99 protein-coding genes, 1 tRNA gene, 1 pseudogene and 1 riboswitch (2 of these 102 only partly in view) are annotated in these 113,950 nt (G+C 71.5%); of the genes and pseudogenes, 60 read left to right on the top strand and 41 right to left on the bottom strand.

From position 1 onward, the window contains the following. The 9 genes from IH48_RS34465 to IH48_RS0118710 all read left to right on the top strand — a co-directional run. Nucleotides 1-286 carry the end of a DUF2637 domain-containing protein gene (locus IH48_RS34465; protein ID WP_420705505.1) on the top strand. 416 nt of this gene lie to the left of the window's left edge, so the window shows 286 of its 702 coding nt (coding positions 417-702); the start codon falls outside the window, past its left edge; its stop codon occupies nucleotides 284-286. A gap of 19 nt (nucleotides 287-305) precedes the next feature. Beyond that, nucleotides 306-494: a mobile element transfer protein gene (locus tag IH48_RS0118745; RefSeq protein WP_030905440.1), complete on the top strand. Its 189-nt coding sequence runs from the start codon at nucleotides 306-308 to the stop codon at nucleotides 492-494. An 18-nt stretch (nucleotides 495-512) separates the two neighbouring features. Continuing rightward, nucleotides 513-860 carry a hypothetical protein gene (locus tag IH48_RS0118740; RefSeq protein WP_030905438.1) on the top strand — a complete coding sequence of 116 codons (348 nt, stop codon included), beginning with the start codon at nucleotides 513-515 and terminating at the stop codon, nucleotides 858-860. A gap of 91 nt (nucleotides 861-951) precedes the next feature. Next, nucleotides 952-1,146: a hypothetical protein gene (locus IH48_RS0118735; protein ID WP_420705504.1), complete on the top strand. Its 195-nt coding sequence runs from the start codon at nucleotides 952-954 to the stop codon at nucleotides 1,144-1,146. A 5-nt stretch (nucleotides 1,147-1,151) separates the two neighbouring features. Next, nucleotides 1,152-1,322 carry a hypothetical protein gene (locus tag IH48_RS36620; RefSeq protein ID WP_199809969.1) on the top strand — a complete coding sequence of 57 codons (171 nt, stop codon included), beginning with the start codon at nucleotides 1,152-1,154 and terminating at the stop codon, nucleotides 1,320-1,322. A gap of 65 nt (nucleotides 1,323-1,387) precedes the next feature. Next, complete coding sequence (locus tag IH48_RS0118725) at nucleotides 1,388-2,029, top strand: DNA methylase (protein ID WP_234434320.1); 642 nt, start codon at nucleotides 1,388-1,390, stop codon at nucleotides 2,027-2,029. Then, complete coding sequence (repSA, locus tag IH48_RS0118720; RefSeq protein ID WP_030905432.1) at nucleotides 2,026-3,429, top strand: replication initiator protein RepSA; 1,404 nt, start codon at nucleotides 2,026-2,028, stop codon at nucleotides 3,427-3,429. The genes IH48_RS0118725 and repSA overlap by 4 nt, the downstream gene beginning before the upstream one ends. Further along, complete coding sequence (locus IH48_RS0118715) at nucleotides 3,426-3,614, top strand: helix-turn-helix domain-containing protein (protein WP_030905430.1); 189 nt, start codon at nucleotides 3,426-3,428, stop codon at nucleotides 3,612-3,614. The genes repSA and IH48_RS0118715 overlap by 4 nt, the downstream gene beginning before the upstream one ends. Continuing rightward, nucleotides 3,614-4,771, top strand: coding sequence for a tyrosine-type recombinase/integrase (locus tag IH48_RS0118710; RefSeq protein WP_030905428.1), 1,158 nt, complete (start codon nucleotides 3,614-3,616; stop codon nucleotides 4,769-4,771). Before IH48_RS0118715 ends, IH48_RS0118710 begins: the two co-directional genes overlap by 1 nt. A gap of 68 nt (nucleotides 4,772-4,839) precedes the next feature. Here IH48_RS0118710 and IH48_RS0118705 read toward each other — a convergent pair. From IH48_RS0118705 to dnaA, 9 genes are all read right to left on the bottom strand, one after another. After that, nucleotides 4,840-4,916, bottom strand: a tRNA-Ile gene (locus tag IH48_RS0118705). Between the two features lie 69 nt (nucleotides 4,917-4,985). Then, the gene (locus IH48_RS0118700; protein ID WP_030905425.1) at nucleotides 4,986-5,570 is read right to left on the bottom strand and encodes a DUF3566 domain-containing protein; all 585 of its coding nucleotides are present in this window, start codon (nucleotides 5,568-5,570) and stop codon (nucleotides 4,986-4,988) included. A 90-nt stretch (nucleotides 5,571-5,660) separates the two neighbouring features. Next, nucleotides 5,661-8,303 carry a DNA gyrase subunit A gene (gyrA, locus tag IH48_RS0118695; protein WP_030905422.1) on the bottom strand — a complete coding sequence of 881 codons (2,643 nt, stop codon included), beginning with the start codon at nucleotides 8,301-8,303 and terminating at the stop codon, nucleotides 5,661-5,663. A gap of 100 nt (nucleotides 8,304-8,403) precedes the next feature. Further along, a complete protein-coding gene (gene gyrB, locus IH48_RS0118690) occupies nucleotides 8,404-10,506 on the bottom strand; it encodes a DNA topoisomerase (ATP-hydrolyzing) subunit B (RefSeq protein WP_078849846.1) in 2,103 nt (700 codons plus the stop codon). A gap of 711 nt (nucleotides 10,507-11,217) precedes the next feature. Next, nucleotides 11,218-11,775: a DUF721 domain-containing protein gene (locus tag IH48_RS0118685; RefSeq protein WP_030905416.1), complete on the bottom strand. Its 558-nt coding sequence runs from the start codon at nucleotides 11,773-11,775 to the stop codon at nucleotides 11,218-11,220. Then, nucleotides 11,772-12,947: a DNA replication/repair protein RecF gene (recF, locus tag IH48_RS0118680; RefSeq protein ID WP_030905412.1), complete on the bottom strand. Its 1,176-nt coding sequence runs from the start codon at nucleotides 12,945-12,947 to the stop codon at nucleotides 11,772-11,774. The genes IH48_RS0118685 and recF overlap by 4 nt, the downstream gene beginning before the upstream one ends. A gap of 61 nt (nucleotides 12,948-13,008) precedes the next feature. Continuing rightward, the gene (gene gnd / locus IH48_RS0118675) at nucleotides 13,009-13,932 is read right to left on the bottom strand and encodes a phosphogluconate dehydrogenase (NAD(+)-dependent, decarboxylating) (RefSeq protein ID WP_051840101.1); all 924 of its coding nucleotides are present in this window, start codon (nucleotides 13,930-13,932) and stop codon (nucleotides 13,009-13,011) included. Nucleotides 13,933-14,008: 76 nt separating this feature from the next. Next, nucleotides 14,009-15,139, bottom strand: coding sequence for a DNA polymerase III subunit beta (dnaN, locus tag IH48_RS0118670; RefSeq protein WP_030905407.1), 1,131 nt, complete (start codon nucleotides 15,137-15,139; stop codon nucleotides 14,009-14,011). Nucleotides 15,140-16,006: 867 nt separating this feature from the next. Beyond that, on the bottom strand, nucleotides 16,007-17,977 hold the full coding sequence (gene dnaA, locus IH48_RS0118665; protein WP_078849845.1) for a chromosomal replication initiator protein DnaA: 1,971 nt from the start codon (nucleotides 17,975-17,977) through the stop codon (nucleotides 16,007-16,009). 364 nt (nucleotides 17,978-18,341) lie between these two features. On the opposite strand from dnaA, the gene rpmH reads away from it, so the two are divergent. The 9 genes from rpmH (at nucleotide 18,342) to IH48_RS0118635 (ending at nucleotide 25,256) form a co-directional block, all read left to right on the top strand. Next, nucleotides 18,342-18,479, top strand: a complete 138-nt coding sequence (rpmH, locus tag IH48_RS35115; protein WP_003949374.1) for a 50S ribosomal protein L34 — start codon at nucleotides 18,342-18,344, stop codon at nucleotides 18,477-18,479. An 18-nt stretch (nucleotides 18,480-18,497) separates the two neighbouring features. Beyond that, the gene (rnpA, locus tag IH48_RS35110) at nucleotides 18,498-18,869 is read left to right on the top strand and encodes a ribonuclease P protein component (RefSeq protein ID WP_078849844.1); all 372 of its coding nucleotides are present in this window, start codon (nucleotides 18,498-18,500) and stop codon (nucleotides 18,867-18,869) included. Further along, nucleotides 18,866-19,225 (top strand): membrane protein insertion efficiency factor YidD, encoded by a 360-nt coding sequence (gene yidD, locus IH48_RS35105; protein WP_078849843.1) that lies wholly within the window; start codon nucleotides 18,866-18,868, stop codon nucleotides 19,223-19,225. Before rnpA ends, yidD begins: the two co-directional genes overlap by 4 nt. Then, nucleotides 19,226-20,614: a membrane protein insertase YidC gene (yidC, locus tag IH48_RS0118660; RefSeq protein ID WP_030905403.1), complete on the top strand. Its 1,389-nt coding sequence runs from the start codon at nucleotides 19,226-19,228 to the stop codon at nucleotides 20,612-20,614. A 15-nt stretch (nucleotides 20,615-20,629) separates the two neighbouring features. Beyond that, nucleotides 20,630-21,151, top strand: coding sequence for a protein jag (locus tag IH48_RS0118655; RefSeq protein ID WP_030905401.1), 522 nt, complete (start codon nucleotides 20,630-20,632; stop codon nucleotides 21,149-21,151). 147 nt (nucleotides 21,152-21,298) lie between these two features. Then, entirely contained in the window at nucleotides 21,299-22,015 is a 717-nt protein-coding gene (rsmG, locus tag IH48_RS0118650; protein WP_030905399.1) for a 16S rRNA (guanine(527)-N(7))-methyltransferase RsmG, read from the top strand. A gap of 288 nt (nucleotides 22,016-22,303) precedes the next feature. After that, complete coding sequence (locus IH48_RS0118645) at nucleotides 22,304-23,380, top strand: AAA family ATPase (protein WP_078849842.1); 1,077 nt, start codon at nucleotides 22,304-22,306, stop codon at nucleotides 23,378-23,380. Continuing rightward, on the top strand, nucleotides 23,377-24,486 hold the full coding sequence (locus IH48_RS0118640) for a ParB/RepB/Spo0J family partition protein (RefSeq protein WP_030905394.1): 1,110 nt from the start codon (nucleotides 23,377-23,379) through the stop codon (nucleotides 24,484-24,486). Before IH48_RS0118645 ends, IH48_RS0118640 begins: the two co-directional genes overlap by 4 nt. Before the next feature lie 152 nt (nucleotides 24,487-24,638). Further along, nucleotides 24,639-25,256 carry a GNAT family N-acetyltransferase gene (locus IH48_RS0118635; RefSeq protein WP_030905393.1) on the top strand — a complete coding sequence of 206 codons (618 nt, stop codon included), beginning with the start codon at nucleotides 24,639-24,641 and terminating at the stop codon, nucleotides 25,254-25,256. Nucleotides 25,257-25,312: 56 nt separating this feature from the next. Here the strand turns inward: IH48_RS0118635 and trxA are convergent, their stop codons facing one another. The 7 genes from trxA to IH48_RS0118600 all read right to left on the bottom strand — a co-directional run bounded on the left by trxA (nucleotide 25,313) and on the right by IH48_RS0118600 (nucleotide 35,135). Then, complete coding sequence (gene trxA, locus IH48_RS0118630) at nucleotides 25,313-25,642, bottom strand: thioredoxin (RefSeq protein ID WP_030905391.1); 330 nt, start codon at nucleotides 25,640-25,642, stop codon at nucleotides 25,313-25,315. 59 nt (nucleotides 25,643-25,701) lie between these two features. Further along, complete coding sequence (trxB, locus tag IH48_RS0118625; protein WP_030905389.1) at nucleotides 25,702-26,676, bottom strand: thioredoxin-disulfide reductase; 975 nt, start codon at nucleotides 26,674-26,676, stop codon at nucleotides 25,702-25,704. Between the two features lie 120 nt (nucleotides 26,677-26,796). Next, on the bottom strand, nucleotides 26,797-27,771 hold the full coding sequence (locus tag IH48_RS0118620; protein WP_030905387.1) for an anti-sigma factor family protein: 975 nt from the start codon (nucleotides 27,769-27,771) through the stop codon (nucleotides 26,797-26,799). Next, a complete protein-coding gene (gene sigM / locus IH48_RS0118615; protein ID WP_030905386.1) occupies nucleotides 27,768-28,472 on the bottom strand; it encodes an RNA polymerase sigma factor SigM in 705 nt (234 codons plus the stop codon). The genes IH48_RS0118620 and sigM overlap by 4 nt, the downstream gene beginning before the upstream one ends. Nucleotides 28,473-28,496: 24 nt before the next feature. Beyond that, nucleotides 28,497-30,218, bottom strand: a complete 1,722-nt coding sequence (locus tag IH48_RS0118610) for a protein kinase family protein (protein ID WP_030905384.1) — start codon at nucleotides 30,216-30,218, stop codon at nucleotides 28,497-28,499. Between the two features lie 119 nt (nucleotides 30,219-30,337). Next, nucleotides 30,338-32,731: a murein biosynthesis integral membrane protein MurJ gene (murJ, locus tag IH48_RS0118605; protein WP_030905382.1), complete on the bottom strand. Its 2,394-nt coding sequence runs from the start codon at nucleotides 32,729-32,731 to the stop codon at nucleotides 30,338-30,340. A 46-nt stretch (nucleotides 32,732-32,777) separates the two neighbouring features. Beyond that, nucleotides 32,778-35,135 carry a DUF6049 family protein gene (locus IH48_RS0118600; RefSeq protein WP_030905380.1) on the bottom strand — a complete coding sequence of 786 codons (2,358 nt, stop codon included), beginning with the start codon at nucleotides 35,133-35,135 and terminating at the stop codon, nucleotides 32,778-32,780. A 197-nt stretch (nucleotides 35,136-35,332) separates the two neighbouring features. Here IH48_RS0118600 and IH48_RS0118595 point away from each other — a divergent pair, with 197 nt between their 5' ends. Further along, on the top strand, nucleotides 35,333-36,802 hold the full coding sequence (locus IH48_RS0118595) for a CCA tRNA nucleotidyltransferase (protein WP_030905378.1): 1,470 nt from the start codon (nucleotides 35,333-35,335) through the stop codon (nucleotides 36,800-36,802). Nucleotides 36,803-36,928: 126 nt separating this feature from the next. On the opposite strand, the gene IH48_RS0118590 is transcribed toward IH48_RS0118595, so the two are convergent. Further along, a complete protein-coding gene (locus IH48_RS0118590) occupies nucleotides 36,929-38,011 on the bottom strand; it encodes an inositol-3-phosphate synthase (RefSeq protein ID WP_030905376.1) in 1,083 nt (360 codons plus the stop codon). A gap of 59 nt (nucleotides 38,012-38,070) precedes the next feature. Then, complete coding sequence (locus IH48_RS0118585; RefSeq protein ID WP_030905374.1) at nucleotides 38,071-38,772, bottom strand: PadR family transcriptional regulator; 702 nt, start codon at nucleotides 38,770-38,772, stop codon at nucleotides 38,071-38,073. Nucleotides 38,773-39,164: 392 nt separating this feature from the next. Between IH48_RS0118585 and IH48_RS0118580 the strand changes: the two genes are divergently transcribed. Together IH48_RS0118580 and IH48_RS0118575 are read left to right on the top strand one after the other, a co-directional pair. Further along, nucleotides 39,165-41,846 carry a transglycosylase domain-containing protein gene (locus tag IH48_RS0118580; RefSeq protein ID WP_030905371.1) on the top strand — a complete coding sequence of 894 codons (2,682 nt, stop codon included), beginning with the start codon at nucleotides 39,165-39,167 and terminating at the stop codon, nucleotides 41,844-41,846. Nucleotides 41,847-41,889: 43 nt separating this feature from the next. Continuing rightward, nucleotides 41,890-43,482 (top strand): glycosyltransferase 87 family protein, encoded by a 1,593-nt coding sequence (locus IH48_RS0118575; RefSeq protein WP_078849841.1) that lies wholly within the window; start codon nucleotides 41,890-41,892, stop codon nucleotides 43,480-43,482. Nucleotides 43,483-43,743: 261 nt separating this feature from the next. Here IH48_RS0118575 and IH48_RS0118570 read toward each other — a convergent pair whose 3' ends face one another. The 3 genes from IH48_RS0118570 to IH48_RS0118560 form a co-directional block, all read right to left on the bottom strand. Next, entirely contained in the window at nucleotides 43,744-44,775 is a 1,032-nt protein-coding gene (locus IH48_RS0118570) for an alanine racemase (protein ID WP_030905365.1), read from the bottom strand. Between the two features lie 77 nt (nucleotides 44,776-44,852). After that, nucleotides 44,853-45,989: a lipid II:glycine glycyltransferase FemX gene (locus IH48_RS0118565; RefSeq protein WP_030905362.1), complete on the bottom strand. Its 1,137-nt coding sequence runs from the start codon at nucleotides 45,987-45,989 to the stop codon at nucleotides 44,853-44,855. A gap of 138 nt (nucleotides 45,990-46,127) precedes the next feature. Then, nucleotides 46,128-46,436 carry a hypothetical protein gene (locus IH48_RS0118560; protein WP_030905359.1) on the bottom strand — a complete coding sequence of 103 codons (309 nt, stop codon included), beginning with the start codon at nucleotides 46,434-46,436 and terminating at the stop codon, nucleotides 46,128-46,130. 260 nt (nucleotides 46,437-46,696) lie between these two features. On the opposite strand from IH48_RS0118560, the gene rpsF reads away from it, so the two are divergent. The 4 genes from rpsF to rplI all read left to right on the top strand — a co-directional run bounded on the left by rpsF (nucleotide 46,697) and on the right by rplI (nucleotide 48,432). Then, nucleotides 46,697-46,987 (top strand): 30S ribosomal protein S6, encoded by a 291-nt coding sequence (rpsF, locus tag IH48_RS0118555; RefSeq protein ID WP_030905355.1) that lies wholly within the window; start codon nucleotides 46,697-46,699, stop codon nucleotides 46,985-46,987. A 77-nt stretch (nucleotides 46,988-47,064) separates the two neighbouring features. Beyond that, a complete protein-coding gene (locus IH48_RS0118550) occupies nucleotides 47,065-47,655 on the top strand; it encodes a single-stranded DNA-binding protein (protein WP_030905352.1) in 591 nt (196 codons plus the stop codon). A 76-nt stretch (nucleotides 47,656-47,731) separates the two neighbouring features. Next, nucleotides 47,732-47,968 carry a 30S ribosomal protein S18 gene (gene rpsR / locus IH48_RS0118545; protein ID WP_003967857.1) on the top strand — a complete coding sequence of 79 codons (237 nt, stop codon included), beginning with the start codon at nucleotides 47,732-47,734 and terminating at the stop codon, nucleotides 47,966-47,968. Nucleotides 47,969-47,985: 17 nt separating this feature from the next. Beyond that, nucleotides 47,986-48,432: a 50S ribosomal protein L9 gene (gene rplI, locus IH48_RS0118540; RefSeq protein WP_030905350.1), complete on the top strand. Its 447-nt coding sequence runs from the start codon at nucleotides 47,986-47,988 to the stop codon at nucleotides 48,430-48,432. A gap of 116 nt (nucleotides 48,433-48,548) precedes the next feature. On the opposite strand, the gene IH48_RS0118535 is transcribed toward rplI, so the two are convergent. Next, nucleotides 48,549-49,898, bottom strand: a complete 1,350-nt coding sequence (locus tag IH48_RS0118535; RefSeq protein ID WP_030905347.1) for an MATE family efflux transporter — start codon at nucleotides 49,896-49,898, stop codon at nucleotides 48,549-48,551. Between the two features lie 441 nt (nucleotides 49,899-50,339). On the opposite strand from IH48_RS0118535, the gene dnaB reads away from it, so the two are divergent. Together dnaB and IH48_RS0118525 are read left to right on the top strand one after the other, a co-directional pair. After that, on the top strand, nucleotides 50,340-51,797 hold the full coding sequence (gene dnaB, locus IH48_RS0118530) for a replicative DNA helicase (RefSeq protein ID WP_051840098.1): 1,458 nt from the start codon (nucleotides 50,340-50,342) through the stop codon (nucleotides 51,795-51,797). Nucleotides 51,798-51,830: 33 nt separating this feature from the next. After that, nucleotides 51,831-53,249 (top strand): serine hydrolase domain-containing protein, encoded by a 1,419-nt coding sequence (locus IH48_RS0118525; RefSeq protein WP_030905341.1) that lies wholly within the window; start codon nucleotides 51,831-51,833, stop codon nucleotides 53,247-53,249. A 48-nt stretch (nucleotides 53,250-53,297) separates the two neighbouring features. Here IH48_RS0118525 and IH48_RS0118520 read toward each other — a convergent pair whose 3' ends face one another. Beyond that, entirely contained in the window at nucleotides 53,298-53,765 is a 468-nt protein-coding gene (locus tag IH48_RS0118520; RefSeq protein ID WP_030905338.1) for a GNAT family N-acetyltransferase, read from the bottom strand. A gap of 45 nt (nucleotides 53,766-53,810) precedes the next feature. Then, complete coding sequence (locus IH48_RS0118515; protein WP_030905335.1) at nucleotides 53,811-54,701, bottom strand: GNAT family N-acetyltransferase; 891 nt, start codon at nucleotides 54,699-54,701, stop codon at nucleotides 53,811-53,813. Between the two features lie 130 nt (nucleotides 54,702-54,831). Here IH48_RS0118515 and IH48_RS0118510 point away from each other — a divergent pair, with 130 nt between their 5' ends. After that, nucleotides 54,832-55,467, top strand: a complete 636-nt coding sequence (locus IH48_RS0118510) for an HAD family hydrolase (protein ID WP_030905332.1) — start codon at nucleotides 54,832-54,834, stop codon at nucleotides 55,465-55,467. 31 nt (nucleotides 55,468-55,498) lie between these two features. Here IH48_RS0118510 and IH48_RS0118505 read toward each other — a convergent pair whose 3' ends face one another. Together IH48_RS0118505 and IH48_RS0118500 are read right to left on the bottom strand one after the other, a co-directional pair. Continuing rightward, complete coding sequence (locus tag IH48_RS0118505; RefSeq protein WP_030905329.1) at nucleotides 55,499-55,984, bottom strand: NUDIX domain-containing protein; 486 nt, start codon at nucleotides 55,982-55,984, stop codon at nucleotides 55,499-55,501. A 214-nt stretch (nucleotides 55,985-56,198) separates the two neighbouring features. After that, nucleotides 56,199-57,368 (bottom strand): cystathionine gamma-lyase, encoded by a 1,170-nt coding sequence (locus IH48_RS0118500; RefSeq protein ID WP_030905326.1) that lies wholly within the window; start codon nucleotides 57,366-57,368, stop codon nucleotides 56,199-56,201. A 61-nt stretch (nucleotides 57,369-57,429) separates the two neighbouring features. Here IH48_RS0118500 and IH48_RS0118495 point away from each other — a divergent pair, with 61 nt between their 5' ends. The 5 genes from IH48_RS0118495 to thiC all read left to right on the top strand — a co-directional run bounded on the left by IH48_RS0118495 (nucleotide 57,430) and on the right by thiC (nucleotide 61,689). After that, nucleotides 57,430-57,747 (top strand): cupin domain-containing protein, encoded by a 318-nt coding sequence (locus IH48_RS0118495; protein WP_030905323.1) that lies wholly within the window; start codon nucleotides 57,430-57,432, stop codon nucleotides 57,745-57,747. A 216-nt stretch (nucleotides 57,748-57,963) separates the two neighbouring features. Then, nucleotides 57,964-58,182: a DUF5326 family protein gene (locus IH48_RS0118490; protein WP_030905320.1), complete on the top strand. Its 219-nt coding sequence runs from the start codon at nucleotides 57,964-57,966 to the stop codon at nucleotides 58,180-58,182. A gap of 236 nt (nucleotides 58,183-58,418) precedes the next feature. Further along, nucleotides 58,419-59,171 carry a helix-turn-helix domain-containing protein gene (locus IH48_RS0118485; RefSeq protein ID WP_051840207.1) on the top strand — a complete coding sequence of 251 codons (753 nt, stop codon included), beginning with the start codon at nucleotides 58,419-58,421 and terminating at the stop codon, nucleotides 59,169-59,171. A 98-nt stretch (nucleotides 59,172-59,269) separates the two neighbouring features. Then, nucleotides 59,270-59,704 (top strand): SsgA family sporulation/cell division regulator, encoded by a 435-nt coding sequence (locus IH48_RS0118480; protein ID WP_030905314.1) that lies wholly within the window; start codon nucleotides 59,270-59,272, stop codon nucleotides 59,702-59,704. A 75-nt stretch (nucleotides 59,705-59,779) separates the two neighbouring features. Continuing rightward, nucleotides 59,780-59,929, top strand: a riboswitch (TPP riboswitch). Then, nucleotides 59,923-61,689 (top strand): phosphomethylpyrimidine synthase ThiC, encoded by a 1,767-nt coding sequence (gene thiC, locus IH48_RS0118475; protein ID WP_030905311.1) that lies wholly within the window; start codon nucleotides 59,923-59,925, stop codon nucleotides 61,687-61,689. (Overlaps the previous riboswitch by 7 nt.) Before the next feature lie 34 nt (nucleotides 61,690-61,723). Here thiC and IH48_RS0118470 read toward each other — a convergent pair whose 3' ends face one another. The 3 genes from IH48_RS0118470 to IH48_RS0118460 all read right to left on the bottom strand — a co-directional run bounded on the left by IH48_RS0118470 (nucleotide 61,724) and on the right by IH48_RS0118460 (nucleotide 65,257). Next, the gene (locus IH48_RS0118470; RefSeq protein ID WP_030905308.1) at nucleotides 61,724-62,629 is read right to left on the bottom strand and encodes a DUF6247 family protein; all 906 of its coding nucleotides are present in this window, start codon (nucleotides 62,627-62,629) and stop codon (nucleotides 61,724-61,726) included. Between the two features lie 162 nt (nucleotides 62,630-62,791). After that, complete coding sequence (locus tag IH48_RS0118465; protein WP_030905304.1) at nucleotides 62,792-63,889, bottom strand: metallophosphoesterase; 1,098 nt, start codon at nucleotides 63,887-63,889, stop codon at nucleotides 62,792-62,794. A 246-nt stretch (nucleotides 63,890-64,135) separates the two neighbouring features. Next, the gene (locus IH48_RS0118460; RefSeq protein ID WP_037842505.1) at nucleotides 64,136-65,257 is read right to left on the bottom strand and encodes a LacI family DNA-binding transcriptional regulator; all 1,122 of its coding nucleotides are present in this window, start codon (nucleotides 65,255-65,257) and stop codon (nucleotides 64,136-64,138) included. Nucleotides 65,258-65,684: 427 nt separating this feature from the next. Here IH48_RS0118460 and hisC point away from each other — a divergent pair, with 427 nt between their 5' ends. The 5 genes from hisC to IH48_RS0118435 all read left to right on the top strand — a co-directional run bounded on the left by hisC (nucleotide 65,685) and on the right by IH48_RS0118435 (nucleotide 74,921). Then, the gene (gene hisC, locus IH48_RS0118455; RefSeq protein ID WP_030905297.1) at nucleotides 65,685-66,764 is read left to right on the top strand and encodes a histidinol-phosphate transaminase; all 1,080 of its coding nucleotides are present in this window, start codon (nucleotides 65,685-65,687) and stop codon (nucleotides 66,762-66,764) included. A gap of 401 nt (nucleotides 66,765-67,165) precedes the next feature. Continuing rightward, entirely contained in the window at nucleotides 67,166-68,680 is a 1,515-nt protein-coding gene (locus tag IH48_RS0118450; RefSeq protein WP_030905295.1) for a cytochrome ubiquinol oxidase subunit I, read from the top strand. Between the two features lie 14 nt (nucleotides 68,681-68,694). Next, nucleotides 68,695-69,720, top strand: a complete 1,026-nt coding sequence (cydB, locus tag IH48_RS0118445; protein WP_051840095.1) for a cytochrome d ubiquinol oxidase subunit II — start codon at nucleotides 68,695-68,697, stop codon at nucleotides 69,718-69,720. Between the two features lie 19 nt (nucleotides 69,721-69,739). Then, complete coding sequence (gene cydD, locus IH48_RS0118440) at nucleotides 69,740-73,300, top strand: thiol reductant ABC exporter subunit CydD (protein ID WP_030905291.1); 3,561 nt, start codon at nucleotides 69,740-69,742, stop codon at nucleotides 73,298-73,300. Nucleotides 73,301-73,382: 82 nt separating this feature from the next. After that, on the top strand, nucleotides 73,383-74,921 hold the full coding sequence (locus IH48_RS0118435) for a GAF domain-containing protein (RefSeq protein WP_030905290.1): 1,539 nt from the start codon (nucleotides 73,383-73,385) through the stop codon (nucleotides 74,919-74,921). A gap of 3 nt (nucleotides 74,922-74,924) precedes the next feature. Here IH48_RS0118435 and IH48_RS0118430 read toward each other — a convergent pair whose 3' ends face one another. After that, nucleotides 74,925-75,800 carry a Cof-type HAD-IIB family hydrolase gene (locus IH48_RS0118430; protein WP_030905288.1) on the bottom strand — a complete coding sequence of 292 codons (876 nt, stop codon included), beginning with the start codon at nucleotides 75,798-75,800 and terminating at the stop codon, nucleotides 74,925-74,927. 206 nt (nucleotides 75,801-76,006) lie between these two features. On the opposite strand from IH48_RS0118430, the gene IH48_RS0118425 reads away from it, so the two are divergent. Both IH48_RS0118425 and IH48_RS0118420 read left to right on the top strand, forming a co-directional pair. Beyond that, nucleotides 76,007-76,867 carry a phosphotransferase gene (locus IH48_RS0118425; RefSeq protein WP_030905286.1) on the top strand — a complete coding sequence of 287 codons (861 nt, stop codon included), beginning with the start codon at nucleotides 76,007-76,009 and terminating at the stop codon, nucleotides 76,865-76,867. A 30-nt stretch (nucleotides 76,868-76,897) separates the two neighbouring features. Continuing rightward, nucleotides 76,898-77,800 carry an LLM class flavin-dependent oxidoreductase gene (locus IH48_RS0118420; protein ID WP_030905284.1) on the top strand — a complete coding sequence of 301 codons (903 nt, stop codon included), beginning with the start codon at nucleotides 76,898-76,900 and terminating at the stop codon, nucleotides 77,798-77,800. On the opposite strand, the gene IH48_RS0118415 is transcribed toward IH48_RS0118420, so the two are convergent. Next, nucleotides 77,785-78,771 (bottom strand): helix-turn-helix transcriptional regulator, encoded by a 987-nt coding sequence (locus IH48_RS0118415; protein ID WP_030905280.1) that lies wholly within the window; start codon nucleotides 78,769-78,771, stop codon nucleotides 77,785-77,787. The two genes, IH48_RS0118420 and IH48_RS0118415, sit on opposite strands and share 16 nt — an antisense overlap. Nucleotides 78,772-78,834: 63 nt before the next feature. Between IH48_RS0118415 and IH48_RS0118410 the strand changes: the two genes are divergently transcribed. The 3 genes from IH48_RS0118410 to IH48_RS0118400 all read left to right on the top strand — a co-directional run bounded on the left by IH48_RS0118410 (nucleotide 78,835) and on the right by IH48_RS0118400 (nucleotide 80,566). After that, a complete protein-coding gene (locus tag IH48_RS0118410; protein WP_030905277.1) occupies nucleotides 78,835-79,221 on the top strand; it encodes a VOC family protein in 387 nt (128 codons plus the stop codon). A gap of 2 nt (nucleotides 79,222-79,223) precedes the next feature. Beyond that, on the top strand, nucleotides 79,224-79,568 hold the full coding sequence (locus IH48_RS0118405; protein ID WP_030905274.1) for a putative quinol monooxygenase: 345 nt from the start codon (nucleotides 79,224-79,226) through the stop codon (nucleotides 79,566-79,568). A 209-nt stretch (nucleotides 79,569-79,777) separates the two neighbouring features. Continuing rightward, complete coding sequence (locus IH48_RS0118400; RefSeq protein WP_030905271.1) at nucleotides 79,778-80,566, top strand: VOC family protein; 789 nt, start codon at nucleotides 79,778-79,780, stop codon at nucleotides 80,564-80,566. 158 nt (nucleotides 80,567-80,724) lie between these two features. Here the strand turns inward: IH48_RS0118400 and IH48_RS0118395 are convergent. Further along, nucleotides 80,725-81,669 (bottom strand): annotated as a pseudogene (locus IH48_RS0118395) (alpha/beta fold hydrolase); the annotation flags it as partial. A gap of 619 nt (nucleotides 81,670-82,288) precedes the next feature. On the opposite strand from IH48_RS0118395, the gene IH48_RS0118390 reads away from it, so the two are divergent. The 4 genes from IH48_RS0118390 to IH48_RS0118375 are packed head-to-tail and all read left to right on the top strand — an operon-like array spanning nucleotide 82,289 to nucleotide 85,855. Next, nucleotides 82,289-83,248, top strand: coding sequence for an ABC transporter ATP-binding protein (locus IH48_RS0118390; protein ID WP_078849837.1), 960 nt, complete (start codon nucleotides 82,289-82,291; stop codon nucleotides 83,246-83,248). Then, nucleotides 83,245-84,189, top strand: coding sequence for an ABC transporter permease (locus tag IH48_RS0118385; protein WP_234434310.1), 945 nt, complete (start codon nucleotides 83,245-83,247; stop codon nucleotides 84,187-84,189). Before IH48_RS0118390 ends, IH48_RS0118385 begins: the two co-directional genes overlap by 4 nt. Then, complete coding sequence (locus IH48_RS0118380; protein ID WP_030905260.1) at nucleotides 84,186-85,097, top strand: ABC transporter ATP-binding protein; 912 nt, start codon at nucleotides 84,186-84,188, stop codon at nucleotides 85,095-85,097. Before IH48_RS0118385 ends, IH48_RS0118380 begins: the two co-directional genes overlap by 4 nt. 38 nt (nucleotides 85,098-85,135) lie before the next feature. Further along, nucleotides 85,136-85,855 carry an ABC transporter permease gene (locus IH48_RS0118375; RefSeq protein ID WP_030905257.1) on the top strand — a complete coding sequence of 240 codons (720 nt, stop codon included), beginning with the start codon at nucleotides 85,136-85,138 and terminating at the stop codon, nucleotides 85,853-85,855. Between the two features lie 96 nt (nucleotides 85,856-85,951). Here IH48_RS0118375 and IH48_RS0118370 read toward each other — a convergent pair whose 3' ends face one another. Then, nucleotides 85,952-87,370, bottom strand: coding sequence for an MFS transporter (locus tag IH48_RS0118370; RefSeq protein WP_078849836.1), 1,419 nt, complete (start codon nucleotides 87,368-87,370; stop codon nucleotides 85,952-85,954). A 216-nt stretch (nucleotides 87,371-87,586) separates the two neighbouring features. Here IH48_RS0118370 and IH48_RS0118365 point away from each other — a divergent pair, with 216 nt between their 5' ends. Then, the gene (locus IH48_RS0118365; RefSeq protein WP_037842594.1) at nucleotides 87,587-90,244 is read left to right on the top strand and encodes an alpha-L-rhamnosidase; all 2,658 of its coding nucleotides are present in this window, start codon (nucleotides 87,587-87,589) and stop codon (nucleotides 90,242-90,244) included. 30 nt (nucleotides 90,245-90,274) lie between these two features. Here IH48_RS0118365 and IH48_RS0118360 read toward each other — a convergent pair whose 3' ends face one another. Both IH48_RS0118360 and IH48_RS0118355 read right to left on the bottom strand, forming a co-directional pair. Beyond that, nucleotides 90,275-91,321 carry a 2-oxoacid:ferredoxin oxidoreductase subunit beta gene (locus IH48_RS0118360; protein ID WP_030905249.1) on the bottom strand — a complete coding sequence of 349 codons (1,047 nt, stop codon included), beginning with the start codon at nucleotides 91,319-91,321 and terminating at the stop codon, nucleotides 90,275-90,277. Next, nucleotides 91,311-93,179: a 2-oxoacid:acceptor oxidoreductase subunit alpha gene (locus IH48_RS0118355; protein ID WP_051840204.1), complete on the bottom strand. Its 1,869-nt coding sequence runs from the start codon at nucleotides 93,177-93,179 to the stop codon at nucleotides 91,311-91,313. The genes IH48_RS0118360 and IH48_RS0118355 overlap by 11 nt, the downstream gene beginning before the upstream one ends. A 392-nt stretch (nucleotides 93,180-93,571) precedes the next feature. Here IH48_RS0118355 and IH48_RS36300 point away from each other — a divergent pair, with 392 nt between their 5' ends. From IH48_RS36300 to IH48_RS0118330, 5 genes are all read left to right on the top strand, one after another. Beyond that, nucleotides 93,572-93,898 carry a DUF6059 family protein gene (locus IH48_RS36300; protein WP_030905242.1) on the top strand — a complete coding sequence of 109 codons (327 nt, stop codon included), beginning with the start codon at nucleotides 93,572-93,574 and terminating at the stop codon, nucleotides 93,896-93,898. Between the two features lie 140 nt (nucleotides 93,899-94,038). After that, a complete protein-coding gene (locus tag IH48_RS0118345; protein ID WP_030905239.1) occupies nucleotides 94,039-95,868 on the top strand; it encodes an AMP-binding protein in 1,830 nt (609 codons plus the stop codon). 4 nt (nucleotides 95,869-95,872) lie between these two features. Further along, nucleotides 95,873-97,657, top strand: coding sequence for an acyl-CoA dehydrogenase (locus tag IH48_RS0118340; RefSeq protein WP_037842499.1), 1,785 nt, complete (start codon nucleotides 95,873-95,875; stop codon nucleotides 97,655-97,657). After that, the gene (locus tag IH48_RS0118335; RefSeq protein ID WP_078849878.1) at nucleotides 97,654-98,568 is read left to right on the top strand and encodes a 4'-phosphopantetheinyl transferase family protein; all 915 of its coding nucleotides are present in this window, start codon (nucleotides 97,654-97,656) and stop codon (nucleotides 98,566-98,568) included. Before IH48_RS0118340 ends, IH48_RS0118335 begins: the two co-directional genes overlap by 4 nt. Before the next feature lie 77 nt (nucleotides 98,569-98,645). Then, nucleotides 98,646-99,251: a response regulator transcription factor gene (locus tag IH48_RS0118330; protein WP_030905230.1), complete on the top strand. Its 606-nt coding sequence runs from the start codon at nucleotides 98,646-98,648 to the stop codon at nucleotides 99,249-99,251. Nucleotides 99,252-99,479: 228 nt separating this feature from the next. On the opposite strand, the gene IH48_RS35100 is transcribed toward IH48_RS0118330, so the two are convergent. The 4 genes from IH48_RS35100 to IH48_RS0118305 form a co-directional block, all read right to left on the bottom strand. Further along, nucleotides 99,480-101,963 carry a sensor histidine kinase gene (locus IH48_RS35100; RefSeq protein WP_078849835.1) on the bottom strand — a complete coding sequence of 828 codons (2,484 nt, stop codon included), beginning with the start codon at nucleotides 101,961-101,963 and terminating at the stop codon, nucleotides 99,480-99,482. 158 nt (nucleotides 101,964-102,121) lie between these two features. Next, nucleotides 102,122-102,781: a hypothetical protein gene (locus tag IH48_RS0118315; protein WP_030905227.1), complete on the bottom strand. Its 660-nt coding sequence runs from the start codon at nucleotides 102,779-102,781 to the stop codon at nucleotides 102,122-102,124. Between the two features lie 67 nt (nucleotides 102,782-102,848). Beyond that, on the bottom strand, nucleotides 102,849-105,152 hold the full coding sequence (locus IH48_RS0118310) for a TOMM precursor leader peptide-binding protein (RefSeq protein WP_030905225.1): 2,304 nt from the start codon (nucleotides 105,150-105,152) through the stop codon (nucleotides 102,849-102,851). Then, nucleotides 105,149-105,334 (bottom strand): hypothetical protein, encoded by a 186-nt coding sequence (locus IH48_RS0118305; RefSeq protein WP_030905223.1) that lies wholly within the window; start codon nucleotides 105,332-105,334, stop codon nucleotides 105,149-105,151. Before IH48_RS0118305 ends, IH48_RS0118310 begins: the two co-directional genes overlap by 4 nt. A 365-nt stretch (nucleotides 105,335-105,699) precedes the next feature. Between IH48_RS0118305 and IH48_RS0118300 the strand changes: the two genes are divergently transcribed. Further along, nucleotides 105,700-106,518 carry an AfsR/SARP family transcriptional regulator gene (locus IH48_RS0118300; RefSeq protein ID WP_030905220.1) on the top strand — a complete coding sequence of 273 codons (819 nt, stop codon included), beginning with the start codon at nucleotides 105,700-105,702 and terminating at the stop codon, nucleotides 106,516-106,518. Between the two features lie 74 nt (nucleotides 106,519-106,592). Here the strand turns inward: IH48_RS0118300 and IH48_RS0118295 are convergent, their stop codons facing one another. Beyond that, entirely contained in the window at nucleotides 106,593-107,300 is a 708-nt protein-coding gene (locus IH48_RS0118295; RefSeq protein WP_051840087.1) for an alpha/beta hydrolase, read from the bottom strand. A gap of 99 nt (nucleotides 107,301-107,399) precedes the next feature. Next, entirely contained in the window at nucleotides 107,400-107,906 is a 507-nt protein-coding gene (locus tag IH48_RS0118290) for a flavin reductase family protein (RefSeq protein WP_037842496.1), read from the bottom strand. Between the two features lie 218 nt (nucleotides 107,907-108,124). Here IH48_RS0118290 and IH48_RS0118285 point away from each other — a divergent pair, with 218 nt between their 5' ends. The 6 genes from IH48_RS0118285 to IH48_RS0118260 all read left to right on the top strand — a co-directional run. After that, complete coding sequence (locus tag IH48_RS0118285) at nucleotides 108,125-109,378, top strand: nucleotide disphospho-sugar-binding domain-containing protein (RefSeq protein ID WP_030905212.1); 1,254 nt, start codon at nucleotides 108,125-108,127, stop codon at nucleotides 109,376-109,378. Next, entirely contained in the window at nucleotides 109,375-110,547 is a 1,173-nt protein-coding gene (locus tag IH48_RS0118280) for an acyl-CoA dehydrogenase family protein (RefSeq protein WP_051840082.1), read from the top strand. The genes IH48_RS0118285 and IH48_RS0118280 overlap by 4 nt, the downstream gene beginning before the upstream one ends. A gap of 13 nt (nucleotides 110,548-110,560) precedes the next feature. After that, nucleotides 110,561-111,334, top strand: a complete 774-nt coding sequence (locus tag IH48_RS0118275) for a cyclase family protein (RefSeq protein ID WP_030905206.1) — start codon at nucleotides 110,561-110,563, stop codon at nucleotides 111,332-111,334. Continuing rightward, nucleotides 111,331-112,083: a thioesterase II family protein gene (locus IH48_RS0118270; RefSeq protein WP_051840079.1), complete on the top strand. Its 753-nt coding sequence runs from the start codon at nucleotides 111,331-111,333 to the stop codon at nucleotides 112,081-112,083. Before IH48_RS0118275 ends, IH48_RS0118270 begins: the two co-directional genes overlap by 4 nt. Nucleotides 112,084-112,210: 127 nt before the next feature. After that, nucleotides 112,211-113,479, top strand: coding sequence for a beta-ketoacyl-[acyl-carrier-protein] synthase family protein (locus IH48_RS0118265; RefSeq protein ID WP_030905199.1), 1,269 nt, complete (start codon nucleotides 112,211-112,213; stop codon nucleotides 113,477-113,479). Next, on the top strand, nucleotides 113,476-113,950 hold the start of the coding sequence (locus IH48_RS0118260) for a ketosynthase chain-length factor (RefSeq protein WP_051840077.1). The gene runs 788 nt beyond the window's last position; the window shows 475 of its 1,263 coding nt (coding positions 1-475); it begins with the start codon at nucleotides 113,476-113,478; the stop codon falls past the right edge of the window. Before IH48_RS0118265 ends, IH48_RS0118260 begins: the two co-directional genes overlap by 4 nt.

Genomic DNA, 113,950 nt, shown 5'->3' with positions numbered 1-113,950 from the left:
CCCGCACCCCGCGCCGGACGTCCCGGCTCCGGCAAAGGTCACCCTCGACCGCACTCCGGAGCCTGCTCCGGCCCCGGATGCGACCTCGGCGCCCGCCGCCGAGCTGCCCGCGGCCAAGCCCGCGCCTGCTGCCGTTTCGGTTCCGCCGGCGCTGCTCGATCACGCCCGGAAGCTCGCAGACACCCACCACGCCACCACCGGCCGGCCGATCGACGCGGACACCCTCCGCGCACGCCTCGGCGTCCCGGCGGCCCTGGCCTCCTCCATCACCGCCCAACTCACCTGACACAGAAGGGAAGTTCGTCATGCCGCGTCCGCGCCGCTTCTACGACGTGATCCGCATCGGCCCCGTACAGGTCGCCTCCTACTACGACGGCCACGGCCACACCAAGCACACCGCCACCTGTACCGCCCCCGGCTGCTCCTTCTCCACCGACAAGCACGACCGCCCCGGCGCCGAACTCGCCGCCAAAACCCACCGCTGCCAGCCCTGACCAGGAAGGACACCCACCATGTTCACCCCCAAGTACCCCAGCCCCGACACCGCCCCCAACCCCAGCACCGTGCCGACCGTCACGCCCGTCGTCCCGATCGCCTCGGACGGCCACGCCCCGGCCTGCACCTGCGGCCACACCCACACCCCGGCCGCGCCCGCCCCGGCTCCGGTCTCGACGCGGCCGACCGTGCAGCTCACGCCCGGCGCCCTGATCACCCTCGCCGTGGGCGGCACGACCGCCGTGCTCGTCATCGGCACGGTCCTGGTCTCGATGCTCCTCGCGGTCGCCGTCACGGGCGCCTCGGTCGCCGTGTGCGCCCTCGTCATCCGCTCCCTGCTCAAGGACACAAAGAACTCCCGCTGAACGGCCCCCGGCGCGGCCTCGGTCGCCAAACTTACGCCGCGCCGGGCGCCTGCAACCCCTTCCAGACCAAACGACCCGAAAGGGAAACCCCATGATGCCCGACCACGCCCCGACCCTGCCCATCTGCCGGCACTGCGACGGCTTCCCGACCGTCCACATCACCGCTGGCACCCGCCACCCCGACGGCACCCACGTCACCCTGCGCGCCGTCTGCCCGGCCTGCCAGGGCACCGGACACACCCGCCCCGCCGCCCCGGCGCACGCCGTCGTCCGGGTCGGGAGGTGAGCGCCGTGGCTCTCCTGAACTGGCGCTCTCCGGAGCACTACGACCACACCGGCGACAAGCCCTGCGTCCTGTGCAACGGACCGACCCCGCTGCGCTCCGACAAGGGCACGCCGGTCCACAAGGTGTGCGCCGAAGCCTGGCTCGACGCCCACCCGCCGAAGGAGAACGACCAGTGACCGCCGCGTACGCCGCGCATGGTTCGCGGGTCCTGGACCTGTTCTGCTGCTCGGGCGGTGCGGCCATGGGCTACCACCTGGCCGGCTTCCAGGTCGACGGCATCGACATCATCGACCGCCCCCGCTACCCCTTCGCCTTCCACCAGGCGGACGCCCTCGGCGCCCTCGCGCACCTGATCGCCACGGGCGAGATCGGCCGGTACGCGCTCGTGCACGCCTCCCCGCCCTGCCAGGAGGGATGCGCGCTGACCGTGGGAACCAACCGCTCGCGCGGCTGGGGACGGTCACACGTCCAGCTCATCCCCGAACTGCGGGCCCTCCTCGACGCCACCGGCCTCCCGTACGTGATCGAGCAGCCCAACGGCACGGCCCCGGTCCGGCCGGATGTGCGGCTGTGCGGGGAGTCCTTCCGCCTCGGCGTCCTGCGGCATCGCTCCTTCGAGCTGGGCCGCTGGTCCACCCCCCAACCGCCCCACCCCCGGCATCGGGGCTACGTGCGCGGCTACCGGCACGGCGTCTACCGCGACGGCCCGTACGTCGCCGCCTACGGCTCCGGCGGCGGCAAAGCCACCGTGCCCGAGATGCAGACGGCCATGGGCATCACCTGGACCGCTGTCCGCGAGGAACTGACCGAAGCCATCCCGCCGGCCTTCACCCGCTCGATCGCCACCGCCTTCACCACCGCCCGACAGGAGGTCTTCGCGTGACCACCACCGCGGCTCTCGCGGCGGCGGGCCTCGACCCGCTCACCCTCGGCGACGTGCTGAGGGTGGCCGGGTCGGCCGACTTCGACCGCTGGCAAGAACAGATCCGCCGTACCGGCGGCTGCACCGAACCCATCCACCTCACCGGCGCGACCAAGACCATCGACCCGACCACCGGCACGGTCCTGCACGCCTACTCGACCGACCGGGAACCCGGTGGCCGGCTCCGGGTCGCCTGCGGCAACCGGCGCGCCTCCCGCTGCCCCGCCTGCGCCTGGACCTACGCCGGCGACACCTACCACCTCATCCGCGCCGGACTGACCGGCGACCCGAACAAGGGCACCCCGCACACCGTGCGCGATCACCCCCGCGTGTTCGCCACGCTCACCGCGCCCTCGTTCGGGCCCGTCCACAACCGGCCTACCTCCGGCCGCTGCCGCTGCGGCGCACGCCATGCCGAAGGTGCGCCCGAGCTGGGGACCGCGCTCGACCCGAGCACGTACGACTACGCGGGCGCGGTGCTGTGGAACAACCACGCCGGGCACCTCTGGCGCTACGTCACCATCTACCTGCCCCGCGAACTCGCCGCCCGCGCCGGCCTCACCCAACGCGCCCTGAAAGAACAGCTCCGCGTCTCGTACGGCAAGGTCGCCGAGTACCAAAAGCGCGGCGCCATCCACTTCCACGCCGTGATCCGCTTCGACGGACCGGACGGACCCGACACCCCGCCCCCGGCCTGGGCCACCCTCGATCTCCTCGACGACGCCCTGCGGGCCGCCGCCGCCCGCGCCGAAGTCGCACTTCCCGCCGCCGGCGACCAACCCGCCCGCGTCCTGCGCTGGGGGACACAGCTCGACGTCCAGCCCATCGGCGCCTTCGGCAACGGCGAGGACCTTACGGAACAGGCGGTCGCCTCGTACGTGGCCAAGTACGCCACCAAAGCCGCCGAAGCGACCGGCACCGTGGATCGCCGTATCGGGGAGCTCGCCGAAGTCGACAAGCTGCCGGACCTGCCCGACCACACCCGCCGCCTCATCCGCGCCTGCTGGGACCTCGACACCCTCTATCCGGACCGGAAGCTGTGGCGGTGGGCCCACATGCTCGGCTTCCGGGGCCACTTCTCCACCAAGTCGCGCCGCTACTCGACCACCCTCGGCGCCCTGCGGCAGGTCCGCGCCGACTACCGGGCCGCCCAGCATCGGGAAGCGCTCGGCCTGCCCGACCCCGACGAGAACCCCGAGGCCACCACGCTCACCCTCGCGCACTGGGTCTACGCCGGCCACGGCCACACGCCCGGTGAGTCCTGGCTCGCTGCCAACCTTCGCCGGGACATCCAACACAACCGCGACACCGCCCGCGAACACCGCGCCGAACTGCTCGACCTGGAAGGGGACGCCGAATGACCACCGCAACTGCTGAACTCCTGACGGTGCCCGACGTCATGGCGCGCCTCAAGGTCGGCCGGTCCAAGGTCTACGACCTGATCCGCACGCACCGCCTTGTCTCCATCAAGGTCGACGGGTGCCGCCGCATCCCCGCGGACTCGGTGGGCGACTTCATCCGCCGTCAGATCGAGAGGGCAGCCTGATGACCAAGAGGCGGCCGAACGGTGGCGGAACGATCTCGAAGCGGGCGGACGGCCGGTACATGGGTCGGGCCTACGTCACCGACACGGACGGCAACCGCATCCGCAAGACCGTTTACGGCGCCACCTGGGACGAAGCGAACGAGAAGCTCGGCAAGCTTCAAGATCAGGAGCGCAACGGCGTCCCGGTGCCGTCCCGTGCCTGGTCGCTCGGCGAGTGGCTGACCTACTGGCTCGACCACATCGTGGAACCGGAACGGGAGCACAACACGTACGTCAAGTACGAGTCCAAGATCCGGCTCTACCTCCTCCCGCATCTCGGCAAGAAGCCGCTGGTGAAGCTCACGCCGGCCCAGCTCCGGGCGTTCATGGCCACCTTGAAGCGTGAGAACGTCGGCGCGTCCGTGCGCTTCGAGGTGCTCCGCGTCCTCCGGAACGCGCTGAACCGGGCCATGCGTGAGGAGCTGCTCACCCGGAACGTGGCTCTTCTGGTCGACATGCCCAGGGTCAGCAAGGACAAGGGCAGTGCGTGGAACGCGCGGGAAGCGATCACGTTTCTCCGCTCGGCTCGCGCGCACCGGCTCTACGCGGCCTGTGTGCTCGTCCTGGTGCTCGGGCTGCGGCGCAGTGAGGTTCTCGGCCTGCGCTGGCAGGACATCGACTTTGAGGGGCGTCAGTTCACTCCGGTCAAGCAGGTGCAGCGGGTCAAGGGAGCCGGCCTGGTCCTCAAGGACCTCAAGACCGAGTCCTCTCAGGCGGTGCTTCCGCTCCCCGAGTTCTGCTCGCGGGCCTTGGAGGAGCGGCGGGAGCTGCAAGAGCTGGAACGGAAGATCGTGGGTGAGCGCTGGGCACAGGAACCCGACCAAGATCTGATCTTCTCGTCGGAGCACGGCGGCATGCTCGATCCGGTCGGCTTCTCGCGGACCTTTGATCGACTCGTCAAGCGGGCCGGCGTGCGGCGCATCACGGTTCGCCTCGCTCGGCACACCTGCGGGACCCTGCTCGCCTTCCTGAAAGTCCACCCCAAGGTGGCGCAAGCGATCCTTCGCCACAGTCAGATCAGCATGACCATGGACGTGTACACGCACGTGGTCGGCGAGGATGAGCGGGAGGCGGTCTCGCTGCTCGCGCAACTCCTGGAAGATCCACTGATCGGCTGACCGTTGCCGTTGGTGTCAAGAGGTGGTGTCAAAAGGCCCCCAGTCCACTGGACTAGGGGCCTTTGCGCTGGTGGGGCTAACAGGATTTGAACCTGTGGCCTCATCCTTATCAGGGATGCGCTCTAACCAACTGAGCTATAGCCCCGCGCTGCCCCTGAAGATTAGCGCACTTCAGGGCCAGTCCCAAAATCGGTAAACGACCCTCGCCCGGCCCTCACTCGTCCTCGGCCAGGGTGAGCTCGACGCCGCCCACGAAGCCCGCCGAGATGTTGTAGATGAACGATCCGAGCGTCGCGAGCGCCGTGGCGAGTACCACGTCGATGACCGCGATGACGGCCGTGAACATCAGCACGCGCGGCAGCGAGAGGAACGACTGGAGGTCGAAGCCGTTGCCGTCGTTCGAGCCGGTCGCCTGGCTGATCGTGCCGCCCACCGTGGAGAAGACGCCCATGGCGTCCATGACCATCCACAGCACCGCCGCCGCGATGACCGTGCAGATGCCGAGCGCGATCGACAGCAGGAAGCTGACCTTCATCACCGACCACGGGTCGGCCTTCGAGACCCGCAGCCGCGCCTTGCGCGTGCGGGGCGTCGTGCGCGCGCCCGTGCGGGTTCTGCGCATGGCGGGGCTGCCTGCCGGGGCCCCGGGGCGGCCCGCCTGATGTCCGCCCCTGGCGCCGGCTTCCCCGGGCCCCGGGTACGCCTGCGGCGGGTGGTAGGGCTGCGCCTGCTGCTGTTGCGGCTGCGGCTTCGCGCCGTACGCCTCGTACGGGGGCTGCTGCCCCCGGGTGTCCGTCACCGTAACCCCCTGGGAGTCCGTGGCCGAGCCACGGGCGCTGTTCGCTCCTGAAGAAGAGGCCGATCCGGCGCCCGTGGTTCCACTCACGCTCTACTCCTCGTGCTCCCCGGTCGAGGGCTCGTTGCCCTCGGCCGCATCGTCGGCCGTGGCTGTGCCGGCCTCGGGGGCCTCGTCCCCCTCGACCTCCTCGGCCTCGCGGCCCGCCTCGGCATTGCGCGCGATCCCGACCACGGCATCGCGTTTGCCCAGGTTGATCAGCTGGACACCCATGGTGTCACGACCCGTCTCCCTGACTTCGTTGACTCGCGTGCGAATCACACCACCGCCGAGCGTGATGGCCAGGATCTCGTCGGTCTCCTCCACCACCAGCGCCCCGACCAGGGAACCCCGGTCCTCCACGATCTTGGCGGCCTTGATTCCGAGTCCGCCTCGACCCTGGACGCGGTACTCGTCCACATTGGTCCGCTTCGCATAACCGCCGTCGGTCGCGGTGAACACGAACGTACCGGGCCTGACGACATTCATCGAGAGCAGTTCGTCCCCTTCCCGGAAACTCATGCCCTTCACCCCGGACGTGGCACGGCCCATGGGCCGCAGCGTGTCGTCCGACGCGGTGAACCGGATCGACTGGGCCTTCCTGCTGATGAGCAGCAGGTCGTCCTCGGCCGACACCAGTTCGGCGCCGATCAGTTCGTCGTCGCGGCCGTCCGCCGTCTCCCGGAGGTTGATCGCGATGACACCACCCGAACGCGGTGAATCGTAGTCCTTCAGCGCCGTCTTCTTGACCAGGCCCGCCTTCGTGGCCAGGACCAGGTAGGGGGCCGCCTGGTAGTCGCGGACCGCGAGGATCTGCGCGATCTGCTCATCCGGCTGGAAGGCGAGCAGGTTCGCCACGTGCTGGCCGCGCGCCTCGCGTCCCGCGTCGGGCAGCTCGTACGCCTTCGCCCGGTAGACGCGGCCCTTGTTGGTGAAGAACAGCAGCCAGTGGTGCGTCGTCGACACGAAGAAGTGGTTGACGATGTCGTCCTCCTTCAGCTTCGTGCCCCGCACCCCCTTGCCGCCGCGCTTCTGCGACCGGTAGTCGTCGGTCTTCGTGCGCTTCACATAGCCGCCGCGGGTGATCGTGACGACGATGTCCTCCTCGGCGATCAGGTCCTCGATGGACATGTCGCCGTCGAAAGGCACCAGCTTGGAGCGCCGGTCGTCGCCGTACTTCTCGACCAGGACGGCCAGTTCCTCGCGGACGATGCCGCGCTGCTTCTCCTCCGAGGCGAGGATCGCGTTGTACTCGCGGATCTTCGCCTCCAGGTCGTCGTGCTCGGCGACGATCTTCTGCCGCTCCAGGGCCGCGAGGCGGCGCAGCTGCATCTCCAGGATCGCGTTGGCCTGGATCTCGTCGATCTCCAGCAGGCCCATCAGGCCCGTGCGCGCGACGTCGACGGTCTCGCTGCGCCTGATCAGCGCGATGACCTCGTCGATCGCGTCCAGCGCCTTGAGCAGGCCGCGCAGGATGTGCGCCCGCTCCTCCGCCTTGCGCAGGCGGAAGCGCGTACGGCGGACGATGACCTCGATCTGGTGCGACACCCAGTGCCTGATGAACGCGTCGAGCGAGAGGGTGCGCGGCACGCCGTCGACGAGCGCCAGCATGTTGGCGCCGAAGTTCGACTGCAGGTCGGTGTGCTTGTACAGGTTGTTCAGGACGACCTTGGCGACCGCGTCCCGCTTCAGGACGATCACCAGGCGCTGGCCCGTGCGGGACGACGTCTCGTCGCGGACGTCGGCGATCCCGCCGATCCTGCCGTCCTTCACCAGGTCGGCGATCTTCTGGGCGAGGTTGTCCGGGTTCGTCTGGTACGGCAGCTCGGTGACGACGAGGCACTGCCGGTTCTGGATCTCCTCGACCTCGACGACGGCGCGCATCGTGATCGAGCCGCGCCCCGTGCGGTACGTCTCCTCGATGCCCTTGCGGCCGACGACCAGCGCGCCGGTCGGGAAGTCGGGGCCCTTGATGCGCTCGATCAGCGCTTCGAGCAGCTCGTCGGGGGTGGCCTCGGGGTGTTCGAGCGCCCACTGCGCGCCGGCCGCGACCTCGCGCAGGTTGTGCGGCGGGATGTTGGTCGCCATGCCGACGGCGATGCCGGCCGAGCCGTTGATCAGCAGGTTCGGGAAGCGCGCCGGCAGGACCGTCGGCTCCTGGTTCCGGCCGTCGTAGTTGTCCGTGAAGTCGACGGTCTCCTCGTCGATGTCGCGGAGCATCTCCATCGACAGCGGCTTCATCTTGCACTCGGTGTACCGCATGGCCGCGGCCGGGTCGTTGCCCGGAGAACCGAAGTTGCCGTTGGAGTCGACGAGCGGCATCCGCATCGACCAGGGCTGGGCCAGGCGCACCAGGGCGTCGTAGATCGACGAGTCGCCGTGCGGGTGGTACGTGCCCATGACGTCGCCGACGACGCGCGCGCACTTGTAGAAACCGCGCTCGGGGCGGTAGCCGCCGTCGTACATCGCGTACAGCACGCGCCGGTGGACGGGCTTGAGGCCGTCCCGCACGTCGGGCAGCGCGCGCGACACGATGACGGACATCGCGTAGTCGAGGTACGAGCGCTGCATCTCGGTCTCGAGCCCGATGGGCTCCACGCGCAGCGCCAGGCCCTCCACGGCCGTCCCGTCGGGCAGCACGGGTCCTGTGGGGCCGTCCGGGGCGTCGGGGGTGTCAGGGGTGTTCTCGTCGGCCATTGCTGGTCAGTGTTCCTTTCGGCCTGTAAGGACCTGTGCGGATGCGCGTGGGTCGCCGGCCGTGCCGGCCGCGTCGGCAGCCGTGGCGCCCGGCGCCCGCTCAGATGTCGAGGAAGCGGACGTCCTTGGCGTTGCGCTGGATGAAGGAGCGCCGCGCCTCGACGTCCTCGCCCATGAGCACCGAGAACAGGTCATCGGCCTGCGCCGCGTCGTCCAGGGTGACCTGGCCGAGCACGCGGTGGTCGATGTCCATCGTGGTGACGCGCAGCTCCTCGGCGTTCATCTCGCCGAGGCCCTTGAAGCGCTGGATGGAGTCCTCGCGGATCCGCTTGCCGTTCGACCGCCCCATCTCGATCAGCGCGTCGCGCTCGCGGTCCGAGTACGCGTACTGGACGTCGCCGCGCCCCCAGTCGATCTTGTACAGCGGCGGGCGCGACAGGTAGACGTGCCCGGCCTCGACCAGCGGCCGCATGAAGCGGAACAGGAACGTCAGGAGCAGCGTGGTGATGTGCTGGCCGTCGACGTCGGCGTCCGCCATGAGGATGATCTTGTGGTAGCGGAGCTTGTCGATGTCGAAGTCCTCGTGGACACCCGTGCCGAACGCCGAGATCAGCGCCTGCACCTCGGTGTTCTGCAGGATCTTGTCGACGCGCGCCTTCTCGACGTTCAGGATCTTGCCGCGGATCGGCAGGATCGCCTGGTACATCGGGTCGCGACCGGACTTCGCGGAACCGCCGGCGGAGTCGCCCTCGACGATGAAGATCTCGCACTTCGTCGGGTCGTTGGACTGGCAGTCGCTCAGCTTGCCCGGCAGGGAGGCCGACTCGAGCAGCCCCTTGCGGCGCGTCAGGTCGCGCGCCTTGCGGGCCGCGACGCGCGCGGTCGCCGCCTGGATGGCCTTGCGGATGATGTCCGCGGCCTCATTGGGGTTGCGGTCGAACCAGTCCGTCAGGTGCTCGTGCACGACCTTCTGCACGAACGTCTTGGCCTCGGTGTTGCCCAGCTTGGTCTTCGTCTGTCCCTCGAACTGGGGCTCGCCCAGCTTGACCGAGATGATCGCCGTGAGGCCCTCGCGGATGTCCTCGCCCGTGAGGTTGTCGTCCTTGTCGCGCAGCAGCTTGCGCTCGCGCGCGTAGCGGTTGACCAGGCCCGTCAACGCGGCCCTGAACCCCTCCTCGTGCGTGCCGCCCTCGTGGGTGTGGATGACGTTCGCGAACGAGTACACGCCCTCGCTGTACTGCGTGTTCCACTGCATCGCGATCTCGACCGAGAGCATGCGCTGCTTGTCCTCGGCCTCGACGTCGATGATCGTCGGGTGGACCAGCTCCCCCTTGCGGGAGTTGAGGTACTTCACGAAGTCGACGATGCCGCCCTCGTAGTGGTACGTGACCGACATCGGCGGCTGCTCGTCCGCGCCGTCATCGGCGACGTCGCCCCCGGCCGTGCCGGCGCCCGCGACGGCCTTCGCCGACTCGCGCTCGTCGGTCAGATTGATCGTCACGCCCTTGTTGAGGAACGCCATCTCCTGGAAGCGCCGCGACAGCGTCTCGAAGGAGTACTCCGTCGTCTCGAAGATGTCCGGGTCGGCCCAGAACGTGACCGAGGTGCCGGTCTCCTCGGTGGCCTCGTTGCGCGCCAGCGGCGCGGTCGGCACTCCGAGCTTGTACTCCTGGGTCCACCGGTGGCCCTCGGTCTTGATCTCCACGGAGACCTTGTGCGACAGGGCGTTCACGACGGAGACGCCCACGCCGTGCAGGCCGCCGGAGACCGCGTACCCGCCGCCGCCGAACTTGCCGCCCGCGTGCAGGACCGTCAGCACGACCTCGACGGCCGGCTTCCCCTCGGAGGAGACGATCCCGACGGGGATGCCGCGGCCGTTGTCGACCACGCGGACGCCGTTGTCCGGGAGGATCGTGACGTCGATCGTGTCCGCGTGGCCGGCCAGCGCCTCGTCGATGGAGTTGTCGACGACCTCCTGCACCATGTGGTGCAGGCCGCGCTCGCCGGTCGAGCCGATGTACATGCCCGGCCGCTTGCGGACCGCGTCGAGACCCTCGAGCACCGTGATGGCGCTGGCGTCGTAGGCGGTGGTGACCTCGCCGTTCCCTTGGGTGACGGGAGTGACGGGAGTGACGGCAGTGGGGGGAGTCATTTCCTGGGGGTTGCCGGAATCGGCCACGAAGCGCCCTTTCTGGCACAGCACAGGCCGTTCTCCGGCTCGCGGGAGCGGCTGCGTCGTTCGGCTTCTGTCGACGGTGTGACGACGTTGTGTCGGGTCCCGCAAGCGCGGCGGGATTCGCTGCCAGTCTACCGGTAGCGGCGACACTCATGGGGGTTTGCCGGTACCTCAGTACGCATGTGCCGCCCTCGGGGTGCCCCAGCCGACTCCCCATATGGGCAACGGGGCTCCAAGAGGCTCAGAAGGGCACTCAGCGCTTCGAGGCTGTCAACCCCTCGCCACCTGGCGAATCACTCGCTCGCGGGCGCCTGTTTCCGCAGGTCAGGCGGGGTGTTACCGGCCGTCGCCCGAGCGGAGGCCGTGGCCCGGCCCCGGACGGGTGGCCGTCCGGGGAGGCGGGAGCGGCCGCCGCGGCGCCGGACGGCGCGTCGGCGGCGCCTGTGCGGCGTCCGGGCCCATGACGCACATCACGCCCGGACGCACGCCCGCATGGACGCACGCACGTGCGGACAGGGGACTGGGAGGCGCCTGAGGACCCGGGTCCGATTCGCCGGGCGCCCAGGCGGGAGGCGCCTGAGGACCCGGGTCCGATTCGCCGGGCGCCCAGGCATGCACGCGGAAGGCCCAGGCCGCCCGGACGCTTCCGGCCCGTCCTGCCGGATCCGCTCGCCAGGGGACGGGACGGGACGGGCCGGGCGCCGGACGCCCCCCGTGGGGCGGCATGGATCGGCCGGCTCAGCCGTACGTGTCGCCCGGGCCCTTGCTGCCCGGTGCGCGCAGACGGCCGTAGCGCTGGGGCGGCCCCGACGGGCCGAGCACCTTGATCAGCCGCACGGTGCCGTGGCCCAGGTCCTCGTTGAGCCGGGCCAGCAGCCGGGGCGCCAGCAGCCTCAACTGCGTCGCCCACACCGTGGAGTCGCAGACGACCGTCAGCACGCGCTCGTCGTCCCCGTCGTCGAACCGCTCCGGCACGCAGTGCTTCGCCAGCTCCTCGCCGACGATCTGCGGCCAGCGGCCCATCACGCCGCCGACCGCCGCCGGCGCCTCCCAGCCCCGCTCCGTGATCAGCCGGTTGACGGCCGCGCCGAGCGGCAGCGGGTCGCGCCCGTCCGCACGCGCGCCGGACCTGAGCCCACCGCCGCGGCGGGCCTGCTTGCGGTCCCGCACCGCGTCGCCCCGCGCCCGCGCCTGCTCGCGTGCCGCGCGCAGCGCGACCCGCGCCAGGTCGACGCCCTTCGGCTCGTCGGCCGCGCCCGCGGCCGCGGGCCGCTCGCCCGCGTCCCCGCCGCTCACAGCCGCTCCACCGCACCGTCCGCGACCGAGAACCGCGTGCCCGCCAGGACGCCGGGCACGTCGTCGTCGACCGCCGCGGTCACCAGCACCTGCTCGCCGGGCGCCACCAGTTCCGCCAGCCGCTCACGCCGCCGCACGTCGAGCTCGGCGAACACGTCGTCGAGCACGAGCACCGGCTCGTTGCCCTCGGCCCGCAGCAGCTCGTACGACGCGAGCCGCAGCGCCAGCGCGAACGACCAGGACTCGCCGTGGCTCGCGTACCCCTTCGCGGGCAGCTCCCCCAGCTTGAGCACCAGGTCGTCGCGGTGCGGCCCGACCAGCGTCACGCCGCGCTCGATCTCCTGCGCCCGCACCGACGCCAGCGCGGCGATCAGCTGCTCGTACAGCTGCTCACGCAGGCCCGCCGTACCAGCGGGCGCGGCCGCACCGGGGTCGGCGGCCGCCGCACCGGGCTCGACGGCCGCCGCGGCGGAGGAGCGGTACTCCAGGCCCACGGGCCCGCCGCCGGGCGCCACGTCGCCATAGGCCTTGTCGGCGAGCGGGCCGAGCGCCGAGACCAGGTCGGCGCGCTGCGCCAGCACCTCGGCGCCCACCCGTGCCAGGTGCTGGTCCCACACGTCGAGCGTCGAGAGGTCCATCCCGCGCCCACCGTGCCTGCGGGCCATCGCCGCCGACTTGAGCAGCGTGTTGCGCTGCCTGAGCACCCGGTCGTAGTCGGAGCGCACCCCCGCCATGCGCGGCACCCGCGCCGTCACCAGCTCGTCGAGGAACCGCCGCCGCTCGCCCGGGTCGCCCTTCACCAGCGCCAGGTCCTCCGGCGCGAACAGCACCGTCCGCACGATCCCGAGCACATCGCGCGGCCGCACCTGCGAGGACCGGTTGACGCGTGCTCTGTTGGCCCTGCCCGGGTTCAGCTCGATCTCCACGAGCTGGGAGCGCTCGCCCTGCGTCACCGCGGCACGTACCACCGCGCGTTCCGCGCCCGCCCGCACCAGGGGCGCGTCCGACGACACCCGGTGGCTGCCGAGCGTGGCCAGATAGCCGACCGCCTCGACGAGGTTCGTCTTGCCCTGGCCGTTCGCCCCCACGAAGACGGACACGCCCGGACCGAGGGCGACCTCGATCCGGGCGTACGACCGGAAGTCGGCCAGCGACAGATGCGTGACGTGCATGGACGTGCGCCGGCCTCCTGGAAACGACCGCTGTCCGGCGGCTCACCGGGCAGCGGTCCGACTACTTGTCGGACTTCTTGCTCTGCTTCGCCATGGCCTTCGCCTCGGCGGCGTTCGCCTCGACCGCGTGCCCGCCGAACTGGTTGCGCAGGGCGGAGACCATCTTCATCTGCGGGGAGTCGTCCTGCTGCGACGAGAACCGGGCGAACAGCGCCGCGGTGATCGCCGGCAGCGGCACCGCGTGGTCGATCGCCGCCTCCACCGTCCAGCGGCCCTCGCCGGAGTCCGCCGCGTAGCCCTTCAGCTTCTCCAGGTGCTCGTCGTCGTCCAGCGCGTTGACCGCCAGGTCGAGCAGCCAGGAACGGATGACCGTGCCCTCCTGCCAGGACCTGAACACCTCGCGCACGTCCGTCACCGAGCCGACCTTCTCCAGCAGCTCCCAGCCCTCGGCGTACGCCTGCATCATGGCGTACTCGATGCCGTTGTGGACCATCTTGGCGAAGTGGCCGGCCCCGACCTTGCCCGCGTGCACAGCGCCGAAGTCGCCCTCGGGCTTGAGCGCGTCGAAGACCGGCTCGACCTTCGCGACGTCGTCGGGCGTGCCGCCGTACATCAGGGCGTAGCCGTTCTCCAGGCCCCAGACGCCGCCGGAGACGCCGCAGTCGACGAATCCGATGCCCTTGATGCCCAGCTCGACCGCGTGCTTCTCGTCCTCGGTCCAGCGGGAGTTGCCGCCGTCCACCACGACGTCACCGGGGGAGAGCAGGTCGGCCAGCTCGTCGATCGTGGACTGCGTCGGGGCGCCCGCGGGGACCATGACCCAGACGACCCTGGGGCCCTTGAGCTTGTCCACAAGCTCGCCCAGGCTGTGCACATCGGCGATGTCCGGGTTGCGGTCGTATCCGACGACGGTGTGGCCCGCGCGGCGCAGACGCTCGCGCATGTTGCCGCCCATCTTGCCGAGACCGATGAGACCGAGCTCCATCAGGGATTCCTTAACGTCGTGGCGATGCGTACCCGGGCCCGAGCCTACGCCCGGGCGCCCCGGCTCACCTGCGGGGTCAACCGCTCAGCCGTACCGGCATGATCAGGTACTTGTAGGCCTCGTCCGCCTCGGCGTCCACCGCGGGACGGCCGCTCAGCAGGGCCGGTTTCGTGGACGTCGTGAACGACAGCTGCGCCACCGGGGAGTCGATCGCGCTCAGGCCGTCGAGCAGGAATGTCGGGTTGAAGGCGATCGAGATGTCGTCGCCCTCCAACTGCGCGTCGACCCTTTCCACAGCCTGTGCGTCGTCGCTCGAACCGGCCTCCAGGATCAGCACGCCCTGCTCGAAGCTGAGCCGCACCGGGGTGTTCCGCTCGGCCACCAGGGCCACGCGCTTCACGGCCTCGACGAACGGCGCCGTCTCGATCACCGCGATCGAGTTGAACTCCGTCGGGAAGAGCGTGCGGTACTTGGGCAGGTCGCCCTCGAGCAGGCGCGTCGTGGTCCGCCGTCCCGCGCCCTCGAAGCCGATGAGCCCCTCGCCCGCACCCGCGCCTGCGAGCGCGAGCGTCACCGTGTCGCCGCTGGTGAGCGCCTTGGCCGTGTCCAGCAGGGTCTTCGCGGGCACCAGGGCGACCGCCGACGTGTCCGCGGCCTCCGGCTTCCACAGGAACTCGCGGACGGCGAAGCGGTACCGGTCGGTCGACGCGAGCGTGACCGTGTCGCCCTCGATCTCGATGCGCACACCCGTGAGCACCGGCAGCGTGTCGTCGCGCCCGGCCGCGATGGCCACCTGCTGGGCGGCGGAGGCGAAGACCTCGCCGGGCACGGTGCCCGTGGCCGTGGGCATCTGGGGCAGCGCCGGGTACTCCTCCACAGGCAGTGTGTGGAGCGTGAAGCGGGAGGAGCCGCAGACGACGGTCGCCCGTACACCGTCTGTGGAGATCTCCACCGGCCTGTTCGGCAGCGCACGGCAGATGTCGGCGAGCAGGCGGCCGGAGACGAGGACCGTGCCGTCCTCCTCGACCTCCGCCTCCACCGAGACCCGCGCCGAGACCTCGTAGTCGAAGCTGGAGAAGCTCAGCGCCCCGTCCTCGGCCTTCAGCAGCAGGCCCGCGAGGACGGGCGCCGGCGGACGGGCCGGGAGGCTCCGCGCCACCCAGGCCACCGCCTCCGCGAGTACATCGCGCTCCACCCGGATCTTCACCGTAAGCCGCCTCCTGCTGTTGCTGCGCCCTGCTGGCCTTCGTCGTCGGCATGCCGCCCTCTGCGCCGAGGCGGAAGCGGGATGCCGGGGACCAGTCTGACGCACGGCACTGACAGCCGTTGCTGCTCCCGGTCAAATCGTGGCGAGCGGGTCCGGGGCGAGTTACCCACAGGCCCCACTTCGAAGCGGATTCCCAGCTAACTCTAGGTGGGAGTAGTAGTAGGGCCTGTGGAAACCGTGGATAACGTCGTTTCCGCAGGTCGAGCCCGGTTTTTTGTCCACCGGGCCTGTGGGCGGGGGCGGTGGACAAGTCGGGCCCACTGTGGACGGCCGGAAGTTCTGCACACCCCATGCACAGCGGAGGGCCACTTCTCCCCAGCTGGATCCCCAGGTTTACCCAGGTTGCCCACAGCCCAATCCGTGGACTTGGTGTGACGCCTTTCACTCGACCCGGTGAGAGGGCGTGTTCCGTTGCCGAACAGTGGACAGCGCTGTGGAAGAGCTGTGGGTAACCGGCCCTGGCCTGTGGGCCGCCGGTGGACAAGTTCCGCGGCCCCCTGTGGGCGGTTTCCCCGTCCACAACCTGTGGACGGCGGTCGCGCACAATTCCACAGGCGGCTGACCTGCCTTGATCATCCCCTGCCCGCATCCGCTGTGGATACGTTCTGGACAACGGAGTAGTCCCCAGGGTGTGGACGCGAAAAAACCTCAAGATCTGTGGAGAAGCGATTTCCCACTCGTCTGACCGGCACGGATTCGAACAGGCGGGTCGGCGGACACGCGCCCGGGACGTGCCGGCGCGGCATGCGAAAGGCGCCCGGAGATGTCCCCCGGGCGCCCTCGCGGCGGCCGTCTGTCGGCCGTCTCTCAGCCGTTCTTGATGCGGTTCGTCAGCTCGGTGACCTGGTTGTAGATGGAGCGGCGCTCGGCCATCAGCGCGCGGATCTTGCGGTCCGCGTGCATCACCGTCGTGTGGTCGCGACCGCCGAACTGCGCGCCGATCTTCGGCAGCGACAGGTCCGTCAGCTCCCTGCACAGGTACATCGCGATCTGCCGCGCGGTCACCAGGACCCGGCTGCGCGACGAGCCGCACAGGTCCTCCACCGTGAGGCCGAAGTAGTCCGCCGTCGCCGCCATGATCGCGGCCGCGGTGATCTCAGGCGCAGCGTCCTCGCCGCCCGGGATGAGGTCCTTGAGCACGATCTCGGTGAGCCCGAGGTCGACGGGCTGCCGGTTGAGGGAGGCGAACGCCGTCACGCGGATCAGCGCGCCCTCCAGCTCCCTGATGTTCCTGGAGATCCGTGACGCGATGAACTCCAGCACCTCCGGCGGCGCGTTCAGCTGCTCCTGCACCGCCTTCTTGCGCAGGATCGCGATGCGCGTCTCCAGCTCGGGGGGCTGGACGTCGGTCGTCAGGCCCCACTCGAAGCGGTTGCGCAGCCGGTCCTCAAGCGTCATCAACTGCTTGGGGGGCCGGTCGGAGGAGAGCACGATCTGCTTGTTCGCGTTGTGCAGCGTGTTGAAGGTGTGGAAGAACTCCTCCTGCGTCGACTCCTTGCTCGCGAGGAACTGGATGTCGTCGACGAGCAGGATGTCCACGTCGCGGTACCGCTTGCGGAAGGTGTCGCCCTTGCCGTCGCGGATCGAGTTGATGAACTCGTTGGTGAACTCCTCCGAGCTCACGTACCGCACGCGCGTGCCGGGGAAGAGGCTGCGCGCGTAGTGCCCGATCGCGTGCAGGAGGTGCGTCTTGCCGAGCCCGGACTCGCCGTAGATGAAGAGCGGGTTGTACGCCTTGGCCGGCGCCTCGGCGACCGCGACCGCCGCCGCGTGCGCGAAGCGGTTGGACGCGCCGATGACGAAGGTGTCGAAGAGGTACTTCGGGTTCAGCCGTGCGTGCGGCTCGCCGGGGCCGGGGGCAGGCGAGGGCTGGGCACCGAGCGGGCCCGGCACGCCGCGGTGCCTGCCCCCCGGGCCGCCGGGGCCGCTGGGGCCACCCGCGCCGGCGTGTCCGCCGGGGCCGCCTGGGCCGCCGGGGCCACCGCTCTGGGGGCCGGGAACCGGACGGCCGCCGCCCTGGGCGCCCGGGTGTCCGTCCGGCAGGCCGCGCGGATCGCGCGGATCGGGCCGCGACGGTTCGTAGCCACCCCGCTCCGGGGAGTGCGGCGGGCGGTAGTCGTTCTCCGGCCTGCCGTAGTCGCCGTCGGGTCGCCGGTAGTCCCCCTCCGGCCTGCCGTAGTCGCTCTCCTGCCGTCCGTAGTCGTCGTCGGGCCTGCCGTACTCGTCGGCCGGCCTGCGGTAGTCGTGCACCGGCTGCTGCGTGCGCGCGCCTGTATAGGGGTCGTCCTGGTATCCCCCGAGGCGCGGCTGCTGCCACGACAGCTCCTCCGGGGGGCGCGGCCAGACGCCGGGATCGGGACGCTGCTGGTGCTGCTGGTACTCCGGGTAGGCAGGGCGCACGGAGGGGAGCCCGTCGTCCTGGGCGTGGTGCCCGTAGCCGTCCTCGTAGGAGCCGTGGCGCGGCTGCGGCACGGGCGGTACCGGCGGCGCGGGGGCGGGTTCGGCGGCCGACGGGTCCACCGTGATGGCGATCCGGATGGGCCTGCCGCACTCGTGGCTCAGGGTCTCGCTGATGAGCGGGGCGAGCCTGCCTTCCAGTACGCGCTTGCCCCACTCGTTGGGAACGGAGAGGAGAGCGGTGTCCGCGACGAGTGCCAGCGGCTGGCAGCGCTCGATCCACTGCTTGTCCTTGGACTCGACACCCTGCTGGCCCTCCCGCAGGAGTTGTTCCAGCACCCGGGGCCACACTGCGGCAAGATCGGCAGGTACGTCAGCCACAGGGCACGCTCTCTCGCAGGTCCCACGAATGTGTGCTTCTCGGGACGGGTCGGCAACACCGGGAACAAGGCGACCGGAGTCCCGTCACGGTAGTCAGGGCGACCCGCGTCGTTCAAGTCGTTGTCCACAGGCTGTGTACAGTGCCGAGGTGCGCATACTGCTGGTTTGACCGGATGGCGTAATCCCGCGTACCGTGACCAGGTCGAGTTGTCGATGGCTGCTGCCGCCTGCCTCCGATGGGCAAAGATCACGGATCCGTGATCGAGAAGCGGTGCACACGGGCGTGACGAGAGCTGCTACTCGTGGGCGCACGGTGACAGCCAGGCGATGCCCGCCATCACCCATCATTCTCTGGAGCCCCTGAGTGAGTAAGCGCACCTTCCAGCCGAACAACCGTCGTCGCGCCAAGACCCACGGGTTCAGGCTGCGGATGCGTACCCGTGCCGGCCGCGCGATCCTCGCGTCCCGCCGTGGCAAGGGTCGCGCCCGTCTGTCCGCCTGATTCCGCACAGGTTGTGACGTGCTGCCTACCGAGCATCGGCTGAGGCGGCGCGAAGAATTCGCGGCCGCGGTACGCCGAGGACGCAGAGCCGGACGGCCGCTCCTGGTCGTCCACATGCGTAGCGGCGAACCGGACCCGCACGCGCCGGGGGAGAGTGCTTTCCCGGCGCGTGCGGGTTTCGTCGTGAGCAAGGCCGTGGGCGGCGCCGTCGTCCGTACGCGGGTGAAGCGGCAGCTGCGCCATCTCGTTCGCGAACGCCTGTCCGTACTGCCCCCCGGTAGCCTGGTTGTCGTACGTGCGTTGCCCGGTTCGGGTGACGCGTCCCACGAACAACTGGCCCGAGACCTGGACGCCGCTCTCGAGCGACTGCTGGGAAGGGGCGCGCGATGAAGTATCCACTGCTTGCGCTGATCAAGCTGTACCAGTGGACGATCAGCCCTTTGCTCGGGCCGGTCTGTCGCTACTACCCGTCGTGCTCGCACTATGGGTACACGGCGATCGACCGGCACGGTGCGGTGAAGGGAACGGCGCTTACCGCCTGGCGCATTCTGCGGTGCAATCCGTGGTCGCCCGGCGGTGTGGATCATGTGCCGCCGCGGAAGCGACCGCGGTGGCACGAGTTGCTGCGTGACGCGTGGCGCAGAAAGAGCGGGCACTCCGCGACTGGCGTGCCTTCAGGAGGACCGGGATCGGATCCGTCCTCCAGTCCGGCCGCAGAGACCTCGCCCCATGCTCAAGGAGCCTGAATGTTCGACTCGATTGCCAGTTTGTTCAGCTTCATCACCTGGCCCGTTTCCTGGGTGATCGTCCAGTTCCACTCGCTGTACGGGGCGATCTTCGGCCCTGACACGGGCTGGGCGTGGGGACTGTCCATCGTCTCCCTCGTGGTGCTGATCCGTATCTGCCTGGTCCCGCTCTTCGTGAAGCAGATCAAGTCGACGCGGAACATGCAGGTGCTCCAGCCGAAGATGAAGGCGATCCAGGAGCGCTACAAGAACGACAAATCGCGTCAGTCCGAAGAGATGATGAAGCTGTACAAGGAGACGGGCACCAACCCGCTCTCCTCGTGCCTGCCGATCATCGCGCAGTCGCCGTTCTTCTTCGCGCTGTACCACGTGCTCGCCGGCATCGCCAACGGCACGAAGATCGGCGCCATCAACAGCTCGCTGCTGGACAGCGCGCAGAAGGCACACATCTTCGGTGCCCCGCTCGCCGTCAAGTTCCTGGACAACGCGGACAAGGCCGCCGCGCTTGGCTCCACCCTGTTGAACGTGCGGATCGTCGCCGGGATCATGATCATCATGATGTCCGCGTCGCAGTTCTACACGCAGCGCCAGCTGATGACGAAGAACGTCGACATCACGGTGAAGACGCCGTACATGCAGCAGCAGAAGATGCTGATGTACGTGTTCCCGCTGATCTTCATGGGCATGGGCATCAACTTCCCCGTCGGTGTCCTCGTCTACTGGCTGACCACCAACGTGTGGACCATGGGCCAGCAGATGTACGTGATCAACCAGAACCCGACGCCGGGCAGCAAGGCGCAGGACGCCTTCCTCCAGCGCCTGCTGAAGACGGCCACCACTCACGGGCAGGTGCGATCGCGCCGCAAGCGGAAGATGATCGCGACGATCGTCGGCAAGGGCCCGGACCGCAACGACAACGAGCGCAAGTTCGTGACCGGGCTCGCCAAGGCGGGGCTCGCGCCGCAGGCCGACGGTTCGCTGGTGAAGAGCGACACGGTCGCGGCCGAGGCCGGGGTCGGCGGCGGTCAGGCGCGGCGGCAGCAGCCCAAGCGGCAGAGCAAGTCGCAGCGTCAGGCATCCGGCACCGCGGCCACGCACACCGCGGTGGCCGAGACCGAGACGGAGACGCAGGCCCAGGCCGGCGAGCCCACCACGCTGGAGAAGCGGGGCGAGCAGCCGAAGAAGCAGGGCTCGTCGAAGCAGGCTCCGGCCAAGCAGACGTCGGCCAAGCAGGGCGGCCAGGCGAAGTCCGGCCAGCAGGGGAAGCAACAGGGGCAGCAGCCCGCCAGGTCCAAGGCCTCAGGCAAGCCCGCCGCCGCGCGGTCAGGCCAGGCGAAGTCGGGGCAGCGCAAGGGCCAGCAGCGGCCCAAGCACCCCTCCAAGAAGTGAAGAAGGAGTCCATCCGTGACGGAAGGAACCGTTGCCGCCACCGAGGGTGCTGCCGAGAGTGGCGACGCCCTGTCCCACCTGGAGCAGGAGGGTGAGATCGCGGCCGACTACCTCGAGGAGCTCCTCGACATCGCCGACCTCGACGGTGACATCGACATGGACGTCGAGGCCGACCGCGCCGCGGTGTCGATCATCAGCGACTCCGGTGGCCGGGACCTTCAGAAGCTGGTCGGCCGCGACGGCGAGGTGCTGGAGGCGCTCCAGGAGTTGACGCGGCTCGCCGTGCACCGCGAGACCGGTGACCGGTCCAGGCTGATGCTCGACATCGCCGGCTTCCGTGCGAAGAAGCGCGCGGAGCTCGCGGAGCTGGGCGCCAAGACGGCGGACGAGGTGAAGAAGACCGGCGAGTCCGTGAAGCTGGCGCCGATGACCCCCTTCGAGCGCAAGGTCGTGCACGACGCGGTCGCGGCCGCCGGCCTGCGCAGCGAGTCCGAGGGCGAGGAGCCGCAGCGGTTCGTCGTGGTCCTTCCTGCCTGACAGGATCCCCTGACCGGATCTTCCGACCGGATCCTCTGACCGGATCCTGTGCGTGCCCGGCCCCGTCTGTTCGCAGACGGGGCCGCTGTTTGTCAGCCTCTGAAGGTGAGCCGCCGCGTGGTGGCCCGGTATGGAAGGACGGTTCCCGTGACGGAAGCGGCTGAGCTTCCCCCAGCCCCGCAGGGGGCGCGGAGGGTTTTCGGCGAGTACTTCCCCGAGGCGGTCCGGTATGCGGAGCTGCTTGCGGACGTAGGGGTCACACGGGGGCTGATCGGCCCGCGCGAGGTGCCGCGTCTGTGGGAGCGACACCTGCTGAACTGCGCCGTTCTCTCGGAGGTCGTCCCCGAGGGCGTCATGGTGTGCGATGTCGGGTCGGGTGCGGGGCTGCCGGGCATCCCGCTCGCGCTCGTCCGCAGGGATCTCAAGATCACACTCCTCGAGCCGTTGCTGCGACGGACGAACTTCCTCCAGGAGGTCGTCGAGCTGCTCGGGCTCGATCATGTGACGGTCGAACGCGGACGTGCCGAGGAGGTGCTGGGCAAGGTCCAGCCCGTCCATGTGGTGACCGCACGGGCTGTGGCCCCGCTGGACCGCCTCGCCGGCTGGGGCGTGCCGCTGCTGCGGCCCTACGGCGAGATGCTGGCCCTTAAGGGCGACACCGCCGAAGAGGAGCTCAAGAGCGCCAGAGCCGCCCTGGGGAAGCTGGGTGTGGTCTCCACCTCGGTGCTGCGCGTCGGGGAGGGCGTGGTCGATCCTCAGGCCACCGTGGTGCGCGTCGAGGTGGGTGAGTCTCCGGGTGGTGTCCGGTTCGCGGCCAAGCGTGCCAAGGCCGCGCGCGCGGGGCGGGCGCGTCGGCGCCGCTGACGCCTGATCGGTCGTCGGGTCGAAAGGCCCGACATGAGGCTTATGTGCGTGATGCTCCATAAATGGCGGCGTGTCGTAACGCCCCGGAGTGTCGGGGCGATCTGATCCGGCGGCGCGTGCATCGTGTTTCACGTGAAACGTCGCTCACTGCTTCAAGGAATCATCGACCGTGGGCGCGCGGCCGCCGCACCGCGAGCCCGTAAACCCCTCGGACGGTCCACGGAGTTGTCCACAGAGGCGGTTTCGTCCACAGAACGCAGGGCCTCGCTGGTTCACGACCCCCAAAGCATGGCAGGCTCTGTTCATTGCGAGTCTGAAGTCGAGGAGAGTGAATCCTTGCGGTCCGACGCCAACATCGCGGGACCGATGGCCGATCCGGTCCCCGGTCCCCGTACCGAGTCCCTGGGAGACGATGTTTCACGTGAAACACCGCCCCCAATGGACGACACCCCCATCGGCAGAGCTGCGCAGCTCGCCGTGGAGGCACTGGGTCGCGCCGGTGAGGGGCTCCCACGCCCCGAGCAGACGCGGGTCATGGTCGTCGCCAACCAGAAGGGTGGCGTCGGGAAGACCACGACCACGGTGAACTTGGCCGCTTCCCTCGCGTTGCACGGTGCGAGGGTCCTGGTGGTCGACCTCGACCCGCAGGGCAACGCGTCCACCGCGCTGGGTGTCGATCACCATGCCGAGGTCCCATCCATCTATGACGTGCTGGTGGAGTCCAAGCCGCTCTCCGAGGTCGTACAGCCCGTCCCCGATGTGGAGGGGCTGTTCTGCGCGCCGGCGACCATCGATCTCGCCGGTGCGGAGATCGAGTTGGTGTCGCTGGTCGCGCGGGAGAGCCGTCTCCAGCGAGCGATCACGGCCTACGAGCAACCGCTGGACTATGTCCTGATCGATTGCCCGCCTTCCCTGGGCCTGCTCACCGTGAATGCGCTCGTCGCGGGTGCCGAGGTGCTGATCCCCATCCAGTGCGAGTACTACGCGCTGGAGGGGCTGGGGCAGCTGCTGCGCAACGTGGACCTCGTGCGCGGCCACCTCAACCCTGACCTGCATGTCTCCACGATCCTGCTGACCATGTACGACGGCAGGACACGGCTGGCTTCCCAGGTGGCGGACGAGGTGCGCAGCCACTTCGGTGAAGAGGTGCTGCGCACGAGCATCCCCCGCTCCGTGCGGATCTCGGAGGCGCCAAGCTACGGCCAGACGGTACTGACCTATGATCCCGGATCGAGTGGTTCCCTCTCGTACCTCGAAGCTGCGCGCGAGATCGCGCTGCGCGGGGTCGGGATCCGCTACGACGGTCAGAATGCCCATCAGGGCGGTCAGAACAACCAGCAGAACATGTCGGAGGGCATCCAGTGAGCGAGCGACGTAGGGGGCTGGGGCGTGGGCTCGGTGCACTGATTCCCGCCGCCCCGCAGGAGCCGGCGCCGGCGGGCGGTGAGGCCGCTTCCGCGGGGACGCCAGGGGTGCTCACCGCGGAGCGGGGCGTGGCCGCGGCCAAGGTGACCGCGCTTCCGCAGGCGGCCACGTCTCCGGAGGCGCAGCCGTCCGGTGAGCGAGCCATCCCGGAACAGCCGCAGACGGCGGAACCTCCGGCCGCGGTGGCGGGTGCGCACTTCGCCGAGGTCCCCATCGACTTCATCACGCCGAACCCTCGCCAGCCCCGTGAGGTCTTCGACGAGGACGCGCTTTCGGAGCTGGTGACCTCCATCAAGGAGGTCGGCCTCCTGCAGCCGGTCGTCGTGCGGCAGGTCAGTCCGGAGCGCTACGAGCTGATCATGGGTGAGCGACGCTGGCGCGCGTGCCGTGAGGCGGGGCTTGAGCGCATCCCGGCGATCGTACGGGCCACCGACGACGAGAAGCTGCTGCTGGACGCCCTGCTCGAGAACCTGCACCGCGCCCAGCTGAATCCGCTGGAAGAGGCCGCTGCCTACGACCAGTTGCTCAAGGACTTCCACTGCACGCACGACCAGCTCGCGGACCGGATCGGCCGCTCGCGACCGCAGGTGTCCAACACGCTGCGCCTGCTGCGGCTGTCCCCTTCGGTCCAGCGCAGGGTCGCGGCCGGCGTACTGTCGGCCGGCCATGCGAGGGCGCTGCTGTCGGTGGACGATTCCGAGGAGCAGGACCGACTGGCACATCGCATCGTGGCCGAGGGCCTGTCGGTTCGTGCGGTCGAAGAGATCGTCCAGTTGATGTCGTCGGAGCCCAAGAGCGCCACCAAGACGAAGAGCCCCCGCGCGGGCGCGAGGGTGTCACCCGCACTGACGGAGCTGGCGTCCCGGCTGTCGGACCGCTTCGAGACCCGAGTGAAGGTAGACCTCGGGCAAAAGAAGGGGAAGATCGTGGTCGAGTTCGCCTCGATGGACGACCTGGAGCGCATTCTCGGCACGCTCGCTCCAGGTGAGGGGCGCGTCATGGACCACGGGCAGGGCGGGGGATCCGAGGAGCCGAACGAGGGCTGATCCTCACGCTGCCGTAGGAGGCGGGCCGTGTTCCGGGTGCCGGAGACGCGGCCCGCCCTCTTTGCCCGCTCTCGGTGTGGCAGGCGCAGGCGCCTGGATACGATGCGAGCAGTGGCCTGGGCGTGTGAGGCGAGGAAGTGAGGAACAGCTTCATGGGACGTCGGCTGGTGCCGCTCACACTGGACAACCTCCCCGATCTTCCCCACCGATGCCGAGCGTGCGTGTTCTGGGAGCTCGACCCCGTCCGTGGCGACGCCGCCGTGCGGGCGGGCCGGTCGGCGAACGAGAAGGAAGCCTGGATCTCGTCGGTCCTGCTGGAGTGGGGCTCCTGCGGGCGTCTGGTCTACGTCGACGAGATGCCGGCCGGATTCGTGCTGTACGCGCCTCCGGCCTACGTGCCACGCTCCATGGCCTTCCCCACGAGCCCGGTCTCACCCGACGCGGTCCAGCTGATGACCGCCTCGGTCCTGCCCGCATATCAGGGCCAGGGGCTTGGCCGGGTCATGGTCCAGGCCGTCGCCAAGGATCTGCTGCGCCGCGAGTTCAAGGCGATCGAGGCCTTCGGTGATACCCACTGGAAGGAGCCGGCCTGCGTCCTGCCCGCCGACCATCTGCTGTCGGTGGGCTTCAAGACCGTGCGCTCCCATCCGGCGTATCCCCGCCTGAGACTGGAGCTGCGCTCCACGCTCTCCTGGAAGGAGGACGTGGAGATGGCACTGGACCGGCTCCTCGGCGCCGTGCAGAAGGAACCAGCGCTGCGCCCCCTGTGAAACGAGCCCGTCTCCCCTGCCGGGGAGACGGGCTCGTTTCACGTGAAACATCGCGACTAGCCGATGAAGTCACCCAGGTCACGCTCGAGCGCGGCCTTGGGCTTCGCGCCGACGATGGTCTTGGCGACCTCGCCGCCCCGGTAGACGTTCAGCGTCGGGATCGACATGACGCCGTACTTGGCCGCCGTGGTCGGGTTCTCGTCGATGTTGAGCTTGACCACCTGGATCTTGTCGCCGTGCTCCTTGGCGATGGCCTCCAGAGACGGGGCGATCTGGCGGCACGGGCCGCACCACTCGGCCCAGAAGTCGACGAGGACGGGCTTGTCGCTCTTGAGGACATCCTCGTCGAAGGTGTCGTCGGTTACGTGCTTCAGGTCGCCGGCCATGGCGGCCTCCTTCATTCGATGGGGTGGGTGGCTCCGCGGTGCAGACTGCGATGGTCTTCTCAGACCGTGGCGGTCTTCTCCGGCTCGGGGGCCTTCTCGCTGTCGTTCAGGGCGGCGAGGTAGCGCTCGGCGTCCAGCGCGGCGGAGCAGCCGGTGCCCGCGGCCGTGATCGCCTGCCGGTAGGTGTGGTCGACGACGTCGCCCGCTCCGAAGACGCCGGTGACATCGGTCCGGGTCGTCGGCGCATCGACCTTCAGGTAGCCCTCGCCGTCCAGTTCCAGCTGGCCCTTGAACAGCTCGGTCCGCGGGTCGTGGCCGACTGCGATGAACAGCCCCGTCACGGCCAGCTCGGACGTCTCGCCGGTCTGGGTGTCGCGCAGGGTCAGTCCACTGAGCTTCGGGTCGCCGTGGATCTCCGCGACTTCCTTGTTCCAGGCGAAGGAGATCTTCGGATCCGCGAACGCACGGTCCTGCATCGCCTTGGAGGCACGCAGCGTGTCACGGCGGTGGACGATCGTGACGGACTTGGCGAACCGGGACAGGAAGGTCGCCTCCTCCATGGCGGTGTCGCCACCACCGACCACCACGATGTCATGGTCCTTGAAGAAGAAGCCGTCACACGTGGCACACCAGGAAACTCCGCGGCCGGAGAGCTCGTCCTCGCGGGGGAGCCCCAGCTTGCGGTACGCGGACCCGGTGGCGACGATCACGGTCTTGGCGCGGTGGACCGTGCCGGCCGTGTCCGTGACGGTCTTGATGTCACCGGTGAGGTCGACCTCGATCACGTCGTCCGGGACGAGCTCCGCCCCGAAGCGCTCGGCCTGAGCCCTCATGTTGTCCATGAGCTCGGGACCCACGATCCCGTCCTGGAAGCCCGGGAAGTTCTCCACCTCGGTGGTGTTCATCAGGGCACCACCCGCGGTGACGGCACCCTCGAAGACCAGCGGCTTCAACGACGCACGCGCGGTGTACAGCGCGGCGGTGTAGCCGGCCGGCCCGGAGCCGATGATGATCACGTTACGGACGTCGCTCACGGGTTTTTCCTCGTCTCTGGGGACTGCCTCTTCGGGACCAGTACGACGACTGTCATCCCACGCAACGGATCCTACGGGCCGTACATTCCCGAGGTCCGTCGGTACAACGTGGCGTCGCCGTCACTGGCGAGGATAGGTCTCCGTGAACAGCGTCTTCCCCTTGACGGCGGGAACCGATCCCACGCAGGTGGAGTCGATGACATAGACCCGCACCTTCGATTCGTCCGCCGGATTCGCCAGGACGAGCAGATACGCCGGGGTCCCCCGGTACGTTCCCTGCTCGGCGGCGAGGATCGCCTCCGAGCGACCGGTCCCCTGGCGTACGCAGAGCGGCACCGGAGGTGCGGAACCCAGCATCGGCTGATCGGTCACGGTGCCCGGGTTCGCGGAGGCGGTGCGTGCGTTGGGGTTCGCTCGGGGAGCACTGCTGGTCTTGGTGGCCAGGAGCGTGTTCACGCTGGTCTCCAGGGGGTGGCCGGAGAATTCGTCCTCCGCTGTCGCGGTGGCCGTGGCGGTGATGCGAGGGGAGGCCGTCGTCTGCGCTGAGGCCGTGTTGTCGCCACTGGCGTCCGACGGCTGGAGGAGGAACACCCCCGCACCGATGACAGCGGCACCGAGAGTGGCCCCGATGATCGCGGCGCCACGGCGGCGTCGGGGTACACGGGCCCGACCTGGTCCGGTGGTGGAGCGTGCCGGTCCGCCGGGGGCGCGCGAGACGCGCGATGTTTCACGTGAAACACGCGACTCCTCCAGCGCGCTGTCCGGCTCCGTGGACGGAGAGGGCGCCGGTACGGGGATGGCCGAGGCCTGCGGCACCAAGGGAGCGTCGCCGGCCTCGGAGGAGCCGAGAAGTGCTTCGGCGGCCAAGGCGGCGTCGATGCGTGCGGCGACCTCCCCGTCCATGCGCGGCGGCTCCGGCAGCGCTCCGAGGAGTTCGCTGATCTCCGCGAGGGACTGCCGTACGTCCGCGCACAGGGCACAGGTGTCGAGATGGACCCGTAGCTCCGCAGCGCGCGGAGGCGGCAGGAGCCCTTCAGCGAACTCCGAGATCTCGGAGACGTCCGGGTGCTGGTCCGTGTCGGACGGGGAAGTCACGCGCGCCCACCTCCGCCCTTCACCGCTGCCGGATCGCCTGGTTCCGTAGAGCTCTGCCCCGTTGCCGGTGGGACGGATGTCCCCGGCGTCCGGTTCCTTCCCCCGCTCATCGGGGTGCCGCCCTCGGCTTCGCCTCGCAGATGAGCCAGCAGCGGGACGAGTCTGGCCCGCCCCCGCGCGCACCGGCTCTTGACCGTGCCGCCCGGCACTCCGAGGATTCTCGCTGCCTCCGCGACGGGGTATCCCTGCATGTCCACCAGGACCAGGGCGGCTCGCTGGTCGACGGGGAGCTTGGCCAGCGCGGCCAGGAGCTCACGGTGGAGGTCCTTGCGCTGCGCGGGCTCCTCGGCCGACTCGTGCGGCTCAAGCAGCTGCTCCATGCGCTCCGTGTCGTTCACGGGAGTGCTGCGGCGGCTGGCCGCCTTCCGGGTGCGGTCGATGCAGGCATTCACGGTGATGCGGTGCAGCCATGTGGTGACGGCGGACTGTCCCCGGAAGGTGTGGGCGGCGCGGAAGGCGGACACCAGGGCGTCCTGTACAGCGTCGGCGGCTTCCTCCCGATCGCCCAGCGTGCGCACGGCGACGGCCCACAGCCGGTCGCGGTGGCGCTTGACCAGCTCACCGAAGGCGTCCGGGTCACCGGCGACGTGCGCGGACAGGAGATCCTGATCGCTCGCGCCGGTGAGTGCGGCTTCGTCCAACGGTGAGCCCCTCCCCTGGTCCCGTCAGCTGGTGACCTGGATCTCCGAGACCTTGCCCCGGTAGCCGCCGTCGCCTGCCGACGGCAGTTTGGTCAGCCAGACCAGAACGTACCGCGACTTCACCGGCTTGGACGGCTTCAGCTTTACTTCCTTACCTGTTCCCTGAGCAATCTTCGTGAAGTCGTCGATGCTCGTGGGCTCGGAGGCGGCGTCCGGGGACGCCGCTCTGAGCTCCACCGACGTGGTGCCGACGAAGTCGACGGTGACGGAACCGACGGTCTGCGCCTTGCCGAGGTCCAGGATGAGGCCGACGCCCGGCTTCAGGTTGCCGAAGGTCGGCTCGCCGATGTAGCGCTTCGTCTCCCACGCCGTGGAGGGATCGTTGTCGATGGCCTTGGGTACGTCCTCCGGGTTCTCCGAACCGTCGCCCGGTGCCGGATCGAAGTCGTGCGCCCCCGCGATGGTGAGGGGGCGGGGCTGGGATGCCGCCTTGTCGCCGCCGTCCTTGGTGACCTTCGACGGGGCCGGTGTGTCCTTGCCGTCGTGGCTGTTCAGCACGCGGTCGGCGATCTGCCAGCTGCCCAGGCCGAGCGCCACGATCACGAGGGCCGAGACCACCCACTTCAGGAGCCTGCCCGGCGGTGTCTGGAGCGGGGGCGGCGGCACGACCGGAGGCGTGACCACCGTGTTCCGCGGGCCTGGCTGCGGCGAGCCGTAGTTGCCCTGCTGGTATGTGGTGCGCTGGTAGTCGGGTGGTGCCGTGAACGAGGGCTCGGGCGGCCGGATGCGCGGCATCTCGGCAACGGCCTTGGCCAGTTCGTCCGGGGTCGTGCAGGGCGGATCCTGGCGCGACGCGGTGGCGCCGTCGTTCGCCAGGGCACGCATGGCAAGCTCGGAGAGCCCCCGATGGATGCCCGCCCGTACCTGGTCGGGTGGGATCAGCCCGACGCCCTTCGGCAGCCCCGTGAGGCCGTAGGCATCGGTCTCGTAGGGCCAGCGCTGGGTGAGCGAGGCATAAAGCAGCGCCCCGATGGCCTCGGTGTCGGCACGCTGGGGGCGCTCCGCGGTGATGCCGCGCAGCGCCGCGTTCACGCCGAGGCCGCGGATACGGTACTGGCCGCCGGAGGTCCTGAGTACGGCACTGGGCGTGAGGCGCAGGTGCGAAAGGCCTTCGCGGTGCGCCGCGGCCATCGCCTGTGAGACCTGGCTGACGAGCTGGTAGGCGTCGTGCGCCTCCAGCGGCGCGGAGGCGAGCAGCGCGGTGAGCTCCACCGCGTCGGGAAGCCACTCGTGCACGACGTAGACCAGGTCGTTCTCCTCGACCGCGTCGAGGACCTGCACGAAACGGGGGTCGGCGATCAGGGCGGAGGAGCGGGCGGCTGCCAGCACGGAACGCGCACGGGGGTGTTCGGCGGGCAGGATGTGCACCCCGACCGCGCGGCGGAGCTTCTCGTCGACGGCACGCCAGCTGCTGAATCCGTCCAGACGGGTGACGCACTCTTCCAGGCGGTAGCGTCTCGCCAGTTTGTGACCACTGTGCAGCTCCGGCGTCGCGAGAGCCTTCTCGGTGTCCTCGGGCTCGTCGCTCGTGTCAGTCGCGTCCTCAGGCGCGGACTGCTCCGCGGTCTCCTGGGCTTCCGCCACCCCGTCGGTCGTGACCTCTTCCGCCGTGTCCTTCTTGGCGGCCAGCGGTTCGTCACCGCTGTTGTCGGCCACGTCGACGGCAGCCGTGCTACGTTCCGCCACCGTCGCTCCTGCCTCCCCATCCGTTGCGCACTATCCAACAGCCAAGCCAATTGTGCCCACAGTCCGGCCCTATGCACGACACACGGACGCGGACGATGGTTGTGCCAGGTCCGGCCCGCCTACCGCCCGAGCCGCCCGCGCACCATTCCGACCATGCCGTTCAGTTCCTCGATCCGCATCTTCTTGGCCGCGACGTAGAAAATGGCCAGCATCAGAACGCCGCCGACGAGCAGGGCCGCGAACGCGCCCGTGGCACCGTCGCCGATCACGTGCAGCAGCCCGAATCCCGCGACACCCGCGACGACCGCCGCGGGGATCGCGGACATGCACAGCCTGGCGTACGTACGCACCACACGGCTGCCGTCGAGGTCGCCGCCCATGCGCTTCTTGAGTCTCCGCCAGGCCACACCGACGCCCACGGCGTAGGCGAGACCGTACGAGCCCGCCATGCCCACCACGGCCCAGCGGTGCGGAAGGACCAGGGCACAGGCACCCGACGCTGCGGCGTTGACCGCCGCGACGATCACCGTGTTGTAGAAGGGGGTCCGGGTGTCCTCGTACGCGTAGAAGCCGCGCAGCACCACGTACTGGACGGAGTACGGGATGAGCCCGAGGCCGAACGCCATCAGGATGAAGCCGATGTTCCGTGCCCCGTCGGCGTCGGCGGCCGCGTAGAGCAGGCTTGCGAGCGGTACGCCGAGGGCCACGAACGCGAACGCGCACGGCACGATCGCGACGGCCGACGTGCGCAGGCCGTAGGAGATGTCGTCGCGCACGGCACCGGTGTCACCGTCGGCCGCCGAGCGGGCGATCCGGGGGAGCACCGCCGTCATGATGGACACCGTGATGATGGCCTGCGGCATCTGCCACAGCAGCAGGGCGTTGTTGTAACCGGCGATGCCCGTGCCCGACTGGCCCTGCTTCTCGGCGAGCGTGCCGGCCCAGGTGGCCAGTTCCGTCACGACGATGAGGCCCAGCTGGTTGGCGAGGACGAAGAAGAACGTCCACTTGGCGAGGCCCGCCGCCTTGCCGAGACCGTGGCCGCGCCAGTCGAACCGGAGGCGGATCTTGAAGCCGGCCTGCTTCAGGTACGGAATCATCGAGAGCGCCTGAACGGTCAGGCCGAGCAGCGTGCCGATGCCGAGGAGGCGTACGCCTTCGGGCGAGATGTTCGAGGGCGCCACGCCGGAGTGGTCGGCGGTGCCGTAGGCCCAGATGAACGCGCCGAAGGTGGAGATGACGATGATGTTGTTGAGGACCGGCGTCCACATCATCGCGCCGAAGCGTCCGCGGGCGTTGAGGATCTGACCCATCACCACGTGCACGCCCATGAAGAACATGGTGGGCAGGCAGTAGCGGGCGAAGGCGATGGCCACCGCGTTGGTGTCCGGGTGGCTGACGTACGTCGGCGACATCACGCGGATGAGCAAAGGTGCGCCGAGCACGCAGATGGTCGTCACGCCGGCGAGCAGGACGACGACCAGGGTCAGCAGGCGGTTCGCGTATGCCTCGCCGCCGTCGTCGTCGTTTTTCATCGCTCTCACGAGCTGCGGGATGAACACCGCGTTGAGCGCACCGCCGCCCACGAGCACGTAGATCATGGTGGGGAGGGTGTTGGCCACCTGGTACGTGTCGTTGAGCGTGCCCACGCCGATCGCGGCGGCCATGACCAGCGTGCGCAGGAAGCCGGTGAGGCGCGACACGATGGTGCCGGCGGCCATCACGGCGCTCGACCTGAGCAGGCCGCTCGCCTTGCTGCCCGCCTTCGCGGGCTTCGCCGGGGCGGCCTCCGGCTCCGGCTCGGGTTCCGCGGGCTGGAGCTGCCCGCCGGCGTGCTGATCCCGGTACAGGTGGGCGAAGGCGTCGTTCTGCTGGGGTTCCGTACCCGCGCGGGTCACCAGGTCGTCGACGCCGGTGAACTGGGCCGTGCCCGGGTCGTTGCTGCCGGGGCGCTGACCGGGGCCCGCAGGCCCCGGCGGCGGGGACTGGGCCCAGATCCTCGGATCGGGTCCGTAGTGCTGCTGCGGCTGCTGGGCTTGCTGCGGCTGTTGGGGCTGCTGGGGCTGCTGGTAGAACTGCTGCGTCGCGTCCTGGTGGGCGCCGGGCTGGTAGGGAGCCGCCTGGGCGGGCGGCCCCTGCGGCGCGTGCGCGGCGCGGTCGTGGAGCGCGTCGGTCACCGGGTCCTGCGAGGACTGCCCCTGCGCCCAGTACGGGTCCTGCTGGTACGCCTCCTGGACGTACGGGTCCCTCGCGTACGGGTTGGGGACCTGCTGCTGTTGCTGCGCGTGCTGCTGGTCGTACGGCTGAGGCGGCTGCTGGGCGTCGCCGGGCAAGCCCTGCGCGTACGGGTCCTGGGGGTATGCGTCCTGCGCGTAGCCGTCCTGGTGGTAGCCGTCCTGCGTGTACGGGTCCTGGGCGTACGGGTTGTGCTGGACAGGCGGTGGTGAGGGGGCCTGCCCTGCGGGATCGCCGCCCGTTCCCGGGCCGCGGTCACCGTCGTACGGCGCGTTCATGGTTACCCCACCTCATCGTCCCCGGCCGACCGGCCACGACATTCGCTCAACGGTCCACCTTCTCACCCGGGCCCGACGGTGCCGGGTTTCCCGGCCCGGTGTCCACCGCCGGGTCACTCGGCTGCCCGTCGCCGGAGCCGTTGTCGCGCACGCCCCCCGCGCCCGGGTCCTGGCCGTCGTCGCCGTGGTCCGCGGCGGCCGCACGGCGGGCGGCGGCACGCTTGCGGCGGCTGTACATCTTGACGCCCGCGAGGACGAGCAGCAGGACGCCGCTCGCGATGACGAGCATGGCCGTGGGGGTGATCTCCGAGACCTTGACCTCGAAGGTCATCTTCTGGCTGTAGGGGTGGCCGTCCGCGGTGAACAGCTGCGCCGTCACCTCGACCGGGCCGTTGGCATTGCCGGTTCCCGAGAACTTCACGGACTGGCTGTGGCCGCCGCCGACCTTGATGGGCTGCTCGGCCACGGCCTTGCCGTCGTCGAGCTTGAGGCGGGTGGGCTTGCTGGAGGTCAGGCGCAGCACGAGGTGCTGCGCGTCCTGGAGGAGCTTGTTCTGGACCGTCACGGGGATGGTCGCGCTGCGCCCCGACAGCGTCAGGTCGGACTTCGGCACGAGCAGGACCTCGCCCTTCAGGCCCTTCAGGTAGGTCGTGACCGTGTTCCGGTACGCGGCCGCCGCGGCGGCGTCGCCACGCCAGGACGTCGACATCGACCGTTCCTGGGCGTTCGCGAACGGCGCCTCCACCCGGTCGGGGGCGCTGAGGATGTCGGTGAACCTGGTCAGCAGGTCCTGCGTGTCCTTGATGTCCTGGAAGGCCGAGGCGGGCAGCTCCCTGCGGCGGAGGCTGCGTGGGTAGTGCGAGGCCCGCGGGACCTTCGTGTTCGCATGGGGATCCGGGGTGGCGGACGCCGCCTGCGTCAGGTTCTGCGACTCGGTCCAGCGCTCGGAGTCCAGCCCGTGCAGCGCCGCCGCCATCGCCTGCACCTGGCCGGCGTCGGGCATGCGCTGCGGGGCGACGACGATGCTGCGCTCCTTGTTGGGCACCTGCCGCGTCAGGGCGAGCGTCTGCGCGAGGAACTCCTGCTCCGCGAGCGTCGAGGAGGCCGCCGTCGTCAGGCCGCCCTCGAAGGCGGTGGAGAGCCGGCTGTCCGCCACGATCGCCGTGGTCCCGCCGCCGATGGGCCTGGCCGCCGTCGGCGTGTACGGCAGGTCGTCGCCGAGGCTGTCGCTGCGGGCGATGACCTTGTCCGCACCCGCGGAGGTCGCCACATCCACGATCGACGGATCGATGGCCCCGTCGATCGGCCACGCGAAGTCCGTGGACGGCGTCACATGGAGGATCGTGTCGACGGTGGTCGCGGCGACCTGCGTGGCCGGCTGGAGGTGGCTGAGGCTGCCGGAGACGCTGCGCCCGGCGTGTGCGAGGGACGCCAGATCGGGGTCCGCGAACGGCAGCGCGACGACCGGATGGTTCTGCACGGCCTTCTCCAGGGAGTTCAGCCACTGGTTGGCGAGCGCCTGGTTCTTGCCGGGGACGGTGGTGTTCCCCTTCTTGATGCTGTACTTGTGCGTCATCGCGTCGACGGTGGCCAGCAGGTCAGGGTCGATGACCCAGGTGACCGGCAGCTGGCTGCCCAGGGAGACCATCTGCTGGAGCCGGCCGCCAGGCGCCAGGTCGGCGGCGAGGTCGTCGTTGTCGAAGATGGGCGTCTGCTGCTCGTCGGGCCCGGTGCGCGCCGACAGGTGGACCTTCGAGATCAGCGGCCACAGGAAGGTGAGCTGCGTCTTCTTGTCGGTGGGGTCGGGCTGCCAGGGCAGGAAGGTGCGCTGCATCCCCAGGACGTGGTCCCACGGCTCCTGGGAGGTCTGGCCCGACAGGGAGACGCCGAGTTGATAGACGCCGTTGTTCCCCAGGCCCAAGTCGCTCACCGGGACCGACAGGGCGAAATCCTGGTGTGTCTTCGCGGCGAGGTGGGAGATCTTCACCCGGTACTTGCCGCCCAGCGGCGCGACCTGCACGTTCGTGTTCGTGGCGTTGCGTGCGGCGTCGTCGATGGCGCCGCGTCCGGCGAGGCGGGGGCCGACGCGCAGATCGACGTCCGCGTCCGTGATCGCATGGCCGGACCTGTTGGTCACGGTGCCTGACACGGTGAGCGTGTCACCTTTTACCGGCGCGCTCGGCGACAGGGTGTTGAGTGCCACGGCCACGGGGCTGTCCGACGCCGCTTTCTTCGACACGGCGGCCCCGACGGCCGTCGTGTGCGGCGCGGCCTGCGCCTCCGGCGCAGCGGTGGCCACCAGCCCGGCCAGCAGCGGTGCGCCCGCGACCAGGGATCCCGCGCGCCGCAACCACCGACGGGCAGCACCGCTGCCCGTCCCCCGGAAGTGCCCCGCATCGGCCACGCGCTCGCCCGTCCTCGTCCTTGTTGCCTGCTGTTGCTGGTCTGTCGTTCGCTGCGTCCACGCATGGTAACGAGGGGCGCTGTGGTGAAGTGCTGCGGACCGCTCCACGAGATCGGAAGGGCCCCGGAGACCGGAAGGGTCTCACGAACGCGAGGGGAGCGGCGGGTCGCTCCGAAGGGACCGTAGGCTTTCCTGTTGTGCCGAACGCCAACGAAGACAACCCCAGAGCACTGAACCAGGTGCAGAGCCGCGCGGTCAGCGAACTGCTGCGCGTCTCCCCCGTCGCCGACGCCCTGGCGAGCCGCTTCCAAGAGGCCGGCTTCTCGCTGGCCCTGGTGGGCGGGTCCGTCCGTGACGCCCTCCTCGGACGGCTCGGCAACGATCTGGATTTCACCACCGACGCGCGACCGCAGGACATCCTCAAGATCGTCAGGCCGTGGGCGGACGCGGTGTGGGACGTCGGGATCGCCTTCGGCACGGTCGGCTGCCGCAAGGACGCGCGTGTCGGCGAGGTGGAGCAGAGCTTCCAGATCGAGGTCACCACCTACCGCTCCGAGGCGTACGACAGGACCTCGCGCAAACCCGAGGTGTCGTACGGGGACTCCATCGAGCAGGACCTGGTGCGTCGCGACTTCACGGTGAACGCGATGGCGCTCGCGCTGCCGGAGAAGGAATTCATCGACCCGCACGGGGGGCTCCGCGACCTCGCGGAGCGTGTGCTGCGCACGCCTGGCACGCCTGAGGAGTCCTTCTCGGACGACCCCCTGCGGATGCTGCGCGCCGCCCGCTTCTCCGCACAGCTGGACTTCGAGGTGGCCCCCGAGGTGGTCGCCGCCATGAAGGAGATGGCCGACCGCATCGAGATCGTGTCGGCTGAGCGTGTGCGGGACGAGCTGAACAAGCTCCTGCTGTCCGAGAACCCCCGCAAGGGGCTCTCGCTCCTGGTCGGCAGCGGCCTCGCCGACCGCGTGCTGCCGGAGCTGCCGGCACTCCGGCTGGAGAGCGACGAGCACCACCGTCACAAGGACGTCTACGACCACTCGCTGATCGTGCTGGAGCAGGCCATCGACCTGGAGGAGGACGGGCCCGACCTGGTGCTGCGGCTCGCGGCGCTCCTCCATGACGTGGGCAAGCCGAGAACCCGGCGGTTCGAGAGCGACGGAAGGGTCTCGTTCCACCACCATGAGGTGGTCGGCGCGAAGCTCGTCAAGAAGAGGCTGACCGCTCTGAAGTACGCCAACGAGATGGTCAAGGACGTCTCGCGGCTTGTGGAGCTGCACCTGCGGTTCCACGGCTACGGAGCAGGCGAGTGGACGGACTCGGCCGTACGCCGCTACGTGCGCGACGCGGGCCCTCTCCTCAGCCGCCTGCACAAGCTCACCCGCTCGGACTGCACGACCCGCAACAAGCGGAAGGCGGCCGCGCTCTCCCGTGCGTACGACGGGCTGGAGGAACGGATCGCTCAGCTCCAGGAGAAGGAGGAGCTCGACTCGATCCGGCCCGACCTCAACGGGAACCAGATCATGGAGATCCTCGGCGTAGGCCCCGGCCCGGCGATCGGCACTGCCTACGCGTTCCTGCTGGAGCAGCGGCTGGAGAACGGGCCCATGGGCCACGACGAGGCCGTAGCGGCACTCAAGGAGTGGTGGGCGAAGCAGGCGAGCTGAGTCATGTTTCACGTGAAACATGACCCGCCGAAGGTGACGTTTCACGTGAAACATGGCTGAGGCCCCGGGACAACCGTCCCGGGGCCTCAGCCCGAAGCTCGGCACTGGATCAGCGCTCGACCTCGATCAGCGCTCGACCTCGCCGCGGATGAACTTCTCCACGTTCTCGCGGGCCTCATCGTCGAAGTACTGCTTCGGCGGCGACTTCATGAAGTAGCTGGAGGCCGACAGTACGGGGCCGCCGATGCCGCGGTCCTTCGCGATCTTCGCGGCACGCACGGCATCGATGATGACACCGGCGGAGTTGGGGGAGTCCCAGACCTCGAGCTTGTACTCCAGGTTCAGCGGAACGTCACCGAAGGCACGGCCCTCAAGGCGGACGTAGGCCCACTTGCGGTCGTCCAGCCAGGCGACGTAGTCGGACGGGCCGATGTGCACGTTGTCGGCGCCCAGGTCGCGGTCCGGGATCTGCGAGGTGACGGCCTGCGTCTTGGAGATCTTCTTGGACTCCAGGCGCTCGCGCTCGAGCATGTTCTTGAAGTCCATGTTGCCGCCGACGTTCAGCTGCATCGTGCGGTCGAGGATCACACCGCGGTCCTCGAAGAGCTTGGCGAGCACGCGGTGCGTGATGGTTGCGCCGACCTGCGACTTGATGTCGTCACCGATGATCGGCACGCCGGCCTCGGTGAACTTGTCCGCCCACTCCTTGGTGCCCGCGATGAACACCGGGAGGGCGTTCACGAAGGCGACCTTGGCGTCGATGGCGCACTGCGCGTAGTACTTCGCCGCGTCCTCGGAACCGACCGGCAGGTAGCAGACGAGGACGTCGACCTTGCGGTCCTTCAGGATCTGGACGATGTCCACGGGGGTCTCGTCGGACTCCTCGATGGTCTGGCGGTAGTACTTGCCCAGACCGTCCAGGGTGTGGCCGCGCTCGACCGTGATGCCGGAGGACGGCACGTCGCAGATCTTGATGGTGTTGTTCTCGCTGGCACCGATGGCGTCCGCGAGGTCGAGGCCGACCTTCTTCGCGTCGACGTCGAAGGCGGCGACGAACTCGATGTCCCGCACGTGGTAGTCGCCGAACTGCACGTGCATCAGCCCCGGCACCTTGCCCGCCGGGTCGGCGTCCTTGTAGTACTCGACGCCTTGCACCAGCGACGAGGCGCAGTTGCCCACGCCGACGATGGCTACGCGAACCGAACCCATTCCGGTTGCTCCCTGTGTGATCTCGGTGTTCCCGATGAGGCTCCGCGGTGAAGCGGGCCTCACTTGGTCCTGTCGTCGGACGGATCCGGCGGACCGGGGTGCCGCGAGGGCGAGCCCTCGGCAGATGCGGCACCCCGGCGCCGGGGCAGACCGTCCTTGTGGTCGGTGTCCTGCGGCGCACGGCGGTCAGCGGCCCGTGGACCGGCTGCCCGCTCGCTCTCGATGAGCTCGTTCAGCCAGCGGACCTCCCGCTCCACGGATTCCATCCCGTGGCGCTGGAGCTCCAGCGTGTAGTCGTCGAGACGCTCGCGCGTGCGGGCGAGTGAGGCCCGCATCTTCTCCAGGCGCTCCTCGAGACGGCTCCGGCGCCCTTCGAGGACGCGCATGCGCACCTCACGCTCGGTCTGCCCGAAAAAGGCGAACCGGGCGGCGAAGTGCTCGTCCTCCCAGGTGTCGGGCCCGGTGTGGGCGAGCAGCTCCTCGAAGTGCTCCTTGCCCTCGGCCGTCAGCCGGTAGACGATCTTGGCCCGGCGGCCGGCGAGGGACGCGGCGAGCGCGTCCTCCGGGGCGCTGCCCGGTTCCTCGATCAACCAGCCGTTGGCGACCAGCGTCTTGAGGCACGGGTAGAGCGTCCCGTAGCTGAACGCCCGGAAGATCCCCAGCGACGTATTGAGGCGTTTGCGCAGCTCGTAGCCGTGCATGGGGGACTCACGGAGCAGACCGAGCACGGCGAACTCAAGGATCCCCGAGCGCCTGCTCACACCTGCTCCTTTCGTCGTCCGCACGCCTGACCGCTTGGTTGTCTCGCTCCGACATGTCGTGCTGATGTATCGAGTCGATACATCAGCACGATAGAGGGCGGTGGCTGCCGCGACAAGAGGAGGACTCGTGAACGCGATCACATCGTCAATTCACAGAGTGCAAGTTGCCTGATTTGGGGTGACCTTCGGGGCTCGGTGAGTTTTGACCGTGCGTAGTCTGTGCGGCATGCAGACCACCGGGACCCCTGCGACGCGAGGGAGCGTCGCGCGCACGGGCCCAGCGAAGCCAGGGCGGACGACCACGGACGCCCGGCGGACCGGGGCCGTGCCGGGGGGCCGGAACACCACTGCCGCTTCCAGGCGCACTCGCCTGCCCGAGGAGTAGTCGTTCCATGAGCGAGCACCGTCGCAAACCGCCGCAGCCCCAAGGCGGCGGACGTGCCGCGGCCAGGCGCACGGCCCAGCAGCCGTCCGGCCGCCGCGCCGCCCCCTCCCGCGAAGGGGCCGCGGCGTCGCCCGCAGGCCCGCACGGGGAGGACGAGCAGCCGTACGCCGGCCGCGCCGCGGCCCGGCGCGCGGCCCAGCGCGGCGGCCGCAGGCGCGGGGCCGGCACAGGGCCGGGGGCCGGCGGGCGCGGCAAAGGCCGCGGGCCCGCCAAGAAGCGCTTCATCGACTACCCGCGCTTCGAGAAGTACGGCTGGCGCCGCTGGGTGCCGTCCTGGAGACTGTCGGGCGCGCTCGTGCTGGGCTTCTTCGGCTCGATACTGGCCGCCGGTTCGGCCGCCTACGCGCTCGTGGGACTGCCGCAGGTGAGCCTGGCGGCCAAGGCGGAGAACAACGTCTACTACTGGTCGGACGGCTCCCCGATGGTCTCCACCGGAGGCGAGCGCAACCGCCAGATCATCGGCATCGACCAGATCCCCAAGGCGATGCAGGACGCGGTGGTCTCCGCGGAGAACAAGTCCTTCTACACGGACTCGGGCATCGACCCCCAGGGCATCGCGCGCGCCGTCCTCAACATGGCGAAGGGCGAGGAGACGCAGGGCGGCTCCACGATCACCCAGCAGTACGTCAAGAACGCCCGCCTCGGAGACCAGAGCCAGACGCTGAGCCGCAAGGTCAAGGAGCTGTTCATCTCCATCAAGGTCGGCACCAAGATGGACAAGCGCCAGATCCTGGCCGGCTACCTGAACACCTCTTACTACGGCAGGGGCGCCTACGGCATCCAGGCGGCGTCGCGCGCGTACTTCGGCACGGACGCCAAGAACCTCAACCCGAGCCAGTGCGCCTTCCTCGCCGCGCTGCTCAAGGGCGCCACGCTCTACGACCCTGCGGGAAACCCGGGACTGAACCCGAACGCGACGCACGAGGCGAACACCAAGCGCGAGACGCAGCGGTGGAGCTGGATCCTCGACCAGATGGTCCAGGACCACAAGCTGAGCGCCGCGAAGCGCGCCACGTACAAGACGCTTCCCGACTACGACCAGCCGAAGAAGTCCCACCAGCTCAGTGGCCAGGTCGGCTACCTGGTGGACCTCGCGAAGTCGTACGTCGCCCACAACAGCCAGGGCATCACGGCGGACGACCTCTCCCACGGCGGTTACGAGATCTACACGACCTTCGACAAGAAGAAGGTCGACCAGCTCGAGAAGTCCGTCGAGAAGGTGCGCAAGGCCAACATCGACCCCGAGAAGCGGCCCAAGAAGGACAAGTACGTGCAGTTCGGCGGCGCGTCCGTGGAACCGCAGACGGGGAAGATCGTGGCGATCTACGGCGGTGAGGACGCCACGAAGCACTTCACCGACAACGCCGACTTCACCGGCGCCCAGGTCGGATCGACCTTCAAGCCGTTCGTGCTGGCCGCCGCCATGGAGCACGGGAAGAGAGACCCGGACCTCGGCCCCGACCAGCCCGACTCCGAGCGGACGCCGGTCAATCCGGACACCAGCCGCTACCCGGGCAAGAACATGTACAAGGTCAAGGACTACACAGGCAAGGATTGGGTGGACAAGAGCGGCAAGGAGTGGTTGCAGCCCAACGACGAGGGGTACAACCGGCCGTCGATCAGCCTGCGCGAGGCCATGCGTGAGTCCGTGAACTCCGCGTTCGTGCAGCTCGGCATGGATGTGGGCATCCCGACCGTGCGCACGGAGGCCGAGAAGGCCGGTCTGTCCGCGAGCCAGCTGAGCAAGTCCGACGTGCCGTCGTTCTCCATCGGCATCTCCGACCCGAGCGCCATCCGCATGGCCGGCGCGTACGGCACCTTCGCCCAGCACGGCAAGCAGCGCGAGCCGTACTCGGTGACGAAGGTCCTCAAGCGCGGCAAGGAGGTCTACAAGCACCAGAACAAGGTCACGCAGGCGATGCCCGCTCAGGTCGCGGACAACGTGACCGACGTGCTGCGGACTGTCGTCGACAAGGGCACGGGCACCAACGCAAAGGTTCCCGGTCGGGAACTGGCGGGCAAGACCGGTACGACCGACGAGAACAAGTCCGCCTGGTTCGTCGGCTACACCCCGCAGCTGTCGACGGCCGTGGACATGTACCGCATGGACGACAGCGCGAAGGGCGACCACAAGTTCCTGTCGATGTACGGCACGGGTGGCCAAACCACCATCCAGGGTGCGTCGTTCCCCTCGGAGATCTTCCGCGACTACATGACGGACGCGCTGTCGAACACCCCTGTCATGAAGTTCACGAAGCCCCAGCCCATCGGCAAGTCGGTCTTCGGCGGTGGCCTGCACTCCCCGCCGCCCTCGCCTTCCACCTCGCCGTCCACGTCCCCGTCGACCTCCACATCCCCGTCCACGCAGCCGTCGCCGTCGACGACCCCGTCCGGCATCTCGCCGCCGCCGTCGCCTTCCGACACCTGCAACTCGTGGTGGGGCGGCTGCTCCGACGGTGGCCAGAACGGCACCGGTGGCGGCAACGGTGGCACCGGGGGCAACGGCGGCACGGGAGGCAACGGCGGCACCGACGGAGGTACGGACCCGTCGCCGTCCGACTCGCAACCCGGCAGCGACAGCGGCGGCAACGGAGACACGGGAGGCATCTTCGGCGGCCCGGTCACGTAGGCAGGCAGCCACGGCGCCGGCGCGGTACGGCAGGATGGGCGCCATGCCCAGCGCAGAAGACACCTCCGCACCCGCCGGTACGTCCGTCGCGCCCCAGGAGGCGGCCGACGTCGCGCCCACCCGCCGCGACCGGATCGCCGCGGCCGGCAGCGAGCTGATCGGCGGCCCCTTCGGGCGCTGGGCGTACGCCAGAGCGAGCTGGCTCACGCCCGTGCGCGTCGTCGCGCTCGTCGCGATCGGCATGTTCGCGCTCGGCATGGTCCAGAAGCTGCCGTGCTACGACTGGGCGTGGTTCCGCGGCGCCAGCTCCCAGTACACGCACGCCTGCTACTCGGACGTACCGCACCTCTTCCAGGCGCGCGGCTTCTCCGACGGGCTCGTGCCGTACTTCGACCGCCTGAACGGCGACATGGACTACCTGGAGTACCCCGTGCTCACAGGCCTGTTCATGGAGGTCGCCTCCTGGATCACCTCGCTGTTCACGTCGGGTGACGCCGACCTGATGGGCCGCGAGCAGGCCTACTGGATGGCGAACGCGGCGATGCTCCTCGTCTGCGCCGCGATCATCGCCGTGTGCACGGCCCGCATCCACAGGCGCCGCCCCTGGGACGCCCTGCTGGTGGCGCTCGCGCCCGCGTTCGCGCTGACCGCCACGATCAACTGGGACCTGCTGGCCGTCGCCCTGACGGCGGCCGCGATGCTGATGTGGACGCGGGGCAGGACGGTCGCGTTCGGCGTCCTCATCGGGCTGGCCACGGCGGCGAAGCTGTATCCGGTGCTGATCCTCGGGCCGCTGCTCGTGCTGTGCTGGCGGGCCGGCAAGTGGCGGGCGTACGGGACGGCGCTGCTGGGCGCCGCCTGCGCCTGGCTCGTGGTGAACCTGCCGGTGATGCTGGCGGCACCCGAGGGGTGGAAGAAGTTCTACACGTTCAGCCAGTCGCGGCCGGTGGACTTCGGGTCGTTCTGGCTGATCATCAACCAGCGGACCGGCGCGTTCACGAACGACGTCGGGCCGGTCAACACGTACTCCGTCCTGCTGATGGTGCTCGCCTGCGCCGGCATCGGCGCGCTGGCGCTGATGGCGCCGCGCAGGCCGCGGTTCGCGCAGCTCGCCTTCCTCGTCGTCGCCGCGTTCATCCTGGCCAACAAGGTGTACTCGCCGCAGTACGTGCTCTGGCTCGTGCCGCTCGCGGCGCTCGCGCGGCCGCGCTGGCGCGACTTCCTGGTGTGGCAGGCGTGCGAGGTCATGTACTTCCTCGGCATCTGGATGTACCTCGCGTACACGACCAGCGGCGACGCGCACAAGGGGCTGCCCGCGCAGGGGTACCAGCTCGCGATCGCCCTGCACCTGGCGGGCACGCTGTTCCTGTGCGCGATGGTCGTGCGGGACGCGCTGATGCCCGAGCGCGACCCGGTGCGCGCCGACGGCGGGGACGACCCGTCGGGCGGCGTGCTGGACCGCGCGCCCGACGTCTTCGTCCTGGGCGAGGCGGCGCGCGCACGCCTCGCCGCCGACGAGGACGGGGACGGGGACGGCGACGGGGGCACCGGGCGGCGGGTCGAGTGGGGCCGCGACGAGTGGGACACCGGCGAGTGGGAGCCCCAGGCGCGGGGGAAGGGCAGGCACCACGGCTAGCCCCCGGTCCGCACGGGCCCGCACGCCGGGCGGTGACGAGCACGGCGGTGGCGCCTGGCGCCCGGGCTTCGGCGTCAGGGCCTGCCGGCCGTGATCGTCGGCTGCGCGCACCCGCGGCGTGAGGGGTACCGAGGCACGCCGCCCCGGCTCGTGCGGCCCGGCCGCCGTTGGGCCCTGGGCCGCACGCGTGCGGCACTGTCGGCCTGCCGCGCGCCCGGCGGCGGCGCGTCCCACGCTCAAGCCGCGCGGCGCGCCGAGCGCTCAGCGGTCGACGAGCCGGTCGAACTGCGTCGTCGTGTGGCGCAGGATCGCCACCAGCTCGTCGCCGATCTTCGGCTCCTCAGCGTCCGACGGCACGAAAAGGATCGACACTTGCATGTGCGGCGGCTCCGCGAACCAGCGCTGCTTGCCTGCCCAGACGAACGGCGACAGGTTGCGGTTGACCGTGGCGAGCCCCGCGCGCGCCACGCCCTTCGCCCGCGACGTCATGCTGTGCACCGCCTTCGGGGCCTCGAGCCCCACGCCGTGTGACGTGCCCCCGGCGACGACCACGAGCCAGCCGTCGGCCGCCGTCCTCTGCTGGCGGTAGCCGAACCGGTCGCCCTTGACGACCTGGGTGACGTCGAGGACCGCGCCCCGGTACTCGGTCGCGTCATGGTCGCCGAGCCACAGCTTGGTGCCGATGCGCGCGCGGAAGCGGGTCTGCGGGAACTGCTGCTGCAGCCTGGCCAGCTCGTCGGCCTTCAGGTGGCTCACGAACATCGTGTGCAGCGGGAGCCGGGCCGCGCGCAGCCTGTCCATCCACGCGATGACCTCCTCGACGGCGTCCGAGCCGTCCGTGCGGTCGAGCGGCAGGTGCAGCGCGAAGCCTTCGAGACGCACGTCCTCGATGGCCGCGTGCAGCTGGCCGAGCTCGTCCTCCTTGACGCCGTGGCGCTTCATGGAGCTCATGCACTCGATGACCACGCGCGCGCCCACCAGCGCGTACACGCCGTCGATGGACGAGACGGAGCGGACCACGCGGTCCGGCAGCGGCACCGGCTCCTCGCCGCGCCTGAACGGGGTCAGGACCAGCAGGTCGCCGCTGAACCAGTCCTTGATGCTCGCGGCCTCGTAGATCGTGCCGACGGCGAGCATGTCGGAACCGAAACGGGTCGTCTCCTCCGCGAGCCGCCCGTGCCCGAAGCCGTACCCATTGCCCTTGCAGACGGGCACGATGCCGGGGAACTGATCGATGACCGACTTCTGGTGCGCCCGCCAGCGCGCGGTGTCGACGTAGAGGGAGAGCGCCATGCCGGTCCTGGACCTTTCTCTCGGCTGCCGTAGCCGTCAGCTGTTTCTCGAACGTTCTCGGGGAAGCGTATGGGCGGTCAGCGTCGGGACATGTACATGTCCAGCGCCTTGTGGAGGAGCTTGTTCAGCGGGAAGTCCCACTCGCCGATGTACTCGACGGCCTCGCCGCCGGTGCCCACCTTGAACTGGATCAACCCGAAGAGGTGGTCGGTCTCGTCCAGCGAGTCGGAGATGCCGCGCAGGTCGTAGACCGTCGCGCCCATCGCGTACGCGTCGCGCAGCATGCGCCACTGCATGGCGTTCGACGGCCGCACCTCGCGCTTGTGGTTCGCGGAGGCGCCGTAGGAGTACCAGACGTGGCCGCCGACGATCAGCATCGTCGCGGCGGCGACGTTCTCGCCCTCGTGGCGGGCGAAGTAGAGCCGCATGCGGTTCGGGTCCTCGGTGTTCAGGACCGTCCACATGCGTTCGAAGTAGGACTGGGGCCGCGGCCTGAAGTGGTCGCGCTCCGCCGTGATCTCGTACAGGCGCTGCCACTCGGCGAGGTCGTTGTAGCCGCCCTGCACGACCTCGACGCCCGCCTTCTCGGCCTTCTTGATGTTGCGGCGCCACAGCTGGTTGAAGCCCTTGAGCACCTCGTCGAGTGACCGGTTCGCCAGCGGCACCTGGAAGACGTAGCGGGGCTGCACGTCGCCGAAGCCGGCGCCGCCGTCCTCGCCCTGCTGCCAGCCCATCTTCCGCAGCCGGTCGGACACCTCGAACGCGCGCGGCTCGATGTGGGTGGCCTCGACGTCGCGCAGGCGCTTCACGTCCGGGTCCTGGATGCCGGACTTGATGGCGGCCGCGTCCCAGCGGCGGATCACCACCGGAGGCCCCATCTTCACCGAGAAGGCGCCCTGCTGCTTGAGGTGCGCGAGCATCGGCTGCAGCCACTCGTCCAGATTGGGCGCGTGCCAGTTGATGACCGGGCCCTCCGGCAGGTACGCGAGGTAGCGCTTGATCTTGGGCAGCTGCCGGTACAGCACGAGCCCCGCGCCGACCAGCCGGCCGGTCGAGTCGAACCAGCCGAGGTTCTCCGAGCGCCACTCCGTCTTCACGTCGGCCCATGCGGGCACCTGGCAGTGGCTGGCGGAGGGCAGGCTCTGGATGTACGCCAGATGCTGCTCACGGCTGATGGTCCTGAGGACCAGGCTCTTGCTCTGGGGCAGGCTCATGCGGGGGCGCTCCTCGGCGGGTGTGTCCCCAGTGGGTACGTGGGGCTCCGGGTCACGCGCCGAAGCCTACTGCGCCCCGGGAGCGTCGGCCTGGCCGACGGCGGCTGTGACGGGCCGGCCGCGACCGGCCCGCCGCGCTCAGGCGACGAAGAGCCCGCCGTGTGCCATGCCGAGGAAGAAGCCGATCGCGGCCGCGCCGAGGCCGAGGATGGTCAGGAAGCGCTCGCGCGTGGTGATGGAGACGTACTGCGTGTACGCGCCCACGATGATCCCGACGAGGCCGACCCACGAGGTCAGCAGCGACAGGTTGTGGAACCAGGCGGTCACGAAGGCCAGCAGCCCGAGGACGAGCGTCGCGGCCATGAGGGAGTCCTGCAAGGGGTGGGGCTTCCCGTCGGAGGCGAAGAGGGAGCCGCGTGACGTGTTCGGATGCATTGCCTGTGCCATGAGGCACCTCCTGGCTGACCGGCGGCGCGTGGTAGCGCCGCGCGTACCCGATGTACCCAGATTGTGCCCGGGTGCGGGCGGATTTCAACCGGACGGGCATGTCCGGGTAGCCTGTACGGTCTGCGGCGGTGTCTGCCCAGGTCTGCCAGAGCCGGTTCGCCGGCCGATTGTCAGAGGCGGCCGATACCGTTGCTCACGCATCACGACCCTCCTGCCACGGAACGACCGTGGCCGCCGAGTCCAAAGGAGGTGGGTTCCACATGCGTCACTACGAGGTGATGGTCATCCTCGACCCCGATCTCGAGGAGCGTTCTGTCTCCCCGCTGATCGAGAGCTTCCTCTCCGTCGTCCGTGAGGCCGACGGAAAGGTCGAGAAGGTCGACACCTGGGGCCGTCGTCGTCTCTCCTACGAGATCAACAAGAAGCCCGAGGGCATCTACTCGGTCATCGACCTCCAGGCCGAGCCTGCGGTCGTCAAGGAGCTCGACCGGCAGATGAAGCTGAACGAGTCGGTCCTCCGGACCAAGGTGCTGCGTCCCGAGACCCACTGAGCCGAGGCTCGGCAGCGAGTAACGAGTAGCAGCACAGCCAAGCATTCCCGCGCAATCCCCGCCGAGAGGTTCCATCCATGGCAGGCGAGACCGTCATCACGGTAGTCGGCAACCTTGTCGACGACCCCGAGCTGCGCTTCACGCCGTCGGGGGCCGCGGTCGCGAAGTTCCGCGTCGCGTCGACCCCCCGCATGTTCGACCGCCAGACCAACGAGTGGAAGGACGGCGAAAGCCTGTTCCTGACCTGCTCGGTGTGGCGCCAGGCTGCGGAGAACGTCGCCGAGTCGCTGCAGCGCGGCATGCGCGTCGTCGTCCAGGGCCGGCTCAAGCAGCGGTCCTACGAGGACCGCGAGGGCGTCAAGCGGACGGTCTACGAGCTGGACGTCGACGAGGTCGGCCCCAGCCTGAAGAACGCCACTGCCAAGGTCACCAAGACCACGGGCCGTGGCGGCCAGGGCGGCTACGGCGGTGGCGGCCAGCAGGGCGGCGGCGGAGGCGGCGGCTGGGGCGGTAGCTCCGGCGGCGGTGCTCCGGCCGACGACCCCTGGGCGACCAGCGCCCCCTCCGGTGGCCAGCAGGCGCCGCAGGGCGGCGGGGGTGGCTGGGGCGGCAGCTCCGGCGGCTCGGGCGGCTCGGGCGGCGGCTACTCGGACGAGCCCCCCTTCTAGAGCGGCCCTCTCGTCGAGGGGCGTTCCGGAAGAGCGGGCTCGCACCCACACTTCTTGATCACACAGGAGAAACACCATGGCGAAGCCGCCTGTGCGCAAGCCTAAGAAGAAGGTCTGCGCATTCTGCAAGGACAAGACCCAGTACGTGGACTACAAGGACACGAACATGCTGCGGAAGTTCATTTCCGACCGCGGCAAGATCCGTGCCCGCAGGGTCACCGGTAACTGCACCCAGCACCAGCGCGATGTCGCCACGGCCGTGAAGAACAGCCGTGAGATGGCGCTGCTGCCCTACACGTCCACCGCGCGCTAAGGGAGGGTGACCGCATCATGAAGATCATCCTCACCAACGAGGTCAGCGGCCTCGGCGCCGCGGGCGACGTCGTCGATGTCAAGGACGGCTACGCCCGCAACTACCTCGTCCCCCGCGGGTTCGCGATCCGCTGGACCAAGGGCGGCGAGAAGGACGTGGCGCAGATCCGCCGCGCCCGCAAGATCCACGAGATCGCCACCATCGAGCAGGCCAACGAGATCAAGGCCCGCCTCGAAGGCGTGAACGTGCGCCTGGCCGTGCGCTCCGGCGACGCGGGCCGCCTGTTCGGCTCCGTCACCCCGGCCGACCTCGCCTCGGCGATCAAGTCGGCCGGCGGTCCTGAGGTCGACAAGCGCCGCATCGAGCTCGGCGCGCCCATCAAGACGCTGGGCGGACACCAGATCTCGGTGCGTCTGCACCCCGAGGTCTCCGCGAAGCTCGGCGTCGAGGTCGTCTCCGCCTGACGGTGGCGCCTCGGCAGGGAAGGGCCGCACCCCCTCGGGGGTGCGGCCCTTCGCCTGTGCGGGTCCTGGTGCCGGTGGGCGGACGTTTCACGTGAAACGTCCGGTCGGTCGTCGAGTCAGCGGGTGGCGCCGGTGACCATCCAGCGGCCGGACCGCATGCGCCACGCGAGCGTCACCAGGCGAACGAGCATCATCAAACCCATCGACCACCACACGGCCGTCAGCCCGCCACCGAGCGCCGGTACGGCCAGCGCGACCGGGGCGAAGACCGCCAGCGTGACCACCATCGCGCCCGCCAGGTAGACGCCGTCCCCCGCCCCCATCAGCACGCCGTCCAGGATGAACACGATGCCCGCGACCGGCTGCGTGACCGCCACCACCAGCAGCGCGGGAAGCAGCGCCGCTCGCACGGTCGCGTCCCCGGTGAACAGCGGGATGAACAACGGACGGGCCGCCACGATCAGCACGCCGATCACCACCCCCGTGAGGAGCCCCCAGAGCACCATCCTGCGGCACGCCTGCCGCGCTCCGTCCGTGTCGCCGGCTCCCAGGTAGCGGCCGATGATCGCCTGGCCCGCGATGGCGATCGCGTCCAGGGCGAATGCGGTCAGGCTCCACAGCGACAGCACCACCTGGTGCGCCGCGATGTCCACATCGCTGAGACGTGCCGCCACGGCGGTGGCGATGAGGAGGACGGCGCGGAGCGAGAGCGTACGGACCAGCAGGGGCACGCCGGCCCGCGCGCTCGCCCGGACCCCCGCCGCGTCGGGGCGCAGGGACGCCCCGTGCAGGCGTGCTCCGCGTACGACGACGACCAGGTAGGCGGCCGCCATGGCGTACTGGGCGATCACCGTGCCCCACGCGGAGCCGGCGATGCCGAGCCCGGCGCCGTAGACCAGCGAGACGTTGAGCACGGCGTTGGCCGTGAACCCTCCGACGGCCACGTAGAGCGGGGTCCTGGTGTCCTGCAGGCCGCGCAGGACTCCCGTCGCCGCGAGCACCATCAGCATGGCGGGGATGCCGAGGCTGGAGACGCGCAGGTAGGTGGCCGCGTACGGCGCCGCGGTGTCCGACGCGCCGAACGCGCTCACCAGCCAGGGGGCCGCGGGCAGGGTGACGGCGATGACGGCGGCACCGATCAGGAGAGCCAGCCAGATCCCGTCCATGCCCTGCTGGATGGCGGCCTTGAGGTCGCCCGCGCCGACGCGCCGCGCGACGGCGGCGGTGGTGGCGTACGCGAGGAAGACGAAGATGCTCACCGCGGTGGTCAGCAGCGCCGCCGCGACCCCGAGACCCGCGAGCTCCCGGGTCCCGAGGTGGCCGACGATGGCGCTGTCCACCATGACGAAAAGAGGCTCGGCGACGAGCGCCCCGAAGGCCGGCACGGCGAGTGCGACGATCTCCCGGTCATGGCGGCGGCGGTCATGGCGCAGGGCAGCCCTGGGCGGGGAGGGGACCTGGGTCATGGCACCCAATCTAGTCTTCCACAGGTAAGAGGTGCAATGCCTAATGGGCACTTACGGTTGCTTGCTGCGGACAACCGGGGTGCCTGCCTTTGCTCCGATCTTGTGCTGTCCGGGAAAATTTTTCTCCCCCACAGCCGGTGGATGGCAAAGCCGCAGGTCAAGGCTGGTGTTATCGGAGGCGCTCCATCTTGTCCACAGAGCTGTCCCCCGCTTCGTGCACAGGAACGGTGAGGTTCTCCACAGCATTGAATCGCTCATCCACATGGCCTGTGGATAACCAGATTGGCTGACGGTGCGGGCAGGCCTACCGTGGACCGGCGTCCGACGCGCCGAGACCGGAGCCAGCCCTCTCGTTTTGTCAGTGTCGTGCCGTAGAAAGAGTGGCACGGCGAGGTCCGCGGAGCGGATGTGAGGAGGTGGCCGGTGAGCATCCCCGAGCCATTGGACAACCCCTGGACCGACGCCGGTCCCGACGAGCGCCGCACCATGTCGCGGCAGCGCCGCGGTGACGACCGCGGCGGCCGGGACGAGCGGCACGACCGGGGCTCCGAGGCCGCGTGGGACAGCGGATCCGGCTTCGAGCGAGTACCGCCCCAGGACCTCGACGCGGAGCAGTCCGTGCTCGGCGGCATGCTGCTGTCCAAGGACGCCATCGCGGACGTCGTCGAGGTGCTCAAGGGCCAGGACTTCTACCGGCCTGCCCATGAAACCGTCTACCAGGCCATCCTCGACCTGTACGCGAAGGGCGAGCCCGCCGACCCGATCACGGTGGCCGCCGAGTTGGTCAAGCGCGGCGAGATCGGCCGGATCGGCGGCGCCTCCTACCTGCACACGCTGGTGCAGTCGGTGCCCACCGCGGCGAACGCCTCCTACTACGCGGAGATCGTCCACGAGCGCGCGGTGCTGCGCCGCCTGGTGGAGGCCGGCACCAGGATCACGCAGATGGGATACGCGGCGGACGGTGACGTCGACGAGATCGTGAACTCGGCGCAGGCCGAGATCTACGCCGTCACCGAGCAGCGCACCAGCGAGGACTACCTGCCGCTCGGCGACATCATGGAGGGCGCCCTCGACGAGATCGAGGCGATCGGCTCCCGCAGCGGCGAGATGACGGGCGTGCCGACGGGTTTCACGGACTTCGACTCGCTCACGAACGGCCTGCACCCCGGCCAGATGATCGTGATCGCGGCACGCCCCGCGATGGGCAAGTCGACGCTTGCGCTGGACTTCGCCCGGGCGGCGTCCATCAAGAACAATCTGCCGAGTGTCATCTTCTCGCTGGAGATGGGGCGCAACGAGATCGCGATGCGCCTGCTTTCGGCGGAGGCTCGGGTCGCGCTGCACCACATGCGCTCGGGGACGATGACGGACGAGGACTGGACGCGGCTGGCCCGCCGCATGCCTGAGGTCACGCAGGCGCCGCTGTACATCGACGACTCGCCGAACCTGTCCATGATGGAGATCAGGGCCAAGTGCCGCCGCCTGAAGCAACGAAACGACTTGCGGCTGGTCGTCATCGACTACCTCCAGCTGATGCAGTCGGGCGGCTCCAAGCGCATCGAGAGCCGTCAGCAGGAGGTCTCGGACATGAGCCGCAACCTCAAGCTCCTCGCCAAGGAGCTCGAACTGCCGGTCATCGCGCTCTCCCAGCTCAACCGCGGCCCCGAACAGCGCACGGACAAGAAGCCGATGGTCTCCGACCTGCGTGAGTCGGGCTCCATCGAGCAGGACGCGGACATGGTGATCCTCCTCCACCGCGAGGACGCCTACGAGAAGGAGTCCCCGCGCGCCGGCGAGGCGGACCTGATCGTGGCCAAGCACCGCAACGGCCCGACGGCCACCATTACGGTCGCCTTCCAGGGTCACTACTCCCGCTTCGTGGACATGGCCCAGACGTAAGCACCTCCACCCCGCGTCGGGTAGTTGTGGGGTATGACGTCATCATCCACTGACCCCGCCCGACCGGATCCCCTGCTGCCCACCACGCAGCGCGCACTGCTGCACCGCGTCGCCGTGGGGCAGTCCGAGGGGCGCTCGCCCTCCCTCGTCGCCGCGGTGGCGCGAGACGGCCTCCTGTCCTGGTCCGGGGCGCGCAGCTGTGTGGACGGGCACGTACCCGACGTGGACACGCAGTACAGGATCGGGTCCATCACCAAGACGTTCACCGCCGTCCTGGTGATGCGGCTGCGCGACGAGGGCCTGCTCGACCTGGGCGACCCGCTGGAGAAGCACCTTCCCGGCACCGGAGCAGGAGAATTGACGATCCACCAGTTGCTGTCCCACAGCGGCGGGTTGCGGGCTGAACCGCCGGGGGACTGGTGGGAGCGGACGCCCGGCTCGCTGCGGCCCGCGCTGTCGGACACACTCGGCGACGGGGCCGTCCTGCACCCGGCCGGGCGGCGGCACCACTACTCCAACCCGGGGTACGCGCTGCTCGGCGCGGTGGTGGAACGGCTGCGCCAGGACACCTGGGCCGAGGTGCTGCGCCGCGAGATCCTGCTGCCGTTGTCGCTCGGCCGTACGACGGTGCAGCCGGCGGCGCCCCACGCGGGCGGCTGGGCCGTCCATCCGTGGGCCGACGCGATGCTTCCTGAGCCACTCCAGGACCTTGGCGTGATGGCGCCGGCGGGGCAGTTGTGGTCGACCGCCGGGGACCTCTGCCGGTTCGGCGCGTTCCTCGTCCGAGGCGATGCGCGCGTGCTGAGCGCCGAATCCGTGCGCGAGATGCGGGCACCCTCGGCGCCGCCGGAGCCGGACGACTGGGCGAGTGGTTACGGACTCGGTGTCCAGCTCGCGCAGCGCGGCGGGCGGACGCTCGCAGGGCACACGGGGTCGCTGCCCGGCTTCCTGGCCTGCCTCTGGACGCATGGCGACGAGGGGCTCGTGTCGGTCGCGTTGGCCAACGCGACCTCGGGCCCGGCGATCGGCGCGATCGCCGCGGACCTCCTGGCCACGGTCGCGGACGCCGAGCCCCGCATCCCCGACGCCTGGCGCCCCATGGAGAACTTCGACAACGGGCTGCTGGAGATCGCGGGCCAGTGGTACTGGGGCACCAACGCCTATGGGCTGAAACTCGTCGCCGACGGTGGCTTGGAGCTCTACCCCCTGTCCGGCTCCGGCCGGGGATCACGGTTCGTCGCCACCGCGAACACCGACGGGGCCGGTGAGGTCTCCGTCGGGCGGACCTGGCGAGGGCTCGACGGGTACTACGCGGGGGAGGCATTGCGCATCGTCCGAAGCGCGGACGGCTCGGTCAGCCATCTCGACCTCGGCACGTTCGTCCTCACGCGGCAGCCCTACGACCCTGCCGAGGCCGTTCCCGGCGGCGTGGACGGCGACGGCTGGCGCTGACCGGATGCGGCACGGTGGTCCGTTTCACGTGAAACATCCACCGTGCCGTCACAGGGCCAACTTGAAGCCGAGGTGCGAGGCCGTGAACCCCAGCCGCTCGTAGAAGCGGTGTGCGTCGGTGCGGGTGGCGTCCGAGGTGAGCTGGACCACCTGGCAACCCTGCCGCCGTGCCTCATCGATGGCCCAGGTGATGAAGCGCGTGCCCAGGCCGCTGCCGCGTTCGTCGGCGTGCACGCGGACCCCCTCGATGATGGCGCGTGTGGCGCCTCGCCGGGACAGGCCGTGCACGATCGAGAGCTGCAGGGTGCCGACGATCCGGCCGCCGCGCACCGCGACCATCAGGTGCTGGTTCGGGTCGGCGCCCAGGCGCTGGAACGCCTTCTCGTAGGGGGCCAGGTCGTCCGGGGACTCGCGCTGCGCGCCGAGGGCGTCGTCGGCCAGCATCGCCACGACCGCGGGAATGTCGTCCTGGGTGGCGCGGCGTATCACCAGGTCTTCGTCAGCTTCGTCCGTCATGATCGTGAGCCTAGGCGAGGCGCGAGCGTGGGTCGCTCCGGTTTCTCAGAGCGTAGCCATGGTCAGCGGCGCGAAGCGGCGGCTCCGGTCGCACGGCAGGCCGTCGGTCCCGTGGACCATCACGGCGCCGGTGACGACCACGTCCAGGCCGTGCTCCTTGAGCCAGGCCAGCAGCCCTTCGTGGCAGGCGTCGATGTCGGTGCGCAGGGGGCGATCGGTGGACGAGGCGAGCGAGGCGATCAGGGCCTTGGCCGTCGGCGTGTCCCGGGCGATCAGGGGACCGATCACATCGGCGTCCGTGCTGGCCCAGGTGGCCGCGTAGCCGATGACGTCCGAGCCGTCCACGGCGACCCGCAGCTGTTCCGCGAAGGCCGGAAAGCGGGTGACCATCAAAGTGCGGTCGACGCCGAAGACCTCGGTGTCGAGGCGCACGATCGCCGGCAGGTCGTCGGCGGTGGCGGTGCGGACTGTGATTCCTTCGGGTGAGAGGCCGTCCTGCGGTGGCGGGGGCAGGAGCCGTCCGCGCACTTTGACGTTCTGGCCGGTCACCACGAACCCGAGCCGCTCGTAGAGGGGCTGTCCGAAACGGGTGGCGTACAGCGCAAGCGGGGCGTTGCCGGCTTCCTGCATCACGTGCCGCATCAATCGCTGCCCCAGGCCCTGGCGCTCATGGCGCGCGGCCACGAGCATCATGCCGATCACCGACAGCTCGCCGGCACGGCCCGTGCCCGGGGTCCCGTACCGCGTGACCACGCAGACACCCGCAAGGCCCGTTCCGCTCGGATCGTCGATCCCGTATCCGGTTCCGGCGGTGAGCAGGAGCCGCCACTTGCGCTCGTCGGGCGGCCAGCCCCGGTCGGTCGCGAGTTCTGCGCAGGACGCCAGGTCACCCAAGGCCAGCGGCCGGATCGGAACCTCTGCGAGCGGTGTCGACATGGGCCCAGGCTGACGGAGGCGTTGATCGTTCGTCCAGCGCTTTAGGCAAAATGGCCAAGAATTCCGGCGCGTGTTTCACGTGAAACACGCGCCGGACACCGGCCCGCCCATCCGTACTAATGTCCCCTCCATGGCGACCGCACCCAAGCTGCACCTTTTCGATGTCGACGGCACGCTGATCAGGGGATCGGCCGCAGCCGTGGAAATATCCCGACAGCTGGGGGTGACCGCCCAGATCGAGGAGCTGGAGCATGAATTCATCACGGCCGGTCTGCCGGCGGCCGACTTCGCCGTCCGGGCCAGGGAGATCTGGGCGGACCTCACGCTGGCCCATGTGACTGCGGCCTTCGAGCAGGCGCCGTGGCTGGATGGCATACGGGACGTCTGGGCCGACATTCGCGCCCGGGGAGACTACTGCGCGGTGATCTCGCTCGGGCCGAGCTTCTTCGTGGAGCGGCTGCTCGACTGGGGGGTCCACGCCGCCCATGCGTCCGTCTGGCCCGCCGTGCCCTTTACCGAGCCGGTGGAGCCCTCGGGCATCCTCAGCCCCGCCGCCAAGGTACACACGGCCTCGCGGCTCTGCGGCGAACTGGGGCTGCGCCTGGAGGACTGTGTGGCCTACGGGGACTCGATGTCGGACGCGGAGCTGTTCCGCGTCGTGCCGAGCGCGGTCGCGGTCAACGCGGATCACCACGTCGCGGACATCGCCACGCACTCCTACAGCGGCGGGGATCTGCGCGACGCCTACGCGCTCGTGCGAGGGTGACTCGTGCGCGAGACAACAGCTGTGTGAGGCCTCAGCCGAGGTCGGGTGCGTGCATGGCGCGTACTCCCTCGATGTTGCCGTCCAGGTAGTGGCGCAGCGACAGCGGGACGAGATGGACCGCGGCGATCCCGACACGGCTGAACGGCACCCGGACGATCTCGTACTCGCCCTGCGGCTCGTCCACCTCGGGGCCGTGCCGCAGCGACGGGTCCATGGACTCCAGGCGGCAGACGAAGAAGTGCTGGACCTTGACGCCCGCTACGTCCCCGGCGCCCTCGGCGACATGCTCGACCGTGTCCACGAAGCAGGGGACCGCGTCGGTGATCTTCGCGCCCAGTTCCTCGTCGACCTCGCGGTGCAGCGCGTCGATCACAGTGGGGTCGGTGTCCTCTACGCCTCCGCCGGGTGTGACCCAGTAGGGAGCCACGCCCGGCCGGGTGCGCTTGATCAGGACCAGGTCGTCCCCGTCGAGCAGGATGGCGCGTGCGGTGCGCTTGACCACGGGCCGTTGGGTCATGGGAGAAGGCTGGCCCGTGGGGCGGCCGCCGAAACTCCTGTGACCCCTGCTGTCACCGGGCCTCGGTCGAGACCGCGGCGGAAAAGACCAAGTGCGGAAACTGTGATTGAACACTGACGCTCAGTCAACTAGCCTTGTGGGCGTAGCCCTTCACGAGGGCACACGGACGGCCCGAGCCACGAGGGGGGAGGCTCGGGCCGTCCGTTCGTCCTCCTCAGGCCGTGGCGCCGGTTCCCGCCGGGCCGAGCCCGTCCAGAGCGTGCAGGACGTCGGCGACGAGGTCCTCCGGGTCCTCCGCGCCCACCGAGAACCTGATGAACCCCTCGGGCACCGCGTCGCCGCCCCAGCGGCCGCGCCGCTCCGCGGTCGAGCGCACGCCGCCGAAGCTGGTCGCGTCGTCCACCAGCCGCAACCCGCCGAGGAAGCGCTCCGCATCGTCGCGTCCCGGCAGCTGGAAGGAGACCACCGAGCCGTAGCGCCGCATCTGCAGCGACGCGACGCGGTGCGACGGATCGCCGGGGAGGCCCGGGTAGCGCAGCCCGGAGACCTCCGGGCGCTCGCTCAGCGCGTGCGCGAGGGTCAGCGCGGTGGCGCACTGCCTGTCGTTGCGCAGCTGGAGCGTCGCCAGCGACCTGTGCGCGAGCCAGGCCTCCATGGGCCCGGGGATGGCGCCGACGATCTTGCGCCAGCGCCGTACGGAGGCGGCGAGCGCCGGGTCGGTCACGGTGACGTGGCCGAGCAGCAGATCCCCGTGGCCCGTCATGCCCTTGGTGTCACTGGCGACCGAGAAGTCCGCGCCCAGGGTGAGCGGCCGCTGCCCGAGCGGTGTGGCCAGGGTGTTGTCGACCGCGACGAGCGCGCCCGCCGCATGGGCCCGCGCCGCAAGCTCGCGGATGTCGCAGACGTCCAGGCCCGGGTTGGACGGCGTCTCGATCCACAGGAGCTTCGCGCCGTCGAGCACGCGCAGCTGCCCGTTGCCGCCGGTCGGCGCGGTCCGCACCTCGACGCCGTAGGCGGCGAGCTGGTCGTGCAGCAGCGGCAGCGCCTGGTAGCCGTCGTCGGGGAACACGGCGACGTCGCCCGCCCGCAGCTGGGAGAGGGCCACGGCGGAGATGGCGGCCATGCCCGATGCGAGGACGACGGTCTCCGTCCGCTGCCCCGGCGCCTCGAGCTCGCCGATGGCCCGCTCGAGCAGGGTCCAGGTCGGGTTCTCGTCGCGGCCGTACGTGTAGGGGCCTGTCGGCTCGCCGGGCAGGTGGAAGTGCGCGGCGAAGACCGGTCCTGGCAGCGTCGGCTCGTACTTGACAGGTTCCGGCAGCCCCGCGCGTACGGCGCGCGTCCCCTCCCCCGTCTCCCGTCCGGACGCACTGTCGTGCCCGGTCACGGCTTCGCCTCGCCATCGGCGCTCGTCTTGACTGCGGAAATCTTCATGGTCTGATCGTGGCATGAAGGCATTCCGACTGGACGACCTGGAGGCGGAGCGCGCCGCGAACGACGGCGCCTACCTCCAGTTCATGCGCGGGCGCAGCATGTCGCTCGGGCTCTACGCACTGGACGCGGGCGAGGCCGACCGGCAGCAGCCGCACAAAGAGGACGAGGTGTACCTCGTGATGAGCGGTCGTGCTTCGATCACCGTGGGCATGGAGACCACCCACGTGGCCAGGGGCAGCGTCGTCTTCGTGCCGGCCGGGACCACGCACAAGTTCCACCACATCACGGAGGACCTCCGGGTCATGGTCGTGTTCTCCCCGCCGGAGAGCTGAACACCCTCATGCCCGCCCGAGCCGGCCGAACCGCTGAGCCGAGCCGCTGAGCCGGACCCCGAGAAGGGACTCAGGGTCGGATCAGGGGAGAGCGGGGGACGGCGGGCCCCCGTTCCGCCCGCCGACCTTCTAGCATCGAAAGCGTCAACCGGATGTCCCGCGAACGGGGCGTGCCGGACATGAGCCGGAGAGGTCCGGAGGAGTGAGGTAGAGGCGATGGCAAGGCGGGAGATATTCGCTGGACTGCCCTGGTGGGTGAAGTGGGTCGCGGTGCCCCTGATCGTCCTCGTCGTGTTCGGCGGGCTGATCACGACCATCATCGGGTTCGTCATCGGGCTGCTCTTCAAGGCGCTCATCCTCGTCGCCCTGGTGGCCGGACTCATCTTCCTCGTACGCAAGTTCACCTCATCGTCGTCCTCGCACGACGGCTGGTAGAACCGGTTAGCCCGCGCGGGGGAAAGCCGTACGGGAAACCACCCTTGGCCCTGGTGTGCCCTTAGAGTGACTGGTCTCTGCCGCGCCCTGGCGGTCCCCCCGGGGCTCGGCGGGTGCGCGGGGGCGGCCCCCGCGGGCGGGCAGCTGCTCGTCCCCACCGCTGGGGGTGACCCTTGGCCACAGCAACACGTACAGCCCTCAATGGATCGGCTGCCACGCACGTCGGGGCGCCTACGCTGATCGGCTCGGTGCAGCGCGCGCTGCGACTGCTCGAATCCGTCGGCGCCCACCGGGACGGGGCCCCTGCCAAGCAACTCGCGCGCGAGGCAGGGCTGCCCCTCCCCACCACGTACCACCTGCTGCGCACCCTGGCGCACGAGGGCTACCTCCACCGGGAGAACGGCGTGTTCCGCCTCGGCGGGGCCGTCCCCCGGCTCGCCAGGGACGAGGCGCTGCAGAATCGTCGCAGCAAGATCGTCGAGACGCTCCGGTCACTGTGCGACCGCGTCGGTGCGCCCGTCTACTTCGCGGTCTACCGCGAGGGCGAGATCGAGCTCGTCTCGGTCGCCGACGCCCCCGAGACGCCCGCCGTCGACGAGTGGGCCGACTTCCGTGCCACAGGACACGCGCACGCGATCGGCCAGTGCCTGCTGAGCCAACTCGACGGCGCCACCCGCCGCGACCACCTGGACCGCTATCCCGTCTGGTCGCTCACCCCGCACTCCGTGCGCAGCCGTGGCGCCCTGCTCACCCGCCTCGCCGCTCTCGACCGCACGGCCCGCGACCCGCTGCGCCCGGTGATCGAACGTCAGGAGTACACGCTCGGCACCGTATGCGCCGCGCTGCCCATAGCGGTCGGCCCCGCCGCCGCGACCATGGCCATTTCTGTGCCACTCGACAGGGAAGACGAACTCCTGCCGACCGTCGAACGGTTACGCAGAGAGATCAGCAAGCTGCTGACCTCGGGAACCTTCTCTATCAGTATCTGAAAAATTACTCCTTGTGATCTGTTAGCGCTTCCAGGACGATTGAGTCAAGGGGGGCAAGGGGATCATTCCTAGCCGTATCTACTCCGGAGTGGTGCATGATGCGCGAATCGGTACAGGCCGAGGTCCAGATGAGCTTCCTCGTCTCCGAGGAGCTCGCGTTCCGGATCCCGGTGGAGCTTCACTACGAAACCGAAGATCCCTATGCGGTGCGCATGACCTTCCATCTGCCCGGTGACGCGCCCGTGACCTGGACGTTCGGGCGTGAGCTGCTGCTCGACGGGATCAACGTCCCGAGCGGGGACGGCGACGTGCACATCGCGCCGACCGCGCCCGAGGACCTCTCCGACGTCCACATCACGCTCCAGGTCGGCGACGACCACGCGCTGTTCCGGGTGAGCGCGGCGCCTCTCGTCGCCTTCCTCGACCGGACGGACAGACTGGTGCCGCTCGGCCAGGAGCAGGTGGCCGGCGACTTCGAGGGATCACTCGAGAAGGAACTCGGCCGCATCCTCGCCGAGGAGAACGCCGGCTGACCCGGCGCCGTCCGACCGGACTGCGGCACAGGCCCTCTGGCCATCCCCATGGCCCTGGCGCTAGCGTGGATACGCTTTTGCACACGCGGGAGCTCGGAGCACCGGGCTGAGAGGGCGCTGACGTGTGGTGACGGTGGTGGTGTCCACCACCCGCACCCGACGCTGCGCCGACCGCCGAACCTGTTACCGGGTAATGCCGGCGTAGGGAGTCTGGTCTGATGACCGTTCAGGACACACACACGTCCGCCATCGGCTGGCACAAGGGGTACATGGAGGGTTCGCGTCCGGACCTCCGGGTGCCCGTGCGGCGGGTGCACCTCACGGACGGCGGCGACGTGACGCTGTACGACACGTCGGGGCCGTACACCGACCCAGCCGTCGAGACGGACGTGCGCCGCGGCCTCGCGCCGCTCAGGGAGAACTGGATCGTCGCCCGCGGCGACACCGAGGAGTACACGGGGCGGCCCGCCCGCCCCGAGGACGACGGCCTCAAGCACACCTCGCCGCGCGGCGGGCTGCGCAACCTCGACGCGGTCTTCCCCGGCAGGCCGCGCCGGCCGCGCCGCGGCAGGGACGGCCTGCGGGTCACGCAGCTCGCGTACGCGCGGCGCGGCGAGATCACGCCCGAGATGGAGTACGTCGCCATCCGGGAGAACGTCGCGCCCGAGACCGTGCGGGAGGAGATCGCGGCGGGCCGTGCCGTGCTGCCCGCCAACGTCAACCACCCGGAGATCGAGCCGATGATCATCGGCAAGAAGTTCCTGGTCAAGGTCAACGCGAACATCGGCAACTCGGCCGTCACGTCCTCCATCGAGGAGGAGGTCGACAAGATGACGTGGGCGACCCGGTGGGGCGCCGACACCGTCATGGACCTCTCCACCGGCCGCAACATCCACACCACGCGCGAATGGGTGCTGCGCAACTCCCCGGTGCCGATCGGCACCGTGCCGCTCTACCAGGCGCTGGAGAAGGTCGACGGCAAGGCCGAGGAGCTGACCTGGGAGATCTACCGCGACACCGTCGTCGAACAGGCCGAGCAGGGCGTCGACTACATGACCGTCCACGCGGGCGTGCTGCTGCGCTACGTGCCGCTCACCGCCCGCCGCAAGACGGGCATTGTCTCGCGCGGCGGCTCGATCATGGCGGCATGGTGCCTGGCGCACCACAAGGAGTCGTTCCTCTACGAGCACTTCGAGGAGCTCTGCGCCATCCTCGCCTCGTACGACGTCACCTACTCCCTCGGGGACGGCCTGCGGCCCGGCTCCATCGCCGACGCCAACGACGAGGCGCAGTTCGCGGAGTTGCACACGCTCGGCGAGCTCAACACGATCGCCAAGCGGCACGGCGTCCAGACGATGATCGAGGGCCCCGGGCACGTGCCGATGCACAAGATCAAGGAGAACATCGACCTCCAGCAGGAGGTGTGCGAGGAGGCGCCGTTCTACACTCTCGGCCCCCTCACGACGGACGTCGCGCCCGCCTACGACCACATCACCTCGGGCATCGGCGCCGCGATGATCGCCTGGTGGGGCACCGCGATGCTCTGCTACGTGACCCCGAAGGAGCACCTGGGCCTGCCGGACCGCGACGACGTGAAGACCGGCGTCATCACGTACAAGATCGCCGCACACGCCGCGGACCTGGCGAAGGGCCACCCGGGGGCGCAGGAGTGGGACGACGCGCTGTCGGACGCCCGCTTCGAGTTCCGCTGGGAGGACCAGTTCAACCTGGCCATGGACCCCGACACGGCCCGCGCCTTCCACGACGAGACGCTGCCGGCGGAGCCCGCGAAGACGGCGCACTTCTGCTCGATGTGCGGACCGAAATTCTGTTCGATGAAGATCTCCCAGGACATCAGGCGCCGCCACGGTGGCGATCTCGATGCCGGGGAGATCGACGCCGCGGGGATCGAGGAGGGCATGGCCGAGAAGTCGCGCGAGTTCGCGGCGGCGGGCAACCGGGTCTACCTGCCACTCGCCGAGTGACGCAGGGGCAGGGCGGGGCGTCGCGGTACGGCTTCTAGTCCGGCTGGTGGTCGGGGCCGCCGTAGTCCGGGCTGCTGAAGTCCGGGCTCGAGTAGCGGGGGCCCCGCCGCCTCGTCGCGCCCTCGCCGGGGCTGGAGAAGTCCGGGCGGCTGTAGCCGATCTTCGGCAACTGACCGCCCTCGCCCTGCCACCGCGACACGGGCGCCGAAGCGTCCGCTTCCCTGAGGGCCCGCCGCAGGTACGGGACGATGCCGCGATCGAGAAGCGCGGCGCGCCACTCGTCCCGTGCCTGCGCGAGCCGGCGTGCCTCGTCCGCCGAGCGTATCTGCGTCGAGCCGTTGCGCAGCGCGGTGATCACCAGGCCGATGCCGCCCGCCAGGATGCCGAGCGCCATCACCGAGGCGAAGAACCAGCCGAAGGCGATCAGCGCGCCGGCGAGTGCGTGTGCGGGGCCGACCGCCTGCAGCAGGTAGCCCGCCAGCAGGAAGATCACCGCCGCGATCGCCGCGAGGACGGGGACGAGCACCGCGACGACGGCGAGCACCCCCGCGCCCGTCCTCGCCGGGTCTCCGAGCACGGAGCTGCCCGGGAGATGCCTGGACGGGGCAGAGGGGGCAGGGAGCGACTCGGCGTCCGAGCCCGCTTCCGCGGTGGCCGCCCCCGCCGCCCCCGCCGGGCCCGGCGGGGGCGCTTCCCGTGCGAGCGGGGAGCGGGGCGCGCGCAGTTCCTCGCGCACCTCCCGGTAGCGCTCGTACTCGGGGGCGGCCGCCTGCGCGATCAGCTGCTGCGCGTCCAGCGCCATGGCACGCAGCTGGCGGGTGGTCAGTACCTCGCCGAGCCCGGCGAGTTCGGCGCGTTCGTGCGCGGTGCGCAGCGCTTCGTCGAGTGTGCGCTCGAATTCAGCGCGGTCCTCGCCCAGCAGGTGCGGAGCGCTCTTCATGGTGCATCCCCCGATGCTCCGTAGGGCCGAACCGCCCGTCGTGGCACGTGCGGTGGGCAGAAACGGAGGAGAGTCTGCTACGGATACGCCGATGGTAGAGCGACTCCGGGCCGCCGTGACAGGGACTTTCGGAAAAGCACCCGCCCCTGCACGGAATCCGCCCTAGAGCGGGAGCCGGACCACCAGTAGCTTTCCGGCCATGGTCACGCCGCCGTCCATGGCGATGGCCAGCCCCTCCGCGTAGACGTGCGGTCCTTCCACCACGGGGCCGGAGCCGCCGTCGGCGTCGGCGGCGTCTTCCGTGCCGACCTCGCCGAGCAGGTACGGGATGGGGCTGTGGCCGTGCACGACGCGCCGGCCACCGTAGGCGTCGAGGAGTTCACGCGCGGCGCCCGGGCCGTCGTCGCGGAACGCGAAGCGCTTGGTCAGCTTGCGGAACAGGTCCCAGCACTCGTCGGCGTCGTTGCGTGTGAGTACCTGGTGGACGGTGTCGTTGACGTCGTCGATGGTCGTCCCGTAGTCCAGGTAGGCCGTGGTGTCGGAGTGCATCAGCAGGTGCCCGTCCGCCTCGGCCACGGCGTCGAGGCGGGACATCCACTGGAGGTGGACGTCCTGAAGGCGCTCCATGTCGCCCTGCTGGCCGCCGTTGAGCAGCCAGGCGGCGTGGAACGTCGCCGTGCCCGCGCCCGAGCTGACCGGCGTGGGGCCGAACCGCTTGGCACCGAGCAGCAGCAGCTCGTGGTTGCCCATGAGCGCCTTGCAGTAGCCGCCGGCGGCCGCGGCCTCGGCGGACAGCCGCATCACCAGGTCGATCACGCCGACGCCGTCGGGTCCCCGGTCGGTGAAGTCGCCGAGGAACCAGAGGCGCGCCGTCCCGGCGGACCAGCGGCCCTCCTCGTCCACGAGGCCCTGTTCCGCGAGGGCCGCGAGGAGTTCGTCCAGGTAGCCGTGCACGTCGCCGACCACGTAGAGCGGGCCGAGGGCCGGCTCGCCCGCGGCCGTGTCCTCGATGCGCGTCTCGACCGGGGTGGCCTGCTCGGTGAGGACCGGGAGGTCGCGCTCCGTCGGGGTGTAGCCGTCGGGCGCCTCGTCGCCGGGGACGGCATCGCCCGGATGGACGGGGGTGGCCGGCTGCGCCTGATCCTGCCGCTCCTGCGGCGTCTCGCCCGTCCCCACGGGAACCTGCGCGTAGGGCGGCACGCGGAAGTCGCGCAACGTCGCCGTACGCACCACGGGTCCCTCGTCGGCCCCCTGTGTCATCGACCCCTCCACCACCGTCGCGCCGCCGTACACCTCTCGGGTCTGACCGGTCGGGTGGGGGTCTGCCCACCTGAGGGAGGGAAAGGCCCGCGGTGTCGTCCGCCCATCATAGGAATGCGGCCGGTCATGTGTGACGCACCAGGGGTGGTGAATCCGTGCGCGATCGCCGGCGGCTCGCCGAATTCACGCTGAACGCCCCAAATGCAGAGGTCTGGACCTGGGCCGCGGCCCCGCGGGGCCGCTCCCTCAGGGCCGGTCGCTCGCGGGTGAGCGCGGCGGGCTGACCGTCGTGCGCGGCGGCCGGCGCTGGGACGAGGTGCGGACGATGAGCTCGGTCGGTATCACCCGCTCGACGGGGGCTTCCGCGGCGACTCCCTCGATGGCGTCGATCAGGAGCTGCACGACGGCCGTGCCGATGTGGCGCGGTTTCAGCGAGAGTGTGGTGATCGGCGGCTCCGTCGCGGCGTACACGGTCGACTCGCTGCAGCACACGAGCAGCAGGTCCTCGGGGACGCGCAGGCCGTAGCGGCGCGCGGCGGCGAGCAGGTCGGTGCCGTTGGGGTCGAACAGGCCGTAGACCGCGTCGGGCCGGTCGGGGCGTGCCAGCAGCCGGTCAGCGGCGACGGCGCCCGCGCAGGGGTCGTGGGCCGGGTACGACTCGTACACGGGGTCCTGGCCGACGCGTTCGCACCAGCGCAGGTATGCCGTCGTGGACAGGCGGGTGTACGTGTCCGTCGTGGTGCCGGTGAGCAGGCCGATCCTGCGGGCGCCGGCCTCTGCCATGTGGTCGAGCAGGTCGAGGACGGCGGCCTCGTGGTCGTTGTCGACCCAGGCGGTGACCGGCAGCGTGCCGGCGGGCCGGCCGTCCGAGACGACGGGCAGGCCCTGCCGCACGAGTTCGGTGACGACGGGGTCGTGGTCGGACGGGTCGACGACGACGGTCCCGTCGAGCGCGACGTTGGACCACACGTCGTGCTGCGAGGTGGCGGGCAGGATCACCAGGGCGTAGCCGCGGGCGAGCGCGGCGGAGGTCGCGGCCCGTGCCATCTCGGCGAAGTACGCGAACTCGGTGAAGGTGAAAGGTTCATCCCCGTAGGTGGTGACGGTCAGGCCGATCAGGCCCGACTTGCCCGTACGGAGGGTCCGCGCGGCCGCGGACGGGCGGTAGCCGAGCCGTTCCGCGACCTCGCGTACATGGCGGCGGGTGGCTTCGGGTAACCGTCCCTTGCCGTTGAGCGCGTCCGAGACGGTCGTGATGGAGACACCGGCCGCGGCGGCTACGTCCCGGATCCCGGCCCGACCGCCCTGCCGGCTCCCCCTGCGCGTTGTGTCCGTCCGGCTCACCTGGTGTTTCCCTGCTGCTGTCATGGCGAGCCGATAGTAGGGCGCGGCACGGTGGTGGGGCGGGTCCCAAATGCACTACTTGGCAGGCACGTTTCTGCATGATCATGTTGGCCTGAATGCCTAGGAATCAAAGGGTGTTGGCGGGATCCGAGGTGATCCTTTATGTGGCGGCCCGCATATGCCTGTGGCGGGGGCCATGTCTCGAAGAGGTCTCAACTCACCACTACGAGGGACGCGCGCCACGGCGCGAGCCACCGGCGCGTGCCAGGACGCGGTGCGCCCCCGTCCTCGGCCGTCCGATATGCGCATCCCGCGCTCCGGTGAGCGTGGCATCCATCACGTTCTTCGCGGCCGACCGACCGTTCGAAAGGGAGCGATCTGCTCGTAAGGTGAACCCACCGTCCTGCCGAACCGCCAGGACGGTGCCACGGACGGCGAGGAGGAGCGAGTCGTGAGCGAGACGGGCCCCAGGCTGCGCGCGCAGTTGGACGGCATCCCCACCTACAAGCCGGGCAGGCCCGCGCCGGCGGGCGGCGCCACCACGTACAAGCTGTCGTCCAACGAGAACCCGTACCCGCCGCTGCCGGGCGTGATGGAGCAGGCGACCGCCGCCGCGCAGCACTTCCAGCGCTACCCGGACCTGGCCTGCACGGCGCTGACGGCCGAGCTCGCCGAGCGCTTCGGCGTGCCCACGTCGCACGTGGCGACCGGCACAGGCTCTGTCGGGGTGGCGCAGCAGCTGCTCCAGGCCACGTCGGGTCCTGGGGACGAGGTCGTGTACGCCTGGCGCTCCTTCGAGGCGTACCCGATCATCGTGCAGATCTCCGGTGCGGCCTCCGTCCGGGTGCCGTTGACGCCGGGCGAGTTCCACGACCTGGACGCGATGGCCGACGCCGTCACCGAGCGGACGAGGCTGATCTTCGTCTGCAACCCCAACAACCCGACCGGCACCGTGGCCCGCAGGGCGGAGCTGGAGCGGTTCCTCGACAAGGTCCCGGGCGACGTGCTGGTCGTGCTGGACGAGGCGTACCGCGAGTTCAACCGCGACCCCGAGGTGCCCGACGGGATCGAGATCTACCGGGACCGGCCCAACGTGGCCGTGCTGCGCACCTTCTCCAAGGCCTACGGGCTCGCGGGGCTGCGGGTCGGCTTCGCGGTCGCGCACGAGCCGGTGGCCGAGGCGCTGCGCAAGACGGCCGTCCCGTTCGGCGTCAGCCAGATCGCGCAGGACGCCGCCGTGGCGTCGCTGCGCTCGGAGAAGGAGCTGCTTGTCCGGGTCGACGCGCTGGTCAAGGAGCGCGACCGGGTGCTGGGGCGGCTGCGTGAGCAGGGCTGGACGGTCCCGGAGACGCACGCCAACTTCGTATGGCTGCGGCTCGGCGACCGGACGGCGGAGTTCGCCGAGGCCTGCGAGCGCGCGGGCGTGGTGGTGCGGCCGTTCGCCGGTGAGGGCGTGCGCGTGACCATCGGTGAGAACGAGGCCAACGACCTGTTCCTGGCGGCCGCGGAGGCGTTCCGAGCGGGGATGTGAGGGAGTCGCGGGCGGGCACCGGTCGAAGGTGTGACGCGCCCGCGGATGTGAGATGCGACGCGCCCGGCCGGCGGGGACCCGGCCGGGCGGAGCGGTTTCCGCCGCCCCGGTGACGTGTGCCGGGGCGGCTTCTCGTTGCCCCCGTCGCGCCGATTCATCCCTGTATGGGCGCTATGTTCGCCGTGTTCAACGGTGCTTTTCGTGTGCGGCGGGCGAGGTCCGTATGAGACGGCTCATATGTGACGTAGGCGACGTACCCCCGCGTGATTGTGCGGCAAATGGGTGAGCAATACTTGTCTTGTGAATGTGAACGCATTCACAAGCTCGCCTGGTTCATGGGGGTATGACCACCCATGGGCCGGTGCGGGCCGCGTGACCACGGCGAAGTAAGGAGAGACGACGTGGACCTCGCTCTGGCGCCCGACACCCTGGCGCGATGGCAGTTCGGCATCACCACCGTCTACCACTTCCTCTTCGTGCCGCTCACGATCTCCCTCGCCGCCATCACGGCCGGCCTGGAGACCGCCTGGGTCCGTACCGAGAACCCGAAGTACCTCACGGCCACGAAGTTCTGGGGAAAGCTGTTCCTGATCAACATCGCGATGGGCGTGGTCACCGGCATCGTGCAGGAGTTCCAGTTCGGCATGAACTGGTCGGACTACTCGCGGTTCGTCGGTGACGTCTTCGGTGCCCCGCTCGCCTTCGAGGCGCTGATCGCGTTCTTCTTCGAGTCCACCTTCGTGGGCCTGTGGATATTCGGCTGGGACAAGCTGCCGAAGAAGATCCACCTGGCCTGCATATGGATGGTCTCCCTCGGCACGATCCTGTCCGCGTACTTCATCCTCGCGGCGAACTCCTGGATGCAGCACCCGACCGGGTACCACATCGACAAGAAGACGGGCCGCGCCGAACTCGACGACTTCCTCTCGGTGCTGACCCAGAACACGGCCATCACGCAGTTCGCGCACACGATCACGGCCTCGTTCCTGGTCGGCGGCGCGTTCGTGGTGGGCGTCGCGGCCTTCCACCTGGCGCGCAAGAAGCACATCCCGGTGATGCGCACCTCACTGCGGCTCGGCCTGATCACCGTGGTGATCGCCGGCCTGCTCACCGCCGTGAGCGGCGACCAGCTCGGCAAGGTCATGTTCAAGCAGCAGCCCATGAAGATGGCCTCGGCCGAGGCGCTCTGGGACGGCGCGTCGCCCGCGCCCTTCTCGATCTTCGCCTACGGGGACGTCGCCAAGGGCCACAACACCGTCGAGCTCGAGATCCCCGGGCTGCTCTCGTTCCTCGCCCACGACGACTTCTCGTCGCACGTCCCCGGCATCAACGACGTCAACAAGGCCGAGCAGCACCAGTTCGGGCCCGGCGACTACCGGCCCAACATCCCGGTCGCCTACTGGGGATTCCGCTGGATGATCGGGTTCGGCATGGCGTCCTTCGCCCTCGGCATGCTCGGCCTCTGGCTGACCCGCAAGAAGTTCATGCTGCCCGCCCGGCTGCGGACGGGGCCCGACGAGGTGCCCCATCTGGTCCTCTTCCGCAACAAGGTGCTCCACCCCAAGCTCGCCCGGTGGTACTGGATCGCCGCCGCGTGGACCATGACGTTCCCCATGATCGCCATGTCCTGGGGCTGGATCTTCACCGAGAACGGCCGGCAGCCCTGGGTCGTGTACGGCGTGCTCCGCACCTCCGACGCGGTCTCCCCCGGTGTGTCGCAGGGTGAGGTCCTCACGTCCCTGATCGTCTTCACCCTGCTGTACGCGATCCTCGCGGTCGTCGAGTTCAGGCTGATGGTGAAGTACGTCAAGGCGGGGCCGCCCGAGCTCACCGAATCCGATCTCCACCCGCCCACCCGGATCGGGGGCGACCGCGAAGAGGCGGACGCCGACCGGCCGATGGCCTTCTCGTACTGAGGAGCCGACCAGCCATGCAGCTCCACGACATCTGGTTCGTGCTGATAGCGGTCCTGTGGACCGGTTACTTCTTCCTCGAAGGGTTCGACTTCGGCATCGGGGTCCTGACGAAGGTGCTGGCACGCGACCGCACCGAACGGCGCGTCCTGATCAACACCATCGGTCCTGTCTGGGACGGCAACGAGGTCTGGCTGATCAGCGCGGCGGGCGCGACCTTCGCGGCGTTCCCCGACTGGTACGCCAGCCTGTTCTCCGGCTTCTACCTGCCGCTGCTGCTGATCCTTGTCTGCCTGATCGTGCGCGGCGTCGCGTTCGAGTTCCGGGCCAAGCGGCCCGAGGAGCGCTGGCAGCGCAACTGGGAGCACGCGATCTTCTGGACGTCGCTGCTGCCGGCCGTCGTGTGGGGCGTCCTGTTCGCCGACCTCGTGCACGGCGTGGCGATCGACGCGCACGGCGACTACGTGGGCGGCCTGGGAGACGTCGTCAACCAGTACTCCCTGCTCGGCGGCGCGGTGACGCTGCTCCTGTTCACCTTCCACGGGGCGGTGTTCGCGGCGCTGAAGACGGTCGGTGACATACGGGTACGGGCCAGGCGGCTGGCCGGGGCGCTCGGGGCGGTGACCGTCGCCGTGGTGGCGGGCTTCCTCGCCTGGACCCAGGTCGACAGCGGCGACGCGGAGTCGCTGTTCGCCGCGGCCGGTGCGCTCACCGCGCTCGTTCTCGCGGTGGGGGCCAACGGGCGCGGGCGCGAGGGGTGGTCGTTCGCCCTGTCGGGGCTGGCGATCGTGGGTCTCGTCGCGACGTACTTCTTCACGCTGTTCCCCGACGTCATGCCGTCCTCGCTCGACCCCCGGTGGAGCCTGACCGTCGCCAACGCCTCCTCGTCCCCCTACACGCTGAAGATCATGACCTGGTGTGCCGGGTTCGCGACACCGCTGGTGCTGCTCTACCAGGGCTGGACCTACTGGGTCTTCCGCAAGCGCATCGGGACCCAGCACATCGCCGGCGGCTCGACCGTTCGCGCGGCCGACGCGCACTGACCGGGAGCGGGTGTTTCACGTGAAACCAATCGATCCCCGGCTGCTCCGCTACGCGCGGGCGACCCGCTTCTTCCTGATCGCCACGGTGGCGCTCGGCCTGCTGGGGGCCGGCCTCGTCATCGCCCAGGCGATGCTGATCGCGGACGTCGTGGTCGGCGCGTTCCACCACGGCGAGGGGCTCGGCGCCCTGCGCACGCCGCTGCTGCTGCTCGCGGCGGTGGCGCTCGGCAGGGCGCTGGTGGCCTGGCTGACGGAACTGGCCGCGCACCGCACCAGCGCCGCCGTCAAGTCCGAACTGCGCGGCAGGCTCCTCGCGCGGGCGGCCGAGCTCGGTCCCGGATGGCTGAGCGCCCGGCGCACGGGGTCGCTCGTCACCCTCGCCACCCGCGGAGTGGACGCGCTGGACGACTACTTCGCGCGCTACCTGCCCCAGCTCGGCCTGGCGGTCGTCGTGCCGGTGGCCGTGCTCGCCCGCATCGTCACCGACGACTGGATCTCGGCGGCGATCATCGTGGCAACCCTGCCGCTCATCCCGCTGTTCATGGCGCTCATCGGCTGGGTCACCCAGGCGAGGACCGATCGCCAGTGGCGGCTGCTGTCCCGGCTGTCAGGACACTTCCTCGACGTGGTCGCCGGGTTGCCGACGCTCAAGGTCTTCGGCCGGGCCGCGGCGCAGGCCGAGTCGATCCGCAGGATCACCTCGGAGTACCGGCAAGCGACGGTACGGACGCTGCGCATCGCGTTCCTCTCGTCCTTCGCGCTGGAACTGCTGTCCACCCTGTCCGTGGCCCTGGTGGCGGTCGGGATCGGGCTGCGCCTCGTCCACGGCGACCTGGACCTGTACACGGGCCTGCTGGTGCTCGTACTCGCGCCGGAGGCGTACCTGCCGATCCGGCAGGTGGGCACGCAGTACCACGCGGCGGCCGAGGGGCTCGCGGCCGCCGAGGAGATCTTCGAGGTGCTCGAGTGCGACGCGCCCGCCCCGGGCGGCTCGCGGGTGCCGCGGTCCGTACGCCTTGAGCTGACGGACGTGACCGTACGTCACGAGGGCCGGGCCACGCCGTCACTGGACGCGGCGGACCTGACCGTCGAGCCGGGGGAGACGGTGGCGCTCACGGGGCCGAGCGGCGCGGGGAAGTCCACGCTGCTCGACGTCGTGCTCGGGTTCGTGCGGCCGTCCGAGGGCGACGTTCGCCTCGGCGGCGCCGATCTGGCGTCCGTCGATCTGGAGCGGTGGCGCGAGCGGATCGCCTGGGTCCCGCAGGTGCCCTACGTCTTCGCGGGGACCATCGCCGAGAACGTGCGTCTTGCCAGGCCCGACGCGGACGACGCGGCGGTGTGGGCGGCGCTGCGTGAGGCGGGGGCGTACGACTTCGTCGCGGCGCTCCCCCGCGGCGCCGAGACCCGTCTCGGCGAGGACGGCGCCGGGCTGTCCGCTGGCCAGCGCCGGCGCCTCGCGCTGGCCAGGGCGTTCCTCGCGGACCGCCCGCTGCTGCTGCTCGACGAGCCGACGGCGGCGCTCGACGGCGAGACGGAGGCCGGCATCGTGGACGCCGTGCGGCGCCTCGCGGCCGGCCGCACGGTGCTGCTCGTCGCCCACAGGCCCGCGCTGCTCGCGGCGGCCGACCGCGTGGTGACGCTGTCGCAGCCGGGCGCGTCCGGCACTTCCGGCGAGGCGGACCCCGTGGACGTGGAAGTGGTCGCGGACACGGACGCGAAACGCGCCGTACGTCCCGTACGCCCCGCGCCCGGCGGCCGCCCCGAAGCCGCCGGCCCCGGCGACCTCACGCATGCCGGACAGGAGGCGTTCCCCGCCGAAGGCGCGGGCGCGCACCCTCTCGCGCGAGTGCGCGCGGCCGCAGGGCCGCTGCGCGGCAGGCTGCTGCTCGCGCTGGTGCTCGGCAGCCTCGCCGTGGGCTCCGCGATCGGCCTGATGGCGGTCTCCGGCTGGCTCATCTCGCGCGCCTCGCAACACCCGCCCGTCCTCTACCTGATGGTCGCGATCACCGCGACGCGCACCTTCGGCATCGGCCGCTCGGTCTTCCGCTACGCCGAGCGTCTCGTGTCGCACGACGCCGTGCTGCGGCTGCTCGCGGGCGTCCGCGTCGGCGTGTACCGGCGGCTCGAACGCATCGCGCCCGCCGGGCTGCGCACGACTCGGCGCGGCGACCTGCTGAGCCGGCTCGTCGCGGACGTCGACCAGCTCCAGGACTACTGGCTGCGCTGGCTGCTGCCCGCGTCCACCGCGGTGCTGGTGTCCGCCGCGACCGTCGCGTTCACCGCGTGGCTGCTGCCGGCGGCGGGCGCCGTGCTCGCCTGCGGCCTGCTCATCGCGGGCGCCGGAGTCCCGGGCCTCAGCGGTGCGCTCGCCCGCCACGCCGAACCGCGGCTCGCGCCCGCGCGAGGCGCGCTCGCCGTCCGCGTCGCGGAACTCCTGCGCGGCGTCGCCGAGATCACGGTCGCCGGGGCGCTGCCCCGGGCGCTGCGCGAGGCCCGCGCGGCCGACGCGGAGCTGACGTCCCTCGTGGCGCGCGGTGCCGCGGCGACCGCGCTCGGGGCCGGGCTCTCCGCGCTCGTCCGCGGCCTCACCGTGGCGGCGGCGGCCGTCGCCGGCGTGAGCGCGGTGCGCGAGGGCCGGCTGTCCGGCGTCGAGCTGGCCGTCGTCGTCCTCACCCCGCTCGCCGCCTTCGAGGCCGTCGCGGGGCTGCCGCTCGCCGTGCAGGCACGGCAGCGTGCGCGGCGCAGCGCCGAGCGCGTGTACGAGGTGCTCGACGCGCCCGTGCCCGTCGCGGAGCCCGAGCGGCCCGCGCAGCCGCCGGCGTCACCGTTCCCGCTCACGCTGAACGGCGTGAGCGCGCGCTACCCGGACGCCGAGCGCGACGCGTTGACGGACTTCGACCTGACGCTCACCGCAGGCAGGCGCGTCGCCGTCGTCGGCCCCTCGGGGTCGGGCAAGACGACGCTCGCACAGGTGCTGCTCCGCTTCCTCGACACGCGCGACGGCACGTGGAGCCTCGGCGGCACGGCCGCGGCCGCGCTCGGCGGCGACCAGGTGCGCCGCCTCGTCGGGCTGTGCGCGCAGGACGCCCACGTCTTCGACAGCTCCGTGCGCGAGAACCTGCGCCTCGCCCGCACGGACGCGACGGAGGAACAACTGCGGGACGCACTGCGGGCGGCACGGCTGCTCGACTGGGTCGAAGGCCTGCCGCACGGCCTCGACACCCTCGTCGGCGAGCACGGCACCCAGTTGTCGGGCGGGCAGCGGCAGCGGCTCGTGCTGGCACGCGCGCTGCTCGCGGACTTCCCCGTCCTCGTCCTCGACGAGCCCGCGGAACACCTCGACATCGCGACCGGGGACGCCCTGACCGCCGACCTGCTGGCGGCGACGCGGGGTCGTACGACGCTGCTGATCACCCACCGGCTGCACGGCCTCGACGCCGTGGACGAGGTCGTCGTGCTTGAGGAGGGCCGGGCCGTGCAGCGCGGCCCGTACGCTCAGCTCGCCGCCGTCGACGGGCCGCTGCGGCGGATGGCCGAGCGGGAACGCGCGGGGGACATGGTGGCCGCGGGGCGCGCGTAGAACGTCGCCCGGTCGCCGGCCCCTGGCCGCCGGGGACGATGGTCGACTTTCTCTCCCCATTCGTCCTTATTAGTCTCGTTTCATGCAGCCCGAGCTCCCCGCAGAACCACCCGCCGAATTCAGCGCCGGGGTGCCGCGGCTGCTCGAAGCCATGCGGTCCATCGGCACCGATCTCGAACTGCGCTCGACCCTCGACCGCATCTGCGAGACCGCGGCGGAGCTGTCGGGCGCGCGGTACACGGCGATCGGCGTCGTGGACGAGACGGGGGACGGCTACGCCGAGTTCGTCACGTACGGCAGGGCCGGGGAGCTGATCGAGCGGATCGGTGTGCCGATCCGCGTCCAGGGCCGGATCTTCGGCCACCTCTACCTCGCGGACAAGCACGGCGGCGAGGAGTTCACCGGCCAGGACCTGCACATGATGCGCGTCCTCGCCACGGCCGCCGGGATAGCGATCGGCAACGCACGCCTCTACGAGGCGGCCAGGCAGCGCGAGCGGTGGATCGACGGGTCGGTGGCCGTCACCACGGCGCTGCTGTCGGGCGGCGACACGGCCGACCCCCTGGCGGTGGTCGCCGAGCAGGCCAGGCGCCTCGCGGACGCCGACGCGGGCGTCGTCCTGCTGCCCACGGGGGACGGCGGCCTGGAGATCGTCGCCGTGTGCTCCGACACTCCGAGCACGCGGCTCGGCGCCGTACTGCCCGCGAGCCCCGTCGTGACCGCTCTGCTGGAGGGCGAGTCCGTCTTCATGGACGACGCCGCGAGCGAGGCGCGCTCCTCCGGCTTCGCGGACTCTTACGGGCCTTTGATGCTGCTGCCGCTGGAGAGCGGCGGCCGGGTGCTCGGCGCGCTCGCCACGCCAAGGGGGCGCGGCGCGAGGCGGTTCAGCGAGACGGAGCGGATCCTCGCCGGGCAGTTCGCCTCGCAGGCGGCGCTGGCGCTGATGATGGCTCAGGCCCAGCGCGACCGCGAGCGGCTCGCCGTCCTCGAGGATCGCGACCGTATCGCCCGCGACCTCCACGACGTCGTGATCCAGCGGCTGTTCGCGACCGGGATGATGCTGGAGAGCGGCCGCACGCGCGACACGGCGGCCGAGGTGCGCACCGGCATGGGCAGGGCGATCGACGAACTCGACGTGACGATCCAGGAGATCAGGACGGCGATCTTCGCGCTCCAGCAGACGCCGGACGAGGAGCCCTCAGGGCTGCGGACGCGCGTGCTGCGCGAGATCAAGATGGCGGCGGTCCCACTGGGCTTCGTGCCGGCCTACCGGTTCGTCGGCCCGCTCGACACGGCCGTGGGGGAGATGACGGGCAAGAACCTGATCGCGGCGCTCCGCGAGGCACTGTCCAACGCGTTCCGGCACGCGCACGCCAACCGCATCGAGGTGGTCGTGGACGCGGCGGCCGCGCTCGACGACGGGACGGACGCGGTGCGGCTGACCGTCGCGGACGACGGGGTGGGCGTGCCGGAGGGCGGCAGGCGCAGCGGCCTGCGCAACCTCAGCCGGCGGGCGGAGGCGCTGGGCGGTTCCAGCAGCGTGGCGGGCGGCCTCGGCCCTGGCGGCGCCGGGACGACGGTCGTGTGGCAGGCGCCCCGCGCCCCCGAGACGTCGTCGTAGCGCTCAGCCGCGGTCCGCGCTCCGCGCGGCGACGATCCTCTCGATGACGACGGCGACGCCGTCCTCCTCGTTGCTGGCCGTCCTGGCGCTCGCGGCGGCGATGACGTCCGGGTGGGCGTTGCCCATGGCGTACGAGGTGCCCGCCCAGGTCAGCATCTCCAGGTCGTTCGGCATGTCCCCGAACGCGACGACCTCGTCGGCGGATATGCCGCGCTCGGCGCAGCACAGCGCGAGCGTGCTCGCCTTGCTGACGCCGAGGCCGCTGACCTCGATGAGCGCGGAGGGGCTCGACCGGGTGAAGGACGCACGGTCGCCCGCGAGCGTGCGGGCCAGCGTGAGGAAGCCGTCGGGCGTCAGCTCGCGGTGGTGCGCGAGCAGCTTGATGACCGGCGAGTCCCCCTCGTCGCCATCCTCGCAGTCCTCACCGTCCTCGCCGTCGAGCAGCTTCTCGGCGGGGGCGACGAGGGTGCCGGGGTCGAGGGGGAAGCGCGGGTACTCCGGCTCGTAGGTGATGCCGTCGGTCAGCTCGACGGCGAACGACGTGCCGGGCGCGGCGGCGCGCAGCTCCCGCACGACGTCGAGCGCGACGGCCCGCGGCAGCGGCCGCACCCGCACCGGCCGGTCGCCCGCGCGCAGGTCGACCACGACGGCGCCGTTGCCGCAGATGGCGAGGCCGTGCCCGTGCACGTGGTCCCTGACGACGTCCATCCAACGCGGCGGCCTGCCGGTGACGAAGAACACGGCGATACCGGCGGCCTCGGCGGCGGCGAGCGCGGCGATCGTCCGTTCCGACACCGCCTTGCCGTCGGTGAGCAGGGTGCCGTCCAGGTCGGTGGCGATCAGCCGCGTCCTGGCGGGCAGCACGAGGTCGGCGGGCAAGTCGGCCGCACCCGCGGCCGTGAGGCCTGCGGGGTCGTCGCCGGCCGCGTCGGTCGGAGGCACGGGTCGAGAGGTCACCCGGCTATTGTCCCGTACACACGAATCGGCACGCCGGGGGCGGGGTCGTCAGGGCGGGGAGCAGAACAGTCGCGTGCCCGGGTGCCGGGCACGTACGCCGGGTGTACCCGACGCGGAGGGAGGGCGGTGTGGAGCTGTGGCAGCTTCGCCGCGCGGTAAAGGCAGGACGGGCTACGGCAGCGGGACTGGGCCTGCAGGTCGACGACGTGGTCGTCATCCACAACTCGGACCGCGTCGCGCTGCGCCTGGCCCCGTGCGATGTCCTGGCGCGGGTCGCGCCTTCGGAGGACCTGGCGGGCTCCGCCTTCGAAGTGGAGGTCGCACGCCGCCTCGCCGAAGCCGGCGCACCGGTGGCCGGTCTTGAGCCCCGCGGAGGCCTGCGCGTCCATGTGCGTGACGGTTTCGCCGTCTCGCTCTGGACCTACTTCGAACCCGCCGGATCAGAGGTCGAGCCCGCCGACTACGCGGACGCGCTCCAGCGGCACCATGCCGCCCTGCGCCGGACCGATCTTGACGCACCGCACTTCACCGACCGCATCGCGGCCGCGCTCGCGGAGGTGACCGACCCCGAGCGGTCCCCCGAGCTCCCCGACTCCGGCAGGGAACTCCTCGGCGGAACGCTCAGCGGACTGAGCGCCCAGATCAGCGCCGAGAGGTCGGGCGACCAGCTGCTGCACGGCGAGCCGCATCCGGGCAACCTCCTCAACACGAGCCGTGGCCCTCTCTTCGTGGACCTCGCCACCTGCTGCCGCGGACCTGTCGAGTTCGACCTCGCCCACGCGCCGGAGGAGGTCGCGCGGCACTACGCGGGCGCCGACCACGACCTGATCCTCAAGTGCCGCGCGCTGAACTGGGCGATGTTCTCGGCATGGCGCTGGCGCCGTGACGACCGGATGCCCGAGCGGGACCGCCGGCGAGCGGAGGGGCTCGACCGGGTGCGTGCCGCGCTCGACCGCCTCGGGCCCGGCTGCCTTCCCTCCAGCACGTAGGCCGTTCCTCCGGCACGTAGGCTCGGCGGCATGAGCCTGCGCCTGAGCACCGTGATCCTCCCCGTCGACCGCTGGCACGAAGGGGGACGGGCGAAGTGGCAGCGGGCCGAGCAGCTCGGCTTCCACACGGCGTACACCTACGACCACCTCTCCTGGCGCACCTTCCGCGACGGCCCCTGGTTCGGCGCCCTGCCCACCCTCGCGGCCGCCGCCACGGCGACCGAGCGCCTTCGCCTGGGCACGCTCGTGACATCGCCGAACTTCCGGCACCCCGTGACGCTCGCCAAGGAGCTGATCTCACTCGACGACATCTCCGGCGGCCGGTTCACGCTCGGGATCGGCGCGGGCGGCAACGGCTTCGACGCGACCGCCCTCGGGCAGGAGGCGTGGACGCCGAGGGAGCGGGCCGACCGGTTCGCCGAGTTCGTGCCGCTGCTCGACCGGCTGCTGACCGAGGGCGCCGTGACGCAGGGCGGGGACTTCTACTCGGCGGTCGAGGCGCGGAACATCCCCGGCTGCGTGCAGCGGCCGCGGCTGCCGTTCGCCGTCGCCGCGACCGGCCCGCGCGGTCTTGGGCTGGCTGCCCGGCACGGGCAGGCGTGGGTGACGACGGGCGACCCGAGGCTGTTCGACGAGGGCACGCCGCAGCAGTCGGACGAGGCGCTGCGCGGCCAGGTCGCGAAGCTCGGCGCGGCGTGCGAGGCGATCGGACGGGACGTGGCCGAACTGGACAAGATCCTGCTCACCGCGTTCACACCGGACCGTTCCACCATGCTCGACTCGGTCGGCGCCTTCGTGGACTTCGCGGGACGGCAGCGGGAGATCGGCTTCACGGAGATCGTGCTCCACTGGCCGATCCCGGACTCGGACTTCGCCGCCGACCAGGACGTCTTCGAGCGGATCGCGGCAGGAGCCCTTCAGGAACTGAGCTGACCCCCGCCTGGGGCCTGGTCGTCCGCATTGTCCTCGGACAGTTCCCGGGTACGGCGCAGCAGGGCCTCCCTCACGTCGTCGGGAGACAGCACCCGCAGCGGTGTGGCCAGGCCGAGGAGGTACCTGGCGAGCCCGTCCGCGTCGGGGCCGCCGATGTCGACGATCGTGGCGGCGCCACCCTCCGGGCGGTGGGTGCCGACTGTCGGGGGAATCAGCCGGAGCGCCTGCTCCAGGGGCAGTGGGAGGCGGATCGTCACATGGAGCGGGTAGGTGCCCGCCGCGATGGAGCGGGAAACGAGCACGGCAGGGTCGGGTGGGTCGGTGAGCTCCACCGGGCGTCCGGCCGGCTGTATCCGGCCGACCCTGTCGGCGCGGAAGGTGCGCCACTCGTCGCGCGTCACGTCCCGCGCGACGAAGTACCAGCGGCGTCCCGTCTGCACCAGGCGGTACGGGTCGATGTCGCGGACCGTGGCCTTCCCCTCCCGGTCGCGGTACGACAGGCGGCAGCGCTCGCCCCGGCGGCACGCGCCCGCCAGTTCCAGCAGCGTGCCGGGCGCGATCTGCGGCTCGTCGAGCCTCGTGGTGTGGACGAAGGCGGCATCCATCTCGCCCAGCCGGTCCGCGATCCCGCGCGGCAGGACCTGACGCAGCTTCAGCAGGGCGGACAGTGCGGCCTGGTCGCCGCCGAGAACGCCGCTGAGTGCGGCCTCGCGCAGCGCGACGGACACGGCGAGTGCCTCTTCGTCGTCGAGGATCAACGGCGGCACCCGTACTCCGCCGCGCAGGCGATAACCGCCCCACGGTCCGGGTTCGGACTCGACTCCGTAGCCCAGCTCGCGGAGCCTGGCGATGTCCCGCCGCACCGTGCGCTCGGTGACGGCCATCTGGCCGGCCAGGTCGCGGCAGGTCCACGACGGTCGCGCGGACAGCAGTGAGACCAGTCGCAGCAGGCGGGCGGATGTGCTGATCACGCGCCGAAGTGTCTCGCACGACCAGGACCGGAACTGTCCTGGTCCCGTCATAGCGTCTTGCACATGAGCACTGGAGACACATCCGCACCCGCGATCCGCTACGCGGCCGTCACTTTCGACTGCCCGGACCCCGCCGAACTGGCCCGCTTCTACGGCGATGCACTCGGCCTGCCCGTCGCCTACTCCAGCGACGACTTCGTCCTGCTCGGCAAGGAGGGCTCGGCAGGACTGGGGTTCAGCCGGCTGGCCGACTATCGGCGTCCCACCTGGCCGGACCCTTCCCAGGAGAAGCAGGCCCACATGGAACTGGGCGTCGACGACCTGGTGGCGGCGCGTGATCGCCTGCTGGCCCTGGGCGCTGTCGAGCCTTCCGCCCAGCCCCAGCCCGACCGGTGGCTGGTCCTGCTGGACCCCGCCGGGCACCCGTTCTGCATCACCACGCTGGTCTGAACATGATCGGCAGGCTGATGACCATGAGCGCGCGACCGGGCAGGGGCGGCGAACTCGCCGCCGTCCTGCTGAGGGTCGCGGAGACGCTGCGGGGCTTCCCCGGCTGCGAGATCTACCTGATCGGCCAGGACGCGGCCGATCCCGACACGGTGCGCGTCACGGAGGTCTGGCGGGACGAGGACAGCGCGAAGGCGGCCCTCGCCGCTCCGCCGCGCGCGGGCGGTCCCGGCCCCGGTCCCGGCCCCGATCCGGCAGACGTCCTCGCGCTGCTGTCGTCTCCGCCGCTCCGCACCGACCTGGCGGTCCTGGGCGGAGTCGGCCTCTCCACCGTCGGCGGCCCGCCGTGAGAAAGCCCGCCCGGGAGGCGCGCACGCAAGCGTTCGTCACTGCCGGGTGAACACTGGTTGCGGGGGTGGCGGTGCCGGGGGACTCTGGAACGGCGACACGTGACAGCGGCACCTCGCGTACCGCGTGCACCGCGCGCGTGCCCGAGCGCGAGGAGGCCGGCGCCCCGGCCCGACGGCGCCTGGGCGGATCCACGCTTGGAGGCGTACAGATGCCCGAAGTCACCGAACCGTACCCGCCCGGAACGCCCTGCTGGGTCGATCTGATGGTGCCCGACCAGCAGGCGGCGCTCGACTTCTACCGGGACTTGTTCGGCTGGCAGGGCGAGGTGGGGCCCGAGGAGTACGGCGGCTACGCGCTGTGCACCCAGCGGGGCAGGCCGGTCGCGGGGATCATGCAGTCCAGGCCGGCGGCGAACGGCGAGCCGCCTCCGCCGTCCAGCTGGACCACGTACTTCGCGAGCGGGGACATCGGCTCCACGGAGGGGCAGGTCGTCGACGCGGGCGGCGCGCTGCTGGTACCGCCGATGCAGGTGGGACGGCTGGGCTGGATGATGGTCGGCGCGGACCCGCAGGGCGCGGTGTTCGGGCTGTGGCAGGGCATCGAGTTCCCCGGTGCGGGCATCGTCAACGAGCACGGTGCGCTGGTCTGGAACCAGCTGATCACCACGGAGATCCCGGGGGCGGAGCAGTTCTACCGCGCGCTGAGCCTCGAGTGCGCGCCGATGCGGGACATGCCCGGCTTCACGGCGTTCCAGGTCCGTGGCCACACCATCGGCGGCGTGCAGGACATGTCCAACATGGACCCGGGCATTCCGCCGCACTGGCTGGTGTACTTCGCGGTGGACGACGTGGACAGCACGGTGGACGCCGTGGTGCACGCCGGCGGCAACGTGCGCGTTCCCCCGTTCGACCTGGAGAAGGTCGGCAGGATGGCCGTCGTCGAGGACCCGCAGCGGGCGCTGTTCGCGGTGGTGACCCCGGTCAGGCAGGTGGCTTGAGGCCGACCGGTTGGTTTCAGCCGTTCACGGGATCGATGTTTGATCCACAGGCAACGTGAGTTATCCACAGGCTTGTTGGGCCTGCTGTGGATAAGTGAGGTCGGGGATGGGCGTGTTGGAAGGGGCCATTGCGTGCCGGATCGTCAGTGAGTCTTCTTCTCCTGCTTCCTGACGAAGTCTCCGATCAGCGAGGCGAGCTGATCAGGGCGTGAGCGTGGCAGCCAGTGCCCGGCCGCGATCGTGTGGCGCGTCAGGTCGGGGGCCCAGCGGTCGAGGTCGTCGTACAGCCGCTCCGAGAGGAACGGGTCGCCCGTCGGGACGACGAGCTGCACCGGCATCCGTGCGACGGCGTCGCGGCGCGGGGCCCGCATGCGGGCCCGGACGTTGTCGCGGTAGAGCCAGGCGCCGTGCGCCGCGTCCTCGGGCAGGGAGCGGGTCGGGTACGCGTCGCCGCCGACGTCCGGCAGGTCGCCGGCGCGCCGCAGCATCGCGGGCCAGCGCCTGCCGAGCGGGCCGCGCCAGGCCAGCTCGGGGAGCCTGGGCGTGTGGAGGGCGTAGACGTACCACGACCTGGCGCCCTGGCCGAGGAGCCGGCCGAGCGCCCGCGGCGTGCGCTCCGCCGCGCGGGCGCGCAGCCAGAGCGCCAGGTGGTCGAGCGAAGGACCCGACACGGACGTGAACGAGGCGACGCGGTCGCTCGCGCGGTCGCTCGTGGCGAACTCCCACCCCTGCACCGAGCCCCAGTCGTGCCCCACCAGGTGGACGGGACGGCCGGGGCTCAGCGCCTCGGCGACGGCGAGGAAGTCGTCCGTGAGGCGGCCGAGCGTGAAGCCGCCGCGCAGGGGGCGTGGCGCGGTGGAGCGGCCGTGGCCGCGTACGTCGTAGGCGGCCACATGGAAGTCGGCGGCGAGGCACTCGGCCACCGGCAGCCAGACCTCCTTGCTGTCCGGATAGCCGTGCACGAGCAGGACGGTCGGGCGGCCGGGCGCCGGCGAGCCGAACTCCACCGCGTCGAGGGTGACGGAGCCCGAGGGGATGGTGCGGCGAGCGGGCCGGGGCGGCCGGCCGACCGGTTCCGCGGGGGTGGCGGGGGTGGCTGTCATGGTGTGGCGTCGCCTCCAGAGGTCGCGCTACTCGCCGGTAGCCTCACGCGCGAGCGGCGTGGGCGTCAAGGGCGAGGCCCGCCCTTGGCACGCCGATCCCGGGGCCGCCGGTCACGGCCCCCTCTCGGCCGCCCGCGGACCTCCGGCCTCCGCGGAGCGGCAGCCCGCCACGGCGAAGGCCGCCGAGACGCGGGCCGTGCTGGTGCAGGTGCCCGGGCACGGGGCTGCGAGCCCCGGCCTACGGGGGTGCCGGTCCGCCGGGTGGTGGCCGGTTGCGGCGGGGGTCGCCGGGTCGGAGACCGGCGGGATGTATGCGGGCGCACCGGCCGTGCGGGTGCAGGTGCCCGGGCACGGGGCTGCGAGCCCCGGCCCACAGGGGTGCCGGTTCGCCGGGTGGTGGCCGGTTGCGGCACGCCCCTCGGCCCACAGGGGGCCGGTCCGCCGGGGCGGGGATCACCGAGGCACACGCCATCCGGGCGCGGGGGCCCAAGGGCCCGCGCGAACTGCCGCGCGTCCTTCTCGTGGCGCGGTCCCTAGGGGCGCGTACGACCCGAGGCTGATGCCGAGACCGGCGGCAAGGCTGACGTAGTGCGCCGCGCGTCCCACTAGCGTCTGTCGGGTGACTCCTGTTATCGCGACCGAAGGTCTGAGCAAGCGGTTCCCCCGGGTGACCGCGCTCGACCGGCTCTCCTTGGACATCGGGCCCGGTGTGACCGGCCTCGTCGGCTCCAACGGGGCCGGCAAGTCCACGATGATCAAGATCCTTCTTGGTCTCTCACCCGCCACCGAGGGCCGCGCCGCCGTGCTCGGGCTCGACGTGTCCGACAGCGGCGCCGCGATCAGGGAGCGGGTCGGGTACATGCCCGAGCACGACTGCCTGCCGCCCGACGTGTCGGCCACCGAGTTCGTCGTCCACATGGCGCGGATGTCGGGGCTGCCGCCGGCCGCCGCGCGCGAGCGCACCGCGGACACGCTGCGCCACGTCGGGCTCTACGAGGAGCGCTACCGCCCCATCGGGGGCTACTCCACGGGCATGAAGCAGCGCGTCAAGCTCGCACAGGCCCTCGTGCACGACCCGCGGCTCGTCCTCCTCGACGAGCCGACGAACGGGCTCGACCCGGTCGGCCGCGACGAGATGCTCGGGCTGATCCGCCGCGTGCACACCGACTTCGGCATCTCCGTACTGGTCACGTCCCACCTGCTGGGCGAGTTGGAGCGCACCTGCGACCACGTCGTCGTCATCGACGGCGGGCGGCTCCTGCGCTCCAGTTCCACCAGCGACTTCACGCAGATGACCACGACGCTCGCCATCGAGGTCACCGACTCCGACACGCACCCCGACGGCACGGCCGCCGTGCGGGACGGGCTCGCCGCGGCGGGGGTGACGCTGCTTTCGGCGAGCGAGCCGGGGCTGCCGGGGGCCGGGCACATCCTCCTCGTCGAGGCGGCCGGTGAGCAGACGCACGACATCGTCCGCGACACCGTTGCGGGCCTCGGCCTCGGCCTCGTACGCATGGAGCAGCGGCGCCACCACATCGCCGAGGTGTTCCGGGAGCAGAAGGAAGGAGTCCCCGCATGAGCGGCACGAGCGGCATCAAAGGCAGCGAAAGCGCGGTGCCCGTCCAGGCCGGTACGGGGGCCGGGCGCGGCGACAGCCGGATCCACAACATCGGGTACCGGAAGTACGACGGCGCGCGCCTGGGGCGCGCGTACGCCCGCAGGTCCCTGTACACGCAGTCGCTGCGCGGGGCCTACGGCCTCGGCAGGTCGGGCAAGTCCAAGGTCCTGCCGATGATCCTGTTCGCGGTGATGTGCCTGCCCGCCGCGCTGATCGTCGCCGTCGCGGTGACGACGAAGGCGAAGGACCTGCCGGTCGACTACACGCGCTACGCGATCCTGCTGCAGGCGGTCATCGGGCTGTTCCTCGCCGCGCAGGCGCCCCAGTCCGTCTCGCGCGACCTGCGCTTCCGCACCGTCCCGCTCTACTTCTCGCGCCCGATCGAGCGCACCGACTACGTGCTCGCCAAGTACGCCGCGATGTCCACGGCGCTGTTCGTGCTGACCGCCGCGCCGGTGCTCATCCTCTACATCGGCGCGCTGCTGGCGAAGATGGACTTCGCCGAACAGACCAAGGGGTTCGGGCAGGGGCTCGTCTCCGTCGCCGTGCTGTCCCTGCTCTTCGGCGGCATCGGCCTGGTGATGGCCGCGCTCACCCCGCGCCGCGGGTTCGGCGTCGCCGCGGTGATCGCGACGCTCGTCATCTCCTACGGCGCGGTCTCCACCGTCCAGGCGATCGCGTGGAGCCAGTCCACCACCACCGCGGTCGAGTGGCTCGGCCTGTTCTCGCCGATCACCCTCATCGACGGTCTCGGGACCGCGTTCCTCGGCGCGAGCTCGTCCTTCCCGGGCGGCGAGGGGCCCGGCGCGGGCGTCGGCGCCGTCTACCTGCTCGTCATCCTCGGACTCATCGCCGGTTCGTACGGAGTCCTCATGCGCCGCTACCGGGAGGTCGGGCTGTGACCACGATCGAGATCGACCACGCCTCACGCTGGTTCGGCAACGTCGTCGCCGTCAACGACGTCACGATGACGATCGGCCCGGGCGTCACCGGGCTCCTCGGCCCCAACGGCGCCGGCAAGTCCACCCTGATCAACATGATGGGCGGCTTCCTCGCCCCGTCCACGGGGACCGTCACGCTCGACGGCCGGCCGATCTGGCGCAACGAGGACGTGTACCGGCAGATCGGCATCGTGCCCGAGCGCGAGGCCATGTACGACTTCCTGACCGGCCTCGAATTCGTCGTCGCGAACGCCGAGTTGCACGGCCTCGGCGAGCGCGAGGCGCACGCGGCGCTCGCCACCGTCGAGATGGAGTACGCGCAGGACCGCAAGATCTCCACGTACAGCAAGGGCATGCGGCAGCGCGTCAAGATGGCGTCCGCGCTCGTCCACAACCCGTCCGTGCTGCTGCTCGACGAGCCGTTCAACGGCATGGACCCGCGCCAGCGCATGCAGCTGATGGAGCTGCTGCGCGGGATGGGCGAGCAGGGCCGCACCGTGCTGTTCTCGTCGCACATCCTCGAAGAGGTCGAGCAGCTCGCCTCGCACATCGAGGTGGTCGTCGCGGGCCGGCACGCGGCGAGCGGCGACTTCCGGCGCATCCGCCGCCTGATGACGGACCGGCCGCACCGCTACCTCGTACGCTCGAGCGACGACCGGGCGCTGGCCGCCGCGCTCATCGCGGACGCGTCCACCACCGGCATCGAGGTGGACCTGAGCGAGGGCGCGCTGCGCATCGAGGCCGCCGACTTCGGGCGGTTCACGACGCTGCTTCCGCAGGTGGCGCACGCGCAGTCCATCAGGCTGCTGACGGTCTCGCCGTCGGACGAGTCGCTCGAGTCCGTCTTCTCCTACCTCGTCTCCGCGTAGCCGCGGCCCATCCACCGGAAAGGAGTGTGAACGCCACCATGTACAACCCCACCGTCGCACGGCTCACCTACCGTGCCCTGCTGGGCAGGCGCCGGGCCGCGATCCTCTTCGTCCTGCCCGCCCTGCTGATCGTCATCTCGCTGGCCGTACGGGCGTTCAGCGGCGCGGACGACCAGGTCGCCTCCGACGTGCTCGGCGGCTTCGCCATCGCCACGATGGTGCCGCTGATCGGCGTGATCGCGGGCACCGGGGCGATCGGCCCCGAGATCGACGACGGCTCGATCGTCTACCTGCTGTCCAAGCCGCTGAAGCGGCCCTCGATCATCTTCACCAAGCTGATCGTCGCGATCGCCGTGACGATGGCCTTCTCCGCCATCCCGACGCTCGTCGCCGGGCTCATCCTGAACGGCAACGGCGGCCAGATCGCGGTCGCCTACACGATCGCGGCGCTGGTCGCCTCGATCGCCTACAGCGCGCTGTTCCTGCTGCTCGGCACGGTCAGCAGGCACGCTGTCGTCATCGGGCTCGTGTACGCGCTGGTCTGGGAGGCGCTGTTCGGCAGCCTGGTCCCGGGGGCGCGCACGCTGAGCGTGCAGCAGTGGGCGCTCGCGCTCGCGCAGAAGGTCGCGGGCCAGGACGCGGTGTCGTCGGACGTGGGCCTGCCGCTCGCGGTCGTGCTGCTCGTCGCCGTCACGTGCGTGGCGACGTGGTACGCGGGGCGGCGGCTGCGGTCGCTGACGCTGGCGGGCGAGGAGTAGCCCGGACGAACGGACGAACGGACGACGAACCGGGACCGCCCGGGCGCCACGAAGCGTGGCGCCCGGGCGGTCCCGTCGTTCCCCGGCCCGAGCCGGTTACCCGCGTGGGACCAGCGCCTCCTTGACGAACCAGCCCTTGCCGCCGTTGGCGCTCCGGTGGCCCGTCTGCGTCAGCTGCTGGTTGTTGGTCTCCGGCGCCCACATCAGCGACGTCACGCCGCCGATCAGCGACACCACGCCCATGAACACCATCGACCAGCTGAGCCCCAGGTGGTCGAGCGAGATCGGCAGCAGGAACGTCCCGATCGCGGCGCCGATGCGGCTGGCAGCCGACGACAGGCCGACGCCCGAGGTGCGGATCGACGTGGGGAAGAGCTCGTCCGGGTAGATGCCCGGCAGGATCGACATGACCCCGTAGCTGTACAGGTAGCCGAAGAAGCACACCGTCGCCAGCCACACCGGCACGACCGAGCCGAGCGCGACGATGAAGAGCATCAGCGCGCAGACGAACATCGGCCACACGAGGATCGTCCGGCGGCCGACACGGTCCACGAGCCACCAGCCGGTGGCCGCGCCGAGCAGCGCGATTATCGTGCCGAGCAGCGCGCCCGCCAGCGCGGAGCCGCCGAGGCCGATCGCGCGCAGGACGGTCGGCTGGAAGAAGGTCAGCGCGAAGTACGGCAGGACGATGCAGATCCAGAACACGCAGGTGAACACCGTGCGCCGGATGTAGTCCGGCGAGAAGAGCTCCCGGTAGCGGGTCTCCTCCCTCTGCTCGGAGCGCCAGTCCTCGGTGTCCATGGAAACGCCGAGGTCCTTCTCGACGATCGCGGCGGCCTCCTTCTGCCGGCCCTTGGAGATCAGCCAGCGCGGCGACTCGGGCAGGCCGTGCCGCACGAGCAGGCACAGCACGGCGGGGATCGCGCTGGCGGCGAGCGTGTAGTGCCAGGCGCCCGGCCAGTTCGTGTTGACGAGGTAGCCGATCAGGTACGCGATGACGTACCCGACGTTCCAGAGGATCTCCAGGATGCCGAGATAGTTGCCGCGTTTCTTCGTCGGCGCGAACTCCGCGAGCAGCGGGGAGCCGATCGAGTAGTCGGCGCCGACCGCGAGGCCCATGATCAGGCCGAGCGCGAACACCTGCCAGGCGGCCGTCACGAAGAACATCAGCACGGCGCAGGCGAGGAACACCGACAGGTCGATGGTGAACATCGGCCGGCGGCCGAGCTTGTCGGTCACCCAGCCGAGGACGAGGCCGCCGAAGAACGTGCCGACCAGCGTCGAGGACGAGATCAGCGAGGACCAGGTGGACGTGACACCGATGTCACGCGCCATGGCGGTGCCGGCCAGGGCCGCGGCCACCGAGGCGAAGACGAAGCCGTCGATGAACATCCCGCCGCCGGTGGCGATGGTCAGGCGCCGCAGGAAGCGCCGCGTGTGGGGGCTGGGCGCGGCCGTTTCGCGCGGGTCGCGGCCCCCGCGCATCTCATGGGGATCGTGTGCAGCTGTCGTCATCTGGTCGCCTTCCGGACTGGGGAACTATGGGTGCCTCTCCAAATCTGGCCGGTTCATTCCTGTGAATACGGTTCACGCGCCGAGACGCTGCGTGACGGGGACGCGTGACGCGGATGGCCGCGCGGGAGTGATCAAGGCCGTGGCGCCCTTTCCCGCGGCCGTGGATCTGGGCACGATCTGACACGGGGCCGTGAGCACGAGGGAGGCGTTCCTGTGGTGTCCACCGTTCTTGACGTACCGCGCGCGGAGCACCATCGGCCGGGCCGTATCGGGATCGGCGAGCGGCGGCCCCGGCTGTCGTGGACCGTCGCCGAGGCGCCGCACGGATGGGCGCAGGCCGCCTACGAGGTGAGCGTCGCGGGCCAGAGCGGCCAGAGCGTCCCGGGTGACGGCGTCGCGGGCCGGGCGCCTGGCGACGCGCCGCCGCCGTGGCTCAGCGGCCGGATCGACAGCGCCGCGTCGGTGCTCGTGCCGTGGCCCGCGCCGCCGCTCGTGTCCCGGGAGCACCGGGCCGTGCGCGTACGGGTGTGGGGCGCCGGCGAGCAGGCGCCGTCCGCGTGGAGTCCGCCGCTCGCCGTCGAGGCGGGGCTGCTGGACCCCGGCGACTGGACGGCGTCGATGGTCGGGCCGCCCGGCAAGCGCGACCCGCGGGCGTGGGAACGCGCCCACCTGCTGCGCGGCGACTTCGAGCTGCCCGCTCCCCCGGTGCGCGCCCGCCTCTACGCGACGGCGCGCGGCCTGTACGAGCTGGAGCTGAACGGCGCGGTCGTCGGCGACGACGTCCTGACCCCGGGCTGGACCAGCTACAACAGGCGGCTGCGCTACCAGACCTACGACGTGACGTCCCTGCTGCTCGACGGGGCCAACGTGCTCGGCGCGCACCTCGCGGACGGCTGGTACCGCGGCCGCGTCGGCTACGGCGGCGGCACCCGCGACGTGTACGGGGACCGCACCGGGCTGCTCGTCCAGCTCGAAGCGGTCTGCGCGGACGGCACCGGGGTCCGCTTCGCCACGGGCCCCGGCTGGCGCGCCGCGCCCGGGCCCGTGGTGCGGGCGAGCCTCTACGACGGCGAGCGCCACGACGCGCGCCTCGCACAGCGCGGCTGGTCGCGGCCCGAGTACGACGAGCGGCCCGGTCACGACCCGGCGGCGTGGCGGCCCGTGCGTGTGGCGGCCGACTTCGACCCGGCGACGCTGCGCGCCCCGACCGGCCCGTCCGTGCGGCACACGGCGGACGTGGCGCCCGTCTCCGCCGGCCTCTCCCCGTCGGGCAGGACCGTCGTCGACTTCGGGCAGAACCTCGTCGGGCGGCTCCGCCTGACGCTGCGCGGCGGCCGGCGGGCACGCGGCACCGAGGTGTCGCTGCGCCACGCCGAGGTCCTCCAGGACGGCGAGCTGTGCACGCGGCCGCTGCGGGACGCTGAGGCGCGGGACACGTACGTGCTCGCGGGGCGGCCCGAGGAGGTGTGGGAGCCGCGGTTCACCTTCCACGGCTTCCGCTACGCGGAGATCACCGGCGCGCCCGAGGGGTTCGACCCCGCCACCGACCTGACGGCCCGGGTGATCGGCAGCGACATGCGCCGCACCGGCTGGTTCGCGTGCTCGGACGACGACGTCAACCGCCTCCACGAGAACGTGGTGTGGAGCATGCGCGGCAACTTCGTCGACGTGCCGACGGACTGCCCGCAGCGCGACGAGCGCCTCGGCTGGACGGGCGACATCCAGGTCTTCACGCCGACGGCGGCCTTCCTGCACGACTGCTCGGGCATGCTCGCCTCCTACCTCGCCGACCTGGCCGCCGACCAGTACGCGGACGGCACGGTCCCGCTGATCGTCCCCGAGGTGCCGACCCCCGACTGGCTGCCCGCGTGGCCCATGGCGGTGTGGGGCGACGCGGCGGTGCTGATGCCGTTCGAGCTGTACCGGGCGTACGGGGACGAGGGTGTGCTGCGCGATTGCTACCCGAGCGCGAAGGCGTGGGTGGACCGGGTGCTCGCGGGCGGCACGGACGGCTCGGCGGGGCGCCAGCTCGGCGACTGGCTCGACCCGGCCGCGCCCCCGGACGACCCGTGGGCCGCGCGCACGGACGCGGGCCTCGTCGCGGCGGCGTACGCGGCGCGCTCGGCGCGCGTGCTCGCGGCGACGGCGGCCGTCCTGGGCGAACGCGAGGACGCGTCGCGCTACGCGGCGGCGTCCGACCAGGCGCGGGCGTCCTTCGTGGCCGCGTACACGACCGGCGACGGGCGGCTGACCAGCGACAGCCAGACCGCCTACGCGCTGGCGATCCGCTTCGACCTGCTGCCGCCCGAGCTCGCGGAGCGCGCGGGCGAGCGCCTCGCCGAGCTGGTGCGCGAGGACGGCCACCACATCGCGACGGGGTTCGCGGGAACGCCGCTGATCTGCGAGGCGCTCACGCGCGCGGGTGCGGTGGACGACGCGTACGGCCTGCTGCTGCAGCGCGGCTGCCCGTCGTGGCTGTATCCGGTGACGATGGGCGCGACGACCGTCTGGGAGCGCTGGGACAGCCTGCTGCCCGACGGGAGCGTCAACCCGGGCGAGATGACGTCGTTCAACCACTACGCGCTGGGCGCCGTCGCCGACTGGCTGCACACCCGGGTCGCGGGCCTCGCCCCCGCGGCCCCGGGCTGGCGGCGCGTGCGCGTCGCCCCGCGCCCCGGGCCGGGTCTGACCTGGGCGCGCGCCCGCCACGAGACGCCGTACGGCACGGCGGAGGTCGGCTGGCGGGTGGCGGGGCGCAGGCTCGACGTCCGGTTCACCGTGCCGGTGGGCGTGACGGCCCAGGTCGACCTGGAGGGCATGGAGGCGTACGAGGTGGGGGCGGGCACGCACAGGGCGGGCGTGGATCTGCCGTGACGGCCCCGCTCCCGCCCCGGGCGCCGGCGCCTACACCAGCCAGCTGTCCTGCCCCGTCAGCAGCGCCGTGAGGTCGCCGGGCCCGCGCTCCTCGTCCGCACGCCTCAACTGCTCGGCCATGAGCGTGTCGTAGACCGGGCGGCGCACGTCGCGGAACACCCCGATCGGGGTGCGGTGCAGCGTGTTCGGGTCGGCGAGGTGCGTCAGCGCGAACGCGGTCGTCGGGTCGGCTGCGTGCGCGTCGTGGACCAGCACGCCCGCGTCGTCCGACGGCGGGACGGGCGCCGTGGCCAGGCCGCCGGTGGCCGGGTCGCGCACGACGCCGAGGCCGCCGCCCGCGCCGAACCTGACCGGCCTGCCGTGTTCGAGGCGGATCAGCGCCTCGTCCCGGGTCTGCGGGTTCTTCAGGACGTCGTAGGCGCCGTCGTTGAAGATGTTGCAGTTCTGGTAGATCTCCACGAGCGCGGCGCCCGGGTGCTCGGCAGCCGCGCGCAGCACGCCCGTCAGGTGCGCACGGTCCGAGTCGATCGTGCGGGCCACGAAGCCGGCGCCCGCGCCGAGGGCGAGGCGCACCGGGTCGAACGGCGCGTCGAGCGAGCCGGCGGGCGACGACTTGGTGATCTTGCCCTGCTCGCTCGTGGGGCTGTACTGGCCCTTGGTCAGCCCGTAGATGCGGTTGTTGAACAGCAGGATCTTCAGGTTCACGTTGCGGCGCAGCGCGTGGATCAGGTGGTTGCCGCCGATGGACAGCGCGTCCCCGTCGCCGGTGACGACCCAGACGCTGAGGTCGGGGCGGGAGACGGCGAGCCCGGTGGCGATCGCGGGTGCACGGCCGTGGATCGAGTGCATCCCGTAGGTGCCGAGGTAGTAGGGGAAGCGGGACGAGCAGCCGATGCCGGAGACGAAGCAGATGTTCTCGCGCGCGAGGCCGAGATCGGGCAGGAAGGACTGGACGGCGGCGAGGATGGCGTAGTCACCGCACCCGGGGCACCACCGCACCTCCTGGTCGGACTTGAAGTCCTTCGCGGTCTGTTGAGCCGTGGCCCTGGGGACCAGCGTGAGCGCCTCAGACGGCATGGAGCACCTCCTCGATGGCGGCACGGAGCCGGTCGGACGTGAAGGGGAGGCCGGTCACCTGCGTGCAGGGCCTGGCGTCGACCAGGTAGCGCGCGCGGATCAGCCGGGAGAGCTGGCCGAGGTTCATCTCCGGCACGAGCACCGTGTCGTACGAGGCGAGCACCGCGCCCAGGTTCGCCGGGAAGGGGTTGAGGTGGCGCAGGTGCGCCTGCGCGACGCTGCCGCCCGCCGCGCGCGCCTTGCGTACGGCCTCCGTGATCGGGCCGTAGGTGGAGCCCCAGCCGAGCACGAGCACCCGCGCGTCGCCGCCCGGGTCGTCGACCGCGACGTCGGGCACGCTCACGCCGTCGACCTTCGCCTGCCGGGTGCGCACCATGTGGTCGTGGTTGGCGGGGTCGTAGGAGATGTTGCCCGTGCCGTCCTGCTTCTCGATGCCGCCGACGCGGTGTTCGAGTCCTGGCGTGCCGGGCACGGCCCAGGGGCGTGCCAGCGTCACCGGGTCGCGCAGGTAGGGCCAGAACGATCCGTCGGGCCTGTTCGGCTCCGTCGCGAAGACCGGTGTCAGATCGGGGAGTTCGCCGGGCCGGGGGATGCGCCACGGCTCCGATCCGTTGGCGAGGTACCCGTCGGAGAGCAGGAATACGGGCGTGCGGTACGTCAGGGCGATCCGTGCCGCCTCCAGCGCGGCGGTGAAGCACTCACCGGGCGTCGCGGGCGCCACGACGGGCACGGGCGCCTCGCCGTTGCGGCCGTACATCGCCTGGAGCAGGTCGGCCTGCTCGGTCTTCGTGGGCAGCCCCGTGCTGGGGCCGCCGCGCTGGATGTCCACGATGACCAGCGGCAGTTCGAGTGAGACGGCGAGTCCGATCGTCTCCGACTTGAGGGCGACGCCCGGCCCGGACGTCGTCGTCACGCCGAGCGCCCCGCCGAACGAGGCGCCCAGGGCTGCCCCGGCGCCGGCGATCTCGTCCTCGGCCTGGAAGACCCGCACACCGAAGTCCTTGTGCTTGCTCAGCTCGTGCAGGATGTCCGAGGCCGGGGTGATGGGGTAGGAGCCGAGGAACAGCCCGAGCCCGGACTGCCTGGCGGCGGCCACAAGACCGTAGGAGAGGGCCAGATTGCCGGTGATGGTGCGGTAGCGGCCCGCCGGGAACGCGGACGCGGCCGACGCCACCTCGTAGCTGACGGCGAAGTCCTCGGTGGTCTCGCCGTAGTTCCAGCCGGCCTTGAGCGCGTCCACGTTGGCCTGGGCGACGGCCGGCCTGCGGCCGTACTTCGCGCGCAGGAACCGCTCGGTGGTCTCGATCGGGCGGTGGTACATCCACGACAGCAGGCCGAGCGCGAACATGTTGCGCGAGCGCTCCGCGTCCTTGCGGGGGAGGCCCGAGCCGGCCAGCGCGCCCTGCGTGAGGGTGGTGAGCGGAACCGCGTGCACGGTGTGCGAGGAGAGCGTGCCGTCGGCGAGCGGGTCCTCGGCGTAACCGGCCTTGGTGAGCGCCCTCTTGGTGAAGGCGTCGGTGTCGAGGATGATCTGCGCGCCGCGCGGCAGGTCACCCAGGTTGGCCCTCAGCGCCGCCGGGTTCATCGCGACCAGCACATCGGGGGTGTCGCCCGGCGTGGCGATGTCGTGGTCGGCGAAGTGCAGCTGGAAGCTGGACACACCGGCGAGGGTGCCTGCGGGCGCGCGGATCTCCGCGGGGAAGTTCGGCAGGGTGGACAGGTCGTTGCCGAACTCCGCGGTCTGCGTGGTGAAGCGGTCCCCCGTCAGCTGCATGCCGTCGCCCGAGTCCCCTGCGAAGCGGACCACCACCCGTTCGAGACGGACCACGGGCTTGCCCGTCCCCCGCGCCGGCCGCATCTCCCGCGCGCCCTCGGGCGGCGCGCCGCCGCCCGCTCGCGGCTGTGCCGCGCGCGTGTGGTGCCCGTGCGCCGCGGGGCCCGCGGCGCCCGGGGGCTTCCCGTGCGGGGACGCGTGCGCGTTCCCGGTCTTCCTCACCTGTTCCGCCGATTCCACCAGCACCTGAATCCGACCTCCCGCCGCTCGCCCTGTGTGAACGCGGCCGACTGTGCACGAGGCGGTTAGCGCGGTCCTGGAGACCACCTCGAACCCGCCCCCCGCGCGGCCGGGCTGCCCTCCACCGGCCCGCCGCCCGGCCGCGAGCGGCGCTCCACCGGGGCTCCGGCAGCGGCCCCCATCCTCCAGGCGCCCCGGACGCGGACCGGCGTGACGGGGGCGAAGGGAGGACAACCATGGCCGCGACCGGATGGTTGCGCCAGAGCGTCGGCCGTCTCCTTCGAGCGGTGGACGAGGTACTCGTGGCGTACGGAGATCGCATGCGCGCACAGCTGGAAGTGGACGAAGGAAGGACGGCCGCGGTGCCGTCGCCCTACGGATACGGCGGGCGTGGCCGGGGCCCGGGCGGCGGCCGGGGGCCCGGCGGGCACCCGACCGGCCCGGACGGGCCGCCGCCGGGTCACCCCGAGCGGCTGTGCCCCGAACTGCCACTCACGGCCCAGGAGGTGGCCCTGATGCGGGACCTGGGGATATACGAGTGGCCGCGCGCGGGGAGCTGGTGACCCCGGCCGCGAGGCGCGGTGGGCGTGCGGCGCGAGGCGCACGGGTGGCGGCGGTCGAGCGGCCGCCGAGCCGCCGGCCGCACAGTCGTGTCAAAGGCTGCCGGGCACGACCCGGCGACGCGGACCGACGGAGTTGACCGATGACGCCATCCCGAAGCTTCACCGAAGCCCTGGCCGGGCGCTTCTCGGAGCGTGCCGACCATACCGCGCTGTGCGTCCCGGCCGCCGCCGGCGCGGACGCCGACCTCATGACGTACCGCGAACTGGCCCTGCGGGCGCGGCGCCTGGCGCGCCGGCTCGGCCCGGGGGCCACTGGGGGCCGCCCGGTCCTCGTCTGCATGGACACCGGGCCGCACCTGGCGGTGGCGGTCGCCGGCTGCCTGCTGGCGGGCGCCGTCGTGTCCGTGGTGCCGCCACCCGCGTCCTCGCGCGCCGCCAGGGAGCGCATGAAGGCGATCACCGAGGACACCGGCACGTCGCTCGTCCTGACCGAGGCGGCGCTGGCCGCCGACGTCTCCCGCTACCTCGCCGAGGACGACAGGGGCGGCTACGGCGGCGTGCTGTGCCTGGCCGTCGACGCCCCCGCACCGGGCGGCCAGGACGACGCGGACGGCGCGGATGGCCCGGACGGTCTGGACGGCGCGGACGCCCACGAGGCGCGCGTGCGGCAGCCGCCGTCCGGCGACAGCCCGGCGCTGATCCAGTACACCTCGGGCACCACGGCGGCGCCGCGCGGTGTCGTGGTGACCCACGCCAACCTGCTCGCCGCCATGGAGTCGATACGCGCGGCGCTCTCCACCGACCAGGACTCACGCATCGGCGGCTGGCTGCCCCTCCACCACGACCTGGGCCTGATCGGCCAGTTGCTCCACCCGCTGTGGCTGGGTGCGACCGCCGTCCTGGTGCCCCCCGCGCGCTTCGCGGCGCGCCCCCTGCGGTGGCTGCGGACGATCGACCAGTACGGCGTGACCGCCACGGCGGCGCCCGACACGGCGTTCGCGCGCTGCGCGGCCGAGGCGACGGACGAGGACGTGGCCGGGCTCGACCTCTCCCGGCTGTGCACCGCCGTCAACGCGGCCGAACAGGTGTCCCCGGACGCGTCGGCCGCCTTCGCCCGCAGGTTCGCGCCCGCGGGGCTGCGGCCCGACGCCCTCGTGGCCGGCTACGGGCTCGCCGAGGCGACGCTGATGGTCAGCGTGGCGGCACCGGCGGACGCCGGCGGCCCCGTACTTGAGGTCGCGGGCCCGGGCCGCGGCGCGCTGCGCCGGCGGCGGGAGGAGCACGGCGCCGACACGGCCGTGCCCGCGCCGTACCCGGTGGCGTCCTGCGGCCCCGCGCGTGGCGTCGAGGTGCGCGTGGTCGACCCGGAGACCCGCGAGGAGCTGCCGGACCGCGAGATCGGCGAGATCTGGGTGCGCGGCGGCGCCGTCTCCCCCGGCTACTGGCACCGGGCGCTGGAGAACGCCGAGACCTTCGGCCGCGCGACGGCGTCGGGCGACGGCGGCTTCCTGCGCACCGGCGACCTCGGCGCACTCGACGACGGGCGGCTCTACGTCACCGGACGCATCAAGGACGTGCTGAGCGTGGCGGGCAGGACCCTGCACCCGCAGGAGGTCGAGCACCAGCTGCGGCGCTGCGGCTCGCGATTCGCCTCGGCCGCGGTGTTCATGGCGCGGCCGCGCGGTGGCGAGCACCTCGTGGCCGTGCAGGAGGTGCGCACCTCGGGGTGCGGCGACGGGGAACTCGCCGGCCTTGCCGACCGGGTGCGGCGCTGTCTCGCGGAGGACTTCGGGGCGACGGGCTCCGTCCTGCTCGTACGGCCGGGCACGGTCAGGCGGACGACGAGCGGCAAGGTGCGGCGCTCCGTGATGCGCGAACTGTTCCTGCGCGGCGAGCTGCGGCCGCTGCACACAGAACCGGCGGCCGGATCCGGCGCCGCGGCGGCCGGCCCGCCCGTGAGGAAGGGGTGATCGCATGTCCATGCGCACACAGGCCATGACGGGGGCGGATTCCCCGGGGATCCCGTCCGCCGGCGCCGAGGCACGCGCCCGGACGCTCGAGGAGCGGCTCGGCGCGCCCGACGACCCGGGCAACCCGCTGGGCTTCGCGGCGGTGCTCGCGGCCGAGGAGCGCGGTGAGCTGGTGGCCGAGGCCGAACAGCTGCTGCACGACCAGGGGTTCGGCGCCGAGATGGTCCCCGTGGCCGACGGCGGCAGGCTGGAGCGCGCCGACGGCCTCGCCCGCGTCATCCGTCCCGTCTTCCGCCGCGACCTCGGCCTCGGCACCGGGTACGGGGTGACGTCGCTGTTCGCGGCGACGCCCGTGTGGACGGCCGGGGCGGCGGAGCAGCGCGCGGCCCTCGCGGACATCCTGTGCGGCGGTGGCCGCGCATCCGTCGTCCACCACTCCATGGCACACGGGAACGCGCTGTGGAGCGGCGAGGTGTCGGCGCTCACCACCTCGCGCGGCTTCCGCCTCGGCGGCCGCAAGGACGTCGTGATCAACGCGGCGCGTGCGCGTGCCCTGGTCGTCTACGCCCGTACGGACCCGGCGCCCGGGTCACGCAGCCACTCGGTGCTCCTGATCGACCGGGAGGCCGCGGCGGCCGGGCGGCTGCGCACGCTGCCGAGGCAGCCCACGACGGGACTGCGCGGCTGCGCCTTCGGCGGACTCGAGTTCGCCGACTGTCCGGCGCCCGCCGGCGCGCTGGTGGGCGAGGCGGGCGGCGCCGTGCCGCTCGCCCTGCGCACGTTCCAGTTCCACCGGCCGCTGTGCGCGGTGATGGTCGTCGCCGCCGCCGGCACGGTGCTGCGCACGGCGGTGCGCGCCGTCGCCAGGGACGGCGGCGGGCACATGGGCGAGCGCCACCGCCCGCTGCTCGCCGGCGTCTTCGCCGACCTGCTGGCCTGCGACAGCCTGGCCACCACCGTCCTGCGGGCGCTGCACCTCCACCCTCAGAGCGCCGACCTGGCGGCCGCCGAGGTGAAGTACCTGGTGCCCGACCTGCTGCGGGAGGACCTGGAGGAGCTGGCCACCGTGGTCGGCAGGCCCGGCCGTGCGGGGCACGCCAGGGACGCGGGCGAGGTGGACCGGGAGATGCTCGCGAAGCTCATGCGCGACCTGCCCACCGCCAGCCTCGGCCACGCCGGGACGGCCGCCTGCCAGGCGGCGGTGATCCCGCGCCTGCCGCTGCTCGCGCGCACGTCCTGGCTGCGTGCCGAGGACCCCGGGGACGCGCTGTTCCGGCCGGGCCTCGCGCTGCCGCCCCTCGCGCTCGACGCGCTCGCCGTGGCCGGCCGGTCGGACTTCCTCGCCGCCGCGCTGGCCGCCACGGCCGGCCGGCTGCGCGCCGACGGCGTCGAGCACGGGTACGGGCGGGCGCTGGGCGCGCTGGTGGCGGCCCTGCTCGGCGAGTTGGCGGCGCTGCGCGAACGGTGCGTCGCGGTGGCGCCCGGCGACCTCGGCGTGCTGTCGAGCCCGCGGATGTGCGCCCTGGCCGACCGCCACGCGCTGCTGAGCGCGGCCGCCGCGGCGCTCGGCGTGTGGGAGAGCCACCGGGGGCGGCCGGGGTTCCTCGGCGATCCCGCGTGGCTGGTGATGGCGCTGCTGCGGATCGGGCGCAGGCTCTGCCTGCCGGACCTCCCCGAACTGCCGGACGGCTGCGTCGACCGCGTGCTGGCCGAGGTGGCCGAGCGCTACCGGGGCCGCAGGAGCTACGACCTGTACGACGAGCCCGTGCAGTGGGCGGACGCGCCGTGAGACGGCTCGGGCCGGCGGGCCGCGGCGATCACGGCGACGGGAGCGGCGACGGGTACGGGGATGACAGCGGTGACGACTACGGCGACGACTACGGGGCGCGGGAGGTCGGCGAGCCGATCCTGGCGTCCGGCGCGGACGAGGCGTGGAGCCTGGTGCGCCAGTCCGTGGCGTGGCACGGCCACGCCGTGGTGTACGCGGACTGGCGTGACTGGCTGCCCAGGGTGCTTGAGGACGCGGAGCTGCGGCCGATGCTGGGCAGCCGCGACTGGCAGCGGCTGCGCGGCCTGCCCGACCCGGAGTCGAGGTCGCGCTTCGCCGTGTCCCGGCTGCTGATGCGGTGCACGGCGGGCGCGGCGCTGCAGGCGCCGCCCGGCTCCATCGACCTGGCGTACAAGCCGGGCGGCAGGCCGTACCTGCGCGGGTGCGACCAGATCGACGTGTCCCTCAGCCACACGGGCGAGTTGATCGTCGTCGGGCTCAACAGGCGCGGCAGGATCGGCGTGGACACGGAGTTGGCGAGCCGCAGGATCCGGTACGCCTCCGTGGAGCGGCAGTTGTGCACGCCCGACGAGCGCGCCCTGCTCGGCGGCCTGCCCGAGGCCGAGCGCGAGCGCGAGCTGCTGCGGGTGTGGACGCTGAAGGAGGCGTACACCAAGGCGCTGGGCCAGGGCATGCGGATGGGGTTCAACCAGTTCGGTTTCAGCCGCGGCGGCGAGTCGCTGCTGACGCCGGACGGCAGGCCCGCGTCGCGCGGCGAGTGGTCGTTCGCCACGTTCGAGGTGCTCGGCACGTACCTGCTCAGCGTCGCCTGCCACGACGTGGGGCTCGATGGCGCGGGCGACCTGGCGGTCGGCACCATGCTCGACGCGGCTTTCGTGCACGAGATCGTGGGGCTGCTGGGGGAAAAATGAAGGGGAGGCGGGAAGGTGCGGATGGTCGTTACTGCGCCATAATGTTCGGCTAGTTGGCCATTCGCGTGGGGGAGAACATGGTCAGGATTCTGATCGCCGAGGACATGCACATGCTCCGCAAGGCTCTCGTCTCGCTCCTTGAGCTCGAGCCGGACATCGAGGTGGTGGCGGAGCTCGCCTCCGGGGCCGACATCGTCCCTGCCGCCCGCGCGCTCAAGCCCGACGTGGCCGTGCTCGACATCGACCTTCCGGTGACGGACGGCATCACGGCCGCTGCCGACCTGTCCACCGCCGTGCCCGGCTGCCGCACGATCATCCTGACCAGCCTCGGCAGACCCGGCAATCTGAGACGGGCGCTCGCCGCGCACGTGTCGGGCTTCCTGCTCAAGGACACCGACCCGGACCGTCTCAGCGAGACGATCCGGCAGGTCGCGGCGGGCGAACGTGTCATCGACCCGCAACTGGCCCTCGCGACACTCGACTTCGGCGGGTCACCGCTCACCGACCGCGAGGCCGAGGTGCTGCGGCTGGCCGCCGAGGGCATGGAGGCCGCGCAGATGGCGTCCCGCCTGCACCTGTCGACGGGGACGGTGCGCAACTACCTGACGAACGTCGTCACGAAGCTGAACGCGCGCAACCGCGTGGACGCCATCCGCATCGCCAGGGACGCCGGCTGGCTCTGAGAAGCTGTTGTCTTGCCCCCTGCGGGGCCCGAGTCGCCTGGCACAGCCATCTCCGGCGTTGTCGTCAGTCGCCGACTCCCCCAACCTTCGGCCGGGGGTACCCCCACCGCGTCGACTCCCTCCTCCGCCTTGGATCTGACAGCACCAGCCCCCTCGACCTCATCCCACACTGGGCAAGACAACAGCTTCTGACGCCGCGCGGTCGCCGCCCGGCAGGGCCCGCGCCCGTCACCCCGCGGGCGGCGCCGCGTGCGCCGCGTCGAGGTCCACCTCCACCCGCAGTTCGTACCAGCCGTCCCCGCACGCCCCCGCGGTCAGCGCGCCGCCCAGGTCCCGCAGCCGCGCGGACAGGTTGTTCAGGCCGCTGCCGCCGTCCGGGTCGTAGGGCGCGGGCGTCTCGCCCACCCCGTCGTTGGCCAGGGCGAAGACGACCGTGGCGTCGCACCGGTGGCCCGTGATGGCGCAGTGCTCCGCCTTGCTGTGGCGCAGCAGGTTCGTGAGCCCCTCGCGCAGGACGGTGGCGAGCGCGGTCTCCACCGCGTCGGGCAGCGGGCCGCATTCGAGGCCGACCGTGGTCTCGACCCCCGTTGTGCCGAGCACGGCGAGCGCCGACTCGACCTCGGCCGACAGCGACCTGCGGTGCTCGCCCTTGGTCACCGCGCGGATGTCGGCGAGCGCCTGCCCGGCGGTCGCGAGGATCTCCCCGAGCTCGGCCCTGGCGCGTTCCGGGTCGGTGGGCACGAGCCGGTAGGTCAGCTCGCACTTGAGGGTGATCGTGGACAGGCTCAGGCCCATCAGGTCGTGCAGGTCGCGCGCGAACCGCAGGCGCTCCCTGACCACGAGGAGCCGGGTCTGCTCGGCCCTCGACCGGTACAACTCGGCCACCAGGTCCTTCATCCTGGCGAGACCGAAGACGACGAGCCCGCAGGTGATCGCGGAGATGGAGAGCTCGGCGACGTCGGTGGTGTCCGTGCCCACGGCGACCAGGACCCCTGCGTTGCCCGCCACCAGGGCGCCGGCCAGCGGCCAGGCCGACGGGGAGGCGCGCAGCATCAGCAGGGACGCGACGAGGAATCCCGGGACCCCGAGCCACTCCTTGCCGAACACCAGGAACGGCGCGTACGTGAGGACCGCCTGCGCCCAGAACCACCACCAGCGGCCGCCCGGCAGACGGCGTGCCACGGCCGGGTGGACGCGGCAGAACTGCAGCGCCGCGATCGCCGCGAGCAGCGCGAGCGCGCCGAGCAGCGGCCGGCCGAGCAGCCCGCCGTTGGCGAGGTACGCGGCGTCGACGACGGTGTAGCCCACGAGCACGCAGCCGGTGATCGTCGCCGCGGTGCGCGGCGCCAGGCTCGTGCGGGGGCGCGCGGCGGCGACGGGGTCCGTCTGACGCGACGGGGCGTGCGCGCCGGCGTCGCAGGCACGGCCCGTGGCCGCGCCCATGGTGCCGGGCGGCCGGGCGGACGTGCCGGAACCGGCCGCCGCCGTGCCCGCGCGGTCCGTGCGCTCGGCGAGGGGGACACGCGCTTCCAGGAGGAACCAGCCGTCGGCGCGTACCCGCCCGTGCAGGCTGCCGCCGCGCCCGCCCACCCAGGCGGTGAGCACGTCGAGCCCGCCGCGCCCCTCCTCCCCGGCCGGCGCGGGCGCCCCGGTCACCCCGTCGTTCGCCAGGCTGAGCCGCACGGCGCCGTCGGCGTGCACGGTCTCGATGACGCAGCGCTCGGCGGAGCTGTGCCTGAGCATGTTGGTGAGCCCCTCGCGCAGCACGGTGGCGAGGAGGGTGTCGACGGGGCCGGGCAGCGGCTGGTCCGCCAGCCGTACGGTGGAGCGGATGCCGACGGCGGCGAGCATGGACTCCGCGGCCTCCGCCTCGGTCGCGAGGGAGACCTCGCGGTAGCCGCGGGCCACCGCGCGCACGTCGGCGAGCGCCTGCCGTGACATCCGCAGGATGTCGGCCAGTTCCTGTTGCGCGCGGTCGGTCCCGTTCCCCACCAGGCGCCTGACGTGCTCGCACTTGAAGCTGATCGCGGAGAGGCTGGTGCCGAGCAGGTCGTGCAGGTCCCGTGCGAAGCGCAGCCGTTCGGCGGCGAGCGCCAGGCCGGCGACCCGGGTGCGTGCCGCGCGCACCTCGGTGACGAGCGCGGCCAGCCGGGACAGGCCGAACACCCCGAGGGCGGCCAGCGCGACGGAGATGCTGGTGAGGACGATGTCCCAGCCGGCGCCGAGCCGGAGGAGCGCGTAGTCGGTCGCGGCCACCACGAGCAGGAAGGCCGGCCAGGCGAGCCGCGGGCGCAGCACCAGCAGAACCGATCCGGCAAGGAAGGCCGGCATGGACAGCCACGCCTCGCCGAGGTCGGCGAACGGCGCGAAGGAGGCGACGGCCTGCAGTCCGAGCGTCAGCCAGGCGACGGAGGCGAGCCGGGGCAGCAGCCACGGGAAGGAGTGCGCGAGTTGCAGGACCACGATCGCGGCCGCCGCGACGGCGCCCTCGGTGAGCCGCCAGGCCGTCAGGTGCTCGAGTACCGCGTACATCCCGTCGACGGTGATGATGCCGAGCAGGACCGTCACGGTGACGGCCACCGCCACGCGTGGCGGTAAATCGTTTCTGGCCGTGGAGGCGGGATCGCGCTCCGCGTCCTCCCCGCCCGAGCGCTCCTGTTCGTACCGGGCCGCGTCACCCTCGGTTGACGCCGCCGTTGTTGCGATCCCCATGCTCTTCACCGATCCCCTGCGGTGCGTTCACGGACCGAACATCATCCGCATGATAATCATCCCGGACGCGTATGTGAGGACGATTCACCGGGCCGATTGCCCGTGTTCGTCTCTCCGCTTCCCGCCTGTCCCCGTCTGCTCCGTCCCGTCCGCCCGGGTCAGGGCGACAGCGACAGCATCCGCGCCGCCACGAGGTACGCGACGAACGCGTCCGTCGCACCGGGCGGCAGCGGCAGCCGTGGCAGCCGCACCACGCGCTCCAGGTCGCGCAGGCGCATCCCGGGCACCCTCGCCATCAGCCACCGCGCCTCGGGCCCGTGCAACTCCACGCGGTGATCGCTGAGATCGGACTCCAGCACGAGCCCCGTCCCGCTCCGCGAGAAGCGCGCGCCCCGGGTGAGCGTCACCAGCGCGTCCCCGCGGCCACGCGGCAGCGGTACCGGCAGGAACCGCGCGGACCTGCCGGCGGGGCTGACGGTCACCATCAGGCCGGCACCCAGCATCAGATGGCGGTCCACCACGTAGCGGACGTCCGACAGGCGGCGCAAGAGGTCCACCGCGGCGGCGCTGCGGTGCGCCGGCGGGCTGTCGTACGCGGGGAAGTCCGGTACGAGGTTGGGCAGTCTCACCGGGCCGAGCGACATCCGCCGCAGGGCCTCGGCCAGCGCGGATGACGGGTCGTCGACCCGCAAACCGCCCCTGGGCGAGTCCACGAGCACGACGGCCCGTCCGCCGTACGTATCGGTGCGCACCGACGTGCCCTCGGGCAGCGACCAGGTCTCGGAGAGTTCCCTGGCCGCGAGTCGGTCGATCGTCATAGCCGTCATCTCGGGTGTGCAGCGCCTTTGGGGGGAAGGCCGGTGGTGGTACGGGTGCCCGTCCGCGTCACAGGAACAGGTGGACGGGGTTCAGGTCCTCGTAGCGGGTGGGTGCCGTGAGGTGTCCCAGGGCGACCGGGACGTCGAACAGCCTGCCGGGTGCGAACCGGTTCCAGTGCGAACGCAGGCCCGGCACGATCACCTTGACGACCGGCAGGCCGACGTCGGGGCGTGTCTGGTCGAGCACGAGCAGCTCGGAGCCCATGCCGCGCACCACCTCCTCGGCCGCCGCCACGTCCTCGCGCAGATCGGAGCGGGGCGTCCAGCGGTAGTGGCCGGGCCGTACCGGGGGCGCCGAGGGGTCCGGCGCGAGGTAGGGCTGGTCGGCGAGGGTGGCCGTCCGCATCCAGGACAGCGTGTCGGGGTCCGTCGTGCCGTAGCCGCTGCCGTCGGCCCGCGCGTCGAGCACGTGCGGGAGCATCTGGTTGAGCTCGGTCAGTGAGCGGCGCAGGGCGAGCGCGGGGTCGAAGTGCGCTCCGAAGCCCAGCATGATGTCCTGCTGCGGCTTGTCGGTGCGCCGCGACAGTGCGGCGAAGACCGGTATGCCCAGGTCCGACGTGAGGTCGAGCGCCCACACCTCGCGGTGCAACGAGCGGTGCACGGTGAGCAGTTCGCCGGTCCACGCGTCGGCGAACGCGGCGACGTCCACCGCGGCCCTGCGGGTGCGGTTGTACCACCACAGGCCGATGGCGTCGCGTTCGACGAGTTCGAGGAACCCCTGCAGCACGGCGTCCTCAAGGCTGCCGCCCGCCGCGTTGCCGTTGGAGCTGGCCGCGCAGAACGCCCGGCCGGAGCGCTGCGGCGCGTTGTAGTAGAGCAGCGCGGTCGGCAGCAGGCGCGAACACCCGGCCGTGAGCGACCAGACGGGCGACCAGTCGATGACGGCGTCCTCGTCGAACGGGTCGGTGACCTGGTGGAACGGGCCGTGCGTCGCGTTCCACTCCGCGCGTCCCGCGAACTGCCGCTCGTCGAAAAGCTGCACCGTGTCCGGGTGCAGCGCGCGCGGCGCGAGGCCGCGCAAGCTGCCGCGCACGATGGGCTCGTCGCCCTGGAGGTATCCGCTGTGGCGCTCCAGCGCCTCGGCGAGGGCGCCCACACGGGCCTGGAGCGCGGTGGTGCCCTTGCCGCCGCTGGTGGCGCGCAGCCCGGCCCGTACGGAGCCGATGCCGCGCGGGTCGGCGACCGGGTTGTGGCCCGCGTGGAAGGAGTTGAGGAACGCGGGGCCGCGCGGGTCCTGGCGTATCTCCTTGACGAGGCCGGTGAGCGGGTCGACCAGGTGGCCGAAGCGCTCCATGAACCGGCCGGGCGTCAGGGCGCGGTGGCCACCCCCGTCGGTGTCCTGCTTGGGGCGCGACGCGAGGACGACCGGGCCCCCGGCGCGCGCCGCGACCAGACCGGTGTCGCCGCACGCCGGGCACTGCGGCCGCCGGGTCACCTGGTGGCGGACGCCCTCAAGTGCGGGCCCGTCCAGCGTCCACAGCGCGCCCTGGCCCGGGTACCGGTGGCCCGCGAGCCACTTCGCCGCCTCCAGCGCCGCGAGCTGCAGCGCCGCGAGCCGGGCGGCGGGCAGCGAGCAGGAGGGACGCGGCACGGGTCCCGAGCGGTCCAGCATCCGCTGGACATGGGCCTCGACCTGGCGGCCGCGCCAGAGCCGGTCGGCGAGGCACGACCAGCAGGGGCCGTCCGATGTGCCGAAGAAGGGGCCGATCCACAGCTCGGTGCCGCACGCCTTGACCGGGAGCCAGGGGCGCCCGGCGGCGCGGTGCTCGGCGTCGAGGGCTTCGAGCCGCGGGTTCAGGTAGTCGTCGACCAGCACGACGTCGAGGTCGCTGCCGTGCCCCTGGCCGTCACCTGCAGACGTGTGGGTGCGCAGCCCCGCCGCTCGCAGCGCGCGCAGGAGCTCCGCCGCGTCGGTGCCCGGCAGGGCCAGCGCGCCGACGATCGACGCGTCGACCCCCGCGGCCGCCGCCTCGCCGTCGAGGCCGGCCGCCTCCCAGTACGTGCGGGCGGAGCGCCGGCCGGGGGTGAGCCCCCGCGGCCGGCGCGCCGACAGCAGGCCCGCCTCGACGAGGCGGCCCACCAGGCGTGTGGTCTGCTCGGCGGGGATGGTGGCCCCCGCCTCCTCGACGACCTGCTCCAGGTGGCGCGTGCCGTCGAGGAGCGGTGCGAGCGTGGCGATCTGCTCCCCGTGCAGGGCGGTGACCCGCTGGTCGGAGATCAGGTACACGGCCTCGCCCGGCACGCGCTCGACCTTCAGGAAGGGCTTGAAGCCCAGCACCGCGGCGCCCCCCGCTACGGCGGCCTCTCTCACAGGGCGTACCGGGCGAGCGTGGCGGACGCGGCCTCCTCGACGGCGGGTTCGGGGGCGACGCACAGGGTGCACAGGCAGATGCCGGCGGTGATGGGGTCGACTCCGCCGCGTGCCATGTGGGTCAGGTCCTCGATCATCAGGTCGTCGTAGCTGGAGCCGGCGGCGGCGAGGCTGGACTTCATGGTGTCTCCCGTTGGTGTGATGCGCGATGAGTGGTGTGGTGCGGTGCGATGTGGCGTGCGTGAGGTACGTGTTGTGCGTGACGTACGTGCTGTGCGTGGCACGAGCGGGCGGTGGACCGGCGGATCCGGCGCCGGATGCGCTCTCCCTGCCGACGGACTGAAGTCTCGTCCCGGTCCCGCGGCCCGTGCCAGTGCCGTCCTCATGCTCCGCGTATGAAAGTTTCACGGTCGGCGCAGGTGCCGATTCACCCCGTATCGAGGAGTGCGGCACTGGGGCGCGGCCGCCCCCGGTGGGACTGTCGAGGCAGGTTGAGGAACGGATGTACCGACGGGGGCATCCGGCTCACCGCACCACGGAGGTACCCATGGAAATCAAGATCCTCGGACCGCTGAGCGCAGAGGTGGGCGGCAGGTCGATCGTGCCGAGCGCGGGCAAGCCGCGCCAGATCCTCGCGCTGCTGTCCCTCTACGCGGGCCAGGTCATGCCCGTACCCACGCTGATGGAGGAGATCTGGGGCACCGAGATGCCGCGGAGCGCCCTGACGACCCTCCAGACGTACATCCTCCAGCTGCGCAGGCTGCTGGCCAGCGCCTACGGCCCCGACCCGCTGCACAGCTCGAAGGAGGTGCTGGCCACCCGGCACGGCGGCTACCTGCTCGACGTGCAGCCGGGCAGCGTCGACGTGCACGAGTACGACCGTCTCGTGGCGGTGGGCGGCGCCGCGGCAGGGCGCTGCGACGACGCCGAGGCCGCGGCGCGCTACCGCGAGGCGCTGTCGCTGTGGCGGGGGCCCGCGCTGGTCGACGTGCGGATCGGGCCGCTGCTCGAGATCGAGCTGGTGCGCCTGGAGGAGAGCCGGCTCGGCGTGCTCGGCCGGCGCATCGACGCCGACCTGCGCCTCGGCAGGCACGACGAGCTGCTCGCCGAACTCACCTCGCTGACGGCCAGGCACCCCCTGCACGAGGGGCTGCACGCCCAGTGCATGGTGGCGCTCTACCGTGCCGGGATGCAGTGGCGCGCGCTGGAGGTCTACAACGGCCTGCGCACCAGCCTCGCCGAGGAGCTGGGCCTCGACCCGACCGTGCGGCTGCGGCGGCTGCACCAGGCCATCCTGGCGGCCGACCCGGCGCTCGAACCGCAGCAGGCCGAACGGCGGCCCGCGCTCGACCTGTTCGCCGCCTGACCGGGGTGCGCGGCCCACGCGGCAGGGGCCCCGGCGGACAGCCTCTCAGTCCGCCGGGCCGGGCCGGGAGCGGCTCAGCGGCCGTACCCGACGGCCAGGGCCGTCCGCAGGTCGCCGTCCTCGGCCAGGGCGCCGAGCAGCGGCGCCGGCAGCTCGCGGCAGCCGAGCGTGGACAGCATGAAGTCCGTCGTGACCGACCAGACGTCCGCGGCCCGGTTGAGCAGAGTGTGCGAGCCGCCCCGCACCTCGAACCTGCAGACGTCCGTGACGCGCCTGGCGCGCTCCGCGAACGCCAGGGACATGGCGGGCGTCGCCTCGCTCTTGTCCTTGTCACCGTGGACGATGAGGATCTTGCGGCCCGCGAGGTGGTCCACCGGATCCTCGTCAGGCAGCCACGGCGCGACGCCGGTCACACTGACCACGTTGCGGTGGCCGCCGACGCGGAACGCGGCGCGCCCGCCGAGGGAGTTGCCGAGCACCGCGACGGGAACGTCCCCGTAGAGCCTGGCCAGTTCGCCGAGCGCCCACTCGGCGTCGACCGCGGTGCTCGCCTCCTCGCCGTTCCAGCCCCGGAAGCGGTAGCGCAGCAGGTGCACCGCCACACCGCCCGAGGCGCCGGACCCGGCCAGCCGGGCGGCCGGGGCCTTCAGGCCCCACAGGGCGAGCCTCATCGGCCCGCGGTGGCTCGCGACCGAGCCGCCGGGCAGCAGGAGCGCGACCGCGCGCACGTCCTCGGCACCCTGGCGGGGCGTCAGCTCCGCGGAACGCTCTTTCCCGTTCATCCTCACGACCCCTGTCCGATCTCACCCGCGGCCTCACCGCGACGTGATCAGTATCGCGCCCACGCCGGGCCCCTGTACGGCAGTTGCGGCCACCGGCCGTCAGTGCCCCGCGCCGGCCAGCTCCTCGTCAGGCCGGAAGACGCTGAAGGCGCGGTTGTGGTAGAGCAGCGGCCTGACGGGGAACGTCGTGACGTTCTCCATCCGGCCGATCAGGATCCGGTGGTCGCCCGCGTCGAAGCTCCGTACGGTCACGCACTCCGCCTGGCCGAGGCAGCCGCCGCTCAGCACCGGCGCGCCGCCGGCCAGGAGCGAGGGCGTCCACCGCACCGCGTCGAACTTGCGCGGGGACTTGCCCGCGAACGCCATGGCCACCTCGTCCGCGCCCTCGGCCAGGACGTTCACGACGAAAGCGCCGGTCGCGGCGAGCGCGGGCAGGGTCCTCGAGCGCCGGTCGACGCACACCAGCAGCAGCGGCGGGTCCATCGACACCGCCGACAGGGCGTTGCAGGTGAAGCCGCGCGGCTCGCCCGCACCGTCCAGCGTCGTGACGACCGCGACGGCGGTCGGGAACGCCCCGAAGAACGACCGGAATCCATCTCTGTCCACCGCTGATCCACCTCTTCGCTCGAACGCAAGGAAACGCGACGACTCGTGGCAGGCGGGGCCGGGCCGCCGGCGCCGCAGGATGTCTCCCCGGCCTCGAACCCCGCTGGACCCGGCGCCGAGCGCGCGGCCCGCGCGTTCCTCCAGCCGCGCCCGGCGCGGAGTCGAGCGGGACAGCGGTCAATTCCTCCATACCCGTTACTCACCCCTGGGTGGTCACCGTGCGCATTCTCTTCACCGCGTGGGCATGGCCCTCGCATGTCTTCCCGATGGTCCCGCTGGCCTGGGCCTGCCAGGCGGCGGGGCACGAGGTCCGGGTCGCGAGCACCGCGTCGATCGAGGCGGCCGTCGCCCACACGGGCCTCACGTCCGTGGTGGCGGGCGCCGAGCCCGACCTGCCGGCCATGTCCACGAAGGGCGCGCTCACGTCCTGGCACACGCAGGGCCGCTGGCCGTCCGAGTGGACGCGCCACTTCGACCTGCTCGATCCCGGGCAGCGCGGCGTCCTCGACGCGCTCGCGGCCAAGGAGATCGCCATGGCCGAGGCGATGGCGGACGGGCTCGTCGCCTTCGCGCGTGTCTGGCGGCCCGACCTGGTGGTGCACGACGCGGTGAGCTACGCGGGCGCCGTCGCGGCGTCCGCGCTCGGCGTGCCGTCGGCCAGCCACATGTGGGGAAGCGTCGACGTGATGCACAACGAGCGCACCCTGGAGGGCGAGCCGCGGGCCGAACTGCTGCGGCTGTTCGAACGGTTCGGCGCCGAACCGCGCATCGACCCCGACGTGTGGCTCGACCCGTGCCCGCCCCGGCTGCGCATCGCCGGCGGCCGTGGCCGGCAGTCCATCCGCTACGTCCCGTACAACGGCCCCGGGGCGCTGCCCGACTGGCTGATCGACCCGGCGCCGCGCCGGCGCGTCTGCGTGACCTGGGGTGTCACCACCGGGCGCATCGGACTCGGCGGACCGGGAGACCTGCTCGACGAGGTCGTCGAGGCGGTGGGCGGCCTGGACGCCGAGCTCGTACTCGCGCTCGCACCCGGCCAGGCCGAACGGCTCGGCACGCTGCCCGAGGGCACGCGCGTCGTGGAGGGGCTGCCGCTCAACCTGCTGCTGCCGAGCTGCGACGCCGTGGTCCACCAGGGCGGCGGCGGCACGTCCATGACCTCGACGGCGGCGGGCGTGCCCCAGCTCGTCGTCTCCCCGCGGCCCGAGCAGATGCTCACCGGCGACCGCCTCGCCGCCGTGGGGGCCGGCAGGCACCTCGTGCGGGGTGAGCTGCTGCGGGAGAAGGACCCCGTGCCGGTCGTGCGCGAGGCCGTGCGCGCGCTGCTCGACGACCCGTCGTACCGCACCCGCGCCACGGAGCTGCGCGACGAGGTGGCGGCCATGCCGTCGCCCGCGGGCGTCGTGGCGGTGCTGGAACGCCTGGTCGCCGAGCGTACGGGCGCCACGCGGGAAGCGGCGGTGGCGCGATGAGCGCGGCACGCGTCGAGGAGGCGCCCGCCGTGATCGCGCGGCGGCCCGCCCCACGCTCCCTGACCGAGGGCGCGCGCCACGTCCTCACCGCCGTCGCGGACAGCGCGGAGGCGGTCGAGGCGGCCAGGTCCCTGGACGTGACGACGGCCGACGCCCTCTCGGACGCCGGGTTCGCGCGCCACTTCGTCCCCACGGCACACGGCGGCACCGGCGGCACCTACCGGGACTTCTGCGACGCCGTCGCCCTGCTCGGCGAGGCCGGCGCCTCCGCCGCGTGGTGCGCCTCCGTCTACGCGGCGATGGGCATACTCGGCGCACACCTGCCAGAGCGCGGCCGCGCCGAGCTGTGGCGCGCAGGGCCCGACACCCGGATCGCCGGGTCGTTCGCGCCCGCGGGACACGTCGAATCGGTGCCGGGCGGCTGGCGGCTGAACGGCGAGTGGGCCTTCGCCAGCGGCGTCGGCAGCGCCGAGTGGACGTTCCTCGGCGCGATGGCGCCTGCCGGCGACGGCCGCCAGTACCGGTTCTTCGCGGTGCCGCGCGGCGCGTACCGCGTGCTCGACACGTGGCACAACGTCGGCCTGCGTGGCACGGGCAGCAACACCGTGGCCCTGCGTGACGTCCTGGTGCCCGAACACCGCTCGTTCGCGCAGAGCGCGCTGATGGCGGGCACGGCGGGCGCCGACCCCTGCCACGCGGCGCCGTACAAGACCGTCAACGGCCTCAACTTCCTGACGCCCGCCCTGGGCGCGGCACGCGCGGGGCTGCGCCTGTGGTCCGCCGGTGTGGCGCACAAGCGCGAGGTCACCGGGGGCGCGACCAGGGACCGCGGCTCGATCAGGGAGGCGCTCGCCCGCTCGGCCGCCGAGCTCGACCTCGTCGAGATGGTGGTGGCACGCGCGGCGGGCGCCGCCGACGCGGGGGAGCACGACGGGCCCCACCTGGCGCGCGCCCAGCGGGACTTCGCCGTCGCCGCAGAACTGCTCACCGCTGTCGTGGACCGGCTGTTCCGGCTCGGCGGGGCGCGCGGCCAGACCGAGGACTCGGCGCTCCAGCGCATCTGGCGGGACGTCAACTGCGCCGCCGGGCACGCCTCGCTGCAGTTCGACCCCGCCGCCGCGGCGTACGCGCGGCAGGCGTTCGCCGCCTTCGACACACCACGACCCTGACCAGGAGGCCACCGTGCACACGATCGACCTGTCGTCCCCCGTGGACGCCTCCGGCTGGGAGCCGGACCCCATAGTCCACGAGATCATGACGCCCGCCGAGGGCGCACGCCACATGAGCGAGGAGATGAAGCTCCACTTCGGTCTCGACTTCGACCCGTCCGTGCTGCCGGACGGCGAGCTCCTCTCGCTGGACACACTCACCCTCACCAGCCACACCGGCACCCACGTCGACGCCCCGTCCCACTACGGCTCCACCGGCCCGAACGGGCGGCCGAGGAACATCGACGAGATGCCCCTCGACTGGTTCCTGCGGCCCGGCGTCGTCCTTGACGTCACCGGCGCGGGCACCGGCGTCATCGGGGTGGACCGCATCGAGAAGGAGCTCGCGCGCATCGGCTACCGGCCGCAGCCCCTCGACATCGTCCTGCTGCACACGGGCGCCGCACGGCACGCGGGGAAGCCCGAGTACTTCACCGAGTTCGCGGGCCTGGACGGGCCCGCCACCGACTATCTGCTCGACCTCGGCGTGCGCGTGATCGGCACCGACGCGTGGAGCCTGGACGCGCCCTTCGGCCACATGATCCGCGCCTACCAGGAGACCGGCGACACCTCCGTGCTGTGGCCGGCGCACTTCGCCGGCCGCCGCCGCGAGTACTGCCAGATCGAACGGCTTGCCCAACTCGACGAGCTGCCGGAGCCGTTCGGATTCCGCGTGGCGTGCTTCCCGGTCAAGATCGCCGGGGCGGGCGCCGGCTGGACGCGCGCTGTCGCGCTGGTGGACGAATGAGCGCCGCCCTGCCGCCCTGGCTGTTCTGCTTCCACCACGCCGGAGCCGGCACCTCGGCCTTCGCGCAGTGGCAGGCCGTGCTCGGCGACACCGCCGAGGTGGTGCCGATCCTGCTGCCGGGCCGCGGCACCCGGGTACGCGAGGCCAGGATCACCGACCCCGTCGAACTCGTCGCCGAGATCGAGGCCTTGGTCGGCCCGATGGCGGACGAGCGCCCCTACCTCGTCTACGGGCACAGCCTCGGCGGCCTCGCCGCCTACACGTTCGCGCGCACCAGGTGCGCCGCGGGCCTGCGCCCGCCGGAGCGCGTCGTGGTCGGGGCCGTGCAGCCGCCGCACCTGCGCTCCCCCGTGCTGCGCAGCGCCCACCTGCCCGACCTGGAACTGCTGTTCCTGCTGGTCGGCTTCGGTGCCCTGCCGCTCGAAGCACTCCACCACGAGGAGCTGTGGCGGCGCAGGGTGCTGCCCGCGCTCCGCGACGACCTCAAGCTCGGCGAGGCGCTCTGCGTCACGGAGACGTCGCCCGCGCACCCACTCGACGCGCCGATCCTCGCGGTGGGCGGGTCACGCGACCCGATCGCGCCGCTGAGCGGCATGGCCGAGTGGGCGCGGTACGCGCCCGGCGGCTTCGAGCTGCGCACCGTGCCGGGCGACCACTTCTTCGTGCGGCGGCCCGCGATCGCGGAGCTGCTGCGCGACGTGGTGGCGGGCCTGCCCGCCACCCACCGCCGCGAGTCGAGTGCGGTTTGAGCCACCGGTGTCAGATTCGTGCGAACAGCACTGACCAGGAAGGAGGTGCGGCCGTGAGGCGGGAACACACGCGAGGACACACCCTGGCCGCGACGCGGGCGGCGGGCCAGGACACGAGGGGGCCGCGATGAGCCGCCGGGTGGCGATCACCGGCATCGGCGTCGTCGCGCCCGGCGGGATCGGTACGAAGGCGTACTGGTCCTTGCTGACCGAGGGCAGGACCGCCACCAGGGCCATCTCCCTGTTCGACGCCTCGCCCTTCAGGTCGAGGATCGCGGCCGAGGTCGACTTCGACCCGGTCGCGCAGGGGCTGACGGAGCAGGACGCGGCACGGCTCGACCGGGCCGCGCAGTTCGCGCTCGTCGCCGCGCGCGAGGCGGTCGCCGACAGCGGCCGCGACCTGGCGGCGGCAGACCCGTTCCGTACCGGCGTCACCATCGGCAGCGCCGTCGGCGCGACCACGGGACTCGACACCGAGTACGCGGTCGTCAGCGACCGCGGCGCGCGGTGGCTGGTGGACCACACCCGCGCGGTGGACCACCTCTACGACTACTTCGTGCCCAGCTCCTTCGCCGCCGAGGTGGCGTGGGCGGTCGGCGCGCAGGGCCCCACGGCCGTCGTCTCCACGGGATGCACCTCGGGACTCGACTCCCTCGGCCACGCCGTCGAGCTGATCCGGGAGGGCAGCGCCGACACCATGGTCGCCGGCGCGACCGAGGCGCCCATCTCGCCCATCTCCGTGGCGTGTTTCGACGCGATCAGGGCGACGTCGCCGCGCAACGACGACCCGGAGCACGCCTCGCGCCCCTTCGACCGCACCCGCAACGGCTTCGTGCTGGGCGAGGGCTCCGCGGTGTTCGTGCTGGAGGAGTTCGAGCAGGCGCGGCGCAGGGGCGCGCACATCTACGCGGAGGTCGCCGGCTTCGCCTCGCGCAGCAACGCCTTCCACATGACGGGGCTGCGCGCGGACGGCAAGGAGATGGCGGAGGCCATCACGGTCGCGCTCGGCGAGGCACGGCTCGCGCCGACGGCGGTGGACTACGTCAACGCCCACGGCTCGGGCACCAAGCAGAACGACCGGCACGAGACCGCCGCGTTCAAGCGCGCGCTCGGCGACCACGCCTACGCGACGCCCGTCAGCTCGATCAAGTCGATGATCGGGCACTCCCTCGGGGCCATCGGCTCGCTGGAGATCGCCGCATCGGCGCTCGCCGTCGAGCACGACGTCGTCCCGCCGACGGCGAACCTGCACGAGGCCGACCCCGAGTGCGACCTCGACTACACCCCGATCACCGCCAGGGAGCGGACCGTCGACACCGTCCTGAGTGTCGGCAGCGGCTTCGGCGGCTTCCAGAGCGCCATGGTGCTCACCAAGCCCGAGAGGAGGGCGGCATGACGAGCGCCACGGCACCGAGGACCGCGCCGGGCGACCGCCGCGCGGAGACGGCCGCACCCGTGTTCACCGGGATCGGGGTGGCCGCCCCCAACGGGCTCGGCACCCGCGACTGGTGGCGGGCGACGCTCGCAGGCGAGAGCGGCATCCGGCCGGTGTCGCGCTTCGACGCGTCCGGCTACCCGGCCACGCTCGCGGGCGAGGTCCCGGGGTTCGACCCCCAGGCGCGCATCCCGAACCGGCTGCTGCCGCAGACAGACCACATGACCCGGCTCGCGCTCACGGCGGCCGATGAGGCCCTCGCTGACTCGGGCGCGGACGTCGGCCAGGCACCCGACCTCACGGCGGGCGTCGCCACGGCGGCCTCGGCGGGCGGGTTCGAGTTCGGGCAGCGCGAGTTGCAGGCGCTGTGGAGCAAGGGGGGCCAGTACGTCAGCGCGTACCAGTCCTTCGCCTGGTTCTACGCCGTCAACG

Origin of the sequence: Streptomyces sp. NRRL F-5126, assembly GCF_000721265.1 — a bacterium.
GTDB lineage: Bacteria > Actinomycetota > Actinomycetes > Streptomycetales > Streptomycetaceae > Streptomyces.
Note: the sequence above shows the minus strand (reverse complement) of the source record. Positions and strands in the feature narration are given on the sequence as shown.

What these genes read in the sequence shown, in the direction of transcription:
- IH48_RS36300 (WP_030905242.1), top strand. Translation starts at nt 93,572, where the DNA reads ATGGCCGCGACCGGATGGTTGCGCCAGAGCGTCGGCCGTCTCCTTCGA.
- IH48_RS0118360 (WP_030905249.1), bottom strand. Translation starts at nt 91,321, where the DNA reads ATGCCGTCTGAGGCGCTCACGCTGGTCCCCAGGGCCACGGCTCAACAG.
- IH48_RS0118745 (WP_030905440.1), top strand. Translation starts at nt 306, where the DNA reads ATGCCGCGTCCGCGCCGCTTCTACGACGTGATCCGCATCGGCCCCGTA.
- IH48_RS0118570 (WP_030905365.1), bottom strand. Translation starts at nt 44,775, where the DNA reads ATGGCGCTCTCCCTCTACGTCGACACCGCGCGCTGGCGGGCGCACCAG.
- IH48_RS0118420 (WP_030905284.1), top strand. Translation starts at nt 76,898, where the DNA reads ATGAGCCTGCGCCTGAGCACCGTGATCCTCCCCGTCGACCGCTGGCAC.
- trxA (WP_030905391.1), bottom strand. Translation starts at nt 25,642, where the DNA reads ATGGCCGGCGACCTGAAGCACGTAACCGACGACACCTTCGACGAGGAT.
- IH48_RS35100 (WP_078849835.1), bottom strand. Translation starts at nt 101,963, where the DNA reads ATGGGGATCGCAACAACGGCGGCGTCAACCGAGGGTGACGCGGCCCGG.
- recF (WP_030905412.1), bottom strand. Translation starts at nt 12,947, where the DNA reads ATGCACGTCACGCATCTGTCGCTGGCCGACTTCCGGTCGTACGCCCGG.
- thiC (WP_030905311.1), top strand. Translation starts at nt 59,923, where the DNA reads ATGACCGTTCAGGACACACACACGTCCGCCATCGGCTGGCACAAGGGG.
- IH48_RS0118635 (WP_030905393.1), top strand. Translation starts at nt 24,639, where the DNA reads ATGGGACGTCGGCTGGTGCCGCTCACACTGGACAACCTCCCCGATCTT.
- IH48_RS0118465 (WP_030905304.1), bottom strand. Translation starts at nt 63,889, where the DNA reads ATGACACAGGGGGCCGACGAGGGACCCGTGGTGCGTACGGCGACGTTG.
- IH48_RS0118300 (WP_030905220.1), top strand. Translation starts at nt 105,700, where the DNA reads ATGGAAATCAAGATCCTCGGACCGCTGAGCGCAGAGGTGGGCGGCAGG.
- IH48_RS0118385 (WP_234434310.1), top strand. Translation starts at nt 83,245, where the DNA reads ATGAGCGGCACGAGCGGCATCAAAGGCAGCGAAAGCGCGGTGCCCGTC.
- IH48_RS0118550 (WP_030905352.1), top strand. Translation starts at nt 47,065, where the DNA reads ATGGCAGGCGAGACCGTCATCACGGTAGTCGGCAACCTTGTCGACGAC.
- IH48_RS0118470 (WP_030905308.1), bottom strand. Translation starts at nt 62,629, where the DNA reads ATGAAGAGCGCTCCGCACCTGCTGGGCGAGGACCGCGCTGAATTCGAG.
- yidD (WP_078849843.1), top strand. Translation starts at nt 18,866, where the DNA reads ATGAAGTATCCACTGCTTGCGCTGATCAAGCTGTACCAGTGGACGATC.
- IH48_RS0118405 (WP_030905274.1), top strand. Translation starts at nt 79,224, where the DNA reads ATGATCGGCAGGCTGATGACCATGAGCGCGCGACCGGGCAGGGGCGGC.
- IH48_RS0118580 (WP_030905371.1), top strand. Translation starts at nt 39,165, where the DNA reads ATGAGCGAGCACCGTCGCAAACCGCCGCAGCCCCAAGGCGGCGGACGT.
- IH48_RS0118355 (WP_051840204.1), bottom strand. Translation starts at nt 93,179, where the DNA reads ATGCGGCCGGCGCGGGGGACGGGCAAGCCCGTGGTCCGTCTCGAACGG.
- IH48_RS0118645 (WP_078849842.1), top strand. Translation starts at nt 22,304, where the DNA reads ATGGCAGGCTCTGTTCATTGCGAGTCTGAAGTCGAGGAGAGTGAATCC.
- yidC (WP_030905403.1), top strand. Translation starts at nt 19,226, where the DNA reads ATGTTCGACTCGATTGCCAGTTTGTTCAGCTTCATCACCTGGCCCGTT.
- rpsR (WP_003967857.1), top strand. Translation starts at nt 47,732, where the DNA reads ATGGCGAAGCCGCCTGTGCGCAAGCCTAAGAAGAAGGTCTGCGCATTC.
- IH48_RS0118460 (WP_037842505.1), bottom strand. Translation starts at nt 65,257, where the DNA reads ATGACAGCAGCAGGGAAACACCAGGTGAGCCGGACGGACACAACGCGC.
- IH48_RS0118515 (WP_030905335.1), bottom strand. Translation starts at nt 54,701, where the DNA reads ATGTCGACACCGCTCGCAGAGGTTCCGATCCGGCCGCTGGCCTTGGGT.
- IH48_RS0118400 (WP_030905271.1), top strand. Translation starts at nt 79,778, where the DNA reads ATGCCCGAAGTCACCGAACCGTACCCGCCCGGAACGCCCTGCTGGGTC.
- IH48_RS0118725 (WP_234434320.1), top strand. Translation starts at nt 1,388, where the DNA reads ATGGGCTACCACCTGGCCGGCTTCCAGGTCGACGGCATCGACATCATC.
- IH48_RS0118505 (WP_030905329.1), bottom strand. Translation starts at nt 55,984, where the DNA reads ATGACCCAACGGCCCGTGGTCAAGCGCACCGCACGCGCCATCCTGCTC.
- IH48_RS0118575 (WP_078849841.1), top strand. Translation starts at nt 41,890, where the DNA reads ATGCCCAGCGCAGAAGACACCTCCGCACCCGCCGGTACGTCCGTCGCG.
- IH48_RS0118520 (WP_030905338.1), bottom strand. Translation starts at nt 53,765, where the DNA reads ATGACGGACGAAGCTGACGAAGACCTGGTGATACGCCGCGCCACCCAG.
- gyrA (WP_030905422.1), bottom strand. Translation starts at nt 8,303, where the DNA reads ATGGCCGACGAGAACACCCCTGACACCCCCGACGCCCCGGACGGCCCC.
- IH48_RS0118305 (WP_030905223.1), bottom strand. Translation starts at nt 105,334, where the DNA reads ATGAAGTCCAGCCTCGCCGCCGCCGGCTCCAGCTACGACGACCTGATG.
- rplI (WP_030905350.1), top strand. Translation starts at nt 47,986, where the DNA reads ATGAAGATCATCCTCACCAACGAGGTCAGCGGCCTCGGCGCCGCGGGC.
- IH48_RS0118715 (WP_030905430.1), top strand. Translation starts at nt 3,426, where the DNA reads ATGACCACCGCAACTGCTGAACTCCTGACGGTGCCCGACGTCATGGCG.
- IH48_RS0118560 (WP_030905359.1), bottom strand. Translation starts at nt 46,436, where the DNA reads ATGGCACAGGCAATGCATCCGAACACGTCACGCGGCTCCCTCTTCGCC.
- IH48_RS0118590 (WP_030905376.1), bottom strand. Translation starts at nt 38,011, where the DNA reads ATGGGTTCGGTTCGCGTAGCCATCGTCGGCGTGGGCAACTGCGCCTCG.
- IH48_RS0118490 (WP_030905320.1), top strand. Translation starts at nt 57,964, where the DNA reads ATGGCAAGGCGGGAGATATTCGCTGGACTGCCCTGGTGGGTGAAGTGG.
- IH48_RS0118565 (WP_030905362.1), bottom strand. Translation starts at nt 45,989, where the DNA reads ATGAGCCTGCCCCAGAGCAAGAGCCTGGTCCTCAGGACCATCAGCCGT.
- IH48_RS0118535 (WP_030905347.1), bottom strand. Translation starts at nt 49,898, where the DNA reads ATGACCCAGGTCCCCTCCCCGCCCAGGGCTGCCCTGCGCCATGACCGC.
- IH48_RS0118525 (WP_030905341.1), top strand. Translation starts at nt 51,831, where the DNA reads ATGACGTCATCATCCACTGACCCCGCCCGACCGGATCCCCTGCTGCCC.
- IH48_RS0118740 (WP_030905438.1), top strand. Translation starts at nt 513, where the DNA reads ATGTTCACCCCCAAGTACCCCAGCCCCGACACCGCCCCCAACCCCAGC.
- IH48_RS0118495 (WP_030905323.1), top strand. Translation starts at nt 57,430, where the DNA reads ATGAAGGCATTCCGACTGGACGACCTGGAGGCGGAGCGCGCCGCGAAC.
- IH48_RS0118315 (WP_030905227.1), bottom strand. Translation starts at nt 102,781, where the DNA reads ATGACGATCGACCGACTCGCGGCCAGGGAACTCTCCGAGACCTGGTCG.
- rpsF (WP_030905355.1), top strand. Translation starts at nt 46,697, where the DNA reads ATGCGTCACTACGAGGTGATGGTCATCCTCGACCCCGATCTCGAGGAG.
- IH48_RS0118410 (WP_030905277.1), top strand. Translation starts at nt 78,835, where the DNA reads ATGAGCACTGGAGACACATCCGCACCCGCGATCCGCTACGCGGCCGTC.
- IH48_RS0118265 (WP_030905199.1), top strand. Translation starts at nt 112,211, where the DNA reads ATGAGCCGCCGGGTGGCGATCACCGGCATCGGCGTCGTCGCGCCCGGC.
- IH48_RS0118375 (WP_030905257.1), top strand. Translation starts at nt 85,136, where the DNA reads ATGTACAACCCCACCGTCGCACGGCTCACCTACCGTGCCCTGCTGGGC.
- IH48_RS0118270 (WP_051840079.1), top strand. Translation starts at nt 111,331, where the DNA reads ATGAGCGCCGCCCTGCCGCCCTGGCTGTTCTGCTTCCACCACGCCGGA.
- cydB (WP_051840095.1), top strand. Translation starts at nt 68,695, where the DNA reads ATGCAGCTCCACGACATCTGGTTCGTGCTGATAGCGGTCCTGTGGACC.
- IH48_RS0118295 (WP_051840087.1), bottom strand. Translation starts at nt 107,300, where the DNA reads ATGAACGGGAAAGAGCGTTCCGCGGAGCTGACGCCCCGCCAGGGTGCC.
- IH48_RS0118345 (WP_030905239.1), top strand. Translation starts at nt 94,039, where the DNA reads ATGACGCCATCCCGAAGCTTCACCGAAGCCCTGGCCGGGCGCTTCTCG.
- IH48_RS0118735 (WP_420705504.1), top strand. Translation starts at nt 952, where the DNA reads ATGATGCCCGACCACGCCCCGACCCTGCCCATCTGCCGGCACTGCGAC.
- IH48_RS0118510 (WP_030905332.1), top strand. Translation starts at nt 54,832, where the DNA reads ATGGCGACCGCACCCAAGCTGCACCTTTTCGATGTCGACGGCACGCTG.
- IH48_RS0118710 (WP_030905428.1), top strand. Translation starts at nt 3,614, where the DNA reads ATGACCAAGAGGCGGCCGAACGGTGGCGGAACGATCTCGAAGCGGGCG.
- IH48_RS0118480 (WP_030905314.1), top strand. Translation starts at nt 59,270, where the DNA reads ATGCGCGAATCGGTACAGGCCGAGGTCCAGATGAGCTTCCTCGTCTCC.
- IH48_RS0118370 (WP_078849836.1), bottom strand. Translation starts at nt 87,370, where the DNA reads ATGACGACAGCTGCACACGATCCCCATGAGATGCGCGGGGGCCGCGAC.
- IH48_RS0118435 (WP_030905290.1), top strand. Translation starts at nt 73,383, where the DNA reads ATGCAGCCCGAGCTCCCCGCAGAACCACCCGCCGAATTCAGCGCCGGG.
- IH48_RS0118330 (WP_030905230.1), top strand. Translation starts at nt 98,646, where the DNA reads ATGGTCAGGATTCTGATCGCCGAGGACATGCACATGCTCCGCAAGGCT.
- IH48_RS0118340 (WP_037842499.1), top strand. Translation starts at nt 95,873, where the DNA reads ATGTCCATGCGCACACAGGCCATGACGGGGGCGGATTCCCCGGGGATC.
- murJ (WP_030905382.1), bottom strand. Translation starts at nt 32,731, where the DNA reads ATGAACGCGCCGTACGACGGTGACCGCGGCCCGGGAACGGGCGGCGAT.
- IH48_RS0118280 (WP_051840082.1), top strand. Translation starts at nt 109,375, where the DNA reads ATGAGCGCGGCACGCGTCGAGGAGGCGCCCGCCGTGATCGCGCGGCGG.
- gnd (WP_051840101.1), bottom strand. Translation starts at nt 13,932, where the DNA reads ATGGAGCTCGGTCTCATCGGTCTCGGCAAGATGGGCGGCAACATGCGC.